At 51.5% G+C, this 115343-nt stretch carries 112 protein-coding genes, 5 tRNA genes, 8 pseudogenes, 1 riboswitch and 1 other annotated feature (1 of these 127 running past the window's edge); of the genes and pseudogenes, 48 read left to right on the top strand and 77 right to left on the bottom strand.

The genetic code is table 11. From position 1 onward, the window contains the following. Together ABVN36_RS12650 and ABVN36_RS12645 are read right to left on the bottom strand one after the other, a co-directional pair. On the bottom strand, positions 1-45 hold the beginning of the coding sequence (locus tag ABVN36_RS12650; protein WP_000232161.1) for a YodC family protein. Its footprint begins 141 nt before the window's first position; 45 of the gene's 186 nt are visible here — the first part of the coding sequence; it begins with the start codon at positions 43-45; its stop codon lies off the left edge, out of view. 76 nt (positions 46-121) lie between these two features. After that, entirely contained in the window at positions 122-1039 is a 918-nt protein-coding gene (locus ABVN36_RS12645; protein WP_085920526.1) for a DUF808 domain-containing protein, read from the bottom strand. A 169-nt stretch (positions 1040-1208) separates the two neighbouring features. Here ABVN36_RS12645 and yedA point away from each other — a divergent pair, with 169 nt between their 5' ends. Beyond that, positions 1209-2129, top strand: coding sequence for a drug/metabolite exporter YedA (gene yedA, locus ABVN36_RS12640; protein WP_001212262.1), 921 nt, complete (start codon positions 1209-1211; stop codon positions 2127-2129). On the opposite strand, the gene ABVN36_RS12635 is transcribed toward yedA, so the two are convergent. From ABVN36_RS12635 to drpB, 4 genes are all read right to left on the bottom strand, one after another. After that, complete coding sequence (locus ABVN36_RS12635; protein ID WP_023137973.1) at positions 2118-2588, bottom strand: very short patch repair endonuclease; 471 nt, start codon at positions 2586-2588, stop codon at positions 2118-2120. The two genes, yedA and ABVN36_RS12635, sit on opposite strands and share 12 nt — an antisense overlap. Next, positions 2569-3999, bottom strand: a complete 1431-nt coding sequence (locus ABVN36_RS12630) for a DNA cytosine methyltransferase (RefSeq protein WP_001157305.1) — start codon at positions 3997-3999, stop codon at positions 2569-2571. Before ABVN36_RS12630 ends, ABVN36_RS12635 begins: the two co-directional genes overlap by 20 nt. A gap of 73 nt (positions 4000-4072) precedes the next feature. Beyond that, positions 4073-4768, bottom strand: a complete 696-nt coding sequence (locus ABVN36_RS12625) for a phosphohydrolase (RefSeq protein ID WP_023137974.1) — start codon at positions 4766-4768, stop codon at positions 4073-4075. Positions 4769-4847: 79 nt separating this feature from the next. Next, positions 4848-5159 carry a cell division protein DrpB gene (drpB, locus tag ABVN36_RS12620; protein WP_000107443.1) on the bottom strand — a complete coding sequence of 104 codons (312 nt, stop codon included), beginning with the start codon at positions 5157-5159 and terminating at the stop codon, positions 4848-4850. A 649-nt stretch (positions 5160-5808) separates the two neighbouring features. Here drpB and ompC point away from each other — a divergent pair. After that, positions 5809-7020: a porin OmpC gene (ompC, locus tag ABVN36_RS12615; protein ID WP_023137975.1), complete on the top strand. Its 1212-nt coding sequence runs from the start codon at positions 5809-5811 to the stop codon at positions 7018-7020. Positions 7021-7278: 258 nt separating this feature from the next. Here ompC and ABVN36_RS12610 read toward each other — a convergent pair whose 3' ends face one another. The 7 genes and pseudogenes from ABVN36_RS12610 to ABVN36_RS12580 form a co-directional block, all read right to left on the bottom strand. Beyond that, complete coding sequence (locus ABVN36_RS12610; RefSeq protein WP_024131163.1) at positions 7279-7467, bottom strand: hypothetical protein; 189 nt, start codon at positions 7465-7467, stop codon at positions 7279-7281. Positions 7468-7477: 10 nt separating this feature from the next. After that, positions 7478-7690 carry a cold shock domain-containing protein gene (locus ABVN36_RS12605; RefSeq protein ID WP_000208509.1) on the bottom strand — a complete coding sequence of 71 codons (213 nt, stop codon included), beginning with the start codon at positions 7688-7690 and terminating at the stop codon, positions 7478-7480. Positions 7691-8144: 454 nt separating this feature from the next. After that, a complete protein-coding gene (locus tag ABVN36_RS12600; protein ID WP_001728934.1) occupies positions 8145-9413 on the bottom strand; it encodes a Y-family DNA polymerase in 1269 nt (422 codons plus the stop codon). Positions 9414-9415: 2 nt separating this feature from the next. After that, positions 9416-9835 carry a translesion error-prone DNA polymerase V autoproteolytic subunit gene (locus tag ABVN36_RS12595; protein ID WP_023137976.1) on the bottom strand — a complete coding sequence of 140 codons (420 nt, stop codon included), beginning with the start codon at positions 9833-9835 and terminating at the stop codon, positions 9416-9418. A 749-nt stretch (positions 9836-10584) separates the two neighbouring features. Continuing rightward, positions 10585-11403, bottom strand: coding sequence for a hypothetical protein (locus ABVN36_RS12590; protein ID WP_023137977.1), 819 nt, complete (start codon positions 11401-11403; stop codon positions 10585-10587). A 481-nt stretch (positions 11404-11884) separates the two neighbouring features. Then, a pseudogene (locus ABVN36_RS12585) lies at positions 11885-12130 on the bottom strand (hypothetical protein); the annotation flags it as partial. A gap of 290 nt (positions 12131-12420) precedes the next feature. Then, positions 12421-12510, bottom strand: a tRNA-Ser gene (locus tag ABVN36_RS12580). Between the two features lie 88 nt (positions 12511-12598). On the opposite strand from ABVN36_RS12580, the gene mtfA reads away from it, so the two are divergent. From mtfA to ABVN36_RS12535, 9 genes and pseudogenes are all read left to right on the top strand, one after another. Further along, positions 12599-13396: a DgsA anti-repressor MtfA gene (mtfA, locus tag ABVN36_RS12575; protein ID WP_023137978.1), complete on the top strand. Its 798-nt coding sequence runs from the start codon at positions 12599-12601 to the stop codon at positions 13394-13396. A gap of 100 nt (positions 13397-13496) precedes the next feature. Beyond that, positions 13497-13572: transfer RNA gene (locus tag ABVN36_RS12570), tRNA-Asn, on the top strand. A gap of 167 nt (positions 13573-13739) precedes the next feature. Next, positions 13740-14045: pseudogene (locus tag ABVN36_RS12565) on the top strand (Arm DNA-binding domain-containing protein); the annotation flags it as partial. A gap of 421 nt (positions 14046-14466) precedes the next feature. Next, positions 14467-14542, top strand: a tRNA-Asn gene (locus ABVN36_RS12560). Between the two features lie 165 nt (positions 14543-14707). Further along, positions 14708-15232: pseudogene (locus ABVN36_RS12555) on the top strand (peptidase). A 474-nt stretch (positions 15233-15706) separates the two neighbouring features. Further along, complete coding sequence (locus ABVN36_RS12550; protein WP_023137981.1) at positions 15707-16579, top strand: integrase domain-containing protein; 873 nt, start codon at positions 15707-15709, stop codon at positions 16577-16579. Positions 16580-16602: 23 nt separating this feature from the next. Next, positions 16603-16881: pseudogene (locus tag ABVN36_RS12545) on the top strand (transposase); the annotation flags it as partial. Positions 16882-17564: 683 nt separating this feature from the next. Further along, the gene (locus tag ABVN36_RS12540) at positions 17565-19259 is read left to right on the top strand and encodes an SEL1-like repeat protein (protein ID WP_077908596.1); all 1695 of its coding nucleotides are present in this window, start codon (positions 17565-17567) and stop codon (positions 19257-19259) included. Positions 19260-19315: 56 nt separating this feature from the next. Further along, a complete protein-coding gene (locus ABVN36_RS12535; RefSeq protein ID WP_023137983.1) occupies positions 19316-21046 on the top strand; it encodes a periplasmic protein in 1731 nt (576 codons plus the stop codon). Between the two features lie 57 nt (positions 21047-21103). On the opposite strand, the pseudogene ABVN36_RS12530 reads toward ABVN36_RS12535, so the two are convergent. Then, positions 21104-21208, bottom strand: a pseudogene (locus tag ABVN36_RS12530) (DUF520 family protein); the annotation flags it as partial. A 47-nt stretch (positions 21209-21255) separates the two neighbouring features. Here ABVN36_RS12530 and ABVN36_RS12525 point away from each other — a divergent pair. Beyond that, a complete protein-coding gene (locus ABVN36_RS12525) occupies positions 21256-21429 on the top strand; it encodes a hypothetical protein (protein ID WP_000957535.1) in 174 nt (57 codons plus the stop codon). A 506-nt stretch (positions 21430-21935) separates the two neighbouring features. Here ABVN36_RS12525 and ABVN36_RS12520 read toward each other — a convergent pair. After that, positions 21936-23390, bottom strand: coding sequence for an AMP nucleosidase (locus ABVN36_RS12520; RefSeq protein WP_000428200.1), 1455 nt, complete (start codon positions 23388-23390; stop codon positions 21936-21938). Positions 23391-23435: 45 nt separating this feature from the next. On the opposite strand from ABVN36_RS12520, the pseudogene ABVN36_RS12515 reads away from it, so the two are divergent. Then, a pseudogene (locus ABVN36_RS12515) lies at positions 23436-23596 on the top strand (cytoplasmic protein). Here ABVN36_RS12515 and ABVN36_RS12510 read toward each other — a convergent pair. From ABVN36_RS12510 to ABVN36_RS12495, 4 genes are all read right to left on the bottom strand, one after another. After that, positions 23585-23911: a DUF1493 family protein gene (locus ABVN36_RS12510; RefSeq protein WP_000228159.1), complete on the bottom strand. Its 327-nt coding sequence runs from the start codon at positions 23909-23911 to the stop codon at positions 23585-23587. The pseudogene ABVN36_RS12515 and the gene ABVN36_RS12510 sit on opposite strands and share 12 nt — an antisense overlap. After that, positions 23905-24369: an STM2901 family protein gene (locus tag ABVN36_RS12505; protein ID WP_000381834.1), complete on the bottom strand. Its 465-nt coding sequence runs from the start codon at positions 24367-24369 to the stop codon at positions 23905-23907. The genes ABVN36_RS12510 and ABVN36_RS12505 overlap by 7 nt, the downstream gene beginning before the upstream one ends. A 422-nt stretch (positions 24370-24791) precedes the next feature. After that, positions 24792-24867: transfer RNA gene (locus ABVN36_RS12500), tRNA-Asn, on the bottom strand. A 140-nt stretch (positions 24868-25007) separates the two neighbouring features. After that, positions 25008-26465 carry an EmmdR/YeeO family multidrug/toxin efflux MATE transporter gene (locus tag ABVN36_RS12495; protein WP_001538409.1) on the bottom strand — a complete coding sequence of 486 codons (1458 nt, stop codon included), beginning with the start codon at positions 26463-26465 and terminating at the stop codon, positions 25008-25010. A gap of 159 nt (positions 26466-26624) precedes the next feature. On the opposite strand from ABVN36_RS12495, the gene ABVN36_RS12490 reads away from it, so the two are divergent. After that, a tRNA-Asn gene (locus tag ABVN36_RS12490) sits at positions 26625-26700 on the top strand. 164 nt (positions 26701-26864) lie between these two features. Then, positions 26865-27167 (top strand): Arm DNA-binding domain-containing protein, encoded by a 303-nt coding sequence (locus ABVN36_RS12485; protein WP_023137984.1) that lies wholly within the window; start codon positions 26865-26867, stop codon positions 27165-27167. A gap of 18 nt (positions 27168-27185) precedes the next feature. Here the strand turns inward: ABVN36_RS12485 and arsB are convergent, their stop codons facing one another. From arsB to ABVN36_RS12460, 5 genes are read right to left on the bottom strand one after another with little or no spacing between them, the layout of a single operon-like run. Next, entirely contained in the window at positions 27186-28235 is a 1050-nt protein-coding gene (gene arsB / locus ABVN36_RS12480) for an ACR3 family arsenite efflux transporter (protein WP_001276038.1), read from the bottom strand. Between the two features lie 17 nt (positions 28236-28252). Beyond that, positions 28253-30013 carry an arsenical pump-driving ATPase gene (arsA, locus tag ABVN36_RS12475; protein WP_023137985.1) on the bottom strand — a complete coding sequence of 587 codons (1761 nt, stop codon included), beginning with the start codon at positions 30011-30013 and terminating at the stop codon, positions 28253-28255. A gap of 43 nt (positions 30014-30056) precedes the next feature. Next, a complete protein-coding gene (gene arsD / locus ABVN36_RS12470) occupies positions 30057-30419 on the bottom strand; it encodes an arsenite efflux transporter metallochaperone ArsD (protein ID WP_000849418.1) in 363 nt (120 codons plus the stop codon). A 33-nt stretch (positions 30420-30452) separates the two neighbouring features. Next, positions 30453-30929, bottom strand: coding sequence for an arsenate reductase ArsC (locus ABVN36_RS12465; protein ID WP_023137986.1), 477 nt, complete (start codon positions 30927-30929; stop codon positions 30453-30455). Next, complete coding sequence (locus ABVN36_RS12460) at positions 30926-31300, bottom strand: helix-turn-helix transcriptional regulator (RefSeq protein WP_001041817.1); 375 nt, start codon at positions 31298-31300, stop codon at positions 30926-30928. The genes ABVN36_RS12465 and ABVN36_RS12460 overlap by 4 nt, the downstream gene beginning before the upstream one ends. 413 nt (positions 31301-31713) lie before the next feature. Between ABVN36_RS12460 and ABVN36_RS12455 the strand changes: the two genes are divergently transcribed. Further along, entirely contained in the window at positions 31714-31899 is a 186-nt protein-coding gene (locus tag ABVN36_RS12455) for an Arm DNA-binding domain-containing protein (RefSeq protein WP_001624696.1), read from the top strand. Between the two features lie 149 nt (positions 31900-32048). On the opposite strand, the gene ldtA is transcribed toward ABVN36_RS12455, so the two are convergent. The 23 genes from ldtA to pduF all read right to left on the bottom strand — a co-directional run bounded on the left by ldtA (position 32049) and on the right by pduF (position 52074). Beyond that, positions 32049-32978 (bottom strand): L,D-transpeptidase, encoded by a 930-nt coding sequence (ldtA, locus tag ABVN36_RS12450; RefSeq protein ID WP_001252816.1) that lies wholly within the window; start codon positions 32976-32978, stop codon positions 32049-32051. 77 nt (positions 32979-33055) lie between these two features. After that, positions 33056-34126 (bottom strand): nicotinate-nucleotide--dimethylbenzimidazole phosphoribosyltransferase, encoded by a 1071-nt coding sequence (gene cobT, locus ABVN36_RS12445; RefSeq protein WP_001193976.1) that lies wholly within the window; start codon positions 34124-34126, stop codon positions 33056-33058. A 26-nt stretch (positions 34127-34152) separates the two neighbouring features. Next, positions 34153-34896 (bottom strand): adenosylcobinamide-GDP ribazoletransferase, encoded by a 744-nt coding sequence (gene cobS, locus ABVN36_RS12440; protein ID WP_023137987.1) that lies wholly within the window; start codon positions 34894-34896, stop codon positions 34153-34155. After that, positions 34893-35438, bottom strand: a complete 546-nt coding sequence (cobU, locus tag ABVN36_RS12435) for a bifunctional adenosylcobinamide kinase/adenosylcobinamide-phosphate guanylyltransferase (RefSeq protein WP_000973193.1) — start codon at positions 35436-35438, stop codon at positions 34893-34895. The genes cobS and cobU overlap by 4 nt, the downstream gene beginning before the upstream one ends. Next, positions 35435-36955: a cobyric acid synthase gene (locus ABVN36_RS12430; RefSeq protein ID WP_023137988.1), complete on the bottom strand. Its 1521-nt coding sequence runs from the start codon at positions 36953-36955 to the stop codon at positions 35435-35437. Before ABVN36_RS12430 ends, cobU begins: the two co-directional genes overlap by 4 nt. Further along, positions 36952-37767, bottom strand: coding sequence for an energy-coupling factor ABC transporter ATP-binding protein (locus tag ABVN36_RS12425; RefSeq protein WP_000881542.1), 816 nt, complete (start codon positions 37765-37767; stop codon positions 36952-36954). Before ABVN36_RS12425 ends, ABVN36_RS12430 begins: the two co-directional genes overlap by 4 nt. 8 nt (positions 37768-37775) lie before the next feature. Then, positions 37776-38453, bottom strand: coding sequence for an energy-coupling factor ABC transporter transmembrane protein (locus ABVN36_RS12420; protein WP_023137989.1), 678 nt, complete (start codon positions 38451-38453; stop codon positions 37776-37778). Further along, positions 38440-38721, bottom strand: coding sequence for an energy-coupling factor ABC transporter substrate-binding protein (locus ABVN36_RS12415; protein ID WP_000753212.1), 282 nt, complete (start codon positions 38719-38721; stop codon positions 38440-38442). Before ABVN36_RS12415 ends, ABVN36_RS12420 begins: the two co-directional genes overlap by 14 nt. A 1-nt stretch (position 38722) precedes the next feature. Then, entirely contained in the window at positions 38723-39460 is a 738-nt protein-coding gene (gene cbiM, locus ABVN36_RS12410; protein ID WP_023137990.1) for a cobalt ECF transporter S component CbiM, read from the bottom strand. Beyond that, positions 39457-40170 carry a cobalt-factor II C(20)-methyltransferase gene (locus tag ABVN36_RS12405; protein WP_001013552.1) on the bottom strand — a complete coding sequence of 238 codons (714 nt, stop codon included), beginning with the start codon at positions 40168-40170 and terminating at the stop codon, positions 39457-39459. Before ABVN36_RS12405 ends, cbiM begins: the two co-directional genes overlap by 4 nt. After that, positions 40167-40961, bottom strand: coding sequence for a sirohydrochlorin cobaltochelatase (locus ABVN36_RS12400; RefSeq protein WP_000709784.1), 795 nt, complete (start codon positions 40959-40961; stop codon positions 40167-40169). The genes ABVN36_RS12405 and ABVN36_RS12400 overlap by 4 nt, the downstream gene beginning before the upstream one ends. A 2-nt stretch (positions 40962-40963) precedes the next feature. Then, on the bottom strand, positions 40964-41755 hold the full coding sequence (locus ABVN36_RS12395; protein ID WP_000120171.1) for a cobalt-precorrin-6A reductase: 792 nt from the start codon (positions 41753-41755) through the stop codon (positions 40964-40966). Further along, entirely contained in the window at positions 41752-42477 is a 726-nt protein-coding gene (locus tag ABVN36_RS12390) for a precorrin-3B C(17)-methyltransferase (protein ID WP_023137991.1), read from the bottom strand. The genes ABVN36_RS12395 and ABVN36_RS12390 overlap by 4 nt, the downstream gene beginning before the upstream one ends. Continuing rightward, positions 42477-43532, bottom strand: coding sequence for a cobalt-precorrin 5A hydrolase (gene cbiG / locus ABVN36_RS12385; protein ID WP_001533797.1), 1056 nt, complete (start codon positions 43530-43532; stop codon positions 42477-42479). The genes ABVN36_RS12390 and cbiG overlap by 1 nt, the downstream gene beginning before the upstream one ends. After that, positions 43513-44286, bottom strand: coding sequence for a cobalt-precorrin-4 methyltransferase (locus ABVN36_RS12380; RefSeq protein ID WP_000004859.1), 774 nt, complete (start codon positions 44284-44286; stop codon positions 43513-43515). Before ABVN36_RS12380 ends, cbiG begins: the two co-directional genes overlap by 20 nt. Further along, positions 44270-44848, bottom strand: a complete 579-nt coding sequence (locus tag ABVN36_RS12375) for a decarboxylating cobalt-precorrin-6B (C(15))-methyltransferase (protein ID WP_000650989.1) — start codon at positions 44846-44848, stop codon at positions 44270-44272. Before ABVN36_RS12375 ends, ABVN36_RS12380 begins: the two co-directional genes overlap by 17 nt. Further along, positions 44838-45443 (bottom strand): cobalt-precorrin-7 (C(5))-methyltransferase, encoded by a 606-nt coding sequence (locus ABVN36_RS12370; RefSeq protein ID WP_000958833.1) that lies wholly within the window; start codon positions 45441-45443, stop codon positions 44838-44840. The genes ABVN36_RS12375 and ABVN36_RS12370 overlap by 11 nt, the downstream gene beginning before the upstream one ends. Beyond that, on the bottom strand, positions 45437-46576 hold the full coding sequence (gene cbiD, locus ABVN36_RS12365) for a cobalt-precorrin-5B (C(1))-methyltransferase CbiD (protein WP_023137992.1): 1140 nt from the start codon (positions 46574-46576) through the stop codon (positions 45437-45439). The genes ABVN36_RS12370 and cbiD overlap by 7 nt, the downstream gene beginning before the upstream one ends. Continuing rightward, positions 46576-47208 carry a cobalt-precorrin-8 methylmutase gene (locus ABVN36_RS12360; protein WP_000558993.1) on the bottom strand — a complete coding sequence of 211 codons (633 nt, stop codon included), beginning with the start codon at positions 47206-47208 and terminating at the stop codon, positions 46576-46578. The genes cbiD and ABVN36_RS12360 overlap by 1 nt, the downstream gene beginning before the upstream one ends. Before the next feature lie 10 nt (positions 47209-47218). Beyond that, positions 47219-48178, bottom strand: a complete 960-nt coding sequence (gene cbiB, locus ABVN36_RS12355; protein ID WP_000153647.1) for an adenosylcobinamide-phosphate synthase CbiB — start codon at positions 48176-48178, stop codon at positions 47219-47221. Then, positions 48175-49554 (bottom strand): cobyrinate a,c-diamide synthase, encoded by a 1380-nt coding sequence (locus tag ABVN36_RS12350; RefSeq protein WP_023137993.1) that lies wholly within the window; start codon positions 49552-49554, stop codon positions 48175-48177. Before ABVN36_RS12350 ends, cbiB begins: the two co-directional genes overlap by 4 nt. A 96-nt stretch (positions 49555-49650) precedes the next feature. Next, a riboswitch (cobalamin riboswitch) is annotated at positions 49651-49826 on the bottom strand. A gap of 325 nt (positions 49827-50151) precedes the next feature. Beyond that, on the bottom strand, positions 50152-51063 hold the full coding sequence (gene pocR, locus ABVN36_RS12345) for a regulatory protein PocR (protein ID WP_000622326.1): 912 nt from the start codon (positions 51061-51063) through the stop codon (positions 50152-50154). Between the two features lie 216 nt (positions 51064-51279). Beyond that, positions 51280-52074: a propanediol diffusion facilitator PduF gene (gene pduF / locus ABVN36_RS12340; RefSeq protein WP_001000023.1), complete on the bottom strand. Its 795-nt coding sequence runs from the start codon at positions 52072-52074 to the stop codon at positions 51280-51282. 524 nt (positions 52075-52598) lie between these two features. On the opposite strand from pduF, the gene pduA reads away from it, so the two are divergent. From pduA to pduX, 21 genes are all read left to right on the top strand, one after another. After that, positions 52599-52883: a propanediol utilization microcompartment protein PduA gene (gene pduA, locus ABVN36_RS12335; RefSeq protein ID WP_001183618.1), complete on the top strand. Its 285-nt coding sequence runs from the start codon at positions 52599-52601 to the stop codon at positions 52881-52883. Further along, complete coding sequence (pduB, locus tag ABVN36_RS12330; protein ID WP_000097500.1) at positions 52880-53692, top strand: propanediol utilization microcompartment protein PduB; 813 nt, start codon at positions 52880-52882, stop codon at positions 53690-53692. The genes pduA and pduB overlap by 4 nt, the downstream gene beginning before the upstream one ends. Positions 53693-53710: 18 nt before the next feature. Then, positions 53711-55375: a propanediol dehydratase large subunit PduC gene (pduC, locus tag ABVN36_RS12325; protein ID WP_001256896.1), complete on the top strand. Its 1665-nt coding sequence runs from the start codon at positions 53711-53713 to the stop codon at positions 55373-55375. Between the two features lie 10 nt (positions 55376-55385). After that, on the top strand, positions 55386-56060 hold the full coding sequence (gene pduD, locus ABVN36_RS12320) for a propanediol dehydratase medium subunit PduD (RefSeq protein WP_000405048.1): 675 nt from the start codon (positions 55386-55388) through the stop codon (positions 56058-56060). Positions 56061-56074: 14 nt separating this feature from the next. Next, positions 56075-56596: a propanediol dehydratase small subunit PduE gene (gene pduE, locus ABVN36_RS12315; protein ID WP_001090597.1), complete on the top strand. Its 522-nt coding sequence runs from the start codon at positions 56075-56077 to the stop codon at positions 56594-56596. Between the two features lie 9 nt (positions 56597-56605). Beyond that, positions 56606-58438: a propanediol dehydratase reactivase alpha subunit PduG gene (gene pduG / locus ABVN36_RS12310; protein WP_023137994.1), complete on the top strand. Its 1833-nt coding sequence runs from the start codon at positions 56606-56608 to the stop codon at positions 58436-58438. Further along, positions 58428-58778, top strand: a complete 351-nt coding sequence (gene pduH, locus ABVN36_RS12305; RefSeq protein ID WP_023137995.1) for a propanediol dehydratase reactivase beta subunit PduH — start codon at positions 58428-58430, stop codon at positions 58776-58778. Before pduG ends, pduH begins: the two co-directional genes overlap by 11 nt. Before the next feature lie 18 nt (positions 58779-58796). Further along, a complete protein-coding gene (pduJ, locus tag ABVN36_RS12300) occupies positions 58797-59072 on the top strand; it encodes a propanediol utilization microcompartment protein PduJ (RefSeq protein WP_001057755.1) in 276 nt (91 codons plus the stop codon). Between the two features lie 3 nt (positions 59073-59075). Then, complete coding sequence (gene pduK, locus ABVN36_RS12295; protein WP_077908595.1) at positions 59076-59558, top strand: propanediol utilization microcompartment protein PduK; 483 nt, start codon at positions 59076-59078, stop codon at positions 59556-59558. After that, entirely contained in the window at positions 59558-60190 is a 633-nt protein-coding gene (locus ABVN36_RS12290) for a phosphate propanoyltransferase (protein ID WP_000356726.1), read from the top strand. Before pduK ends, ABVN36_RS12290 begins: the two co-directional genes overlap by 1 nt. Then, positions 60187-60678, top strand: coding sequence for a propanediol utilization microcompartment protein PduM (gene pduM, locus ABVN36_RS12285; RefSeq protein ID WP_023137997.1), 492 nt, complete (start codon positions 60187-60189; stop codon positions 60676-60678). The genes ABVN36_RS12290 and pduM overlap by 4 nt, the downstream gene beginning before the upstream one ends. Before the next feature lie 3 nt (positions 60679-60681). Beyond that, positions 60682-60957 (top strand): propanediol utilization microcompartment protein PduN, encoded by a 276-nt coding sequence (gene pduN, locus ABVN36_RS12280; protein WP_000549825.1) that lies wholly within the window; start codon positions 60682-60684, stop codon positions 60955-60957. A gap of 9 nt (positions 60958-60966) precedes the next feature. Further along, a complete protein-coding gene (gene pduO, locus ABVN36_RS12275; RefSeq protein WP_001029486.1) occupies positions 60967-61977 on the top strand; it encodes a two-domain cob(I)yrinic acid a,c-diamide adenosyltransferase PduO in 1011 nt (336 codons plus the stop codon). Further along, positions 61974-63368, top strand: coding sequence for a CoA-acylating propionaldehyde dehydrogenase PduP (gene pduP, locus ABVN36_RS12270; RefSeq protein ID WP_023137998.1), 1395 nt, complete (start codon positions 61974-61976; stop codon positions 63366-63368). Before pduO ends, pduP begins: the two co-directional genes overlap by 4 nt. A gap of 11 nt (positions 63369-63379) precedes the next feature. After that, complete coding sequence (gene pduQ, locus ABVN36_RS12265; RefSeq protein ID WP_001091455.1) at positions 63380-64492, top strand: 1-propanol dehydrogenase PduQ; 1113 nt, start codon at positions 63380-63382, stop codon at positions 64490-64492. After that, the gene (gene pduS, locus ABVN36_RS12260) at positions 64489-65844 is read left to right on the top strand and encodes a cobalamin reductase PduS (protein WP_023137999.1); all 1356 of its coding nucleotides are present in this window, start codon (positions 64489-64491) and stop codon (positions 65842-65844) included. The genes pduQ and pduS overlap by 4 nt, the downstream gene beginning before the upstream one ends. A gap of 2 nt (positions 65845-65846) precedes the next feature. Continuing rightward, complete coding sequence (gene pduT / locus ABVN36_RS12255; RefSeq protein ID WP_023138000.1) at positions 65847-66401, top strand: propanediol utilization microcompartment protein PduT; 555 nt, start codon at positions 65847-65849, stop codon at positions 66399-66401. Further along, on the top strand, positions 66401-66751 hold the full coding sequence (gene pduU / locus ABVN36_RS12250) for a propanediol utilization microcompartment protein PduU (RefSeq protein ID WP_000441100.1): 351 nt from the start codon (positions 66401-66403) through the stop codon (positions 66749-66751). Before pduT ends, pduU begins: the two co-directional genes overlap by 1 nt. Before the next feature lie 4 nt (positions 66752-66755). Further along, positions 66756-67208 (top strand): propanediol utilization protein PduV, encoded by a 453-nt coding sequence (gene pduV, locus ABVN36_RS12245; RefSeq protein ID WP_023138001.1) that lies wholly within the window; start codon positions 66756-66758, stop codon positions 67206-67208. Next, complete coding sequence (gene pduW, locus ABVN36_RS12240; RefSeq protein ID WP_000120647.1) at positions 67193-68407, top strand: propanediol utilization propionate kinase PduW; 1215 nt, start codon at positions 67193-67195, stop codon at positions 68405-68407. The genes pduV and pduW overlap by 16 nt, the downstream gene beginning before the upstream one ends. A 93-nt stretch (positions 68408-68500) precedes the next feature. Continuing rightward, positions 68501-69367, top strand: coding sequence for an L-threonine kinase PduX (gene pduX / locus ABVN36_RS12235; RefSeq protein WP_033903571.1), 867 nt, complete (start codon positions 68501-68503; stop codon positions 69365-69367). A 33-nt stretch (positions 69368-69400) separates the two neighbouring features. Here pduX and ABVN36_RS12230 read toward each other — a convergent pair whose 3' ends face one another. From ABVN36_RS12230 to ABVN36_RS12195, 8 genes and pseudogenes are all read right to left on the bottom strand, one after another. Next, complete coding sequence (locus ABVN36_RS12230) at positions 69401-69736, bottom strand: DUF496 family protein (protein ID WP_000450405.1); 336 nt, start codon at positions 69734-69736, stop codon at positions 69401-69403. A 244-nt stretch (positions 69737-69980) separates the two neighbouring features. Beyond that, the gene (locus ABVN36_RS12225) at positions 69981-71039 is read right to left on the bottom strand and encodes an FUSC family protein (RefSeq protein WP_001200854.1); all 1059 of its coding nucleotides are present in this window, start codon (positions 71037-71039) and stop codon (positions 69981-69983) included. A gap of 118 nt (positions 71040-71157) precedes the next feature. Beyond that, positions 71158-71625 (bottom strand): DNA gyrase inhibitor SbmC, encoded by a 468-nt coding sequence (sbmC, locus tag ABVN36_RS12220; RefSeq protein WP_000384326.1) that lies wholly within the window; start codon positions 71623-71625, stop codon positions 71158-71160. A gap of 150 nt (positions 71626-71775) precedes the next feature. Then, complete coding sequence (gene dacD, locus ABVN36_RS12215) at positions 71776-72948, bottom strand: serine-type D-Ala-D-Ala carboxypeptidase DacD (RefSeq protein ID WP_023138003.1); 1173 nt, start codon at positions 72946-72948, stop codon at positions 71776-71778. Positions 72949-73071: 123 nt separating this feature from the next. Then, positions 73072-73836 (bottom strand): thiosulfate reductase cytochrome B subunit, encoded by a 765-nt coding sequence (gene phsC / locus ABVN36_RS12210; RefSeq protein WP_001092553.1) that lies wholly within the window; start codon positions 73834-73836, stop codon positions 73072-73074. Beyond that, positions 73833-74411: a thiosulfate reductase electron transport protein PhsB gene (gene phsB / locus ABVN36_RS12205; protein WP_001016236.1), complete on the bottom strand. Its 579-nt coding sequence runs from the start codon at positions 74409-74411 to the stop codon at positions 73833-73835. The genes phsC and phsB overlap by 4 nt, the downstream gene beginning before the upstream one ends. A gap of 14 nt (positions 74412-74425) precedes the next feature. Further along, on the bottom strand, positions 74426-76702 hold the full coding sequence (gene phsA / locus ABVN36_RS12200) for a thiosulfate reductase PhsA (protein WP_023138004.1): 2277 nt from the start codon (positions 76700-76702) through the stop codon (positions 74426-74428). Between the two features lie 259 nt (positions 76703-76961). Continuing rightward, positions 76962-77054 (bottom strand): annotated as a pseudogene (locus ABVN36_RS12195) (heavy metal-binding domain-containing protein); the annotation flags it as partial. Between the two features lie 266 nt (positions 77055-77320). Here ABVN36_RS12195 and sopA point away from each other — a divergent pair. Further along, positions 77321-79669, top strand: a complete 2349-nt coding sequence (gene sopA, locus ABVN36_RS12190; RefSeq protein WP_023138005.1) for an SPI-1 type III secretion system effector HECT-type E3 ubiquitin transferase SopA — start codon at positions 77321-77323, stop codon at positions 79667-79669. Between the two features lie 128 nt (positions 79670-79797). Here sopA and ABVN36_RS12185 read toward each other — a convergent pair. Then, a pseudogene (locus tag ABVN36_RS12185) lies at positions 79798-79875 on the bottom strand (hypothetical protein); the annotation flags it as partial. 159 nt (positions 79876-80034) lie between these two features. On the opposite strand from ABVN36_RS12185, the gene sbcB reads away from it, so the two are divergent. Beyond that, positions 80035-81465: an exodeoxyribonuclease I gene (gene sbcB / locus ABVN36_RS12180; RefSeq protein WP_023138006.1), complete on the top strand. Its 1431-nt coding sequence runs from the start codon at positions 80035-80037 to the stop codon at positions 81463-81465. 135 nt (positions 81466-81600) lie between these two features. Here the strand turns inward: sbcB and plaP are convergent, their stop codons facing one another. From plaP to ABVN36_RS12160, 4 genes are all read right to left on the bottom strand, one after another. Beyond that, positions 81601-82959, bottom strand: coding sequence for a putrescine/proton symporter PlaP (gene plaP, locus ABVN36_RS12175; RefSeq protein ID WP_001519005.1), 1359 nt, complete (start codon positions 82957-82959; stop codon positions 81601-81603). Next, a complete protein-coding gene (gene yoeI, locus ABVN36_RS12170) occupies positions 82949-83011 on the bottom strand; it encodes a membrane protein YoeI (protein WP_096335044.1) in 63 nt (20 codons plus the stop codon). Before yoeI ends, plaP begins: the two co-directional genes overlap by 11 nt. A 233-nt stretch (positions 83012-83244) precedes the next feature. Next, complete coding sequence (locus ABVN36_RS12165) at positions 83245-84159, bottom strand: LysR family transcriptional regulator (RefSeq protein ID WP_000803316.1); 915 nt, start codon at positions 84157-84159, stop codon at positions 83245-83247. A 45-nt stretch (positions 84160-84204) separates the two neighbouring features. Further along, positions 84205-85029 carry an SDR family oxidoreductase gene (locus ABVN36_RS12160; protein ID WP_000754718.1) on the bottom strand — a complete coding sequence of 275 codons (825 nt, stop codon included), beginning with the start codon at positions 85027-85029 and terminating at the stop codon, positions 84205-84207. Positions 85030-85190: 161 nt separating this feature from the next. On the opposite strand from ABVN36_RS12160, the gene hisL reads away from it, so the two are divergent. The 9 genes from hisL to hisIE all read left to right on the top strand — a co-directional run bounded on the left by hisL (position 85191) and on the right by hisIE (position 92525). Further along, positions 85191-85241 carry a his operon leader peptide gene (hisL, locus tag ABVN36_RS12155; protein WP_001364200.1) on the top strand — a complete coding sequence of 17 codons (51 nt, stop codon included), beginning with the start codon at positions 85191-85193 and terminating at the stop codon, positions 85239-85241. After that, positions 85217-85340 (top strand) — a sequence feature (His leader region). (Overlaps the previous gene by 25 nt.) A 48-nt stretch (positions 85341-85388) precedes the next feature. Then, on the top strand, positions 85389-86288 hold the full coding sequence (gene hisG / locus ABVN36_RS12150) for an ATP phosphoribosyltransferase (protein WP_000886600.1): 900 nt from the start codon (positions 85389-85391) through the stop codon (positions 86286-86288). 102 nt (positions 86289-86390) lie between these two features. Continuing rightward, positions 86391-87695: a histidinol dehydrogenase gene (hisD, locus tag ABVN36_RS12145; protein ID WP_023138008.1), complete on the top strand. Its 1305-nt coding sequence runs from the start codon at positions 86391-86393 to the stop codon at positions 87693-87695. Further along, positions 87692-88771: a histidinol-phosphate transaminase gene (hisC, locus tag ABVN36_RS12140; RefSeq protein WP_023138009.1), complete on the top strand. Its 1080-nt coding sequence runs from the start codon at positions 87692-87694 to the stop codon at positions 88769-88771. The genes hisD and hisC overlap by 4 nt, the downstream gene beginning before the upstream one ends. Beyond that, complete coding sequence (gene hisB, locus ABVN36_RS12135; RefSeq protein ID WP_023138010.1) at positions 88768-89835, top strand: bifunctional histidinol-phosphatase/imidazoleglycerol-phosphate dehydratase HisB; 1068 nt, start codon at positions 88768-88770, stop codon at positions 89833-89835. The genes hisC and hisB overlap by 4 nt, the downstream gene beginning before the upstream one ends. Further along, positions 89835-90425, top strand: a complete 591-nt coding sequence (gene hisH, locus ABVN36_RS12130) for an imidazole glycerol phosphate synthase subunit HisH (RefSeq protein ID WP_023138011.1) — start codon at positions 89835-89837, stop codon at positions 90423-90425. The genes hisB and hisH overlap by 1 nt, the downstream gene beginning before the upstream one ends. Next, on the top strand, positions 90425-91162 hold the full coding sequence (gene hisA / locus ABVN36_RS12125; RefSeq protein ID WP_001528470.1) for a 1-(5-phosphoribosyl)-5-[(5-phosphoribosylamino)methylideneamino]imidazole-4-carboxamide isomerase: 738 nt from the start codon (positions 90425-90427) through the stop codon (positions 91160-91162). Before hisH ends, hisA begins: the two co-directional genes overlap by 1 nt. Continuing rightward, positions 91144-91920, top strand: a complete 777-nt coding sequence (gene hisF, locus ABVN36_RS12120) for an imidazole glycerol phosphate synthase subunit HisF (RefSeq protein WP_000880125.1) — start codon at positions 91144-91146, stop codon at positions 91918-91920. Before hisA ends, hisF begins: the two co-directional genes overlap by 19 nt. Next, on the top strand, positions 91914-92525 hold the full coding sequence (gene hisIE / locus ABVN36_RS12115) for a bifunctional phosphoribosyl-AMP cyclohydrolase/phosphoribosyl-ATP diphosphatase HisIE (RefSeq protein WP_000954844.1): 612 nt from the start codon (positions 91914-91916) through the stop codon (positions 92523-92525). Before hisF ends, hisIE begins: the two co-directional genes overlap by 7 nt. An 80-nt stretch (positions 92526-92605) precedes the next feature. Here hisIE and wzzB read toward each other — a convergent pair whose 3' ends face one another. From wzzB to cpsG (ABVN36_RS12030), 17 genes are all read right to left on the bottom strand, one after another. Beyond that, the gene (gene wzzB / locus ABVN36_RS12110; protein WP_000215256.1) at positions 92606-93589 is read right to left on the bottom strand and encodes an LPS O-antigen chain length determinant protein WzzB; all 984 of its coding nucleotides are present in this window, start codon (positions 93587-93589) and stop codon (positions 92606-92608) included. A gap of 142 nt (positions 93590-93731) precedes the next feature. Next, on the bottom strand, positions 93732-94898 hold the full coding sequence (gene ugd / locus ABVN36_RS12105) for a UDP-glucose 6-dehydrogenase (RefSeq protein ID WP_000704833.1): 1167 nt from the start codon (positions 94896-94898) through the stop codon (positions 93732-93734). Positions 94899-95133: 235 nt separating this feature from the next. Further along, the gene (gene gndA / locus ABVN36_RS12100; protein WP_023138012.1) at positions 95134-96540 is read right to left on the bottom strand and encodes an NADP-dependent phosphogluconate dehydrogenase; all 1407 of its coding nucleotides are present in this window, start codon (positions 96538-96540) and stop codon (positions 95134-95136) included. A gap of 136 nt (positions 96541-96676) precedes the next feature. Next, positions 96677-98203 carry a lipopolysaccharide biosynthesis protein gene (locus tag ABVN36_RS12095; protein ID WP_024156511.1) on the bottom strand — a complete coding sequence of 509 codons (1527 nt, stop codon included), beginning with the start codon at positions 98201-98203 and terminating at the stop codon, positions 96677-96679. Between the two features lie 285 nt (positions 98204-98488). After that, the gene (gene cpsG / locus ABVN36_RS12090) at positions 98489-99859 is read right to left on the bottom strand and encodes a colanic acid biosynthesis phosphomannomutase CpsG (RefSeq protein ID WP_080182576.1); all 1371 of its coding nucleotides are present in this window, start codon (positions 99857-99859) and stop codon (positions 98489-98491) included. Between the two features lie 14 nt (positions 99860-99873). Beyond that, on the bottom strand, positions 99874-101292 hold the full coding sequence (locus ABVN36_RS12085) for a mannose-1-phosphate guanylyltransferase/mannose-6-phosphate isomerase (RefSeq protein ID WP_000632420.1): 1419 nt from the start codon (positions 101290-101292) through the stop codon (positions 99874-99876). Continuing rightward, positions 101289-102488, bottom strand: a complete 1200-nt coding sequence (locus tag ABVN36_RS12080) for a glycosyltransferase (protein ID WP_000415706.1) — start codon at positions 102486-102488, stop codon at positions 101289-101291. The genes ABVN36_RS12085 and ABVN36_RS12080 overlap by 4 nt, the downstream gene beginning before the upstream one ends. After that, complete coding sequence (locus ABVN36_RS12075; protein ID WP_023139018.1) at positions 102475-103482, bottom strand: glycosyltransferase; 1008 nt, start codon at positions 103480-103482, stop codon at positions 102475-102477. The genes ABVN36_RS12080 and ABVN36_RS12075 overlap by 14 nt, the downstream gene beginning before the upstream one ends. Beyond that, entirely contained in the window at positions 103466-104467 is a 1002-nt protein-coding gene (locus tag ABVN36_RS12070; RefSeq protein WP_000924688.1) for a glycosyltransferase family 1 protein, read from the bottom strand. The genes ABVN36_RS12075 and ABVN36_RS12070 overlap by 17 nt, the downstream gene beginning before the upstream one ends. Further along, positions 104467-105546 (bottom strand): EpsG family protein, encoded by a 1080-nt coding sequence (locus ABVN36_RS12065; protein WP_071590697.1) that lies wholly within the window; start codon positions 105544-105546, stop codon positions 104467-104469. The genes ABVN36_RS12070 and ABVN36_RS12065 overlap by 1 nt, the downstream gene beginning before the upstream one ends. 385 nt (positions 105547-105931) lie before the next feature. Next, the gene (gene galF, locus ABVN36_RS12060) at positions 105932-106825 is read right to left on the bottom strand and encodes a GalU regulator GalF (protein ID WP_000981469.1); all 894 of its coding nucleotides are present in this window, start codon (positions 106823-106825) and stop codon (positions 105932-105934) included. 177 nt (positions 106826-107002) lie between these two features. After that, positions 107003-108406, bottom strand: coding sequence for a colanic acid biosynthesis protein WcaM (wcaM, locus tag ABVN36_RS12055; protein WP_023139019.1), 1404 nt, complete (start codon positions 108404-108406; stop codon positions 107003-107005). Positions 108407-108416: 10 nt separating this feature from the next. Further along, positions 108417-109637 (bottom strand): colanic acid biosynthesis glycosyltransferase WcaL, encoded by a 1221-nt coding sequence (wcaL, locus tag ABVN36_RS12050; RefSeq protein ID WP_023139020.1) that lies wholly within the window; start codon positions 109635-109637, stop codon positions 108417-108419. Continuing rightward, the gene (wcaK, locus tag ABVN36_RS12045) at positions 109634-110914 is read right to left on the bottom strand and encodes a colanic acid biosynthesis pyruvyl transferase WcaK (RefSeq protein WP_000770901.1); all 1281 of its coding nucleotides are present in this window, start codon (positions 110912-110914) and stop codon (positions 109634-109636) included. The genes wcaL and wcaK overlap by 4 nt, the downstream gene beginning before the upstream one ends. A 21-nt stretch (positions 110915-110935) precedes the next feature. Next, positions 110936-112414 carry a colanic acid undecaprenyl disphosphate flippase WzxC gene (gene wzxC, locus ABVN36_RS12040; RefSeq protein WP_023139021.1) on the bottom strand — a complete coding sequence of 493 codons (1479 nt, stop codon included), beginning with the start codon at positions 112412-112414 and terminating at the stop codon, positions 110936-110938. Between the two features lie 131 nt (positions 112415-112545). Then, positions 112546-113940, bottom strand: a complete 1395-nt coding sequence (gene wcaJ / locus ABVN36_RS12035) for an undecaprenyl-phosphate glucose phosphotransferase (RefSeq protein WP_000183155.1) — start codon at positions 113938-113940, stop codon at positions 112546-112548. A 53-nt stretch (positions 113941-113993) separates the two neighbouring features. Continuing rightward, the coding region (gene cpsG / locus ABVN36_RS12030) for a colanic acid biosynthesis phosphomannomutase CpsG (RefSeq protein ID WP_143552958.1) at positions 113994-115343 on the bottom strand (1350 nt) is incomplete at its 5' end.

Below are 115343 nucleotides of genomic sequence, written 5' to 3'. Positions count from 1 at the left end.
CCCACCCTCTTTCACGGTAACTTCCTCACTGACAGAAAAGACCATACCTGCCTCCTGTATCAGATGAAACGTTTTCACCTTAGACGAGGATGGACAATTTTGCATAATTCATTGTAGAAAATCAGTGCGAAACACCGCGAATTTTCGCCACACCTTTCACCAGCGCCACCACAATGGCGCCGATAATAAAGCCGAGCACCAGATTCAGCCCCGCAGGGATCGTATGCGCCATGAAAGCCCCCTGCTGCTGCGCAAAATGTTCAATGGCATGGTGTAGCGGCGCAATACCGTGTACGACAATCCCGCCGCCGACCAGAAACATCGCCAGCGTACCGACAATGGATAATGCTTTCATTAACCAGGGCGCGATAATCAGTAATCCTTTACCGACGCCCTGCGCCAGCACGCTACGCTTTTCCGCCAACCAGTACCCCATATCATCCAGTTTGACAATAATACCCACCAGGCCATACACGCCAATGGTCACAACCAACGCAATCCCCGCCAGCACCAACACCTGATTAAGCAGCGGCGCCTGCGCGACAATCCCCAGGGTAATGGCCACAATTTCAGCGGACAGAATGAAATCGGTACGGACCGCCCCTTTTACTTTATCTTTTTCAAAGGCCAAAGGATCTTGCGCAGCCAGCGCCTCAAGACGTTTTTGCCGCTCCGCCGGGTCTTCTTTGTGTTTTCGCGCCTCAAAGGTATGCAGGACTTTTTCTACCCCTTCAAAGCAGAGAAACGCGCCGCCTAACATTAATAAAGGCGTGATGGCCCACGGGATAAATGCGCTTATCAGCAGCGCCAACGGCACCAGAATAACCTTGTTGATTAATGATCCTTTCGCCACGCTCCATACCACTGGCAGCTCGCGATTAGCGCGAACGCCGGTCACCTGCTGCGCATTGAGCGACAGGTCGTCCCCCAGTACGCCCGCGGTTTTTTTCGCGGCCAATTTGCCCATTACCGAAATATCGTCCAGCAGCGTGGCGATATCGTCGAGTAATGTCAGTAAGCTACTTCCTGCCAAAATGATTTCCTCGGTCTTTTCTTCTAAGACGTTAAGTATGTAGCAAAACGCGCAATGCCGAAACCGGCGGCGCGGGTCAACGCCTTTTTATTCCAAAAGGACAATTATAATGCTCGCCAGCATAATAATTTTGACGTTTACTATATCCACCCTTTTTATTTCACCGTGAGTGATTATGCGTTTCCGGCAGTTATTACCTCTTTTTGGCGCGCTTTTTGCCTTGTACATCATTTGGGGGTCTACCTATTTTGTTATCCGCATAGGCGTTGAAAGCTGGCCGCCGCTGATGATGGCAGGTGTACGTTTTCTCTCGGCGGGGATGTTGCTCATGGCGTTTTTGCTGTTGCGCGGCGAAAAACTTCCGCCGCTGCGCCAGACCATCAACGCCGCGCTGATTGGTCTACTGCTGCTGGCGGTAGGTAACGGTCTGGTGACGGTGGCGGAGCATCAAAACGTGCCATCGGGCATTGCTGCCGTCGTGGTCGCCACTGTCCCGCTATTTACGCTGTGCTTTAGCTACTTTTTTGGTATTAAAACGCGCAAATTAGAATGGGTGGGGATTGCCATTGGACTTGCCGGGATTATTCTGCTGAACAGCGGCGGTAATTTAAGCGGCAATCCGTGGGGCGCGATTTTGATCCTGATAGGTTCGATGAGCTGGGCATTTGGTTCCGTTTACGGCTCGCGCATCGCCCTGCCTGTGGGCATGATGGCGGGCGCGATTGAAATGCTGGCGGCGGGCGTGGTATTGCTTTGCGCGGCGTTTCTTTCCGGCGAAAAGCTCGCCACGCTGCCTGGTTTATCGGGGTTTATGGCCGTCGGCTACCTGGCGTTATTCGGTTCTATTATCGCCATTAATGCCTATATGTACCTGATTCGCAACGTCAGTCCGGCGCTGGCGACCAGCTACGCCTATGTGAATCCGGTTGTCGCCGTGTTGCTTGGCACTGGCCTGGGCGGTGAGAGGTTATCGCCCGTTGAATGGGCCGCGCTGGGCGTGATTGTGTTTGCCGTAGTGCTGGTGACTCTGGGTAAGTACCTGTTTCCCGCCAGGGCGGTGATCACACCGTGTAAAACGGAAGATTCACGCCAGTAGATGAATCCCCTGGGTGTCGATCTGCGCGCTGGCGCCGCCGCCGCAGATCCACTCTTCCAGGCGCTCCGCCAACGCCGCGTCGCTCAATTTCGCTCGCCCGCGCAAGGCGCACTCCCAGACGATCAGTACCCGCCAGCCAAGCGCCTGTAAACGCTGAATATCGCGCTCATCGCGCTCAACGTTCTTACCGATTTTTTCCAGCCAGAAAGCCGTTCGCGTGGCCGGCACTTTGAACAGATAACAGTGGTGATGATGCCAAAAGCAGCCGTGAGTAAAAATCACACAATCATAATCATTCACCACAAAGTCCGGCTTGCCCGGTAATGTCTCGTCCTGAGTATGAAACGTAATCCCCTGCGCGCTTAACAGGCCAGCAAGACGTTTTTCAATAGCCGTATCGCGGGTCGCTATCGCGCGCATATTTTTACTGCGCGTGGCTTTATCGTGAACGTCCGCCATCTACCGTCTCTCTCTGACGCAACGTCACCGCCTGGTGAATTTTGGGTTCCAACAGCTTTGCTACCGCAGCAAATACCGGCACCACCACGGAGTTGCCAAACTGGCGATAGGCCTGCGTATCCGAGACAGGTATCCTGAACTGGTACGTTTGCGGCGCCTCAAATCCCATTAAACGCGCGCACTCTCTCGGCGTGAGTCGGCGGGGACGATGTTGTTGGTTGCCAGCATCGTCGAAATTCACTTCGCCTTTCGCCATATCCCAACCACGATCGATCAGAATTTCGGCACCATCTTTGTAGTAGCGAGCAGATAACGTGCGCGCCACACTTTCCGGATTGTCAGGATAAACCATGCCATAGCCAAAACCGTTTCCCCGCGCCTGGTGCTTTTTCGCGTAGCGATATAAATATTTCCACAGCACCGGCGTCAGGATATATTTGGCTTCGACGACGGGCTCCAGCAGTTCTGCCAGCGTCGGACGGCGCGGTGGATAACAACGGGCGATATTGCGTAACGTAAAATCGGTTTTCAGGTTTAAATCGCGACGGAATCCCACCAACACAATACGTTCCCGATGCTGAGGAAGAAAGTGCTGCCCGTCGATAATTTTCGGATCGTCCGGGCCATTGTCAGCGGCATCCGCCACGTCATATCCCAGTTCATCGAGCGTTTGCATAATAATGCGGAAAGTGTTGCCCTGGTCGTGACTTTTAAGGTTTTTCACGTTTTCCAGCACAAACAGCGCGGGGCGGCGAGCGTCGATAATTCTTACGACATCAAAAAATAACGTCCCCTGAGTCTCGCAGGCAAAGCCGTGGGCGCGGCCCAGCGCATTTTTCTTGGAAACGCCCGCCAGAGAAAATGGCTGACAGGGAAAGCCCGCCAGCAGGACATCATGTTGCGGAATATGCTGGCGAATGTGTTCCGCCGCCTCATCATCGCTGACCCCTTCCCGGTGGCTCAATGTGATATCGCGGATATCTTCATTAAAGCGATGTTGCAGCGGATCGCAAAAATAGTTCGCTTTATATGTCCGTACCGCGTGCTTATTCCATTCGCTGGTAAACACGCACTGTCCGCCTATCGCTTCAAATCCGCGGCGAATGCCGCCGATGCCCGCGAAGAGATCAATAAAACGAAAGGCGTAATGCGGATGATGCGCTGGCGGCGTCGGCAACCCTGTTTTAAGACAGGTGAGTTCATTGTCGCTCAAGCGATGCCATGCCGCGTTCATCATTACGCGCTTGAAGATGGCCGGGCTCCAGTGCTGCTCGCCCAGGCCGTTAAGGTGCGCCACCAGCGTTTTAACATCGTAGATTTCCAGCAATTGACTCAGCATCGCCTGGATCTCGCTTCCGGCGTCGTCGGCGATGAGGTTCCGGGCGTGTGTTACTGAAATATTTTCCTGCATACATTTAACCGGCCAAAAATAATTGCCGACAGACTAACATAAAATGACGCGGTTTACGTTTCAGCGGCAGGGGTTACTGATGCGTAGCAAACATCTGGATGACCGCCTCATCCCGTGTTTCATAGTCGCCTTTCAGCTCAGCGCTCAGTTTCGCCATGTACGACACCAGAAAATCCGCATTACGCTGCGCCAGGGACTTGCCCCGTTCGGTCTGCATCGTCAGCGGCAGTTTCAGCAGTTTGGTTTGAAAATGGTCGAGCGCGAATTGCTTATCGTTAAGAGGCCGTCTGTCGGCAAAGGGATCGTCGGCATCAAACAGCGCGACGCCCAGCGCGCCGGAGACCGCGAAGACCCGCGCCAGACCAATGGCGCCCAACGCCTCCAGCCTGTCTGCATCCTGCACGATTTTTGCCTCTGGCGTGGTAGGCGCAATTTTTGCGCTGAAGCTATGCGCTTCGATAGCATGACAAATGCCCGCCAGTTTTTCTGCCGGAAAGTCAGGAAAATCCCGCAGAAAAATACGCCGGGTTTCTGCCGCCGCCAGAATGGAAGAACGATGCCGCTGCGGATGATTTTTCGCCAGGCTGATGATGTCATGGAAATAACATGCCGATAGCACCACCAGCCAGTCGACAGGACTGTTTTTCCCGAGCGTTTGCGCGGTTGCCCAAACACGACGAAAATGGGAGATGTCATGGGCGGCATCCTGTTCCTGGTGGTGGTGACGTAGCCAGTCTTCAAACTGCGATTGCCAGTATCTTGAGTCCATACGCCCTCTCTTTATAGCAGACCATTTTTATTACATGCCTGAGCACAGGGTTCGCTATCCTGACATATCCGCCACCACTTTACATCCTTGCGTGCTTGCGCGTTTCTGGCTGAGTGTCGGCGGGATACCCCCTGTTTTTGCGAGGCCGGGTGTACCAGGCAATACTCCCCAGAATAAGCCAGACGACGCCCAGCGAAAGCGCGTTAAGCCATTTTTCCGTTGCGCTGCCAGGAGTGCTGATTGGGCCGAGAACCGGCTCGGTTTGTATGGCGGACATCAGCCACACGCAACGCGCCATCGCCCAGATGAAGTAGCCGCAAAAGGTATAAAAAACCCATAACGCTAATTTACCGCCCATGCTACGGGTGGCGTTCTCCTCCCTGGTACTCAAACTTTACTCCGCTTTTGTGATGTAAGTCATATGACATTAATTACATTATAATGTGATATTAGTCACATTTCGACCATGGAATACCTTATCCACCTGTTCTGATTATTCATTCCACAAATAGTTTATTCTCAGTTAATGTTGCATCTGGCGCTGAACCTGCTGTTAAATAAGGGAATGGTGATTGAATCGCACTCTGATGCAGAATAACCCATAACCAGAACAACTTATTTTTACGCACCGCGATAGCGTTTTATTTTATTAGCATTAAGTGTCAGAATGATTCGGTTATTAGCCTTTTATCATTTATTTTATCATTACCCACATTACCGGCATTTATGCCGGTTTTTTTTATGCTTTTTCATAATCAAAGCATCAAATACATATAAAAAACAAATTATATTCACTCCAACATCCATCAAGCCAAAACATATAACTCATTGATAAAAAATGATAATTATAGAATATATATTCTTAGTTATTTATATAGCCAGTATTATAAAAAACCAAACGGAAACAAATTGAAATATTTTAAATAGCTTTGTTACATGTTATTTTTTAAATTCCATGAACTTCATAGAATAGTATCAATTTGTAGTTTTGTTGAAGTGGCTACATATTCATATAAATTATTATCATAAGGGAATACATAATGAACAGAAAAGTTCTGGCACTGCTTGTCCCGGCGTTATTAGTGGCAGGCGCAGCAAATGCGGCTGAAGTTTATAATAAAAATGGCAACAAACTCGACCTGTACGGCAAAGTTGATGGTCTGCGTTACTTCTCTGACGATGCAGGCAGCGACGGCGACCAGTCCTACGCCCGTATTGGCTTTAAAGGCGAAACGCAGATCAACGATATGCTGACCGGCTATGGTCAGTGGGAATACAACATGCAGGCGAGTGGCACTGAAGGTAACAGGGATACATCCTGGACTCGTCTGGGCTTTGCCGGTCTGAAATTCGGCGAGTACGGCTCTTTCGATTATGGCCGTAACTATGGTGTTATCTACGACGTTGAAGCCTGGACCGATGTGCTGCCGGAATTCGGCGGCGACTCTTACACCCAGACAGATGTATATATGCTTCAGCGTGCTAACGGCCTGGCCACCTATCGTAACACCGACTTCTTCGGCCTGGTGGAAGGCTGGAACTTCGCGCTGCAATACCAGGGTAATAACGAAAGTGGCAATAACGGATTTGGCCAGGAAGGCTCCGGTAATGGAACTAACCGCGGTACAAATAAAGAAAACGGTGACGGTTTCGGCCTCTCTACCTCTTATGACTTTGACTTCGGGTTAAGCCTGGGAGCTGCTTATTCAAGTTCTGACCGTACCGATGCCCAAGTAGGTAATGGATATGGTGATGGTCATCGTTACTATGGCAACAATGATGCCGGCGGTGAAACTGCCGAAGCCTGGACCGTAGGTGTCAAATATGACGCCTATGACGTATACCTGGCGGCGATGTACTCTGAAACCCGCAATATGACCTCTTATGGAGACAGCGACTATCACTCTGCAGACGGTAAGTTGGGTGGCGGCGGTATCGCTAACAAAACCCAGAACTTTGAAGTGGTTGCACAGTATCAGTTCGATTTCGGTCTGCGTCCGTCCATCGCCTACTTGCAGTCTAAGGGCAAAGATTTAGGCGGCCAGGATATGGATAGCCATGGTAACTATCGTTACACCGACAAAGATCTGGTTAAATATGTTGACGTCGGTATGACTTACTACTTCAACAAAAATATGTCCACCTACGTTGATTATAAAATCAACCTGCTGGACGAAGATGATGACTTCTACACAAACAACGGTATTGCAACTGATGATATCGTAGGTGTTGGTCTGGTCTACCAGTTCTAAGACGCTTTATGTTATTCAAGCCCGTGCTTAGCACGGGCTTGTTATTATAGGGCAAGAATTAAATAACGGATAACGGCGCAAAGACAGGTGACCTGGCTTCATCGGATAGATGAAGACAACGTCGCTCTTTTCAGGCGCTGTCTGCAAGAGAAATAACACCTTTGGGGAAAGGTAAATGCCACTATAGATGATGAATGTCAGCGTCTATAGATGATAATCATCGGGCATAAAAAAGCTCCGATACGGAGCTAATATGAATTATTTTCTAAAATCTAGCGGAACCTGCCCTGAGCGAATGTATAATCCAACATTATCAAAAGTGATCATGGTTGACTTACAAAAAATACATTTCGCGCCAAACGGGTTTTGCTCAGTAACATCGAATGTCGATGTTCTGTATTGTGAACCATGGCAACATGGACACCGGAAGTGAATTTTATTAGTAATATCAGTTGCCTTAAAGCGCCACAACGTTAACCGCTGATGGACCTTTTGGTCCCTGCTCTACTGAAAACTCCACTTCCTGATTTTCATTCAGAGTGCGGAATTCATTACTTTGAATGGCGGAAAAATGCACAAACACATCTTTGCTGCCATCTTTAGGCGTAATGAAACCAAAGCCCTTTTCAGGGTTAAACCATTTTACTAAACCAGTGATTTTCGTCGTCATAATATTGTTACCTTTCGAATGAGCCCTTGGGCAAAATGGCCTGAAGAAAATTATCAGAGAGAAAAAAACCTAAAGGAGATCTCAAGAGGAACAAATGATGAGAAATATTACAATCACTACTTCAGATAAGTTTGTATCAAACCGCACAACCATTAACGCATGGTTAACTGCACATAGCAAGCTTTAGTTTTGTTAAAAAAATATTAATTGTTTTTTAGCATTATCACGCTGATTGCCATACTCTTTTTATCCATGCCCGTCGCTACGGCTGAAACCTGGCGTAAATAAGTGACGTCTCACAACGCCTACCTTGCAATAAACGCGCCACATTTCCTGATGTCGTAAACCAGGATACATGCGCCTCATCGTGAGAGGTTCCTGTGATCTTGTGTGACCAAAACCGGTTAGAGAACGGGGATGATTTGGCAACTATCTCAGGCATTGATCGCACAAGTTACTTAACACGCAGTAGATCAGAGTATCTTGTGGTGTACCGAGGCGAAAGCATTTCTCGCTTCATAGCCCACTGTTGCGACATCCCCTGCCCGGCGAAGTACAGCGTCCCCTTCCCGTCTTTTGCGTTAAGATGGTCCAGTACTTCCATCAACTTCGCACTACCGGCGCGCGGCGCGTTATCGTCGAAAAGGTTGAGTTGCGCTACGCCCTGACTGAAGAAGTCACCCAGCATCACCCCCGCTTTCTGGTAGCGATGGCCGTCGCGCCAGATTTTATCCAGGCATTTCACAGCCGCATTGATAATGTCGCGTGAATCCTGCGTGGGGGTGAGAAGCGTCACCGCGGCGCTGTTACCGTAGTAGGGCTCGTTCAGGGCAAAGGGGGATGTTTTGACGAATGTTGAGATGAAACGGCAGTACTGGTGCTCGCCGCGGAGTTTTTCTGCCGCGCGCGCAGCGTAGCTGTAAATAGCCTGGCGCATTTCCTCATAGTCTGTGACCCGCTCGCCGAAAGAGCGGCTACAAACGATTTCCTGCTTTGCCGGCGCAAACTCTTCAAGCTCCAGACATGGCTCTCCGCGAAGCTCTCTCACGGTACGCTCCAGCACGACATTGAAGTGTTTCCTGATGATCCAGGTACTTTGTTCAGAGAGATCGAGAGCAGTCTTGATGCCCAGGGCATTGAGCTTCTTACTGATGCGTCTGCCGACACCCCAGACATCCTCTACGGGTATCAGGGCCAGCAGCCGACGCTGGCGGTCGATGTTCGACAAGTCAACCACCCCGTCGGTCTGGCGCTGCCACTTTTTCGCAGCATGGTTAGCCAGCTTGGCAAGGGTTTTCGTCTGGGCAATGCCTACACCGACAGTCAGGTGCGTGCGCTTCAGGACCGTCGCTCTTATCTCGCGCCCGAAATCTGTCAGATCCCGGCAGTTTCGTACCCCCGTTAGATCACAAAAAGCCTCATCAATGCTGTAAATTTCTACCCGCGGCACCATCTCCTCGAGTGTGGTCATTACCCGGTTCGACATATCAGCGTAAAGCTCGTAATTACTGCTGAAGCAAACAACACCGGATCGCCGGAAGCGTTCTTTCTGTTTGAAGTATGGCTCACCTGGTGCGATACCGAGCTGCTTCGCCTCGGCGCTACACGCGATAACGCAGCCATCATTGTTTGATAACACCACCACCGGTCGGCCACATAAATCAGGACGAAAGACCGTTTCGCAGGAAGCGTAAAAGCTATTAACATCGCAGAGCGCGAACATAATCAACTGACCGCTTTAATGATAAAGGTCACCACCCCGAATATGTCGAGCGTGTCTTCACTGCCGACAGGTATGGGTCGATAGGCGCCGTTCATGGGGATTAACTGCACTGTCGGGCGCAACTGCAACCGTTTTACGGTGAACTCTCCTTCAATTGCCGCAATTACAATGTCACCGTGGTCAGCGTTCCGTGAGCTATCCACCACCAGCAGGTCGCCGTCGCTGATGCCTGCTTCAATCATTGAATCACCCGTGGCTTTGACAAAATATGTTGAGTTGGGATGAGAAACGAGCAACTCATTAAGATCGATACGCTGCTCAATGTAGTCCGCCGCGGGGCTGGGGAATCCACACGGCACTAAGTAACTGAAAAATGGGAGAGGAATAATTTCGCGCAACTCTGTAGGTCTGAAAAATTCCATAATCCATACCTCGAATACTGTTTTTATATACAGTAGCATTATTTGAACATGCGCGCAAGATACCGGAGTCGCTACGGCTGTTTAAATCTTCGTCGCTTCGTTTGTAAGTTTCTCTCTCAGTTCAAATTATGGGTTTTGTAAATTTTCCGGTTGTATTGTCATGTGAGCATATTTAAGCCAGTCTGGAGGCCAGATTTTCTGTACAGCGTCGACAGTCCCGCAGCGTAAGTTATCGCCACGCGCCAGCGCGTTTCCCTGACAGCAATTAATCTTCTGCCCAGCGCCCATGTCTACAGGGGAACATTTCGGGCAACAGGCCGGGTGCGATGATTACCGAGGACGACGGCGTTAAGTCGCCGCGAGTGACATCACTGTGAATCCCGATGGGGTACAGCGAGCTTCATGGATTTACTAAAAATATAACAGACACAAAAAATAGTTTTATTTTTCATTATGATTAATATCAGTTTGCATATTGGAAATAAGGATAACTGACCAGAACACCATGATAAACACTGACAACAAATTAAAAGCGTAGTATTTTTGATTTGCGGCAACAAAATTAATAAGAGTCATAGTAACTAAAAAAACTCTTTTTCTTTTCCTGTACAAATAAGATAAAAATCGCTTCATCCACCACCGCAAGAATATGTATATTATCTGTTATTACTATTTCGATCACACAATATCAAATTAAATATATCTCTATGACCTATCCATTAGTGTAATTTTCTTAAACTGAAAATTTATCATTTACAGCCCAAACTCTTACGCATTTTTTCTTTTAATGGCTCGGCTACTTCTGGACGTAATTTTGAGTATAAATTTTGTACATTTTCACAGCCAGCAGGTTGGCCTGATGATAAAGGTTCTATTTTCGTCAGGATATTCCACAAAATATAAATTGCAAATGCGATTAGCATTATACTTAAAAAATAAACACGGATACCCCGAGCATTAAACAACGCAGGGACATTTGATGTTTCTTGTTTAACGGATGGCACATAATTTACGACCGGAGCAGCAACCTCAGGAATAACAAGTTGTTTTCCATACGGAACGAAGTATGCAGAAATATGCTCTGGGCTATAACGCTGTTCAACACGTTTCCACTCATCTGACGGAATGAGTAAGAACGATAATGTATCACTAAAAGTGCTGTTCTGATATACCCGCAAACTATATCCACTATTAGCCAATATATGCTCAATGCGCACCAGTTCTGTATCAAAACCATCACTTCCCATTGGGTAGTGATGAAACACATACTGCGTATCAACCAAATTTATCGTTGCTGTTTCAATCTCACTGTCATAATCGAATTTGACCGTGACAGGCTTCTCTCCCTGATTATCTGAAAGTGCCTCAAGCAGGCTAAAAGTTCCCTCTTTCCAGTCAATATTAATTCCGTAGATACTCATAAACAGCGCCTGGTAGTCCTCTAATGCAGACTCAGACAGCCACGGCTCTTTATGTTTCTCCAAAAAAAACTTACGCCTTAAAGAGGCTTGTTCATCATCATTGGCAGCAAAAAAATCAAAAAACTCATCCTGTTCTGGTAATTGCATCGTGGTTCCATCCAGTATTTTATTAATCAAAAATCGATCCCAGCAGCTAATTTTCCCTGCTGTCTATGATAGAATAGAATATGTGATCTCAAAGCGTCAAGATGACAAAACCAAACGAGCACGCATCCATTCAATAAATGAATAAACCCTGTTAATACAAATAGTTTTAAAAATGATTTATCTGGACAACTGAAATTATCTTTATACTGATAGCAGTACAGCCATTTCTGTAAGTTTAAATGACAAATAAAAAACACGGACAAATCGTTTTACGTTATTTCCAATATTTTTCAATGTCTGCCCTCTGTTTTTTTACGTAATCTCTATGTTGTCGCGACGGGAACAATAATAGCGAATTCGCGTATGACGTTTTAGGGGCATCCATAAAAGAGTTTTTTGAAAAACATGAAGGGAGATGAACGGAAAAAGGTTCGTTAAGGCTGGATGCGATCACGTTCGCTTACGGCGAACGTAACCCTTTTTACCTGGCTGCATTTTTCTTCTTCTTTTCGTCCTCAACATGCTTATCAACAGGTGAGTCTTTTAAGCGATTGTTTTGCATGATGTCATCTTCAAGCGATTTTAGATAGCTTGCATCAGTCAGCAAGGCTATTGCCAGCGTTTTCGCATAAAATTGCGCGTGGCTTCGTGTCGTAGGATTTACCGCGTAGGTTCTGGCAAGCTCATGTCCAGGGGAGGCGGTATCACCACTGAAAAAGATTTCGCCTCTTTTCCTCCATCCTCCAGCAATCCATTTCCTTTAAGATACCCTTACAAGATCCGTGTGAAGCAACGGCAGTTAAACTGTTTTGTCACCAGAGATGTGAGATGGGCGTTGCAAAAGAGTGTGAGCTTGTGAGCTAAAGAAGATAAAAGTGGATGCCCGACGCGCAGCAAAATGGTAAAAAACAGCATCAGTAGTAAGAAAAATCGAGCGAGTGAAAGAAATTTTAATGCAGGGATTTATGTATGACGAAATCAAAAACGCTTTGTCAGTGATTGATTTTGTTGAATGATTGGCGGAGAGAGGGGGATTTGAACCCCCGGTAGAGTTGCCCCTACTCCGGTTTTCGAGACCGGTCCGTTCAGCCGCTCCGGCATCTCTCCGTATATTGCAATGATGCCAGGTAATTTGGCATTTTAACAGACCCTATTCGGGTAATTTTGTTCAAGTGACGAGTTTACGAGCAAAACGATGATTAAGTGGCCCTGGAAAGCACAAGAAATAGCCCAGAACGAAGACTGGCCGTGGGATGATGCGCTAGCTATACCTCTTCTGGTAAACCTCACCGCGCAAGAACAGGCTCGGCTTATTGCGCTAGCCGAACGTTTTTTGCAGCAGAAAAGACTGGTAGCGCTACAGGGATTTGAGCTCGACTCGTTAAAAAGTGCACGTATTGCGTTAATTTTTTGCTTACCGATCCTGGAGCTCGGTATTGAGTGGCTTGATGGTTTTCATGAAGTGCTCATTTATCCCGCGCCCTTTGTGGTAGATGATGAATGGGAAGATGACATAGGTCTGGTGCACAGCCAGCGTGTCGTACAGTCGGGGCAAAGCTGGCAACAAGGGCCCATCATTCTGAACTGGCTGGATATCCAGGACTCGTTCGATGCTTCGGGTTTCAACCTCATTATTCATGAAGTCGCGCACAAACTGGATATGCGTAATGGCGATCGCGCCAGCGGCATCCCTTTCATCCCGTTGCGCGATGTGGCTGGCTGGGAACACGATCTCCACGCGGCAATGAATAATATTCAGGATGAAATCGACCTTGTTGGCGAAAGCGCTGCCAGTATAGATGCCTATGCCGCCACCGACCCTGCAGAATGTTTTGCCGTGTTGTCAGAGTATTTTTTCAGCGCGCCAGAACTGTTTGCTCCACGTTTCCCGGCACTATGGCAGCGTTTTTGCCAGTTTTATCGCCAGGATCCTTCTCAGCGCTTACGGGTAAGCGCTGCCGAAGGCGACTACGGCGAGGAATCCGAACATTAATTCCTCACTTTGTGGGTTAATTAACCAATTGAATTGGCGCGTTAATTTTACTGTTGACACGTTATAGCCGGCCCAGTATTATGCGCCTCGTTGAAACAATTCCTCTGTAGTTCAGTCGGTAGAACGGCGGACTGTTAATCCGTATGTCACTGGTTCGAGTCCAGTCAGAGGAGCCAAATTAAGGAAAGCAGACGTTTACTGACGTCTGCTTTCTGTATTTATATCAATCGATTATCCCTTTCTTCAGGTTCACTCTCGTTCACTAAAAACCACTCGCAGCCATACCCTTTTGCTGATAAAGCTGGTTCGATTTGCGTTTTACCAGCACGCGGAGGGAACCGTCATGTCACTGACTGATACTAAAGTAAAAAATGCCAGACCAGCGGAAAAGGCCGTCAAGCTCGCTGACGGGTTTGGCCTCTATCGATTCAAAATACTGGCAGTCAGGCTATCGCTTCGATGGCAAACAGAAGGTGTTTTCTATTGGGGTTTACCTTGCTATATCGCTTGCTGATGCCAGACAACGCCGTGACGAGGCCAAAAGGCTGCTGGCTCAGGGGATTGACCCGAACGCAAATAACAGGCTGATGAAAAAATCCTTCAGGAAAAGCGCGATAAAACCCGCTCGTTCCGTGTCGTCGCCAAAAGCTGATGCGCCATAATTCTGCCTATGATATTGACGGAAATCTTTTCGCCTGCACCAGAAATTTATCTGCCATTTCCGCTACCGGCGTCAGACTGCCTGTATCAACCATTTTCACAAAATATCTCACGTCTAAAGTTCATTCTGCCCCCTGCCCTTAATCTCTACGGCGTTATGTCTCAGAATTATTTGCCAAGTGCCTGCCAGTTTTTCACGTTTCATCAGACGCTGGTACATAGCCATTGCGGTAAGGTCACAGCATTTGACTTGTGCAATTACAGACAAAGTTGCGCCATGCCGGGGCAAAGTAGAAATTAGATCAAAACTTCAACGCTTTGTTGTTTTTGTCAGCAAACAAACGCGCAATCTTATTTCCCCCTTTGACAAGCCGATCGCACATCGTTACTATGCGCCCCGTTCACACGATTCCTCTGTAGTTCAGTCGGTAGAACGGCGGACTGTTAATCCGTATGTCACTGGTTCGAGTCCAGTCAGAGGAGCCAAATTTTAGTTTCGGGATATCCCAGCGAGTCCGGAGACGTTTAAAAAAACAATAACTTATCTTTACCCGGTTGACCTGAGAAGGTTTACCGGTTTTTTTGACATCCATGGTTTTTGGGGGCTTAATCGGGGCCTCACGGTTCGTTGAGTAAATGGAGCCCCCTCCTATGGCATTAACCGATACCGCTGGCGGCACGCAGACCGATCCGGGTACAGGAAAATCGTCAGAAAATCCACCCGCCGATCCACCGTCAGATGGTCCCGCTTCTGAAAAACCACACGACCCACCCGCCGATCCCAATAAGCCCACTCCACCGAAAGAAGAAACGCCGCCCGGCGCGCCGGAGAAATACGCGTTCTCCGCCCCTGAAGGTCAGGAACTCGATACCAGCGCGCTGGCGCAGTTCGAACCAGTGGCGCGTGAACTGAACCTGACGCAAGAGCAGTCGCAGAAGCTGGTGGACGTCTATCCGAAAGTGCTGGCGGGAGTGCAACAATAGCAAGCGGAGTCATGGCAGAAGCAAACAGAAGACTGGGCTGCGGCAGTTAAAGCCGATAAAGACATTGGCGGTGACAAGCTGGCGTCTAATCTCGGCGCAGCTCAGCGGGCTATCGACACGTTCGGTACCAAAGAACTGAAAGAGTATCTCGATGGTACCTGCGCCAGATCTCTGGTCAATGCTGCACCGTGACGGAAGCGATTCCACCCGGCACCCGTTACCACATCAACGCCTTTTACTTTACGGGCTGCGGCCTGTAAAGACGTCCGGCTTTGCTGCCGCGTGACCGTAAAACAACACCAGAGTCTGCGATCTTTCGCGTACTGCACTCGACCAGTGCGTCACTTTCGTCGCGCAAAGCGACAAAGTGACGCACAACCACTACACCGCGCCATGCCCCTGTTTTCGGGGTTCCGGCGTTCATTCCCGAATCTGACACGCCTTTTTGGGGCCGCTGTCAGCAAGAAAGAAGAGAAAAAGATCGATACCGAGGGGGGGCATGATGCCCCGGAGAATTTCTGCTCATGCAGGCAGCCTGTACCGCGTACAGTCTGAAACTCCCTATACCTCAACAAACTGCCACTCCGGCGTAAAGGTATCGTTCTGGCGCAGCCAAAAAGCATACGCCGGAGACTGTTTGTGTTCTCAAAATCACAGGAGAAGTGTATGGGCAAGTTAGGTGGTGAAATGAAGGCACTGGCAAAGCACTGTGGCGGTAGCCATAAAACGGTGCACGATCGCATTCATATCGTGCAACGTTTCGATCACCACTTACGGGCTTTGAACGTCCATATCCAGCGGGTTGCGCAGATTAAGGTGCGCCACATTGAAAGCTATATTCATGAAAGGTTGGCGCAGGGGATCGGCAAACGCACGCTGCAAAATGAAATGGCCTCGTTACGAGCAGTGCTGCAACAGGCCAGACGTAAGCAGGTGGCAGAGCATGAGCGACTGACCAATAAATCGCTGGGGCTGTCTGGTGCATCGCGCAACGGTACGCGACAGGCGATCACGCCGGAACATTATCATCATGTGTTGGAGACGGCCCGCATGAAAGATCCGGGACTGGCGGCGGCGCTGGAACTGGCGAGGCTGATGGGCTTACGTTCACAGGAAGCGGTGCAGAGCGTGCAATCGCTGAAAACGTGGAAACAGGCCGTTGAACGCAGCGATACGCGCTTAACCGTGGTGTTCGGCACCAAAGGCGGACGGCCCCGCGAAACGGTGATTCTGGATACTATAGCTGTCAGAAAAGCGCTGGATAATGCGCTGGCTATTGCAGAAAGCTGTCATGGCCGACTGATCGACAAACCGGATCTGAAAAGCGCGATGGACTACTGGCACAACCAGGCGGCGCGTATTGGTCTGACTGGCGCATATTCTCCGCATTCCCTGCGTTATGCGTGGGCGCAGGATGCCATTAGTCACTATCTGGCGCAGGGGTTCAACAGGAAAGAAGCGCTGGCAATTGTGGCGATGGATCTGGGGCATGGGGACGGGCGTGGGCGGTATGTGGCGCAGGTGTATGGGCAAATTTGACAGTTGGCTAAGAGCGAGCAGCGGATGGAGCAGGTTACCACCGTTCACAGTTAGTGAAAGACTGGGCGGAGGTGGTAAATATCAGGCTGCATTACCTTCCCCCTTACAGTCCAAACCTGAATCCGATAGAACGAATGTGGAAATTAATGAACGAACATGCCCGGAATAATCGCTACTTCAGCAGTACGTGAGAGTTCAGGGACGCAATATCTGTCTTTTTTAACCAGACGCTGCCGGATATAGCGGACTCACTGACATCCCGAATTAAAGATCACTTTCAGGTGCTCACTCCCGCATCTTGAGGTTTATTGGGTATATAATCGTTAATAATCATCAGCGCGTTATTATCAAATTAAAAACAACGCGCTCGTGATACTTAAATTATTCTTACTGGTAACTGAAGCAAACTCTCTCCTGCCAGAATATGCTCCTCGCATCCTTTACATTAACTCTTTGTTTCTATAGCATGAAATAAGTTTCAGGGAGTTATTATTCATACAAGGAGAACATCTTGAAGAAAACATTCATAACAATTATAGTTTCATTATATTGCGCGAATATATGTGCAAAACAATCCCTCAGTACAGAACCCAAACCCGTTAATTTCATCGCCCAAATTGAAAATATCGATTTTAATAAAACCGCCATTAGCAGTGACCTGAAACTTTTACTCGCCGACCGTTATTATTTTAAAGATAAAACACCCTGTAATACTAATACCCTTTCTGCGCGCGCAGAATCAATGGGACTGACGACAGAAGAATATATTAATAAAATGCGCAGTTTAAGACCAGCTATTCTCGATGACCGTTATTTTTACCTGACGGTCGATCAGTGCGATGCTGGCGGCACGCCCATGCTGACTGGAATCGAGCTATGTACCGAAGCGCTGTGCGGTGCCGAATACATGAAAAGATCGTCTGACTTGTGGCTGGATGATGAACTGCAACCGACGGTTAAACGTCAGGCAACAACAGTAGTCCATATGCCCCTCCCCTATGACAAAGAGAAAAAATTATGGAAAGTCACCGGCTGGTATCTGGAATCCTCAGAAGAAACAGGGGAGGTGATGCAAAGTAAACAGATAGCCTTTGAAGGCTATACCAACGAAAAAAACTTCGCTAACCGACAACGTGTTTCTGTATTTAAATCTTTCTATGAAAGCGGCAATCTCAAAAGTATTTATCATTATAATGCGCAAAATAAGCGTGACGGAAAAGCTGAAACTTACTTTGATGAAAAAGACAAAATAGCGGAAACGCTGACGTTTAAAGATGGTCAACCCGAAGGGGAATATATCGTATACCATGAAAACGGAGCCGTTGAAAGTAAACGTTACTTTGCCCAAGGTAAAATTAAAGATGGCGAATGCCCACATTTTTATGATAACGGCGTTTTAAAACAAAAACACAGCTATTTAAATCAGAAACTGGAAGGCCCGGCATTTGAATATTTCCCTGATGGGAAAATAAAGGAGAAATATTCATACAGTAAAGGCGCCATTGTCGGCACCAGTACGGAATATTATTCTACCGGTAAAATTCGTGGTGTTTACCACAGAAATAACCAAGGTGAAAACGACGGAACGTTCGAACAATACAGTGAAGAGGGCAAACTCCTTTCTAAAGCGACCTATAAAAATGGCAAACAGCTTTCTGCTCAGAGCTGGTATGGAAATGGGCATCCCAAAGAAGAATCCTCTTTTGATAGTGAAGGCCGTAAACATGGTGCGGTCAAAGAATGGTTCAGCAACGGACAGCCTGCCTCATCCAAAATGTATAAACATGATGTGTTAGACGGGGATTCCGAAAAGTGGTACGAAAATGGTCACCGCGAATCAGTCTATCCCTATAAAAACGGTATGCTAAATGGGGACGCTAAGCACTGGAATGAACAGGGCAAACTCACCTATACCACCGAATATAAAGACGATAAAAAGCAGGGAGCCGATCGCCGCTGGAGCGAACGTACCGGTAAACTTGTTGAAGAGGTTATGTTTGCTAATGATGAAAGAAACGGCCTGAAAAGAGAGTTTAACGATCGTACGGGTAAGGTCTTAAGTGCGCTGCCCTATGTCGATGGCGACAAGGAAGGTACAGAAGAAGCCTATGATGAAGACGGCATAAAATACATCCGTTGTTACCACAACGATAAAGAGCTTTCAGAGCTATATGCGCCGACTGACGTCACCAATAAGGCAAAGCAGGGTGACAGCACTGCGCAATATCATTTAGGTAAGTATGAGTTTGAATGCACAAACTACGATGCGGCGATGAAATGGTTAACTCAGTCCGCAGAGCAAAATCATCCCGGCGCGCTTCTCTTTTTGGCCTATGCGTACAACGACGGTGATGGCGTAGCGCAAGACAGCAAAAAATATCTCTCCTATTTATTCAAAGCGGCAGAGCTTGGCGAAAGTGATGCGCAGTTAGAAGTGGGATATTTAAATCTTATCGGCGAAGGAATGCCGAAAAACCTGCCGGAAGCCTATAAGTGGATTAAAAAATCCGCTGACCAGGGAAATGCTCAGGCGCACTATAACCTTGGACTCATGTACAGGAATGGTGATGGCGTTGAGAAAGACCTCAACAAAGCCAAACTTCATCTTACAGCGGCGGTAAAAGGCGGCGTCAAACCTGCACTGGCAGCCTTAAAGGAATTAACGCCTCAAACTAAGTAAATATGACTTTGCTGTAAAGAGGCTATTCAAACGGAACTGAAAGGATACACGTTGCTATGAAATTTAAATTCGCCACATTACTCACAGCCGCCACGGTTTTTTACTCTTATCAGAGCGTTGCACAAAGTCAGCAATCGCCTGATGTCTGGTCAGTTGTCGAACAGAAACTGCAAAATGCCGTCCCTTTAAATGAAAACACCACTTTTAAATCGCAGGCAGCCTGGTTTGAATTACACAGGGAACTGTTTATGTACGGCCTGATGAGCCGTGCGGATGCATTACTGAAAAAGCTGGACACACAATCGAATGATGCGAAGTTTTCGCTAAACCATGAGGCCTCGTGGATCGCTGAAAATAATAGCCCGGATGCCGCGATGGTTTTCCTGTCCAAAATTGGTCTCGATAAACCGTCGAGCATTACCGCCTACGAGAGCTACGTTGATGGCTGGGTTAATCGCAAACAGCCTGAAAAAGCCTTAGCCCTTCTTAGCAAAAATGCCGACGCGAGGAATTTTTATTTAGCCACGGTTTTAGAATCCTGGCACTCAGAGCCTGATAAAACCGCCGCTATTTATAATGAAAATTACGCTGATAAAATTGTTGTTCCTTATACTCAGCTAAAAATGCTGCTTATTATTGCGAAGCAGTACCATGCCAAGGGCGACACCGCAAAGGCGTTGGTTTACGCAGATAGCGCGCTGAAAATGTTTGATACGGCTATTGCTCAACAACCGAGTGCTGAAGCCTACCGTTATCAGGAGTATCTCGATCTGATGGAGATCTATTACGCCACGGGTAATAAAGAGAAGGCGATGGCGTTGTCTGCGAGATTGCGCAAAGCAACCGGCAATAAAGGAAGCTATTTCCAGTATTCATTATCGGGATTGCTCTCTTTTTATAAGAAAAACGAGCTGACACAGAATTATCAAGAGACGCTTTCAACCTATGTGACGCAGGTCGATAAAATATTCAATTTTGCCCCTTCACCGCGCATTGAAAGGGAGCTGATTGATTTATTAAGCAAGCTTGATGATGTTGCGCTGATGAATAAGCGTATCGATTTGCTGATGAGCGCGCCGGAATATACCTGCTACGACGACAGGTATTGCTACGAGTACAAAATCAAAGCGCTGAAGAATCTCTTTCAGCATAAGCAGAATGCTGTGGCGGAAAAGCATATCGCAACCCTCTCCGCCGAGGCGCAAACCCTGACGTTCGCCGAATGGGAAGATGCAACAAATGAAATGGGTGAAGTACTCGAAGAAATTGGTCATCCTGAGGCAGCGCAAAAATTAGCCGTCAGCGCCGAGGCGATTTACCTCAGCCAGGCAAAAGCCTGGCCTGATGAAGATATGTCGCGTTCCTTTCAAAGACTTGCGGAGCTTTACGGCTATGGCAACGACACGGTGAATGCCAAACGGGTGTTACACCAGCACGTTCCCTCTCTCGAAGAGGAGGCGATGATCGACCACTACATGAATGCAAAACAGTGGAGTCAGGCAAGGGAATTGATGATTAACGCAGATAGGGTCGATAATAAAAACCTGATGCTGTTACGCCAGATTTGTGCTGAAAACACGCCCGAGTGTCAGGAACATATTACCTTTACGCTGAAAAAATTAACCACGCAGGCGTCGATTACCCGCCAGGACGACACCGGTAATCAGCAGCTTTATCAGATTGGGAATATTTTTCACAGATTGGGTATCATACCGGGAGCGGAACAGCAGGCGCTGATTCAGGCGTTGTATAACAAGGCCGCAGAGCCTAAAAAAGCCATGCCTTAATCGATTTACCCGCCCTGCCACCTTTCTCACATGCGGGAAGGCGGCGGGCGGGAAAAATCAATCGCGGAAGTTTTTGAACTGGAACGGCTGGCCCAGATTGCCGCCGCGCACCAGCGCCATCGCTGCCTGCAGATCGTCGCGGGATTTACCGGTCACACGCACTAACGTAAATTCGAATCCAAACCCACAGAGATTACCGCAAGATATTAATGTTGACCCAACACCGCCTGCCGGAAGACCCGCGCTGGAACGCCCTGCACGAGGAGTTCAGCTTTGACGACGACGACAACCTGCTGGGCATGAACATGCCGCCCGAAGGTGGCGAGCATCAGGCGAAAGTCAAAGGCGACCGCCTGCTGCTACAGGGCAGACCACCACTATGAGTACGGCGAGTTCGGCAATCCCATCGCTGACCGCTGGGGCAAGGCGCAGTGCCGGGAGCACCGATTTGAATGGAACGGCGAGCACCGGCTGGTGCGCTTTACCGACGTGCGCCAGCTTTGCGCGCCACTCGTGGCGCTATGAGTTCGATAATGACGTGACCACCCTATATCCCTGTCCAACGCGAAAATCCTCAGTATCAAGCCTTCTGACACCCCTTTAAGCTGACCGCTTCTCACGGTCGGTATCTGCTTGTTAATCCGGGCTTGTGGGTCAGGCGCTCAAGGAGCGTGAAGTGCGACGCAATGTTTTCGCCTTCCGGCGCGTTTCCTGGCGTAGACGCGATTATCGGCGGCAGGTATCCGGCGATGGTGATGAAGCTCGCGGCACAATAAGGCCTTGGCGGGATGCAAAATCGCCTCCCGCTAAGGCTTCATTCAGCCGCTTTTCATATCACATAAATACGCCTCTTCCACTCCTGTCCAACAGCAGGCGACAGCTCATTTCGTTAGCGAAACGGTGGCTCATTAAACGTGCGTAATTTACGTGAGTGCAAACGATCACCTTCTGCGCGTAGTAAATCAATAGCACGAATACCAATTTGCAAATGTTCTGAAATAGCCCCCTCATAAAACCGGTTTGCCTGCCCGGGCAGTTTAATTTCACCGTGTAAAGGTTTGTCAGAAACACAAAGCAGCGTGCCGTAAGGCACGCGGAAGCGATAGCCCTGGGCTGCAATCGTCGCGCTCTCCATATCAATCGCGACCGCGCGGCTAAGGTTGAATCGCAGCGCCGATGCGGAATAACGAAGCTCCCAGTTACGATCATCCGTGGTGACGACCGTTCCCGTGCGCAGTCGCTGTTTCACCTCTTCGCCGGGCATTCCGCTAACCGCTTTGGTAGCGTCGTACAGCGCACGCTGTACTTCCGCAATGCTTGGAATAGGAATATCAGGCGGCAGAACGGCATCCAGCACATGATCATCGCGTAAGTAGGCATGGGCCAGCACATAATCGCCAATCGCCTGACTTTCTCGTAACCCTCCACAGTGCCCAATCATAAGCCAGACGTCAGGCCGCAACACGGCCAAATGGTCGCAAATCGTTTTAGCATTTGAAGGGCCGACACCGATATTTACCAGCGTAATCCCCTGCCCATCTGCCGTTACCAGGTGCCAGGCGGGCATCTGATGCTTCTTCCAGGCCAGATCGGAAATAGCCTCTTCCGGCGCTTCCGTTTCTGCCGTGATCCAAATTCCGCCAGCACAGGAAAGCGCGACATAGGGACTGTCAGGATCAAGAATTTGGCTGCATCCCCAGCGCACAAACTCATCGACATAGCGGGTGTAGTTGGTAAACAAAACGAAGGGCTGAAAATGTTCAACCGGCGTACCGGTATAGTGCCGTAACCGGGCCAACGAGAAGTCAACACGACGCGCGTCGAAGTGCGATAACGGATAGAATTCGCCGGGGTGGAACAGACCGTCTGCTGTCTCATCGCCAATCTGCGCCAGTTCTGTGGTAGGAAAATGGCGCGTTAGCCCAGCGCTCATAGAACGATCCAGCGTCAGAGCCGAGCCATCGATCACGTAAGGATACGGGATCTCATGGTGCGAGGCCTCCACCGCAATATGCGCGCCATAATCATGGTAAACGAGATTAAGCTGTTCCAGAAGATAAGCGCGAAATAGCGCAGGCCGCGTAACGGTAGTGGTATAACAGCCAGGATGAGTAAAGCGTCCAAAAGCGCGTGTTTTAGGCGGGTTCGGTGTCGCGCCATCCCAGCTTACAGACAGCGAAGGATAAACAAACAGTCCGTTAAGCCTGGCGTGGGGATCGGGCAGCGTACCGTTATCAACATAGTCAGCGATGGCTTCACGGAGCGCGTTAACCGACTGCTCGTACAGCTCCTCCAGGCGCTCCAGCGCCTGCTCGGGCGTCAGGTTTGTGCCTTTATTTTCCATATTATTCTCCTTAGCGTTCACAGGTGAGGCACGTCATTCGATAGTATGACAGCAAAGGAGGAAACTAAAGGGGTTAGCGTAAGGGTGGCGGCAGTAAACATGAACCCTTTAAAAAGAAAAGAGAACTATCTTAGCGCCACCATCATCGCTCAAAAGAAGGGTACTGGTACAGCCATTTGTTAAGTTCATTACAATTAGTCATATAACCATTTCCCGGCTTTTGCTGACTCGATCAGCATGCTGATAGTGAAATCTGGGACGGGTACAGGCTCCGTTTTCTTGAACGGATGCCATGAAAAAGGGTGATTAGGAAAATAGGTTTCTATTCTGAAGTTACCTCGCTCGACATTGAGTTTCTCGAAGAATTTATTCATGAGATCTTCGGCTTCAAGTTCATCAATGCTCAGATCAGTATCAAGGTCAATCTCTGGTGTTAATTCCACTTGCTTAATGTTGAAAAGATATGTGCCAGCATAAGGCCGTACAAGCTCGTAAACTTGCTGTTCAATATTGTCTACCATAACTTATCATTGCCCCGAGCAATGGTATTGTAGTCGCGTATAGTGCGATATGTTATTTGTGACACATCTGCGGCAAGGATAATTTCCCCGATCAAAGGAATGGAACGTCCAACAAACGGCGCAATGTTACGAACCATAACACGTCTGGCTGTCCATGGGGTGTAACCGCCTAACCATGTCGGAAGGGATATTCCAAAGGGAAATTTTGACTTTTTAAACACTGCACGTGCAGTCCTGGACGCGTATGATGTGCCTTTAGTCGCTCCAGCGGGTTTCGCCCTTGTCCAGAGATTATTACGACCTGATAGCAGAGCAACAACGGCCCCGAAATCTGCAACACCAATCCCAAACTGGCTTGCGGTATTCTCACAAAAAATCATAAACAGAAGTTCGGCAGCAGTCAGATTGGATTTTCCTGCATAGAAGTATGTTCCATTTAGTTCTTCTACTGTATCCATTAGAAACTCTATAGTTGCTATTTTGGTTTACTTATTGTACAGCCTTGTTTCGAATGAAAGAAATCAATCTTTTGGGAAAGAACGGATCAAGATCACGGGAAATATCTGAAATCAGATGAAAGAGACAGTCGCGATTCCCACCAGGGGCATCACCTGGCAAGCTTGTGTGATCGCTCCGTTTGAACCGAACACATCTATATGTCAGCATACTGATACGGGTTTGATCTTGCGGATAGCGGTATCGGTTAATGCCATACGTGGGGGCTCCATTTTTCCAACGAACCGTGAGGCCCCCGATTAAGCCCCCAAAAACCATGGATGTCAAAAAACCCGGTAAACCTTATCAGATCAACCGGGTAAAGATAAGTTATTGTTTTTTTTAAACGTCTCCGGACTCGCTGGGATATCCCGAAACTAAAATCTGGCTCCTCTGACTGGACTCGAACCAGTGACATACGGATTAACAGTCCGCCGTTCTACCGACTGAACTACAGAGGAATCGTGTGAACGGGGCGAATATTAACGAGGTGCCCCTGGCTTGTCAAAGCCTGTTTTCACAAAAAAAGTTCGTTTGCTGCTTTATTCCACACTTCGGTTAAAATTCACCGTTTCCTGATGATTTTCACAGCAAAAAGCGCTTACTCCCTCTTTACGCGCGGGTATCTCCACAGCCAGCGCCCGCTTACCAGACGCCAGTAAAACAGTGCGCCGCGCACGGCCCAGTCAAGAAACATCCCCAGCCAAACCCCTACAACCCCCATACCCAGCACAATACCAAGCGTATACCCTGCCACAACGCGACAGCCCCACATCCCCAGCATCGATACCCACATCGCAAATCGCACATCGCGCGCGCCTTTAAAACCCGACGGCAGCACCCACGCGGCCGCCCAAATTGGCATAAAGGCAGCATTAAGCCAGAGCAGAACTTTCACTACCTCTTTTACGTCCTGCTCCTGGGTATAAAATGAGGCAAACAGACCCGCGAACGGCGCTGTCCCCCAGGCGATTGCCGTAAGTACGATAGTCGACATCCAGAATACATGGCGCAGTTGACGCTCTGCCTGACCAATTTGTCCGGTACCAAGACGCTTACCGGTGATAATAGTCGACGCCGAACCAAGGGCGTTACCCGGCAGGTTGATAAGCGCCGCCACGGAAAAGGCAATAAAGTTACCCGCGATAACGTTAGTGCCCATTCCGGCGACAAACATTTGCGTCAGTAGTTTGCCACCGTTGAACAGCACTGATTCAATGCTCGCCGGAATACCGATACCCATCACTTCCCAGATAATGCCGAAATTCAGCGGCTTCAGATAGCTTTTCAGCGGAATGCGCAGCGCCGGATTAAAACCAATCATCAGCACCCAAATAATCGCTACCGCGCCGATGTAGCGCGAAATGGTTAATCCCAGCCCCGCGCCGGCAAAACCCAGCCCTTGCCAGGAGAAAGCCCCGTAAATCAGGATGCTGCTGATGATAATATTGAGAATGTTCATCCCGCCGTTAATCATCAACGGGATTTTCGTATTCCCTGCCCCACGCAGTGCGCCGCTACCGATTAGCGCAATTGCCGCAGCCGGATAACTCAGCACCGTCAGTTCAAGGTACGTTAACGCCAGCCCCTTTACTTCTGGCGTCGCCTCGCCTGCGACAATATTAATAATTTCACTGCCGAAATAATGAATGACCACTGCCAGCACAACGGCAAATAGCGTCATAATCACCAGCGACTGGCGCGCCGCCGCCCTTGCCCGTCGCCTGTCGCGCTTGCCCAGGCTAAAGGCAACCACCACCGTAGTACCAAGATCGATAGCCGCAAAAAAAGCCATAATTACCATATTAAAACTGTCGGCAAGCCCCACGCCCGCCATTGCTTCCTTGCCCAGCCAACTGACGAGAAAAGTACTGAGCACGCCCATTAGCAAAACACAGGTATTTTCCAGAAAAATAGGGATAGCAAGTGGGGTGATTTCACGCCAGAACAACACTTTGTAGCTCTTGCGTTTGGCATACCAGGGCGTACGGACGACAGCCTGGCGTAAGGCAGTGGAGACGTTCAAAATGGACCTTAAAGAAGAGAGTTGAAACCACATTTCAATAATGAGCGAGAAATCGTAAGGCTGCAAAGCTTTTTGCAGAAAAAATGTCTGCAAATGCAACAAAGTGATGAGATAACCCGCAATCGAATCTGTAAGGCGTTAAATGGGGTTTGACAAAAATTTTTCCGCCGCTAATATACGACCCCACACGATTCCTCTGTAGTTCAGTCGGTAGAACGGCGGACTGTTAATCCGTATGTCACTGGTTCGAGTCCAGTCAGAGGAGCCAGATTTTAGTTTCGGGACATCCTGGTGAGTCCGGAGACGTTCAAAAAACAAGAACTTATCTTTACCCGGTTAACCTGATAAGGTTTGCCGGGTTTTTTGACACCCATAGTTTTTGGGAACTTAATCGGGGGCCTCGCGGTTCGTTGAGAAATGGAGCCCCCGCCGATGGCATTAACCGATACCGCTATCCGCAAGATCAACCCCCCCGAGAAATCCTTCAAGATTACCGACAGTTCAGGACTCTACCTGCTGATCAAACCTAACGGCTCGAAACTCTGGTACATGAAGTACCGCATTGACGGGAAAGAGAAGAAGCTGGCTTTTGGCCCCTATGCGGTGAAAAAACAGTTAATCAGGTCGAACCCTGCGCAAAATCTGGATGGTGAGTTCACGCCGCCTGAAACACAGCATTACCCGGCCCTGCCCCTTGAGAAACTGCCTGAATGTTTGCCGCGAACGGATAATTAGAGAGGGATAATATCTCCGCTAAGCTCTCTCATACCACCCTTTCGAACGATTCACCACCCGCACAACCAGCAGCATCACCGGCACCTCAATGAGCACCCCAACCACGGTCGCCAGCGCCGCACCGGAATGAAAACCAAACAGGCTGATTGCCGCTGCGACAGCCAGTTCAAAGAAGTTCGATGCGCCGATCAGGCTGGATGGACAGGCAATATTGTGCTTTTCGCCCACCAGTCGATTCAACCCATAGGCCAGTGCCGAGTTAAACAGCACCTGAATCAGAATTGGCACCGCCAGCAGGGCAATGACCAGCGGCTGTTGCAGAATGGCTTCGCCCTGAAACGCAAACAGTAACACCAGCGTTGCCAGTAATGCCGCCATTGACCACGGGCCGATTTTCGTCAGCGCATTATCGAATGCCGCTTGCCCCTTGCGTAGCAGGGCCTTACGCCAGAGCTGGGCCAGAATAACCGGCACAACGATGTACAGTACCACGGAGGTTAACAGGGTGGCCCACGGCACGATGATTGAGGACAAGCCGAGCAACAGCCCAACAATCGGCGCAAAGGCGAAAATCATGATGGCATCGTTCAGCGCCACCTGCGACAGCGTGAAATAAGGGTCGCCGTTGGTGAGTCGGCTCCAGACAAACACCATTGCCGTACAGGGCGCGGCGGCCAGCAGAATAAGCCCGGCAATGTAGCTGTCAAGCTGATCGGCTGGCAGCCACGGCGCAAATAAATAACGGATAAACAGCCAGCCGAGCAGCGCCATTGAGAATGGTTTAACCAGCCAGTTGATAAACAACGTTACGCCGATCCCGCGCCAGTGCGCTTTGACCTGCCCCAAAGCCCCGAAATCAATGCGCAGCAGCATCGGAATAATCATTACCCAGATAAGTAAACCGACCGGCAAATTGACGCGGGCAATCTCCAGACCGCCGATAACGCGAAAGACGCCCGGCATTACCTGCCCGAGCAGAATACCGATGGCGATGCAGAGCGCAACCCAGACGCTCAGGTAACGTTCAAACAGGTTCATGGCCGGAGCGGCCTGGGTTTGTGCGGACATGTCAGGCTCCTTTGGGTTTATTTTCCGGTAGTGCTCAGTTGTAGTAAACGCTCAACGCCGACAGGCTCTTCCGCCTGTAGCGGCACCAGCGCACAGCGTCGGGTATGGTGGGTACAGACGGCATCAATCTGCGACCGTTCGCGTTCGGCACGCTGGCGCAGCAGCGGCGATGTAGTCGGCGTATTGATCAGGCTGTTATTAATGACCCAGCCCCACGGTTCAATCCCCGCGCGACGCAGGTCGTCCTGCAAATGAGCGGCTTCCAGCACCGGCGTGGTTTCCGCCAGCGTGGCGATGAGAACTTTCGTCTGCTCGCTGTCCTGCAGGCGCATCATGGGCGTCAGTACGGGCTGACCGTGCTCACCGGCCAGTCGGGCAATCTCACGGTGGTAAGCGCCGGTGGCGTCAAGCAGTAGCAATGTATGGCCGGTTGGCGCTGTATCCATAACGACAAACTGCTTACCCGCTTCCTGAATGATGCGTGAAAAAGCCTGAAACACGGCAATTTCTTCCGTACAGGGAGAACGCAGATCTTCTTCAAGAACGGCACGCCCCTGTTCGTCGAGGTTTTTACCCTGCTCAGCCATCACCTGCTGCCGGTAACGCTCGGTTTCAGCCTGCGGGTCGATACGGCTGACGCTCAGACCGTCGAATGAGCCGTCCAGCGTGTCAGTCAGGTGCGCCGCCGGATCGGATGTGGACAGGTGAACAGGATAGCCGCGACGAGCCAGTTCAACGGCAATCGCCGCTGCCAGCGTAGTTTTCCCCACGCCGCCTTTGCCCATCAGCATGATCAGGCCATGTCCCTGCGACGCGAATCCGTCGATCAGTGATGACAACGAAGGAAGATCTACGGGGGAGATATCTCCGACTTCCGCCGGGGTGCCAGTTGAACTGTCGTCCAGCAGACCCCGTAATGCCGCCAGCCCCACCATATTGAACGGTTTTAACGGCAGGCGATCGCAGGGCAATGCGCGCAGGTTATCAGGTAAATGTTGCAGCGCCTGTTGTTCACGCTGATACAGTGCCTGCGCCAGCTTATCGCGTGCGGTTTCCTGCTCAGGCAACAGGCCGTTAATGACCAGATACTGCTGCGTCAGACCGATGGCGGCCAGTTCGTCATAGGTACGCGATACTTCTTTCAGCGTTGCGGTTTGTGCTCTGGCGACCAGCACCATCCGCGTCAGTTCCGCATTCGCCAGTGCGTCTACGGCGGCGCGATACTGGCTGCGCTGTTTTTCCAGCCCGACCAGAGGGCCGAGACAGGACGCACCGTGCTGGCTGTTGTCGAGATAACCGCTCCACGCGCCGGGCAGTTGCAGCATTCGTAGCGTATGCCCGGTTGGCGCGGTGTCGAACACAATATGATCGTACTCATCGCGCAGTTGCTGATTAGTCAGCAGCGCGGTGAATTCGTCAAAGGCGGCAATCTCGGTGGTACAGGCACCGGAGAGCTGTTCCTCAATACCCGCCACGATATCGTCTGGCAGGATCCCCCGTACCGGCCCGACAATGCGTTCACGGTATGCCGCTGCGGCAGCAGATGGATCGACTTCCAGCGCGGACAGTCTGTTAACCGCTGCAACCGAGGTTATCTGATGGCCGATGGTCTGTTCAAACACCTGCGCGACATTCGATGCAGGATCGGTACTGACCAACAGTACGCGTTTGCCGGAAGTGGTTAAATGAATCGCGGTAGCGCAGGCCAGCGATGTTTTACCCACACCGCCTTTACCGGTAAAAAACAAAAAGGGGGGCACCTGCCGAAGCATCAGCATAAAAAAGACTCCTTTAAATTAAATAAAGCGGGAAATCAGTCCATCAGCAGCACTTATCGCCACCGCAACAGGAGGAAGTCGCTGGCGTAAAACTCGAATAGACGGTAAGCCCCATCCAGCGCGCCAGTTCCTCTCTGCGAGGGTAACGACCAGCCAGTGCGACTTCACCATCCACCAGAATCAGCGGTAGCGCCTCTTTGCCGGAACGGGCCAGAAAGCCTTTAACGATTTCGTTCTGTGCGAAGAGCAATGGTTGCTGTGCCAGATTGAAACGCTCAATATTGACGCCCTGCGTTCTGGCCCACTCAAAATCAGCGGCGAACGCTACCAGCGCCGGATCGGTTTCCGGGCCACAGACACCGGAAGAACAGCATAAAGCGGGATCGAAAATCTGAATCGTCTTCATTTGACTCTCCATCAATTATTGAAATACAGGTCGTTAAAAAATTTCACCAATACGATCCAGTTCGACTTTCAGACGAGCGCGCTCGTGCAGCAATTCATTCAGCGGCAGCGCCAGAAAAGCTTCAATACGCGCACGTAATGTCTGGTAAGCAGTGACAAAAGCCGCATCGATTTCGGCATCGCTACCGGTAGCATGAGCCGGATCGTCAACGCCCCAATGGGTACGCATCACGTTACCGAGCCAGGCCGGACAGGTTTCTCCGGCAGCGTTTGAACAGACTGTCACGACAGTATCCGGCGTCTGCGGCAGATCGTTCCACGATTTGCTGAAATAGCCTTCTGTTGAAATGCCTTCCCGCGCCAACAACGCCAGTGCTCGGGGATGTACGTAACCCGCCGGGTGACTGCCTGCGCTCATGGCGCGCCATCCGGCTGGAGCCAGATGGTTAAACGTGGCTTCGGCCAGCACGGAACGGCAGGAGTTGCCGGTACAGAGAAAAAGTACGTTCATGATTTACTCTTTTTCGTGGTGTTGAGTGGTGGTAAAACGGCTTCTGAGCAGGAAGAAGCCGAACGAAAACCTGCGCATTGTTCCGGGTGGCCTGAGCAGCACTCCTCGGTCAGCCAGCCGATTAAATCCAGCATCAGTGGGATGTTGGCACGATAACGCTGGTAACGACCTTCCTGTTCTACCGTCAGCATCCCGGCTTGCGTCAACGCCTTTAAATGAAACGATAAGTTAGTCGGCGGGATATCCAGCGTTGAAGCGATCTCCCCGGCAACCATGCCCTCGGTACCCATTTTGATCAGTAGGCGATATACATCCAGACGCACGCCGGAGGAGAGGGATTCAAAGATGGTTGTGGCAGTTTGTTTGTTCATAATGTGGGGCGGCTCTCTATGATTCAATACTTCAATCATTATTGAATAATCGAATTAATTCAAGTATCCGTTAATAATATCTAGTGGAAATGGCAAGATGGGGGGAAATAATCCCACTTTTAAAATGTGATAAAAATCACATTCTTAGTGCATCATTACGATCGGGGCTTTTATAAGGGCCTTATTTTGAATTTAGAAAATAAATATTTTATTATTCAATGAGATAAAAAACGCACCCAGTCAGAGGAGTCAAATTCCTGTTTCCAGGCATCTCAGCATGTCTCAATAGTATTTTGATTCAGAGAGTTAGCGTAGAAAACTGTCTCAGTGCATATTGATTTATCTCTCCGCATCGGGACAAATTGGTGGTCTGCTTTGGGGTCATTTCAGTTAGATAAAGGAGTGATCACCACATGCCCCTTACTGACAGTAAAATCCGCGCTACTAAACCTTCACCAACTCCCTTTAAACTGACCGCTTCTCACGGTCTGTATCTGCTTGTCAGTCCGGGCGGTTCATGCCTCTGGTATCTCAAATATCATTTCGACCGAAAAGAATACTCGGCGCGGTGGATAAGAGAGCCTTGCAGACGCATATGAAAAACCTCCGGCGATGCCGGAGAAAAGATTTATGACTTTGAGCTTAATCGGAGGGCTAGCGGTTCGTTGAGAAAATGAAGCCCCTGCCATGACACTCACTACTAATACAGATACTCCAGCCCATGAAAACCAGCAATGCGACAGGATATTTAAAGGCCAGGCCTGCCCGCGCTAATGTTGACCGGCATTCCGGAACGGCGCTCCAGCACCTCATTAACCCGCGAAGTATCAACGTCATCCCCTTTGATAAACGTGCGCAGCACTGGCGTAACGGGCAATGGAACTTTTTTGTCTGACTCAAATTCAGCACGGTTGCGAGAAAGCGGTTCGTGTACTTCCAGCCAACGACTGCCATCCGGCTCTACCGAAAATTTAACGGGCCTGTCGATAATCTGAACGCGGGTTCCTACAGGAACATGGTCGAATAAATATTTAATATCGTCATTGCGTAAACGGATACAGCCCTGACTGACGCGAAGGCCAATGCCAAAGTTAGCATTAGTGCCATGGATGGCATATAACCTGCCGATATATATTGCGTATAGCCCCATAGGGTTATCCGGCCCCGCAGGCACCATCGCGGGCAGCGTTTTTCCCTCTTTAGCATATTCCCGACGCGTATTAGCCGTTGGCACCCAAACCGGGCCATCTTGTTTGCGTTCAACCGCAGTTACCCAGTTGCGCGGCGTTTCACGGCCAGCCTGACCAATACCAATGGGTAGCACCTCAACCGTATTCGTGCCTGCGGGATAATAATAAAGGCGCATCTCGGCGACGTTTACCACAATACCTTCACGAACGGTGTCAGGCAGAATCAACTGCTGCGGCACTACCAGTGTGGAACCAGACTGAGGTAAAAACACATCCACGCCGGGATTCGCTTCAAGCATATTACTCAGCCCCTGACCGTAGCGGGCGGCAAATGACTCTAAGGGCTGAGTATTGTTCTGTGGTACGGCGATTGTGACAGGCTGTCCTACCAGACGACTGCCTTCGGGCGGCAACGGATAGCTTATAGCCAGCGAGAAATGGCTTACCAACAAGACGAAAAACGGAAAAAAAGGTGTGATACGACGCATTATATCCCTTCCTTTGTCGCGGCAGGTGTGCGTTAAGTATAGCTTTTTTCTCACATGGCTGGTGTTGTGCGCCCGGGTTATGTTGCGTTTGCGTTCCCCTCCGGCAGGACAATATTACTGGCCGCTAACTCCCCCATATTGTGGAACATGGCGCACGCGGCTTCCACGATCGGCATCGCCAGCGCCGCGCCGCTTCCTTCACCTAACCGCATCGCCATATGCAAATAGGGTTCCATAGACAAATGCGCGAGCGCGATGCGGGCGCCCTTTTCCGCCGAAAAGTGCGACGGGATCAGATAAGGTCTCACCGCAGGCGCAATCTGACAGGCCGCCAGCGCTGCCGAGTAGGAAAGAAAGCCATCCAGCAATACGGGTAAGCCACACCTTGCCGCGCCAAGCATCACGCCGGTCATCCCGACCAGATCGAAACCACCCACCTTCGACAACACATCAATGCCATCGCGCGGATTGGGCTGATTAATCGCAATCGCCCGCCGCACGACGTCCACTTTATTATCGATGCGGGAAGGCGGAAGATTCGCGCCAATCCCCACCACCTCTTTTGCATCACTTCCTGTAAAAACGCTGACCATCGCGGCGGCTGGCGTAGTGTTCGCCATTCCCAGCTCCCCTACGCCAAATAAGGTCACGCCGCGTTGCGCCAGGTCGCAGGTGTAGCGGGAAACCTCCAGCAAAAGCGCCTCAGCCTGCGAGCGACTCATCGCCGGGCCAACGGCAATATTTCCGCAGCCGCGCGCGACGCGCATATCAACTACGCCAGGAATAGGTTCGGCATCAATACCGACATCAATGACATGCACCTTCGCACCGGCCTGAGCGGCAAGCACACATACGCCGGTTGTTCCCCGCGTCATATTCGCCGCCTGAATCGCCGTCACGATTTTGGGCGAAACCGCTACGCCTTCATCCCAGACGCCATGGTCGGCGCACATCACCAGCACCGCCTTTTCACCTACCTGCGGCGTACCGTTAAGACCCGGCATTCCCGCGAGCTGAACGGCTAAGGTTTCCAGTCTGCCCAAGCTGCCCGGCGGTTTGAGCAGGCCGTCAATATGTTGCTGCGCACGCGCCATCGCCTCGGCGTCCGGCGCAGGAATGTCACGGAGTAAAGCGTGTAGTGTCTGCATAAGATGTCTCGTCCGTAATAATCGGCTCATAATAGAGCCAGCAGAAAGATCAATTCGCCAAGTTCGATCGCCGCGCCCAGCGTATCGCCGGTTTGACCGCCAAGCGTACGTTTAAGCAACTGGCTAAGGATGAAAATCGCCGCGCATGTGACCACCATTGCGGCCAGTCCTTGCATACCAGGCAGTAATACCGTGGCGATGATTATCGCCAATCCCAGAGTAATGCAGGTTTGCCGTCCGCTGACTTTACCGATAAATACATTGCCAAGCCCCTCTTCACGGGCGTAGCGATGACGGTACATCAATAAAACGGCGCTGCCGCGCCCAGCCGCACAGGCCGCTGCCAGCGCCGCCAACATTGGCGTTCCACGTAACGCCAGTTCGCTGACCACCAGAATTTTTGCCAGTAGCACAAAAATAAGCGCCAGCCCGCCATGGGTTCCCAGACGACTATCACGCATAATCTCCAGCATTCGCTCACGGCGGCGCGCGGAAAAAATGCCATCGCAGGTATCGGCCAGCCCATCCAGGTGAAAACCCCCGGTCAGCAGCGCCAGCGCCAGAATACAGAACAACGCCGCTAGCGGAATACCGCACCAGGGTTGCAGGAGGATGAAAATCAGGCCGCTTACGCCCCCCAGAATCAACCCGATAAAGGGAAACATCACGATCCCACGCGAATATTGCTCGAAATCCAGTCCCTGCGACCAGCGTGACGGCACGGGCAAGCGGCTAATAAAAGCGAGCATGGCCCAAAACAGCTTACTCATTTAATTTTGACTCCAATACCTGAGACCACCAGCCAGACCTCATCCGCCGCTGCCGCCAGTCGTTGGTTGACCCGACCGGCAATATCACGAAAATGGCGCGCCAGACGGTTTTCCGGGACGATCCCCATTCCCACCTCATTTGTCACCAGTACCACTTTCGCCGGGCAGCGCTGGCAGGCTGCAATTAAAATCTGAATTTCATCGTCAATGGCGCGCTCCATCGCCGCGTAATCCCACTGTTCGGGATCGTTTTCGCCTCCCAGCGCAAACAGCAGATTCGTCACCATGGTGGTAATACATTCCAGCAAAATCGCGTCGTCAGGGGCAAGATCCGCGGTAATCAACGTATCAAGATGCCGCCAGCATTCTGCGGTCCGCCAGTGTGCCGGCCTGCCATCTTTATGATGCTGAATTCTCGCCGCCATCTCGTCATCAAGAATCTGCGAGGTGGCGATATACAGTACCTGCGGCGCATCGCCAATTAAGGTTTCAGCATGACGGCTTTTACCACTACGCGCCCCGCCCGTCACCAGAATCATCATACCGGCTCCTGATGTTGTTGCATGATGGTATAAATTTTATCAATATCAATATGTTGCCGCATCGCTTCCGCCAGCAGATCAAATTGCCGCGCTTTATGATCCGCATAACAAAAAGTCGTTTCCCACGGCGCAAACCCTTTTCGCGCCCGTAACCCATTGACCACCGCACGGGTAAACGCATCGCTGTCAAACAGGCCATGAAGGTAAGTGCCAAACGCCAGTCCGTCGGCGGTGACCGCGCCATCCGCCATAGAGCATCCATTTTTCTGTAACGTCATGGCCGTACAGCATCCTTCCTGCAGCACCGTTTCCCCCATGTGAATTTCATAACCGCGAACCGGTAGCCCCGCCGCGGCAGCCAGCCAGCCGGGCAGCTCGCCTGACATTGTCGCGTTAACCTGCGTCGTGGTTTTATCCTGTGCAAAGCGAGTGATCGTATTAAGCAGCCCCAGACCCGGCTGCGTACCCAGCCCCGACTCCACCTCATCCACAATGGTGTCGCCCAGCATCTGGTAGCCGCCGCAAATTCCCATCACCGGCACGCCCTGCCGATGTGTCTGCAATACCGCATCCGCCATCCCGCTTTCGCGCAGCCAGGCGAGGTCGCTCAGCGTATTCTTACTGCCCGGCAGGATCACCAGATCAGCGTCAGTCAACGCTTCCGGGCGGCGAATATAGCGTATGCGCACATCCGGCTGCGCCGCCAGAGCGTTAAAATCCGTAAAGTTAGAAATATGTGGCAGTTGCACAATGGCAATAGTGATATCACGGGGGGCGTTACCGCGATATTTATCGTTTTGCAGCGCGACGCCATCTTCATCTTCCAGATCCACATCCAGCCACGGCATCACCCCCAGAACCGGGACGCCGGTAAGCGATTCGATTTGTTCGATACCGGAATAGAGTAGCGCCACGTCGCCGCGGAATTTGTTGATAATGACGCCCTTTACTCTGTCACGCTCCTGTTTATGCAGCAGCGCCAGCGTGCCATAAATAGCGGCGAATACGCCGCCCCGGTCGATATCCGCCACCAGAATAACCGGACACTGGGCCATTTCCGCCATTCCCATATTGACGATATCGCGATCGCGCAGATTGATTTCCGCCGGGCTTCCGGCGCCTTCCAGCACAATAACGTCATATTCCTGCGCCAGGCTGTTATAGACCGCAAGGATTTGCTCACGCAAACGCGGTTTATAGTCATGGTAACTCACCGCATCCATATTGGTCGCCACTTTCCCCATCAGCACGACCTGCGCCTGGCGATCGCTGGTCGGTTTGAGCAGCACCGGATTCATACGCACATCTGGCGTGATCCCCGCGGCTTCCGCCTGAAAAATCTGCGCCCGCCCCATCTCTTTACCATCCGGCGTAATACCAGAATTAAGCGCCATATTTTGCGATTTAAACGGCGCGGTACGCAGACCATCCTGATAAAAAATGCGGCATAAACCCGCCGCCAGCACACTTTTGCCGACGTCGGATGCCGTCCCCTGCAACATAACTGCCTGCGTCATGACGCCTCCCTGAATGCGCACTTTTGCATTCGATGAAAAAACTCCGTTTCTGTTTTACACAGCGGCAGTCCCAGTTGAGTATGAAGTTTGACCAGCCAGGGCTGGGTTAGCCCCGCTTGTTCCATCGCTTCCGTACACGCGAAAACCTCGCCAGGCGCGCCATGCGTCAGGATCTGGCCCTGGCGTAATACGTATACGGCATCGCTAATTTCATAAATAAGATCGATATCATGGCTGGAGATAATGACATGATTTCCCTGCGCCACAATCCGCCTGATGATAGCAAGCATCTGAGTGCGCCCTGCGGGATCGAGACCAGCAGTGGGTTCATCCAGCAATAGATAGCGCGCCTGTAGCACCAGCGCTCCGGCGATAGCCACACGTTTTTTTTGCCCATGACTCAAACACTGAATGGGCTGATGGCGAAAATGTTGGGCGTCAACCAGCGTTAGCGCCTCGTCGACGCGGCGCGTGATTTCCGCCTCCGGCACCCCCAAATTACGTAAACTAAACGCAATATCGCTATCGATATCAGTATAAAAAATCTGCTGTTCAGGGTCCTGAAAAACCGTCGCAACTTGCTGGCGCAGAGCCAGTAGTCCGCGCTTGCTGTAATCCAGCGGTTTTCCCTGCCACAACACGGCTCCTTTTTGCGGACGCAACAGGCCGCTCAGGTTCATAAAAAGCGTAGACTTCCCACAACCGTTGGCGCCCACCAAACCGGTAACAGGCGAGAGCGAAAAATCCAGATTTAACCCTTTAAGTACCGGCTCATCCTGATAACGAAACCACAGGTCTGAAGTGGCAAGCATAATAGTCCTTACAGGTGAAAATCACCCTGATACAGTTTGATATCCAGCGTGGTGGTCATTTGCTGATAACGCATTAACACCCGCGTAAACAGGAGTCCAGTCAGCATTGCCAGAGATCGATAGCCGTTCGGCAGGCTGCAATAACCAAAACGCAGCGTTTGCGCGCGACGAATTGCCGCCGCCTCATCCAGAAGAATAAAGAGAAAGCGCCACGTTAACAGGATTTGCTCGGTAAGCAGGCGTGGAATATGCGCGCGCTTAAGCAAGCTAATTAACTGCGGAAACGGTAGGTTCATCACCAGCCACAACGTCGCGGACAGCGCCGTCAGGCTACGCCAGAACGTGTCATTCGCCGTGACCACGCCCGCACGGGTAATCCCGATCCAGTACGGCCCGACAGATATGCCAGCCAGCAGTATTTGCGGCTCGCGGCTGATGCTGAAGATAATCGTTATCACGCCGACCAACAAAAATCCAAAAGGTATCGCCATCCATCGACACCAGCGCCAGAGGGATATGCGCAATAGCCAACAGCTCAATCCGGCAATGATCAGCAGCTCAATGCCCTGCCCTACAGGCGGCAGAACAAACGCCAGTATCATCATCGCCAGCCACAGCAAAAACTTGCGCTGCGGCGCAACGTGTGCCCAGCGGCTTTGATAGCTGAGTCGATCAAGCCCGGTCATCACGGCGTTGTTTACCTTTGCAATACCCCAGGATATAAAAAATCACCGCCGCGCCAAGAGAGCCCTGAAGGGTAAACAGCAGGCTTTCAATTTCACCGCTGGCAGGTTCATATAACGGCTGAAACCAGGGTTTATACTGCGGCGCAATAGCCTGAATCTGGCTTTCCGCTTCGCCGTCTGAACCGCCATATTCACCGCCATGGTTAATAAAAAACGGCAGAATCACCAGCGCCACCACCATCGCTAACAACATCAACGTTTTTTTCATTTTAATGTCCTTGTACGGTAATCACTTGCCGTTTGGTTAACTGGTCATAAATCATGACGGTTAATAAACCTTCGGCAATGGCGACAGGAATCTGTGTGAGGCAGAAAATCCCCATAAACTTCACAACAGACCCTGTCGCTCCGGCATGGGGATCGGGAAACGCAACGCCAAGCTGGACTGAAGTCACAAAATAGGTCGCCAAATCCGCCAGCATCGCGCACAGAAAAACGGCGACATCGCGGCGCAGTCCGGCACGGCAGGCCATTTTCCACACCAGATAACCGACAACCGGGCCAATCACCGCCATCGACATTCCGTTTGCGCCAAGCGTCGTCAGGCCGCCGTGCGCCAGCAATAGCGCCTGAAACAACAGCACAACCGCGCCGAGAATCGCCACCACCCCGGGCCCGAACAAGATAACCGCCAGACCAACGCCGGTCGGATGTGAACAACTCCCCGTTACCGACGGAATTTTGAGCGCGGACAGGACAAAAATAAACGCGCCGCACAGCGCCAGCAGTACCTTCTGATGATTATCCTCCTGCACAATATGCCGTAAGCGCACCAGCCCATACCACAAGCAGGGTAAAAACAGTAGCCACCAGGCCAGCGCCCACACTGGCGGTAAAAAGCCCTCCATGATATGCATCGCAAACGCCTGTTGCGGGACAACCATCAGCAATAGCGCTGCAGCCAGTCCACTGAAAGACAACTGTCGAAGCTGCTGTTCAAGTTTCATTCTGCATACTCCCACTGTTTATTGACCAGAATGGTCGAAAAATAGGGCAACGGTCGATCATCGTTGACCTCGTGGAGATGGCGCCAGCACTGCTCGCCGGGCAGCGTGGCCTCGGACATCATTAAGGCGCATTCCAGCAGGCCAGCCTGCGCCAGCAACGCTTTAATACGAGCGAACCGGCCATACACTTTCATCAGCACCAGGCTATCATGCTGTTGTAGCGCCTGGGCTATTTCCGCTTCCGGCGCGGTACAAGAAATAACCGCCAGCGATTGCCGTTCTATGGCGAGCGGCATTTTCGCGCGGGCGGCTATCGCGGCGAAGGACGTGACGCCGGGGACAATCTCCAGCCACTCCGGGCAGCCGATTCGCTGGAGTAAAAAAATCCAGGTACTGAATAGCATCGCATCGCCCAGGGTAATAAAACCGACCTGTTTACCCGCTTCCACCTCTGCGGTAAGCGCGGCGGCAACCTCGTTCCAGACCGCTTCTTTCTCGGCGCCGTCAGCGCTCATAGGGAAATGGCAACAACGTACTTCCGTCTGCTCGCCGAGATAGTCGCGCACAATCGACAGCGCCAGACTATCGCCCCCCTTACGACCGGCGGGCGCATACAGAATGTCCAGCGAGCCAAGAATCCGCGCTGCGCGGACGGTTATCAGGTCGGGCGCGCCTGGCCCGGTACTTAATGCGTATAATTTACCGTTCATGCCGCCTCCTCTACCGCCATGTTCAGCGCCTGGTGCAAATGCGCGACAAACATCGCCCGGATAGCCGGGTTTTCTCCCAGCCCGCTCAGCCACGGCGTCGCCGGAATGCCCGCCGCGTTAAAGCGCATTTTCCATGAGTCGCCGTCGTCTGAAGCCATATCATTAATGGCGTGATCGCCCGCCACCAGCATTAATGGCATCAAATGTACGCCGGTGACGCCTTCGTCACGCAGGCTGTCGATCAGGATGTCGACCTCCGGGTAGCTTTCTACGGCGCCGACGCGCGCCGGAAAGCGCTGCGCGGTCATCATATGATCGAGACAGGCATAAGCTGCGAATGCGTGATGGCTGGCGCCGTGGCCCATAAAAACGACTTTCTCCGTTTGTCTGAGCGATGGCATCTGTTGTCGCAACGCCTGCATTAGCTGCACATAATCGTTATGGCTGCTCAGCAGCGGCACGCCCAGCGTCAGGCGAGTAAATAACGGGCGCAAGAGTTGTACTTCACGGACAATTTTTTCATATTCGTCGCCGTTAATAATGTGCAACGACTGAATCGCCACGTCCTGATATCCCTGTGCGGCAAGCTTTTGCAAAGCCTGTAATGGCGTATCGATGTCGATACCGTCACGCTGGCGAAGCTTGCGAATGATCATTCCGGAAGTGAAGGCGCGAAACAGGTCGCGATCGGGACAGGACGCCGCCAGATCACGTTCGCACGCCACAATGTTTTTTTCACAGGTGTCGTGATAGCTGGTGCCAAAACTGACTACCAGAAGCGCTTTTTTCATTTTTACTCCTTAGCTGCGGCCAGCCAGCGCGATAAACGCTGCGCAAAGGCGGCCTGGCTTTCCAGTAACTCATCACCCGTCACAAGCGGCGTCGGGCGCGCAATAACGATGCAGGGAATGCCCGCATCCAGACAGGGCTGAACTTTTTCCTGATATCCCCCCTCCGCGCCGGACGCTTTGGTAATGACTACGTCGGCCCGGCACTGGTGGTAAAACGCGGCGTTAAAATCAGCGCTGAACGGCCCACACAGTGCGAAAATTTCTCCAACGCCGAACCCCAGTTCGCTGCAGCGTTGAATCACCTCCGCCACGGGCAGTACGCGCGCCAGCAACGTTTTTTCCGCCAGCCCGGCACGCCAGACGGCCAGATCTTTACTGCCGGTCGTCAGTAACACGCGCGGACCAAAACGCCTCGCTATCTCGCAGGCATCGGCAATACTGCGCGCCGTATAGAGAAGCGGATGCGTCAGATTGCTAAGCTGCTCCGGACGCTGATAACGACTTAACAACACGCCTGCCGTTTCACAGGCGCGAAGGAGGTTATGGCTGACCATTTCTGCATAAGGATGCGATGCATCTATTACCCAGCGAGTACGGTTTTCTTTTAGCCAGGCGACCATCTGCCCGTACTCCAGACGACCACAGCGCACCTGTCCTTTAATGTCGCCAGCCAGCGCTTTTCCGGCTGGCGTCGCCACGGATAAGGTGTACGCGACGTTCGCCGCATCCAGTTGTCGGCATAACGCGCGCGCATCGCTGGTTCCGCCCATGACCAGCACTTCCCCGTAGCTCACAGCACATAGCCTCGCGGCGTGATCATCAGCCCATCCTGAACATAGGTCGTTTTATTACCGACGATGACCAGACTGGTCATATCTACCGGTTCAAAATCCATATCGCCGAGCGTAGTCAGCCATTTTTCCTCTTTCTTACGTCCGGCGGATTTCACCACGCCAACCGGCGTTTGCGCGCTTTTACTGGCGGCAAGCAGGTCAAACGCGCGCGCCAGATGCCCTTCGCGGCCGCGGCTGCGCGGGTTGTAAAAACAGATAACGAAGTCGGCTTCGCCTGCGGCAACAATGCGTTTTTCAATCACCGGCCACGGCGTCAGCAGGTCGCTGAGGCTGATATGACAGAAGTCGTGCATCAGCGGCGCACCCAGCAGCGAGGCGGCTGCGATACTGGCGGTCATCCCCGGAATAAGGCGAACCTCTACATCCAGCTTCTGCTTGCCGACCAGTTCCAGCACCAGCCCCGCCATGCCGTAAATTCCCGCATCCCCGCTGCTGATGAGCGCTACGTTATGCCCAGCCTGCGCCAGTTCAATAGCCGCCTGGCAGCGTTCAATTTCCTTACACATGCCAGTCTTGATCACCTGTTTGTCGCCGGTGAATGCTTTAACCAGATGGGTATAGGTTTTGTAGCCCACGACGATTTCCGCCGCCTGAAGCGCCTCAATCGCTTCCATGGTCATCATTGACTGTGAGCCAGGGCCAATTCCGATTACGCTTAACATCAGTGTGAAACTCCCAAAGTAATAGTGACGCCCTGTTCGCGCAGGGTTTCGCCTAACAATTGTCCCTGGCTTAATAACCACGCAGCCGGGCCGGATACGCTGCCAACGCCCACCGTTTTTCTGACGAAGCCAGAACCGGGAAAATGGTGTTCGAATTCGCGCAACGCTTCGGCGGTAAAGGTTTTAAAAGGCACGCGGCAGCAGGAGGCGAGCTGAATAAGCCCCGGCTCCCCTTTTTTGAGCGTGACGCTGCCAATCGCTTTTAACGCCAACGGATCGAGTTTCTGCGCTTCAAGCTGGCGCGCCAGTAATGTCGCTAACAGGGGAAATGGCGTATCGCGGCGACAGCCAATTCCCGCCACCACGCGCTGGGGCACCAGTTTCCAGTGCGGTACGGGAAGCTCAGGGAGGTCATTACGCAAAGAGACGCAGATAAGCGCATCCAGTTCAGGCAGCCGCTGCAAATCATCAACAGGGATAAAACCGCGAATATCACACTGGCCGATCTCTTCCGTTAGTTCGGCATCCCACCATAACCCCACACGTTGATGACTGACCAACATCTGGTTAACGGTTTTTACCGCCGTTCGAAGATCGGTCATGCGGGCGTTAAGCTGGAAAGCTAAGGTGTCCAACGCGGACATCTCATTGACATCCGTTGCCGTGGTAATCACCGGATCGGCGCCTAACATTCCTGCCAGGTAGCGCGTCAAGGCATTGGCCCCGCCCGCATGACCGGAAAGCAGGCTAATGACATGCTGACCACGTTCATCAATGACGACCACCGCCGGATCGCTGAACTTGTCGTTCACTAACGGCGCCAGGACACGAACGGCGATGCCGGTCGCGCCGATAAAAATAAGCGCGGTATAAGTGGTAAAAGCCTGCCGGGCGGTATTAGCGAATCCGCCATCGAAGGGAATAAATCCCTCTTCCCGCAGTTTTTCACTGGTAAAGCAGGTTAACGGCAGCATCGCGGCGAGTCTCTTTGCCAGCGCCACGCCGCCGGGCGTCAGGCAAAACAACGCAATGGATTCAGGCTTTACGGTATTCATGGCTAAAGTCCGCTGCATAAAGTCTTGAGTAGTGATACTCCTTACCCAGAAAATTCCCGACCAGGATTAACGCCGTCTTACGGATGCCAGCATCACGTACTTTGTCGCTAATATCCGCTAACGTGCCGCGAACGGTCTGGCTTTCCGGCCAGGTAGCCTTATAGATGACTGCGACAGGCGTAGTTGCCGGATAACCGCCGGCAATGAGACGTTCCGCCACCCGATGAATACGCTGAACGGAAAGATAAATCGCCATTGACGTCTGGTGACTGGCGAACGCCTCCAGTTGTTCGCGCGCCGGTACTGGCGTACGCCCTTCCAGACGGGTAATAATGAGACTCTGCGATACCTCCGGTACGGTATACTCCACACCCAGCTCCGCCGCAGCGCCGAGAAACGCGCTGACGCCAGGTACTACCTGCCAGTCGATACCACGGCGGGTTAACTCTTCGCCTTGCTCACGCACGGAGCCGTACAGCGAGACATCGCCTGTTTGCAACCGCACCACCGTTTTTCCCGCTTTCACGCCCGCCGCCATCAGCTCGATAATCTGCTCAAGATGCAGTTCGGCGCTGTCATAGCGTTCTGCCTGCGCGGGGCAGTAATCCAGCAGTTCGGTATTGATCAGCGAACCGGCATAGATAACTATCTGCGCCTGTTGCAGCAGGCGGTAGCCTTTAAGCGTGATCAGCTCGCGATCGCCCGGCCCGGCGCCGACGAACCATACACAGCGTGGATCAAATGTCTCTGACATGGTTTTCTTCCTTCTGACAGGCGATAACAAAAACAGGATTGTTCGGTTTAAAATAGTGTCCCGCCCCCAGCGGCGTTAACGATGAAAGCTGAAGCTGTACACAGTCCATTCGACATGCGCCGATGAGCGCAAGATGCGCCAGCGCACTATGAAGGTTTTCCTGCAAGATAAAGGTCATCACCAGACGGCCACCGGGATGCAGATGACCCATCGCCCAGTCAATCAGCGCCGTCAGATGCCCGCCGCTGCCGCCCATAAACACCGCATCGGCTTTCCCGGTTATGGTCATTGGCGCTTCGCCGGGGAGAATATCGATATTGCCGCAGGCAAAGCGCTGACGATTCTCATCAAGCAGCCGTAGCGCGGCAGGATTACGCTCGATAGCCGTCACCTGCAACGAAGGAAACTGCAGCGCCGCTTCAATTGAGACGCTTCCCGTTCCCGCCCCGACGTCAATCAGGTGACTGGCGCGGTGGAGCTCAAGTTTCGACAGTGCCAGCGCCCGTACTGCCTCTTTGGTCATTGGCACGTTCTCGCCGCGCAGAAAAAGCTCATCTTTCATCCAGGATCACCACTGCATTCATTTCATAGTCGGCGTTGACCGCACTGACGGGTAGCCAGTGGATCCGCTCATTTTCCATCGCCAGATTTTCACCAATCACCATTAAGCGATGCCCTTTACCGCGCGCGACCAGCTCCCGCGCGATTTCTCGCGGCCCGCAGCGGGCATCCGTGACCATCGCCACTTTGCGATGGTTCGCCAACTGCTCGAAGCTGACGCAACGACCGTGGCTACTGGTCAACCACATGTCATTCATATCAATTCCAGCCTGTGCGCACAGATACTGTACGGCGCTGATGCCAGGGATAATGCGAACCTGTTCGATACCAAAATGCGCCACCAGGCGTGTACCGATGCCATAAAACAGCGGATCGCCGGAGGCCAGCACCACGATCCCTTTATCCCGACGGGCGGCAATCCATGACAACAACGCGCCAATATCCGCGCCCAGCGTAAATCGTTCGCCGCCAAACGCCGGAAACTGCGCCAAATGCCGTTTACCGCCTGCCAGCGCATCGGCGTGGTCTATCGCTTCCAGCGCCGCAGGCGTCATCAAATGCCGTCCAGCGGGCCCCATTCCCACGACCGTTAGCATTGCAGCTCCTTAGCAATCTCGTCGACGGGACGATTACTGCCGAGAATATGGTTATCAAAAGAAAACAGGATGGCGTCGCAGACAGGCGGCGTTTTGGTAAAACGCAGCATCTGCATGACTCGCAAACAAATACGCCTGGCAAGATGGTTATAGATATGCCCGAAGCCATATGCTTCAATGTGCTCCATTGCCGCTTCGGTGGTATCGCAATCGCTGACCAGGGTGAGTAACTCCAGCGGCGCGCCCAGTAAAGCTAAATGCGCGACCAGCGTTTCCATGCGCGCATCGGCAATATGGCTATGGGTATGAAAGATCCCGGCGGCGATTTTGATCAATTTTCCAGGATGACCCACCAGCACTATCTGGCAAAATCCCAGCCGTACCGCCTCTTCAATCATGTAGCCGACAAAATTGCTCATGGTGACGACTGCCTGTGTGTCGACGCCCATTTGTTCGCGAACAAACCGTTCGCCGTGGTTGCCCGGCACGAGTATCACCCGCGTTAATCCTGACGCCCGTTTGATCTCCAGTTCCAGCGATAGCGAGCGTTTCCAGCTTTCTTCCGACATCGGCGTCACAATGCCGGTAGTGCCAATAATGGAAATGCCGCCAAGAATGCCAAGCCGCGAGTTATACGTCTTTTGCGCCCGCACTTCGCCTTCCGGGGCAAAAATCTCCACATCGGCCCCACGCGCCGGGCCTATCGCTTCGCGCACCGCAGACTCAATGGTATGGCGTGGCGTACGATTGATGGCGGCGCTCCCGAGCGGTAGTCCAATCCCTTTACGCGTTACCGTACCAATACCTTCGCCGCCAGTGAGCGTAATCTCACCGCTGTCGTTGAGCGTAACGCGGGCAAAAATCAGCATTCCGTGCGTGGCATCCACATCATCGCCGCCATCTTTACGAATTGCGGCTATCGCCTGCTGGCCTTCAATGTGCGGCGACTCCACGTTCAGGCATAGCGTGACGCCCGACGGCGTGACGATGGAGACCTGATGAATCAGATGTTGACGCAATACCATCAGCGCGGCGACTTTTGCCGCCGCCGTCGCGCAGGAACCGGTGGTATATCCTTTACGTAACGCTTTACCGTGGTGCCAGACCGGCGCGTCAAAAGAAAGCTCGCTCATCAGGCCTCCCGGAGGTGATAGAGCAGCGCATTGACGATAGCGGCAGCCACGTTACTGCCGCCTTTACGCCCTAACGCGGCAACCGCGGGGAAATGGCTATGGGTGAGCGCCTCTTTGGACTCCGCCGCGCCGACAAAGCCTACCGGTACGCCCACCACGCCGCTCACCGTCACGTTATGTTCAAGCAAACGGAACAGGGCCGTCGGCGCATTACCGAAAACAAAGAGTTTGTTTTTCTCCTCCTCGGCGATAGCGATATCGACAGCGGCCATTGAACGGGTAATCCCCTGCGTTTTTGCGGCGCGCACCACGCGCGGATCGCTGATATAACAGCGACACTCGCCGCCAAACGTCGCCAGTAATCTTTTATTAATGCCGGACAGCGCCATCGTGGTATCGGTATAAATAATGCACGGTTGGCGTAGCGCATCACAAAGCTGCTCCAGCGCATCGGCAGAGAACCACAAAATGTCCAGCCAGTCGAAATCGGCGGTGGTATGAATAACCCGCTTTATAATGGCCTCATGGAGCGGACTGGCGAAACGGTAATCAGGACGCGTTTCGCGAATAATGTCGCTAATAATGGTGAAACTGTTGGCCTCAATGGTTTGGGGCTGCTGGATATAATGCATACTGTCGTCCTCAGGCCACGCCAGATAACCCGCACCGCGCCGCAATAAACAGCGCCAGCGCCAGGGTTGAAGCGACCCACATCAATCGAATCGTTCGGGAAATATCGTCCACGGAAATATCGCGCTGCGCGTCGCCGATCCAGGGCTTGTCCACACGCTCGCCAAAGTAGTTATTTGGGCCACCGAGCTGGATACCTAAGGCGCCGGCCACACACGCTTCCGACCAGGCGCAATTTGGGCTACTGTGGTTATAACGGTCACGCCAGCCAATACGCAGCGCCCGCCAACCACTCAGGCGACACAGTCCTGCCGCAATGCCCAGCAACAGCCAGCTCAGTCGGGCAGGAAGATAGTTCGCTACGTCGTCCATACGGGCGCTGACCATACCAATCGCCCGGTATTTTTCATGTTTGTAGCCCACCATTGAATCCAGGGTATTGACGGCTTTGTAGGCCATCGCCAGCGGCGCGCCGCCGAGAAAGAGGAAAAAGAGCGGCGCGATAATGCCGTCAACGGTGTTTTCTGCAACCGTTTCCACCACGGCGCGATTGATCTGCGCTGGCTGAAGTTGCGACGTATCGCGCCCGACGATCCAGGAGAGTTTTATTCGGCTTTCCGCAAGGTCGTTCTTCCGTAACGGTCGTTCAACCTCCTGCGCGGCGTGGGCCAGAGAGCGTCCGGCCAGCGTGGTAAAGATCATCCAGACTTCGACGCTCCAGCCAAACCAGGGGTGAATCCGCTGCGCCAGCGCCAGTACGCCCCATGCCACGCCCCAGGTCGCCCCGACAACCACAACCCACATTACGCCGCCGCCAATCCGCAGCGCTTTATCGCCGGGACAATAGCGACGAACAATACGCTGCACAAACGTGATTAAACGACCTATCCAGCGTACCGGATGGGGCCAGTGTTGAGGGTCGCCGATGATAAAATCCAGCACCCAGGCGATACACCAGGCAAGAATCGTCATAATACGCGCCTCGCCGCCGCCAGCCAGTGCTGCAACATTTCCGGACGCTGGGCGAAATGGACGTGCAGATAGCTGGCAAACGTGTTGCCTGTCTGCCAGCCGCCAGTCCATTCCTGTAACACGCGGCCATCGCGAACCTTACGACAGGCCATAACGGCGGGTGTTTCGGGGATAAAATCTGAGTAGTGAAATTCATGGCCGCGCACTATCTCGCCAGGCGCCGCCAATAGCGTTGGCTGCATAGCCTGCGCCTCACAGTAGCCAAAGCGGGTAAGTCGCTTACCCATTTTGCTGTGACCGGGGATAATATTCGCCATCTGATGAATTTCCCCACCGCTATCCTCCAGAGTGCTCCCCAGATACATCAGACCGCCACACTCCGCGTAAATCGCCACGCCGCGCTGATGCGCCGCCCGCAAATGTTTTAACATCGCCGTATTTGCCGCCAGATCCGCGGCGTATAATTCAGGATATCCACCGCCCAGCCAGATCATCTGACAATCAGGCAATGCGCGGTCATGCAGTGGGCTAAAACGCACAATGTTAACGCCGGCACGCTCCAGCAAATCGATGTTATCGGGATAATAAAAGTTAAAGGCCTCATCATCCGCCAGAGCAAGCGTCAGCCCTGCCCCCGCTGTGTTATCGGGGCGCTCAGGCCACATTCCCGTCGGAAGCGCTGATAACACGCTCAGCGAGAGTAGCGCATCCACATCCACTGTTTGTTCCAGCGAGGCGGCAAAATCATGCCATGATTGCTGATTGACGAGGGATTCTCTGGCGATAATCAACCCCAGGTGGCGTTCAGGTAATGCGACGCCGTCGCAAGGAGGGACATACCCCAGTACCGGCAGTGAGCAATAATGTTCAATGGCATTTTTGAGGAGCTGATAGTGGGCGTCGCTAGTGACGCGATTCACAATCACGCCCGCGAGGTTGAGGGTCGGGTCGAAGTGCTGAAATCCCATAACGGTAGCCGCAAGCGACGTTGAAACAGCCTTGCCGTCCACCAGTAGGATGACCGGGCAACCAAGCTGTTTGGCCATCGCGGCTGTGCTGCAGTAATTGGGGTCGACGCCATAGCCGTCATACAGCCCCATGACCCCTTCAATGACAGCGATATCCGCCTGCCGCATTTGTTCGCAAAATAAGGCGTTGAGAACAGGAGGAGGAAGCATGAAACTGTCAAGATTACGGGACGCCACGCCACAGATAGCGGTATGCCAGCCGGTATCAAGGTAATCTGGCCCAACTTTAAACGGCTGTACGCGCAGCGCGCGTTTTTGCAGCAGCCTCAACAAACCAAGCGTCACCGTGGTTTTGCCGCAACCGCTTCCTGTGCCTGCAAGAATAAATGCGTGATGCCTTGCCGCCATTACCCTGATCCTGTTCAGGGTGGTAGGGGTATACAGGTACGCGCATGTTCAGTCTTTCGACTGTACGCGTCTTCGCAACCCACTTCCCACCGAAGTTGTTGGTTATCACCGACAGGCAGGTCTTCTGGCTTAGCGTCCTCCTCGCCCGTCCTTCCCAATCTTGCGATCAGTGGTCTTTACGGGGTCGTCAGCATCACAGCAGCGGGGGCTGCGGGGGATTTTCACCCCCTTCCCTACCACAAATGTGGCAAACCTGTTGGTTTACGTTATGGCTGTACGGCACACCCATAACGGCAATTAATAATGTGCTACGTTTTACATTTCTGTGAGCAATAGCCTGAGCGGTTGCTCATCTGACGTTAATCTACTCATCCTTATCGGTATATTGACGATAAAACGTATCGACAAAGCGTAATAAAACTTATCTTTCCTGACACTGTACTTCATCACAAAAATAAAAACTGGTGCAGTTTATGCCCTAAATTTTATTATTTTGTTGCGCTATGACAATTTATTGTTACACCAGATAAATTTTCTTTCTGAAATGATTAAGATACAAAAGACTATCAAAAATCGGCAATAGCAAAATATTGCTATTCATAACGATGGAGGATGAGAATTCTCATTTATCTGCTGGCGATAAGCCTGCGGCGTAACCTGATAGGTCTGGCGGAAGACTTTGCAAAAATAGCTGGTTTGCGAAAAACCTAAATTACGCGCAATACTGGCAATACTCCAGTCACTATGGCAAAGCAATTCTCTTGCGCTAACCATTCTCTGGCGGTTTACCCACGCATTAAATCCGATTCCCTGATATTTCTTGAATAGTTTACTGAAGTAATAGGGGCTGAGATAGACATGTGAGGCGACATCCTCAAGACGAAGATCGTCGGACAAATGCGCATCAATATAGCGAAGCGCTTTTTTCATTTTACTGTCATGCGGAGTGGGACCACGAGTGGTTTTATTTGCCTCCGATTGCTGCGGATTGTCTTTGATAACCACGAAATTGAGCTGTTTTTTCAGGCAATTCTCAACAATCAGTTTAAGAAGATCGGCGGAAGCGATAACGCGTGAATAGTCCATCTCTGGCACATTCCGAAATTCATTCAAGAGCTCAGGGTCAGCCTGCCAGCGATCGTCGACATTAAGAATGTTTACCAGCTCCACGTCATTACTTAAACGAACCTGCCCGCATAAAACAAAGCCAACTAAATGCCCTGCGATTACCAGCGGAATAGAAAAATCCGTTAGACCGGCATGACAACGATAAATACAGGGTTGATCGGACTTCGATGCCTCCAGTCCCCCGCAGCGATCGCTCATACGACAACGTGTACTATGCTGGGGATGCTGCCGCATCAACTGACAAAACGGCGTGAAATTGAATAGCTCAGATATTTCATCACCATGAATATTGACAACCACAACCGCCAGACCGGTGGCTTGTGCAAAATCCTGTGCGATTTTATTAATGAGTTCTGAGTTCAGAGCGCTCGCAGAAATCATGATAAAACCCCTCAGTTAATTTATTGTTATAAACAAAACACATTATTTACATTCACTTTTTATTAGCATTATCCTGGCCCTGATAAAAAGTACAATGACAATATCAAAAGTCTCCCATTGCTGGGAGACGTTTTGATCAGTTCGTGAAAGCAGATCACGAAATTATCTCACCTGTTTTTACGATACATCATTGCTGTGAATCTGGTTCGCATTTTCTTACAGTTCACAGCGGTTACAAGGTAAATTCTTACCAATAAAATAGCGATATATGGCTGCTCCGGCACAGGCGCCGATAACAGGCGCGACAATCGGCACGATAAAATAAGGGATCTCTCGCCCACCGCTCATCGCCATGTTCCCCCACCCCGCTAACCATGTGAACAGTTTGGGACCGAAATCACGCGCCGGATTCATTGCAAAACCGGTAAGAGGTCCAGTAGACGCGCCGATAACGGCAACCAGTATCCCAATAAGCAAAGGCGCAAGCGGCCCTTTAGGAATGCCATTGCCATCATCCGTCAATGCCATGATCATGCCCATCAGAATCGACGTAATGACCACTTCCACCAACGCAGCCTGCCATACATTTAGCGCTGCGGCCGGATAGGTACTGAAAATGCTGGCTAATTGCAAACTTTCGACGCTACCGCGCACCATATGATGCGCAGTCTCAAATTCAGTAAAAAGGCTACTATAAAGCACATACGCCAGCAGAGCGCCGCCAAAAGCGCCGGCAAACTGGGCAATAATATAAGGCAATACTTTCTGTTTGGGGAAGCAGGCAAACAGCCACAGCGCAATCGTCACCGCAGGGTTAAGATGTCCGCCGGAGATGCCGGCCGTAAGGTAAACGGCCAGTGAAATTCCAAGCCCCCAAATAATGCAAATCTCCCATAATCCGAGGCTGGCGCCTGCGACTTTGAGCGCGCTCAAACAACCGATACCAAAAAACAAAAAGAGTCCGGTGCCTAAAAATTCCGCACCACATTGCGCCTTTAGAGAATCATTCATGTGACACCTTCTGAGCAAAGTTCGTGTCCTGGCCAGCGCAAGTTTCGGCTGGCGGTAGAGTACAGCTAACCTCACTATAAAAAGTGCCGCCTGTAAATTGTTGGCAACCTGCGGGCCTGCCTCCCGGAAAAATCGTGTTGCGATAGCAAAATTTTGCTTTTCCGATATTTTTATCAGCCCATCACACGGGAAATTTGAGCTATAAAATACGCCTGTGGAAATAATAAAATATTGCACAAGCCAACTTATCAATTTCGAATAAGCATCACATTTTGCGTCTTTCGCCATATCAAATAAAAATACTCTCGTCACTAACAAAAATGTAAAAATGAAATAATAAAAACAAAATAATCATATAGGCAATAATAAATTAAATTTTAATTATCAATGAGTTATAAAAATAAAAGGCAATTTAATCATATTGCTTTCCCATTATTTTCTGATGCTCAACAGCAAGTCAGCCATTCTTTTTCCTCGCATCTTCTTATAGTCCCCACTATCGGAACACTCCATGCGAGGTCTTTATGCAACAAGAAGCACTAGGAATGGTAGAAACCAAAGGCTTAACCGCAGCCATAGAGGCCGCTGATGCAATGGTTAAGTCAGCCAATGTGATGTTAGTGGGCTATGAAAAGATTGGCTCCGGGCTGGTAACCGTCATCGTGCGCGGCGATGTTGGCGCGGTCAAAGCGGCCACCGATGCAGGTGCCGCAGCCGCACGCAACGTGGGTGAAGTGAAAGCCGTACACGTCATCCCACGCCCTCACACCGATGTAGAAAAAATCTTACCGAAGGGAATTAGCCAATGAGCAGCAATGAGCTGGTGGAACAGATCATGGCGCAGGTGATTGCCCGTGTGGCAACGCCGGAACAACAGGCCATCCCTGGTCAACCCCAACCTATACGAGAGACGGCTATGGCAGAAAAAAGCTGCAGTTTAACGGAATTTGTCGGGACCGCCATTGGCGATACCCTGGGCCTGGTTATCGCCAACGTCGATACCGCCCTGCTGGACGCGATGAAGCTTGAGAAGCGCTATCGTTCCATCGGCATTCTCGGCGCCCGCACCGGCGCAGGCCCGCACATTATGGCGGCGGACGAAGCGGTGAAAGCCACCAACACCGAAGTGGTCAGCATTGAGCTGCCGCGCGATACCAAAGGCGGCGCGGGCCACGGTTCGCTGATTATTTTAGGCGGTAACGACGTGTCCGACGTCAAGCGCGGTATCGAAGTCGCGCTGAAAGAGCTGGACCGCACCTTCGGCGATGTTTACGGCAACGAAGCCGGGCATATCGAGCTGCAGTACACCGCTCGCGCCAGCTACGCCCTGGAAAAAGCGTTCGGCGCGCCGATTGGCCGTGCCTGCGGCGTCATCGTCGGCGCTCCGGCTTCCGTCGGCGTACTGATGGCCGATACCGCCCTGAAGTCAGCCAACGTTGAAGTCGTGGCGTACAGCTCGCCGGCGCACGGCACCAGCTTTAGTAACGAAGCTATTCTGGTGATTTCCGGCGACTCCGGCGCGGTCCGCCAGGCGGTGACCTCCGCCCGCGAAATCGGCAAAACCGTCCTTGCGACCCTCGGTTCTGAACCGAAAAACGATCGCCCGTCCTACATCTGATACCCACGAGGCTGATTCATGAGATCGAAAAGATTTGAAGCACTGGCGAAACGCCCTGTGAATCAGGACGGCTTCGTTAAGGAGTGGATCGAAGAAGGCTTTATCGCGATGGAAAGCCCGAACGATCCAAAACCGTCGATTAAAATCGTTAACGGCGCGGTGACCGAGCTGGACGGAAAACCGGTTAGCGAATTCGACCTGATCGACCACTTTATCGCTCGCTACGGCATCAACCTGAACCGCGCCGAAGAAGTGATGGCGATGGATTCGGTCAAGCTGGCCAATATGCTGTGCGATCCTAACGTCAAGCGCAGCGAAATCGTTCCGCTGACCACCGCCATGACCCCGGCGAAAATTGTTGAAGTGGTTTCGCATATGAACGTCGTCGAAATGATGATGGCGATGCAGAAAATGCGCGCTCGCCGCACGCCGTCTCAGCAGGCACACGTCACCAACGTCAAGGATAACCCGGTGCAAATCGCCGCCGACGCCGCCGAAGGCGCATGGCGCGGGTTTGACGAACAAGAAACCACCGTTGCGGTAGCACGCTACGCGCCGTTCAACGCCATCGCGCTGTTGGTCGGTTCTCAGGTTGGTCGTCCGGGCGTACTGACGCAGTGCTCCCTGGAAGAAGCCACCGAGCTTAAGCTCGGCATGCTGGGCCACACCTGCTACGCCGAAACCATCTCCGTTTACGGCACCGAGCCGGTCTTCACCGACGGTGACGATACACCATGGTCGAAGGGCTTCTTAGCCTCTTCCTACGCCTCTCGCGGCCTGAAAATGCGCTTCACCTCCGGCTCCGGATCCGAAGTGCAGATGGGCTACGCCGAAGGCAAATCCATGCTGTATCTGGAAGCGCGCTGCATCTATATCACCAAAGCGGCTGGCGTTCAGGGGCTGCAAAACGGCTCCGTAAGCTGCATCGGCGTACCGTCTGCCGTGCCGTCAGGCATTCGTGCCGTGCTGGCGGAAAACCTGATCTGCTCTTCGCTGGATCTGGAATGCGCCTCCAGTAACGACCAGACCTTCACCCACTCCGATATGCGTCGTACCGCGCGCCTGCTGATGCAGTTCCTGCCGGGTACCGACTTTATCTCCTCCGGTTATTCCGCGGTGCCGAACTACGACAACATGTTCGCCGGTTCCAACGAAGATGCGGAAGACTTTGACGACTACAACGTTATCCAGCGTGACCTGAAAGTGGACGGCGGTCTGCGCCCGGTTCGCGAAGAGGACGTTATCGCCATCCGTAACAAAGCCGCCCGCGCGCTGCAGGCCGTGTTTGCCGGAATGGGACTACCGCCGATTACCGATGAAGAAGTTGAAGCCGCGACCTATGCCCACGGTTCGAAAGATATGCCGGAGCGTAACATCGTCGAAGACATCAAGTTCGCCCAGGAAATCATCAATAAAAACCGCAACGGTCTGGAAGTCGTTAAAGCGCTGGCGCAGGGCGGGTTTACCGACGTGGCCCAGGACATGCTCAACATCCAGAAAGCCAAGCTAACCGGCGACTATTTGCACACCTCCGCCATTATCGTCGGCGACGGACAAGTGCTCTCTGCGGTTAATGACGTCAATGACTATGCCGGTCCGGCAACAGGTTATCGCCTGCAGGGAGAACGCTGGGAAGAGATTAAAAACATCCCTGGCGCTCTTGATCCCAACGAGATTGATTAAGGGGTGAGAAATGGAAATTAATGAAAAATTGCTGCGCCAGATAATTGAAGACGTGCTCCGCGATATGAAGGGCAGCGATAAACCCGTCTCGTTTAATGCGCCTGCGGCATCCACAGCACCACAGACCGCTGCGCCTGCGGGCGACGGCTTTCTGACCGAAGTGGGCGAAGCGCGCCAAGGCACTCAGCAGGACGAAGTCATTATCGCCGTCGGCCCGGCATTTGGCCTGGCGCAAACCGTCAATATCGTGGGCTTACCGCATAAGAGCATTCTGCGCGAAGTCATTGCCGGTATTGAAGAAGAAGGCATCAAGGCGCGCGTGATTCGCTGCTTTAAATCTTCCGACGTGGCGTTCGTCGCCGTTGAAGGTAACCGCCTGAGCGGATCCGGCATCTCCATCGGCATCCAGTCGAAAGGTACTACGGTTATCCACCAGCAGGGGCTACCGCCGCTCTCCAACCTGGAGCTGTTCCCGCAGGCACCGCTGCTGACGCTGGAAACCTACCGTCAGATTGGTAAAAACGCCGCCCGTTATGCGAAACGCGAATCACCGCAGCCGGTCCCTACGCTCAATGACCAGATGGCACGCCCGAAGTACCAGGCAAAGTCGGCCATTTTGCACATTAAAGAGACCAAGTACGTCGTGACGGGCAAAAACCCGCAGGAACTGCGCGTGGCGCTTTGATAAAGGATAACTCCATGAATACCGACGCAATTGAATCGATGGTCCGGGACGTATTGAGCCGCATGAACAGCCTGCAGGGCGATGCGCCAGCAGCAGCTCCTGCGGCAGGCGGCACGTCCCGCAGCGCAAAGGTCAGCGACTACCCGCTGGCGAACAAACACCCGGAATGGGTGAAAACCGCCACCAATAAAACGCTGGACGACTTTACGCTGGAAAACGTGCTGAGCAATAAAGTCACCGCTCAGGATATGCGTATTACCCCGGAAACCCTGCGCTTACAGGCGTCTATCGCCAAAGATGCGGGCCGCGACCGGCTGGCGATGAACTTCGAACGCGCCGCCGAACTGACCGCGGTACCGGACGATCGCATTCTTGAAATCTACAACGCCCTTCGTCCGTATCGTTCAACGAAAGAAGAGCTGCTCGCTATCGCCGACGATCTCGAAAACCGTTATCAGGCAAAGATTTGCGCAGCTTTCGTTCGTGAAGCGGCAGGACTGTACGTTGAGCGTAAAAAACTCAAAGGCGACGATTAAGGATTTCGTATGCGATATATAGCTGGCATTGACATTGGTAACTCATCGACGGAAGTCGCCCTGGCGACTCTGAATGAGGCTGGCGCGCTGACAATCACCCACAGCGCGCTGGCGGAAACGACCGGGATCAAAGGCACGTTGCGTAACGTGTTCGGCATTCAGGAAGCGCTCGCCCTCATCGCAAAGCGCGCGGGGATCAATGTCAGCGATATTTCACTCATCCGCATTAACGAAGCCACGCCGGTGATTGGCGATGTGGCGATGGAAACCATTACCGAAACCATCATCACCGAATCGACAATGATCGGCCATAACCCAAAAACGCCGGGCGGAGTAGGCCTTGGTGTGGGTATCACGATTACGCCGGAGGAGCTGTTAACCCGCCCGGCGGACTCGTCCTATATTCTGGTGGTATCGTCAGCCTTTGATTTTGCCGATATCGCCAATGTTATCAACGCCTCAATGCGCGCCGGATACCAGATTACCGGCGTCATTTTGCAGCGCGACGATGGCGTACTGGTCAGCAACCGGCTGGAAAAATCGCTACCGATTGTCGATGAAGTTCTGTACATCGACCGCATTCCGCTGGGGATGCTGGCGGCGATTGAAGTCGCCGTGCCGGGAAAGGTTATCGAAACCCTCTCTAACCCTTACGGTATCGCCACCGTATTTAATCTCAACGCCGATGAGACAAAAAACATCGTCCCGATGGCGCGCGCGCTGATCGGCAACCGTTCCGCCGTGGTGGTTAAAACGCCATCCGGCGACGTCAAAGCGCGCGCAATACCCGCCGGTAACCTGGAGCTGCAGGCGCAGGGTCGTACCGTGCGCGTGGATGTTGCCGCCGGTGCCGAAGCCATCATGAAAGCGGTGGACGGCTGCGGCAAGCTCGACAACGTCACCGGCGAGGCCGGGACCAATATCGGCGGCATGCTGGAGCACGTGCGCCAGACCATGGCCGAACTGACCAACAAGCCGAGCAGTGAGATTTTCATTCAGGATCTACTGGCCGTTGACACCTCGGTTCCGGTGAGCGTCACCGGCGGTCTGGCCGGGGAGTTCTCGCTGGAGCAGGCCGTCGGCATCGCCTCGATGGTGAAATCAGACCGTCTGCAGATGGCGATGATTGCCCGTGAAATTGAGCAGAAGCTTAATATCGACGTGCAGATCGGCGGCGCTGAGGCTGAAGCCGCCATTCTGGGCGCGCTGACCACGCCGGGTACCACCCGACCGCTGGCGATCCTCGACCTCGGCGCGGGCTCCACCGATGCCTCCATCATCAACCCTAAAGGCGAAATCATCGCCACCCATCTCGCCGGGGCAGGCGACATGGTCACGATGATTATTGCCCGCGAACTGGGGCTGGAAGACCGCTATCTGGCGGAAGAGATCAAAAAATACCCGCTGGCTAAGGTCGAAAGCCTGTTCCACTTACGCCACGAGGACGGCAGCGTCCAGTTCTTCCCGACGCCGCTGCCTCCCGCCGTGTTCGCCCGCGTCTGCGTGGTGAAACCGGACGAACTGGTGCCGCTTCCCGGCGACTTAGCGCTGGAAAAAGTGCGCGCCATTCGCCGCAGCGCTAAAGAACGTGTCTTTGTCACCAACGCCCTGCGCGCGCTGCGCCAGGTCAGTCCAACCGGCAACATTCGCGATATTCCGTTCGTGGTGCTGGTCGGCGGCTCGTCGCTGGATTTTGAAGTTCCGCAGCTGGTCACCGATGCGCTGGCGCACTACCGCCTGGTCGCCGGGCGAGGAAATATTCGCGGCAGCGAAGGCCCAAGAAACGCGGTGGCCACCGGCCTGATTCTCTCCTGGCACAAGGAATTTGCATATGGACAGTAATCACAGCGCCCCGGCTATCGTCATTACCGTTATCAACGACTGCGCCAGCCTCTGGCACGAAGTGCTGCTGGGTATCGAAGAGGAAGGCATCCCTTTCCTGCTTCAGCGTCACCCGGCTGGAGATGTCGTTGACAGCGCATGGCAGGCGGCGCGCAGCTCGCCGCTGCTGGTTGGCATAGCCTGCGATCGACACTCGCTGGTCGTGCATTACAAGAATTTACCCGCATCGGCACCGCTTTTCACGCTGATGCATCATCAGGACAGTCAGGCCCATCGCAATACCGGTAATAACGCGGCACGGCTGGTCAAAGGGATCCCTTTTCGGGATCTCCATGCTTAATCACAGGAGAACGGCAGTATGAATAACGCACTGGGACTGGTTGAAACAAAAGGGCTGGTCGGCGCCATTGAAGCCGCCGATGCAATGGTTAAATCCGCCAACGTACAGCTGGTGGGCTACGAAAAAATTGGTTCTGGCCTGGTTACCGTCATGGTTCGCGGCGACGTCGGCGCGGTTAAAGCAGCCGTAGATGCAGGCAGCGCGGCGGCAAGCGTCGTGGGTGAAGTGAAATCCTGCCACGTTATCCCGCGTCCGCACAGCGATGTTGAGGCCATTTTACCGAAATCAGCCTAATCGATGGCGAATAAGGAGCACCGCGTGAAGCAATCACTGGGATTACTTGAAGTTTGTGGTCTGGCACTGGCTATCAGCTGCGCCGATATCATGGCGAAATCCGCTTCTATCACGCTGCTCGCCCTCGAAAAGACCAATGGTTCAGGCTGGATGGTGATTAAAATTACCGGTGATGTGGCCTCCGTGCAGGCGGCCATCACCACCGGTGCGCAATTTGCCGAACAGCGGAATGGCCTGGTGGCCCACAAGGTTATCGCCAGGCCCGGAGAAGGGATCCTGCTCGCAGAGACACCCCCACCCTCCGTCATTGAACCTGAGCCTGAAGAGTCAGAGATAGCTGATGTCGTTTCTGAAGCGCCAGCAGAAGAGGCCCCGCAGGAATCAGAACTGGTCAGTTGCAACCTGTGTCTGGATCCAAAATGTCCTCGCCAGAAGGGCGAACCTCGCACGCTTTGCATTCATCCCGGTAAGCGAGGTGAAGCGTAATGGATAAAGAGCTTCTGCAATCAACGGTCAGTAAAGTTCTTGATGAGATGCGCCTGCGGCCTATCCCGCTGGGCGTCTCAAACCGTCATATCCACCTGTCCGCACAGGATTATGAGCGGCTGTTTCCCGGCCATCCCATCAGCGAGAAAAAAGCGCTGCTGCAACCGGGACAATACGCCGCGGAGCAAACCGTCACTCTGGTGGGACCGAAAGGGCAGCTCAAAAATGTACGCCTGCTCGGCCCGCTGCGCTCGGTAAGCCAGGTGGAAATTTCGCGTACCGATGCGAGAACGCTGGGGATTGCCGCGCCGCTGAGAATGTCCGGCAACCTGAAGGGGACGCCGGGCATCCGCCTGGTCAGCCCCTTTGCCGAACTGGAGCTACCTTCCGGGGTTATCGTCGCGCAGCGGCATATCCATATGTCGCCGCTTGATGCGCTGATCCTGCGGGTTTCCCACGGCGATATGGTTTCAGTGGCGATTGAAGGCGACGATCGCGGGCTGATTTTCAACAACGTGGCGATTCGCGTTTCACCGGACATGCGCCTCGAAATGCACATTGATACCGATGAAGCCAACGCCGCTGGTGCCGATAACCCGCAGGCCTTTGCCCGGCTGGTAGGCCCGCGATGAACGGCGAAACTCTGCAGCGCATTGTCGAGGAGATTGTCTCCCGGCTGCAGCGCCGTGCCCGGAGCACGGCGACGCTGAGCGTTACGCAACTTCGCGATGCCGACTGTCCAGCGCTGTTCTGTCAGCACGCGTCGCTGCGCATCCTGCTCGTCGACCTGCCGCTGCTGGGTCAGCTTGCGGATGCAGAAACCGACGATGCCGCAGCCCGAAAAATTCACGACGCGCTGGCGTTTGGCATCCGCGTACAGCTCAGCCTGCACAGCCAGCTGCTGCCGGTTATCCCGGTAAAAAAACTGGCTCGTCTGCCGCTGGTATTCACCGACGAGCACGGACTGCCGCTGGTTCTGCATGCGGGTTCGGTGCTGAGCTATCGCGATGTCGCGCTGCTAAGCCGGGGGCGTGTGGTTGTCCACCGCAAATGCATCGTGACCGCCATGGCGCGTGACGCAGCCAATGCGCGGAATATTCAATTAATTAAGCAGGAGTAAATCATGCATCTGGCACGAGTCACGGGCGCGGTTGTCTCCACGCAAAAATCACCTTCTTTGATTGGGAAAAAGCTGCTGCTGGTGCGTCGGGTCAGCGCCGATGGCGAACTCCCCGCCTCGCCCACCTCCGGCGATGAAGTGGCCGTGGACTCCGTCGGCGCGGGCGTCGGCGAACTGGTTTTGCTCAGCGGCGGCTCCAGCGCCAGGCACGTTTTTTCCGGGCCAAATGAGGCCATCGACCTCGCCGTTGTCGGCATTGTAGATACGCTTTCGCGTTAAGGGGCGGTTATGGCGATTTATACCCGAACAGGTGACGCTGGCACCACATCATTGTTTACCGGCCAGCGGGTGAGCAAAACCCACCCGCGGGTTGAAGCCTACGGCACGCTGGATGAGCTGAACGCCGCGCTGAGCCTGTGCGCCTGCGCCGCTGCGGATGAAAATCACCGCACCTTACTCGAGGCCATCCAGCAGCAACTTTTTTGGTTTAGCGCAGAGCTGGCCAGCGACAGCGAGCAGCCGTCGCCCAAACAGCGCTACATCAGCAGCGAAGAGATTTCGGCTCTGGAAGCCGCTATCGATCGGGCAATGGCCCGCGTCGAACCGCTGCACAGCTTTATTTTACCCGGACGCTGCGAAGCCGCGAGCCGATTACATTTTGCCCGCACGCTGGCGCGCCGCGCCGAACGCCGTCTGGTTGAACTGGCAACTGAAGTCAACGTACGCCAGGTGCTGATGCGCTACATCAACCGCTTATCGGACTGCCTGTACGCCCTGGCCCGCGCGGAAGATAGCGATGCGCACCAGGCCAACATCATCCGTGAAGTTAGCAAGCGCTATCTGGCTGCCAGCCAGCCGACCCGCAGCAAGGAGACAACGCCCGTGGCCCTCTCATTCCACGATCTGCACCAGCTCACCCGCGCCGCCGTTGAACGCGCGCAGCAACTGCAGGTTCCGGTAGTCGTCAGCATCGTTGACGCGCACGGCACGGAAACTGTGACCTGGCGGATGCCGGACGCCCTGCTGGTCAGCAGCGAACTGGCGCCGAAAAAGGCATGGACCGCAGTGGCGATGAAAACGGCGACCCATGAGCTGAGCGATGTTGTTCAGCCAGGCGCCGCGCTTTATGGCCTGGAAAGTCATTTACAGGGAAAAGTGGTCACCTTTGGCGGCGGTTACGCCCTATGGCGCGACGGCATATTAATTGGGGGTCTTGGCATCAGCGGCGGCAGCGTTGAGCAGGACATGGACATAGCACAGACCGCCATCGCGGCTATTAACGTGGGAACACATCAATGAATACTTCTGAACTCGAAACCCTGATTCGCACCATTCTTAGCGAGCAATTAACCACGCCAGCGCAAACACCGGCCCAGCCTCAGGGCAAAGGGATTTTCCAGTCCGTGAGCGAGGCCATCGACGCCGCGCATCAGGCGTTCTTACGTTATCAGCAGTGTCCGCTGAAAACCCGCAGCGCTATCATCAGCGCGATGCGTCAGGAACTGACGCCGCTGCTGGCTGCTCTGGCAGAGGAGAGCGCCAATGAAACGGGAATGGGCAACAAAGAAGATAAATTCCTCAAAAACAAGGCTGCGCTGGACAACACGCCGGGCGTAGAAGACCTCACCACCACCGCGCTGACCGGTGACGGCGGCATGGTACTCTTTGAATACTCGCCGTTTGGCGTCATCGGTTCAGTCGCCCCAAGCACCAACCCGACGGAAACCATCATCAATAACAGCATCAGCATGTTGGCGGCGGGCAATAGTATCTACTTTAGCCCGCATCCGGGCGCGAAAAAGGTCTCTCTGAAGCTGATTAGCCTGATTGAAGAGATTGCCTTCCGCTGCTGCGGCATCCGCAATCTGGTGGTGACCGTGGCTGAACCGACTTTCGAAGCAACCCAGCAGATGATGGCCCACCCGCGAATCGCAGTACTGGCAATTACCGGTGGCCCGGGCATTGTAGCAATGGGCATGAAGAGCGGTAAGAAGGTGATTGGCGCTGGCGCGGGTAACCCGCCCTGCATCGTCGATGAAACGGCAGACCTGGTGAAAGCGGCGGAAGATATCATTAACGGCGCGTCATTCGATTACAACCTGCCCTGCATTGCCGAGAAGAGCCTGATCGTAGTGGAGAGCGTCGCCGAGCGTCTGGTGCAGCAAATGCAAACCTTCGGTGCGCTGCTGCTAAGCCCTGCCGATACCGACAAACTCCGCGCCGCCTGCCTGCCAGAAGGCCAGGCGAATAAAAAACTGGTCGGCAAGAGCCCATCGGCCATGCTGGAAGCCGCCGGGATCGCTGTCCCTGCAAAAGCACCGCGTCTGCTGATTGCGCTGGTTAACGCTGACGATCCGTGGGTCACCAGCGAACAGTTGATGCCGATGCTGCCGGTGGTAAAAGTCAGCGATTTCGATAGCGCGCTGGCGCTGGCGCTGAAGGTTGAAGAGGGGCTGCATCACACCGCTATCATGCACTCGCAGAACGTGTCGCGCCTGAACCTCGCGGCCCGCACCCTGCAAACCTCGATATTCGTCAAAAACGGCCCCTCTTATGCCGGGATCGGCGTCGGCGGCGAAGGCTTTACCACCTTCACTATCGCCACGCCAACCGGTGAAGGGACCACGTCAGCGCGTACTTTTGCCCGCTCCCGGCGCTGCGTGCTGACCAACGGCTTTTCTATTCGCTAACCGAGGTCGCGATGAATACCTTCTCACTACAAACGCGGTTGTACAGCGGTCAGGGCAGCCTGGCGGTGCTCAAGCGCTTTACCAATAAGCACATCTGGATAATCTGCGATGGTTTTCTGGCGCGCTCTCCGCTGCTGGATACCCTGCGTAACGCGCTGCCCGCAGATAACCGCATCAGCGTATTTAGCGAGATAACGCCGGACCCCACCATCCATACCGTGGTGCAGGGCATTGCGCAAATGCAGGCCCTGCAGCCGCAGGTGGTAATTGGTTTTGGCGGCGGCTCGGCAATGGACGCGGCGAAAGCGATTGTCTGGTTTAGCCAGCAGAGCGGGATCAACATCGAAACCTGCGTGGCGATCCCGACCACCAGCGGCACCGGTTCGGAAGTCACCAGCGCCTGCGTAATTAGCGACCCGGATAAAGGCATCAAGTACCCGCTGTTCAACAATGCGCTGTATCCGGATATGGCGATCCTTGACCCGGAATTGGTGGTCAGCGTACCGCCGCAGATTACCGCCAACACCGGTATGGACGTGCTGACCCACGCCCTGGAGGCCTGGGTGTCACCGCACGCCAGCGACTTTACCGACGCGCTGGCGGAAAAAGCCGCCAAACTGGTGTTCCAGTATCTGCCCACGGCGGTGGAAAAAGGCGACTGCGTAGCGACGCGCGGGAAAATGCACAATGCTTCAACGCTGGCGGGGATGGCATTCAGCCAGGCGGGACTGGGTCTTAACCACGCGATAGCTCACCAGCTCGGCGGACAGTTCCATCTGCCGCACGGGCTGGCCAATGCGCTGCTGCTCACGACGGTGATCCGCTTTAACGCGGGTGACCCGCGCGCCGCCAAACGCTACGCGCGGATGGCCAAAGCCTGCGGCTTTTGCCCGGCAGAAGCCAATGACGTTGCGGCGATCAATGCGCTGATTCAGCAAATCGAACTGCTTAAGCAACGCTGCGCCCTTCCCTCACTGGCCGTTGCGCTTAAAGAAGGAAGATCCGACTTTTCCGCACGCATTCCGGCGATGGTGCAGGCTGCGCTGGCTGACGTTACGCTGCGCACTAACCCGCGCCCGGCCAATGCCGAAGCCATTCGGGAACTGCTGGAGGAACTGCTATGAGTACCGCCGTCAACGTCGTTGAAATGTCTTATAGCGCTGATGAAATTCGCGAGCGCGTTCGCGCAGCGGGCGTTGTCGGCGCGGGCGGCGCAGGTTTTCCCGCTCACGTCAAACTACAGGCGCAGGTAGAGATTTTTCTGGTGAACGCCGCCGAGTGTGAACCGATGCTCAAAGTTGACCAGCAACTGATGTGGCAGCAGGCCGCGCGTCTTGTTCGCGGCGTGCAGTACGCGATGACGGCAACCGGCGCGCGCGAAGGGGTGATAGCCCTGAAAGAAAAATACCGCCGGGCCATCGACGCGCTCACCCCGCAGCTGCCAGCCGGTATCCGCCTGCATATCCTGCCGGATGTTTATCCTGCGGGCGATGAGGTGCTGACTATCTGGATGGCAACCGGCCGCCGGGTCGCCCCGGCTGCGCTACCGGCCAGCGTCGGCGTGGTCGTCAATAACGTGCAAACGGTGCTGAATATTGCCCGGGCGGTCGAGCAGCAATTTCCGGTCACTCGTCGCACGTTGACCGTGAACGGCGCGGTCGCCAGACCGTTGACCGTTACCGTTCCTATCGGCATGTCACTGCATGAAGTGCTGGCGCTGGCGGGCGGCGCAACGGTCGACGACCCTGGTTTTATTAACGGCGGCCCGATGATGGGTGGCCTGATTACCTCTCTTGATAACCCGGTGACGAAAACTACCGGCGGCCTGCTGGTGCTCCCCAAAAGCCATCCGCTTATCCAGCGGAGAATGCAGGACGAGCGCACGGTGCTTTCCGTCGCGCGCACCGTCTGCGAACAGTGCCGACTGTGTACCGATCTCTGTCCGCGACACCTGATCGGCCACGAACTCTCTCCGCACCTGCTGGTGCGGGCAGTGAACTTTCACCAGGCCGCCACGCCGCAGCTGCTGCTGAGCGCCCTTACCTGCTCGGAATGCAACGTTTGCGAAAGCGTGGCCTGCCCGGTGGGGATCTCGCCGATGCGCATCAACCGCATGTTAAAACGCGAGCTGCGGGCGCAAAACCAGCGCTACGTAGGGCCGCTGAACCCGGCCGACGAAATGGCGAAATATCGCCTGGTGCCGGTGAAGCGGCTGATCGCCAAACTGGGACTAAGCCCCTGGTACCAGGAAGCACCGCTGGTTGAAGAAGAGCCGTCAGTAGAAAAAGTCACTTTGCAACTGCGCCAGCATATTGGTGCCAGCGCAGTACCGACTGTTGCCGTCGGCGAGCGCGTGACGCGCGGACAGTGCATTGCCGATGTCCCGGCAGGTGCATTAGGCGCGCCGATTCACGCCAGCATCGACGGCGTTGTATCGGCCATCAGCGAACAGGCCATCACGGTTGTAAGAGGTTAACCATGTCTCAGGCTATAGGAATTTTAGAACTCACCAGCATCGCCAAAGGCATGGAGCTTGGTGATGCCATGCTGAAAAGCGCCAACGTCGATCTACTGGTCAGCAAGACCATCTGCCCAGGTAAGTTTTTACTGATGCTGGGCGGCGATATCGGCGCTATCCAGCAGGCCATTGAAACCGGTACGTCGCAGGCCGACGAGATGCTCGTCGACAGCCTGGTGCTGGCGAATATTCATCCCAGCGTACTTCCGGCCATCAGCGGCCTGAACAGCGTGGATAAGCGCCAGGCGGTCGGCATCGTCGAAACCTGGAGCGTGGCGGCCTGCATTAGCGCCGCAGACCGGGCGGTGAAAGGCTCAAACGTCACCCTGGTGCGGGTGCATATGGCCTTCGGCATCGGCGGTAAATGCTACATGGTGGTGGCGGGCGACGTTTCTGACGTCAACAACGCCGTGACGGTTGCCAGCGAAAGCGCGGGGGAAAAAGGGCTGCTGGTTTACCGCTCGGTGATCCCGCGCCCGCATGAAGCCATGTGGCGACAGATGGTGGAGGGATAATGGAAAGACAACCGACAACGGATCGCATGATTCAGGAATACGTGCCGGGGAAACAGGTCACCCTCGCGCACTTGATTGCCAATCCAGGGAAAGATCTCTTTAAGAAGCTGGGCCTGCCGGATGCGGTCTCCGCGATTGGCATCCTTACCATCACGCCGAGCGAAGCATCGATTATCGCCTGCGATATCGCCACCAAATCCGGCGCGGTGGAGATTGGTTTTCTTGACCGCTTTACCGGCGCGGTGGTGCTGACCGGCGATGTTTCCGCCGTGGAATATGCCCTCAAGCAGGTAACGCGCACGCTGGGCGAGATGATGCAGTTCACTACCTGCTCGATCACCCGGACGTAATCCAATGAAGCGTTTGATGTTTATCGGCCCCAGCCAGTGCGGGAAAACCTCGCTGACCCAAAGCCTGCGCGGCGAAGCGCTCCATTATAAGAAAACCCAGGCCATTGAATGGTCGCCGATGGCCATCGACACGCCGGGCGAGTACCTGGAGAACCGCTGCCTGTATAGCGCCCTGCTGACCAGCGCCTGCGAAGCCGACGTTATCGCGCTGGTGCTGAATGCCGACGCCCAGTGGTCGCCCTTTTCTCCGGGGTTTACCGTCCCGATGAACCGCCCGACGATTGGCCTGGTCACCAAGGCCGATCTCGCCGACCCGCAGCGTATTTCGCTGGTTGCGGAATGGCTTACGCAGGCTGGCGCCCGGCAGATTTTTATTACCAGCGCGTTGAATAATTCGGGTCTCGACGCCGTGCTGGATTTTCTGAATTCGAAGGAACCTTTATGTCTTACAAAATAATGGCCATTAACGCCGGTAGCTCATCGTTAAAGTTCCAGCTGCTGGAGATGCCGCAGGGCGACATGCTCTGCCAGGGGCTGATTGAGCGTATTGGAATGGCGGATGCGCAGGTGACAATTAAGACGCACAGCCAAAAATGGCAGGAAACCGTCCCCGTTGCCGATCATCGCGATGCGGTAACGCTGCTTCTGGAAAAGCTGCTGGGTTATCAAATCATTAACAGTCTGCGGGACATTGACGGGGTGGGCCATCGTGTGGCGCACGGCGGTGAGTTTTTTAAAGACTCGACGCTGGTCACGGATGAAACGTTAGCGCAAATCGAACGTCTTGCTGAACTGGCCCCGCTTCACAACCCGGTAAACGCGTTGGGTATTCACGTTTTTCGTCAACTGTTGCCTGATGCCCCTTCCGTAGCCGTGTTTGATACGGCATTTCACCAGACGCTGGATGAACCCGCCTATATTTACCCGCTTCCCTGGCATTATTACGCGGAACTGGGGATTCGCCGTTATGGCTTTCATGGCACCAGCCATAAGTATGTCAGCGGCGTTCTGGCGGAAAAGCTGGGCGTACCACTCAGCGCATTACGGGTGATTTGTTGTCATCTTGGAAACGGTAGCAGCATCTGCGCCATCAAGAACGGGCGTTCGGTCAATACGTCGATGGGCTTTACGCCGCAGTCAGGCGTGATGATGGGCACCCGTAGCGGAGATATTGATCCCTCTATTCTGCCGTGGATAGCCCAGCGCGAAAGCAAAACGCCGCAACAGTTGAATCAGTTATTAAATAATGAGTCAGGCTTGCTGGGCGTTTCTGGCGTGTCGTCTGATTACCGCGATGTCGAACAGGCAGCCAATACCGGTAACCGGCAGGCTAAACTCGCTCTCACTCTGTTTGCCGAACGCATTCGCGCCACCATTGGCAGCTATATTATGCAAATGGGAGGACTGGATGCGCTGGTATTCACTGGGGGCATTGGCGAGAACTCAGCGCGCGCCAGATCGGCGGTGTGCCATAATTTGCAATTTTTGGGCTTAGCCGTTGATGAAGAGAAAAATCAGCGTAATGCGACATTTATCCAGACGGAGAACGCCCTGGTGAAAGTCGCCGTCATCAACACCAACGAAGAGTTAATGATCGCACAAGACGTTATGCGCATTGCGCTACCGGCCACGGAAGGGCTTTGTGTACCAGCCTGAGAGGGTTAAACGACGCATTGCGGCAAGTCATGGTAATAATGCTTTTACCATGACACTATGCGCGCACACTATTCGTACCTGAAAGGTGATAACGTGGCTGTTGCGCAATGCCCCGCCTCATGCGGGGAACTTATCCAGGGATGGATTCTGGGCAGTGAGAAACTGGTCTCCTGCCCCGTTGACTGGTACAGCACCGTAGCAGTCACGGCTGCGCCGCCGTTGGTAAACGAACGCCCATTGTCGCGGGCGATGGTGGAGCGCGTTCTGGCGCACTGGCAGTATCCTGCGCACTGGAGTAACGAGATTCGCGTCGATGTGCGTTCGTCAATTCCTGTTGCCAAAGGCATGGCCAGCAGCACCGCAGATATTGCCGCTACGGCGGTGGCAACGGCGCATCATCTTGGCCATTCGCTGGATGAAACCACCCTTGCACAGCTTTGCGTCTCAATCGAACCCACTGATAGCACCGTTTTTCATCAGTTAACGCTGTTTGATCATAATAATGCGGTCACGCAAATCGCCTGCGAGCCACCGCCGCCAATCGATTTGCTGGTACTGGAAAGTCCGGTCACACTGCGCACGCAAGATTACCACCGTCTCCCTCGCCAGCAGAAATTAATAGCAAGTTCAGCAACCTTGCAGCAGGCCTGGAATCTGGTGCAGGAAGCCTGTATAACGCAAAATCCGCTCCGACTGGGTGAGGCGGCTACGCTTAGCGCTATCGCCAGCCAGACGCTGTTACCTAAGCCAGGATTTACCGCCCTGCTGTCGCTGGTCGAAGAGTGTGATTTATACGGATTGAACGTGGCGCATAGCGGTAGCGTGGTGGGTCTGATGCTGGACCGGAAACGTCATGATATTACGCGCCTGAAAGATAAGCTGGCAGAGAAAAAACTTACCCGACACTGGCCAAAACAACATTTACTCAAGATGGTCACTGGCGGGGTCAAACTGCAGTGAGAGCCTGATATACGCTCCCACTGCCGTAGCGCATTATTCGGCTTTTACATCGGCGTGTTTCATTTCGCCCATCGCTTTCAGCTTTTTGGAAATGTCGCGACGCTCTTTGGAGATTTCGGCATTTTTAATGATGTAGTCATCAACGCGATCTTCATAGTCGCTTTTCATACTGGCGATGATACCCTGAATCGCCTCAACGCTCATACCTGGCTTGATGTAGTCGCTCAGGTTGTCCAGCAGCAGCACACGCTTCTGGTTGTCACGGATCTTCTTCTCAATGTCCTGAATTTCACGCTGCAGTTTATTTTTACGACGGAACAGACGAACAAACTCCAGCACGTCCTGGAAAGAAGGCTTGGTTGTTTCCATTTTTACACCCCTGATAATGTGAGATTCGGATTCGTTAAGCAACTGCTAGTGGATAAACATTACGTTTATCCCCGTCATACTTCAAGCCGCCAGAGGAAACACCGTTACGTCGCCGTCTGGGGAAACCTGAAGGTTCGGGGATAAAATCGTTGCCAGTAGCACTCATTTTATCCTTATATTAGTATCATACTCTTAATCTTTGCTGAATCGAAGCAGCAACAAATTCATTCGCCCCATCTGCTTTTTATTTGCGCAAAGCCCGGCAGATCAAGTGTGAAAGCAGTTCCAACTGTCGGGCCGTTTCCATACTTAGCCAAACATAGCCGTGGATGGGGGTTTCAGCCACCGCGTCGCCCTGCTGCTCGTTCATTAGCTGTCGCAACTCGGCAGCAATATCATTCAGTTTACCGGTATTTGCCAGTACCGGCTGCGGGTTGCCTTCAAACAACGCGTGGGCGATCGTTAGCAAGGTTTGCTGCGTCATCTGCTGGGTTTCACGCAATGTGTGCGCGTTAAGCATCACAAAATGGCTGGCGCGCGTCGCCCAGTGGGCATTGATTTGTAATTCAAGCATACAAACCAGATTGCGGTTGATGGTCTGAATGGCCTCGAAAATAGATTTTTGTATCCGGGTTTCTTTACTGGCAGGCGTTATCAGCCCGCGCATTTTGACGACATCGTTCAGCAACCGTTGCAAATGTTTATCCAACCGGGGGCGCTCCAGCAAATTCGGCGACAGCGCTGCCTGATACACCCGATTATACGCCGTGACGCAATGCGCCAGTTGGATGCGCCAGTGCAAAAAGGCGCGCTGGGGCCAGATGCCGGTAAACAACATCGCCAGTAGCGACCCCAAAATCACATCCCCGCCACGCCATAATGCCGTATCCATATCACCAGCGGGAGCGCCGACAACAACGGCGAGCGTTATGCCTATCAGTAGCGCCTGATACGGTTTTTTCCCTAAGGCCAGCCAGCCGCACAAAAACATCGCTATCGCACACCACACCAGCATCAGCGGTAAGGAAAAGAGCTCCAGGCGTAGCGCCACCAGCCCTAACGCCGCGCCCAGGATCGTACCGCCTATGCGCTCAAAAGCACGAGGCACTACATTTCCCCAGAATGAGATGGGCCCCATAATCACCACTAACGTGATTAGCGGCCATGTGCCCTCGGGAATAGAAAACAGACGAACCAGCAGAAAGGTAAGAATGAACGCCAGGGCGATACGTATGCCATGCACGATGCGATAATGACGGTACAACCGTATTTCAAAAGGGCTTAATGACTTATCGGCACGCACGCTTGCGCTCCTTACGGGAATGGCAAAAAATGCATTGTACCTGCTTTATAGCAAAAATAGCGCACTGGCGGACGGAACACATTATCCGTCCGCTCTTTTCAGCCAGGAAACCAGTCGATCACTTCCGCTGTACCGGAATATACATTTCAATATCCCAGTATCCATCTTCCATGCCGTTATTCAGATAGGTTTCAAAACAGGGCGCAGAGGCTATCTGATAAGCGCTATCCTGCTCGAGGACGTCAAAAAACCGTTCCCACGGCTTCGCAAAGTCACGGTCTTCCACTCGCGCGACAGCAGTGGCATATTCGCCGCCTTCAATGGCGGTCACGATTACGCCTTCGCTATTGTCCGGCAGGATGAAATTCTCTGCCACGGACACCACGGTATCGCAGCGGAGTTTTTCCGCAGGTACGACATCTGGATTGTCGTAATAGACGGCAATCCATTCAACTGGCACGATCCGCTGTCGATCCACCCACGTCATCAGTTGTTCAAAACCCTGCTTCACGGTGTGTTCCCATGGACCGACCATGTGGAAACCGGCTATCTTGCGTTTTTGTTCCTGCCTGATTTCGTAATCCATGCTGCCTCCGTCACTTTACTATACTGTATGAATGTACAGTATAATTACAGCCTTTTACGGTCACAAGGACAGCGTGATCATTTTGTGAGCAACCTCGCAATCCCGCCCTTTTGACACCTCAGATGACGGTGAACGGTGTGTGACAACGGCTTACGCTTTATGCTGAAAATAGTCGCTCAGACGAGAGAACATACCGCCTTTACCCACCGATTCCAGAGTGACCAGCGGCCACTGAGCGATCAGTTTATCCCGATCGTAGAGCTCTATTTTACCTACCCGTTGATGAGCGGCGATTGGCGCCTCCAGCTCTTTTCTATCCAGCACATATTTTGCTTTGATATGCGGAATTTCCGCTTTGGGCAGCGCCATCCAGAAATCCTGTTCCGTACCCAGCGCAATCTTTTCTTTGTCTCCATACCAGATTCGCTCGCTGCCCACTTTTTTACCGCTGTGCAAAATCTGCACCGTCGCAAAGTTTTGCTGGCCCCACTGCAACAGTTTTCGCGCCTGTTCCTCACGACCTTTCGAACTTTTCGCTCCCATCACGACGGCGATAAGTCGACGCTGCCCGTCCACCGCCGATGCGATAAGATTAAATCCCGCCCCCGATGTGTGTCCGGTTTTAAGCCCATCGATATGCATGGTCTTATCCCATAACAAGCCGTTGCGGTTCTGCTGCGTGATGCCGTTCCAGGTCAGGCTTTTCTCGCTGTACATGTGATAAAATTCAGGTTCGCCGTGAATAATCGCCCGGGAGAGTACGGCCAGATCATACGCGGAGCTATGTTGTCCCGGCGCATCCAGACCGTGGACGGTTTCAAAATGGGTATCCTGTAAATTGAGTTTTTTCACATAGCTGTTCATCATCGCCACAAACTGCGGCTGCCCGCCCGCGATATAATCCGCCAGCGCCACACAGGCATCGTTACCGGAATCCACAATTAAGCCACGGCTTAAATCACGCACCGACACGCGATCCCCTTCTTTTAAAAACATCAACGAGGAGCCGACAAACACCGGATTATCCTTCGCCCAGGCGTCGCGCCCAACGGTGACGATATCGTCAGGGCTGATACGATGACTATCGATGGCGCGATCGACGACGTAGCCCGTCATTAGCTTGGTAAGGCTGGCGGGATTACGTTGCTGGTGTTCATTACCGGCGGTAAGAACCTGTCCCGTAGTGTAATCCATCAACACCCAGGCGCCTGCATCAATGGCTGGCGGTTGGGGAGCAAAACTTACGGCATCGGCCGCAAGCGCAGGAGAAAGGTGCATCGCGAATAAAGAAGCGGCAATAAACAAACGGCGTTTCAACAGCATGTCCTCAGGATGGTCTCTATTTGCCGTTCTTTTTACGGAAGTTCAGTTAAACAAACATGGATAAATTGCAAGAAAATGTGACACAAGGCACATTTTCTTGCTGACATTATTTTATGGATACGCTCAGACGGCGGACTTATCCCCGCGCGGCGCGGTACGATGACGATGATAGCCGTCAACCATGCTACGGAAAATTTGTCCCGGCGTGTCGCCAAGAGTACACAGATAGAGATGCGCGCAAATAAACAGTAAGCCGATGATAGCAAGCGCCATATGCAGCACCAGCATCACAGGGCCCAGACCCGCAACCTGCGGATAGAGACACAGCAAACCGGTGATGATTAACAGTGGTACCAGCGCGTACATAATCGCCAGATATGCCAGTTGTTGCAGTGGATTGAACTTATTCTGCTCTGTTGCCGCGAACGGATGCGCTTCCCCTTTCATAATGCCAAAAAGGTAAAAACGCGTCTGGCGTATGCAGCGCGTTACCAGTCCGGAAAAATTTACCCGATAGTGACGCCCGTTACCTGTGGTGAGGTTGATCAGCACAAACCCGACCCAGAAAGCCAGTAAGGCAAAACCACACCAGGTATGCACTTGTACCATTAGCGCTACAGGGCCGAGAGAAAAATGACCAAATAAACCGCTTAACAGTAATAAAACAAACAGTAACGCATTTCCCCAATGCCAACGGCGAATCGCCAGCGAGTAGAGATAGTCACGATGCTCTTCGCCGCCCGCCGTTTTTGGCGCCAGCATCCGGCGCAATAACGCATGGATAACCAGCCCAACAAGCATGAGCAGCACCACGACGCCTGCGTAAATTAACCACAGCGGCCAATAATCTGGCGCATAATGTAGTTCCGCTCCCCAGATAGTATTCATGCTTTACCCTCCTGATGGACTTCTTTACGACGGTACAGACTGACCGCGCCGCTACGCGCCTCCTGCTGGCGATAGACCTCTTTCTGACCGACCCAGCGCTGGATCTCGCTCTCATCCAGTCTGCCGAATTTCAGCGCGTCCGTTGGGCAAACGGATACGCACGCCGGAGACTGGCCAGCCGCCAACCGCGTGTCGGCACAGAAGTTACACTTGTCGGCGACACCGGTTTGCGGATTCAAATAGCGCACATGGAAAGGACACGCGGCAACACAATAATCGCAGCCAATACAGCGCGATTTATCCACCTGCACGATCCCGTTTTCATCACGATATGACGCTCCGGTAGGACAAACGCTGACACATGGCGCATTTTCACAGTGCTGACAGGAGACGCGGACAAATTGAAAATGGGTTAGTGCGTTGGATGCCTGTTCAGGGGCGCGAATTTGTACCTGTACGCGGCTAAATCCCTCCGGTACGTCATTAAGCACTTTGCAGGCAACGGTACACGCCTGGCAGCCGATACAACGTTTTTCATCATGCAGCATGACGTACTGATTCGTTAAATGATTCATGGTTCCCTCCTCCCTCATCCCCGGCTCAGAGTCACGCCTGCGGTATGCACTACCGTACCGGATACCGGACTCGTCACGTGCGGCAGTAAATTGCCACAGTGGATACCGTGTGTCGTCGCCGCCGTTTTGGCCCCAGCTTTAGCGCCAAATCCCATATAGACAAAAAGCGTGTCCGGACGGATACCGGGCGTCACCAGCGCCTTACCTTTCTCTTTACCCGTAGCATTTTCCAGCCAGATCTCATCTCCGGTCTTAATGCCTTTTTCTTGCGCCGTTTGCGGATGGACCCAGACCGCGTTATCCCACATTAGCTCGCTGAGTAAAGGTACGTACTGCGTCGCGCCATTGGTGTGCACGGCCACCTTGCCCTGAATGAAGTAAAGCTCATTCTCTTTTTTAAGCGCAAAGTCACGAACGCGCGGAACGCCGTAGCCTGGGAGCAATTCCTCCAGGGTTGCGGAATAAAGTTCGATTTTGCCGGAGGGCGATTTGAAGCGAAGCTGTTCGCCATAGGTGTTGTCACTGTCCGTCGAGATAGCGCCGGGGTAACGCGCCGTAAACTGGCGAACGGATTCTGGTTCGCGTAATAGCAGCGGAACGCCCCATTCGAGATACCCTTTCTGTCGCAGTTCCTTCGCTAAGGCATGGTCGCCGTTCAACTGATAGAGTTGGCGCGTCTGCATATCCTGCCACGGATAGTACTGCCCTAATCCCAACTGCTCGCCAAGCTCTTTCCAGATTTGCCAACTCGGACGCGCCTCGCCAATCGGCTCTACGACCTGTTGGCGCAGAGCGTAAGCCGGGTGCAGTCCCGACATATCCGATACCTCTTCGTCCCGTTCGAGATAAGTGCATTCCGGCAGCAGATAGTCGGCATACGCCGCGCTCTCGCTCAAATAGACATCGCAACTGACCACCAGATCCAGTTGCTCAACGGTTTTTACCAGGTCCGAACGACAGGTGACGGTCTGGAAAGGATTATGCCGCGACATAATCCACGCCTTTATCGGGTAAGGCTTCTGGGTTAACACCGCGTCAATAATGCTTTGCACCACGCCGCCGCCAGCGGCGATATATTTAAACTGCGGTGCGATCAAATCGATGCGTTGCGCCGTCGGTTTCGGCATATTTTTAATGTTGAGTTTCGCCAGCGTTGGCGCGACCTTTTCTCCGGCCAGTTTATTGTAAACAGACGCGTTTTTTTTCTGATATAGCCCACCTTCGCGCTCAATATTACCGAGCAGTACATTAAGCGTAAAAATCATACGCCGCATATCGATCTCTTCCTGCGAGAACGTCGCGCGATGACCAGGACTGACAATAGCGTGAGGCGCGCAGGCGGCCAGTTCGCGTGTCACCCGGACAATAACGTCGGCTGGGACATCGGCCTGCGCGGCGGCCCATTCCGGCGTCGTCTCTTTTACCGCCTGTGCTAACTGTTCAAATCCGCTGGTATAACGCTCAACAAAAGACGCATCGTAGAGTTGTTCATCAATCATGACGTGGCACATCGCCAGCAGAACCGCTAAATCCCCCCCGGGACGAATAGCGTGCCACTCATCCGCCTTGCTGGAAAATATCGACAAACGCGGATCGAAGCTCACCATTTTGGCCCCCTTCTCCTGCGCGGTCATTAACTCATGGGTATCGGCAACTTCAATCCCTTCATACAAATTGTGGCCAAACGAAACCAGATAGCGCGTGTTAGCGATATCCATCGCCAGATCGCCGCCCATCATCACTTTTGCCGCAATGGCTTTCCCGGCAGGGCATGTTGAGGCGTGAGTAAAGGTATTAGGCGAACCAAAGGCCGTAGCCAGATGGAAAAGATGGCTGGAGAGCGAGCCCGATTTGGAAGAGAAAGCCACGGTCTCGGGGCCATGCTGCGCTTTGATGGCATTCATTTTCGCCGCGATTTCCTGGTAAGCCTGTTGCCAGCTAATCACCTGCCATTCACCGTCGCCGCGTGGCCCGGTGCGTTTCATAGGTTTTACAATCCGTTGCGGGTCATTGACCAGGCTGACGCCGCTCCCGCCCCTGGCGCATATGCGCGTCCCCTGCTGCGGCGCAGAAGGATTGCCCTGGATAAAAACGGTCTTGTTATTGACTACCTGCGCCTGAATAGGGCAACGAAAGGAACACATTTCGCACAAGCTTGGCGTTAGCGTGGTTTTACCGTTAATGCCGGCAATCGGGTTGCGCGCCAGCGCCCCGGGCGGAAAAGCGCCCAGTGCGCAGGCAGAGCAGCCGATGCCTACCCCCTGCAAAAAAGAACGACGACTAATGCTCATATAACCTCCTGTTATTAGATATAGCTGAAGATTATATTTAATTTGTATTATGAAATGTCGGCTTCAATCACAATTTGAAATAGTTGTTAAAATGAACACGCCAACACGATAAAACCTTTTATTTTATAAATATTTTACATTTCCTGAACACGCACATGGACTGTCATTGAATAATCAGCAGAATTACCAAACAACCCGCTGTTAATTATAAAAATGATACAATTCCAATAACACGTAATAATATTTAAAAGAAAACGATTATTTCCTGAAAAGCGATTTCACGCGCTTTACGCAGTTCTTTCTCATACGCGCCGGAATGTCCGCCGACGATATCCCGAATGCCGGTGAAAAACGCTGGTTGAGCATCGAAGCGGGTTTACTTTTGCGTGCACACGGGCTTCGTTACCCGACCCGCTCCCTTATGCCTTGATTTTTCCGCAGATACGTCAGCGTCCCACAATACGGTGACATGATGACAGGATGGACACTTTCTGAAAGAAACCTGCCAGATAACATGGTGAATTGTGATCTCCATCGCCATACCGACATATGAAGCTTACTTTTAAGGCGTTAAAAATCCAGACCGTTTTTCCATAATGATGTTGATAAGGAATTCTAATGAAGATATCATCAGGCGCAATTAATTTTTCTACTATTCCTAACCAGGTTAAAAAATTAATTACCTCTATTCGTGAACATACGAAAAACGGGTTCGCCTCAAAAATAACCAGTGTTAAAAACACGCATGCTTCTTTAAATGAAAAACTTAAAACAGGAAAGAGCTCATCGATTGAGTTCGCGTTACCACAAAAAATAAAAGACTTCTTTCAGCCGAAAGATAAAAACACCTTAAACAAAACATTGATTACTGTTAAAAATATTAAAGATACAAATAATGCAGGTAAGAAAAATATTTCAGCAGAAGATGTCTCAAAAATGAATGCAGCATTCATGCGTAAGCATATTGCAAATCAAACATGTGATTATAATTACAGAGTGACAGGTGCGGCCCCACTCCCCGGTGGAGTCTCTGTATCAGCCAATAACAGGCCCACTGTTTCTGAAGGTAGAACACCACCAGTATCACCCTCCCTCTCACTTCAGGCTACGTCTTCCCCGTCATCACCTGCCGAATGGGCTAAGAAACTCACGGATGCACTTTTACGACAGAAAGCCGGAGAAACCCTTACGGCCGCAGATCGCGATTTTTCAAACGCAGATTTCCGTAATATTACATTCAGCAAAATATTGCCCACCAGCTTCATGAAGCGAGACGGCGATATTATTAAGGGGTTCAACTTTTCAAATTCAAAATTTACTTATTCTGATATATCTCATTTACATTTTGACGAATGCCGATTCACTTATTCGACACTGAGTGATGTAGTCTGCAGTAATACAAAATTTAGTAATTCAGACATGAATGAACTGACTTTACAGTATTCAATTACTACACGACAACAGCCCTCTTTTATTAATACAACATTAAAAAATACGTTTATACGTCACAAAGCCAACCTCTCCGGCGTTATTTTAAATGAACCGGATAATTCATCACCTCCGTCAGTGTTAGGGGGCGGAAATTTTATTCGTCTAGGTGATATCTGGCTGCAAATGCCACTCCTTTGGAGTGAGAACGCTGTGGATGGATTTTTAAATCATGAGCACAATAATGGTAAAAGTATTCTGATGACCATTGACAGCCTGCCCGATAAATACAGTCAGGAAAAAGTCCGGGCAATGGAAGACCTGGTGAAGTCATTGCGGGGTGGCCGCTTAACAGAGGCATGTATCCGGCCAGTTGAAAGTTCGCTGGTAAGCGTACTGGCCCACCCTCCCTATACGCAAAGTGCGCTTATCCGCGAGTGGCTCGGGCCTGTTCAGGAACGTTTTTTTGCCCACCAGTGCCAGACCTATAATGACGTTCCCCTGCCGACTCCTGACACATATTATCAGCAGCGCATACTGCCTGTGTTGCTGGATTCGTTTGACAGGAACAGCGCCGCCATGACCACTCACAGCGGACTCTTTAATCAGGTGATTTTACACTGTATGACAGGCGTGGACTGCACTGATGGCACCCGCCAGAAAGCTGCAGCGCTTTATGAACAGTATCTTGCTCACCCGGCGGTGTCTCCCCACATCCATAATGGGCTCTTCGGCAATTATGACGGCAGCCCGGACTGGACAACCCGCGCTGCAGATAATTTCCTGCTGCTTTCCTCCCAGGATTCAGACACGGCGATGATGCTCTCCACTGACACGCTGTTAACAATGCTAAACCCTACTCCTGACACTGCATGGGACAACTTTTACCTGCTGCGAGCCGGAGAGAACGTTTCCACCGCGCAAATCTCTCCGGTAGAGTTATTCCGTCATGACTTTCCGGTGTTTCTCGCCGCATTTAATCAGCAGGCCACGCAGCGACGCTTTGGGGAGCTGATTGATATCATCCTCAGCACTGAAGATAACGGGGAGCTGAACCAGCAGTTTATTGCCGCCACGAACCAGAAACATTCCACCGTGAAGTTGATTGATGATGCCTCAGTGTCGCGTCTGGCCACCATTTTTGACCCCTTGCTTCCTGAAGGCAAACTCAGCCCGGCACACTACCAGCACATCCTCAGTGCTTATCACCTGACGGACGCCACCCCACAGAAGCAGGCGGAAACCCTGTTCTGTCTCAGTACCGCATTCGCACGCTATTCCTCCAGCGCCATTTTCGGCACTGAGCATGACTCTCCGCCGGCCCTGAGAGGCTATGCGGAGGCGCTGATGCAGAAAGCCTGGGAGCTGTCTCCGGCGATATTCCCATCCAGCGAACAGTTTACCGAGTGGTCCGACCGTTTTCACGGCCTCCATGGCGCCTTTACCTGTACCAGCGTTGTGGCGGATAGTATGCAACGTCATGCCAGAAAATATTTCCCGAGTGTTCTGTCATCCATCCTGCCACTGGCCTGGGCGTAGTCCAGCCTCAACCCGCATGGAATTAAGGGACACAGCGTTGTGTCCCTCTGTAAATAGACCCGTTTTAGTCCATGCATTTTTGAGATCCCGGCCAGATTGACCCTGGCCTAAATTCCATACAGTACTAAATCAGAATCAGTAATTTCAGATGGGCCGGAATATGGTTTACCATAGAGGGAGCGTAGCTTAGTGTCGCTGATGGTCATTTTAGTATTTTGTACTCAATGATTTTAATGTTTATGTACTCACCATCGCATGTACGAACATTAGCAACGATATCAATTGGTGTACAAATACAATCAATCAACGACAAAATAAAAGAATAAAATATTTCATATACAGATAACATCAGGCGTGTACATCAAGTGACAGTTAAAAACGACAGCATACAGAGCACATTCCTCTTCCACGATTACGAAACCTTCGGTACGCATCCGGCCCTCGACAGACCAGCGCAATTCGCCGCGCTCCGTACGGATAACGACTTCAACGTTATTGGCGAGCCGGAGGTGTTTTATTGCAAACCCGCTGATGATTATCTACCGCAGCCCGGCGCGGTGCTGATTACCGGCATCACGCCGCAGGAAGCGCGTGAGAAAGGAGAAAACGAAGCCGCTTTCGCCAGACGCATTCATGCGCTGTTTACCGTTCCTAAAACCTGCGTTGTGGGCTACAACAATGTGCGTTTTGATGATGAAGTCACGCGCAATATTTTTTATCGCAACTTTTACGATCCCTACGCCTGGAGCTGGCAGCATGATAATTCACGTTGGGATCTATTGGATGTCATGCGCGCCTGTTATGCGCTGCGCCCGGAGGGAATTAACTGGCCGGAAAACGACGACGGCCTGCCCAGCTTTCGTCTGGAACATTTAACCCAGGCGAACGGGATCGAACACAGCAACGCGCATGATGCGATGGCGGATGTCTACGCCACTATTGCGATGGCGCAACTGGTGAAAACACGCCAGCCGCGACTGTTTGATTATCTTTATAGCCACCGCAGTAAACATAAACTGGCGGCGCTGATTGACGTTCCGCAAATGAAGCCGCTGGTGCATGTCTCCGGCATGTTTGGCGCGTGGCGCGGTAATACAAGCTGGGTCGCGCCGCTGGCGTGGCATCCTGAAAACCGTAACGCGGTGATCATGGTCGATTTAGCAGGCGATATTTCTCCTCTTCTTGAGCTGGACAGCGACACCCTTCGCGAGCGGCTTTATACGGCCAAAGCCGATCTTGGCGATCACGTCGCAGTGCCGGTAAAGCTGGTGCATATCAATAAATGTCCGGTACTGGCGCAGGCGAATACCTTGCGCCCGGAGGATGCCGACCGACTGGGAATTAACCGCCAGCATTGCCTGGATAACCTGAAAGTGCTACGTGAAAACCCGCAGGTCCGCGACAAAGTGGTGGCGATTTTCGCCGAAGCCGAACCTTTTGCCGCCTCGGATAACGTTGATGCCCAGCTCTATGATGGTTTTTTCAGCGATGCCGATCGCGCAGCCATGAAAATCGTACTCGAAACCGAGCCGCGTAACCTGCCCGCGCTGGATATTACCTTTGTCGATAAGCGCATTGAGAAGCTGCTGTTTAATTACCGCGCACGCAATTTTCCCGGTACGCTGGATGACGCAGAGCAGCAGCGCTGGCTGGAGCATCGACGTCAGGTGCTGACGCCGGAGTTTTTACAACAGTATGCCAATGAATTGCAGATGCTTTCTCAGCAGTATGCGGAAGAGAAAACGAAGCTGGGGTTGCTGAAATCACTGTGGCAGTACGCAACCGAGATTGTGTAATTGACCAATGCCTGACGGGCATTGTTAATCCAGAGCGGATAAATAGTGACATCGCCATCCGGCAAGCGTGCTGGATGGCAGATAAAAAACCGGAGGCACTGCCTCCGGTTTTACTATTGCCGATAATACGTGCGATTACGCGACGTCTTCGTACTGTGGAACCGGGTTGCGGAAGCTTTTAGTTACGCACGCCAGATAAATCAGCCCGATACCTGCCCAGATCAGGCCCAGTACCATTGAGCTCTCTTCCAGGTTAACCCACAACGCGCCAACCGTGAGCGCGCCGCACATCGGCAGGAACAGATACTGGAAGTGATCTTTCAACGTTTTATTACGCTTCTCACGGATCCAGAACTGCGAAATCACCGACAGGTTAACAAAGGTAAACGCGACCAGCGCACCAAAGTTAATCAGCGCCGTCGCCATCACCAGGTCAAAATTAATCGCCAGCAGCGCGATCGCCCCGACCAGGATGATGTTCATCGCTGGCGTACGCCATTTCGGATGAACGTAACCGAAGAAGCTTTTCGGGAATACGCCGTCGCGCCCCATTACGTACATCAGGCGCGCAACGCCTGCATGCGCAGCCATACCGGAAGCCAGCACGGTGATAGTAGAGAAGATCAGCGCGCCCACCTGGAAGGTTTTACCCGCCACGTACAGCATGATTTCCGGCTGAGACGCATCCGGATCTTTAAAGCGAGAGATATCCGGGAAGTACAATTGCAGGAAATAGGTTGCAAAGATGAAGATCAGGCCGCCAATCAGCGCGGTCAGGAAAATCGCACGCGGGATCACGCGCTCAGCATCTTTGGTCTCTTCCGACAGGTTACTGATGCCGTCAAAGCCGGTAAAGGAGAAGCACAGGATCGTCGCTCCCGTAATCATCGGGATAACGTGCGCATCGCCGGACCAGAACGGACGGGTGCTCGCCAGCGTACCGGCGCCTTCGCCTTCAAATACGCCATAAACCACCATGCCCAGAATGACCGCAATCAGCACCACCTGTAGCACTACAATCACGGTGTTGAAGTTAGCGACCGATTTGAGGCTGCGCAGGTTAAAGGCCGTCATAAAGGCCACCAGCGCCACGACAAACACCCATGACGGAATGGAGGGCACCAGCGCTTCAAAATAAATTTTCGCCAACAGAATGTTGATCATCGGCGCGAACAGATAATCGAGCAGAGAAGACCAACCCACCATAAAGCCAACGGTCGGGCTGATGGATTTCTGGGCATAGGTATACGCCGAACCCGCGGAAGGGTAGCGACGCACCAGTTTCCCGTAGCTCAACGCCGTAAACAGAATCGCGATTAACGCGAATGCATACGCCGTCGGTACGTGACCGTCAGTGAGGCCTGAAACGATACCAAATGTATCGAACAGCGTCATCGGCTGCATATAGGCAAGACCCATCATTACAACCGGAACTAACGTAAGCGTTTTACGTAATTCCACGCGAGAGGTGTTTGGAGTAACGTTATGCGACATGGTCATTCTCCTTTACGGCGAATGCCGTCGCGTAAGCAAAAAATTGCCCCATTTTCTGGATTCCTCAGCGACAACAACTGTCGATTTTTAAGTAAGTATCTATCCGGTACGAAGCCCGGCCTCTTGGTATTGAATGATGTGTTTGAAGCAAAAAAATAACCGACGCGTATTAAAACGTCGGTTAGTGTCATTTTTTGCAAGCGGCGTATTCTGCCCTAAATTGAAGTGAAATGACAAGAGAATGCGAGCGCGTTCAAAAAATTATTTTTCATAAGCGATTGATTTTTAAACCGGCGATTTTGCATACACCCCAGCAATAGCATTATTTGCTAAAATTTCATCCCGCCACCAGCCGCTGGCCAGCCCGGCGGTCTGTTCATTCCAGCCAACCCACACCGGTTCATAGACGATTTGCGCCACAACTTTCTTCTCTATAAGCGCGCCGCTTTCCAAAAATCGCTGCGCCAGATAACGCGGTAAATAGCCGCATCCCAGGCCGCTAATTTGCAGCTCCAGCTTGGTTTTAAAATCAAACACGGTAATCGCTTCCTGAGCGTCGAGCAGTTCAGACCCTATTGATCGCGAGGAATGGACGCTATCGCCAACCACAATCGCGCGAAAACGTTTGATCGTCTGGCGGCTAAGCGGTTCCTCTTCATGAACCAGCGGATGATGCGGAGCGACAGCAAACACCAGTTCAAGATCGCCCAGTCTTGCAAAGCCAAAGCCGGTGTCAGGCGGCGGCGCGCGCATGGCGCCAACAATAATATCCGCCCTTCCCTGCGTCAGCGTCTCCCATGAACCGCCGAGAACGCCATTGACAAATTTAAGGCGCGTCACGCTGTGGCGTTGATAAAAAGCGTCGATAAGCGGGGCCAGAAGAGAAAAGGGAAAGGTATCATCCACACCGATGACCAGTTCGTTCTCCCAGCCTTCATGCAGTTTAATCGCCTGCTTTTCCAGCTCGCGAACGGTGTGCAGCACTTCACGGCCTTTTTCCAGTAGCATTTTACCGGTTCGCGTAAATCGCGCGCGATGCCCGCTACGGTCGAGCAGTTGGATATTAAGATCGTTTTCCAGCTTATGAACGGTATAACTGAGGGCGGACGGCGTTTTAAATAATTTTGCCGACGCCGCCGCGAAGCTGCCTTCTTTTTCTAACGCATCAAGAATAATCAGAACGTCCAGCAGTGGTTTCATACTCGTCCCCTTGCGCTATATGGCGACCACCTGCTGGACAGCGACTCACTCCATCGGCATCACCAGCGGATCGGGATATTGATATTCAAATCCCAGCTCATTACAAATCCGGCTACCGTCGATAATCTTCCCTTTGCCGTTGTCCGGTGCGTCACGAAAATGCGGCGGCGCCATTCCCAGCAAGCGCGTCATTTGCGGATAAAACACGTTGCGGGCTGGATGCGCCGGCGCACATATATTATAGATGTGCCCCCCTTTTGGCGCCTGTAGCAAGAGGGTAATTGCGCCAACCACGTCTTCAAGATGCACCAGATTGACCCCGTGTTGACCATCCGGCGCGGTTTTTCCGGCAAAGAAACGACCGGGATGGCGTCCAGGCCCGACCAACCCCGCCAGCCGCAGAATATCTACTGACGTGCCCGGCAGATTATGCAGCCAATCTTCCAGTTCCTTCAGGGTACGCCCGCTGGCCGTGACCGGATTACGCGGCGTATTCTCTTTCACCACGCCTTGCGCCTCGCCGTAAACAGACGTCGAACTGGTAAAAATAATACGCGGGATACGATAAGCCAGCGCGCTGTCGACCAGCTCCTGCATTGCCTGCAGATAAAAATCCTCTCCCGGACCGCTACGGCGCGCGGGCAGTGTTATCACCAGCGCATCGACATCCAGCAGAGCGTCAAGATCGTCCGCCTCACAGACCAGCTCCGGCTCCAGACGCAGCGGATAGCTTTCAATTCCACTCATACGGGCCGCTTCCACCCCGTCAAGGGTGGTTTTGCTGCCGGTAACCTGCCAGCCTCTCGCTGCCAGCGACATTGCCAGCGGCATGCCTAACCAACCTAAACCGACAATTGCGACCTTTTTCATCCATTTTCTCCTGACTTTAACGCCTTATACATAAGGCTACGCCAGCCCGCCGTGACTGACAATTCATACTATAAATGCGAAATGAAAAAAGCGCTTGCTTTAAGGCGTAAAAGTGGTTTAGGTTAAAGGTATCAAATGAATAAGCATTCATCGGAATTTTTATGACACGCGTTCAATTTAAACACCACCATCATCACCATCATCCTGACTAGTCTTTCAGGCGATGTGTGCTGGAAGACATTCAGATCTTCCAGTGGTGCATGAACGCATGAGAAAGCCCCCGGAAGATCATCTTCCGGGGGCTTTTTTTTTTGGCGCGCGATACAGACCGGTTCAGACAGGATAAAGAGGAACGCAGAATGTTAGACAACACCCGCTTACGCATAGCTATTCAGAAATCAGGCCGTTTAAGCGATGATTCACGAGAATTGCTGGCCCGCTGCGGCATAAAAATTAATTTACACACTCAGCGCCTGATTGCGATGGCGGAAAACATGCCGATTGATATCCTGCGCGTGCGTGATGATGACATTCCGGGTCTGGTGATGGATGGCGTGGTCGATCTCGGCATTATCGGCGAAAACGTGCTGGAAGAAGAGCTACTCAACCGCCGCGCGCAGGGCGAAGATCCGCGCTATTTTACCCTGCGCCGTCTTGACTTCGGCGGCTGCCGTTTATCGCTGGCAACGCCGGTTGACGAAGCCTGGGACGGCCCGGCCGCGCTGGACGGTAAACGTATCGCTACCTCTTATCCGCACCTCCTCAAACGCTACCTCGACCAGAAAGGCGTCTCTTTTAAATCGTGTCTGTTAAATGGTTCTGTCGAAGTCGCGCCGCGCGCGGGGCTGGCCGACGCTATCTGCGATTTGGTCTCTACCGGCGCGACGCTTGAAGCTAACGGCCTGCGTGAAGTCGAAGTTATCTACCGCTCTAAAGCCTGTCTGATTCAGCGCGACGGTGAAATGGCACAGAGCAAGCAACAGCTGATCGATAAATTGCTGACCCGTATTCAGGGCGTGATTCAGGCGCGCGAATCGAAATACATCATGATGCACGCGCCAAGTGAACGCCTGGAAGAGGTTATCGCCCTGCTGCCAGGCGCCGAAAGGCCGACAATTCTGCCGCTGGCGGGCGAGCAACAGCGCGTGGCGATGCACATGGTCAGCAGCGAAACGTTGTTCTGGGAAACCATGGAGAAACTGAAAGCGCTTGGCGCCAGCTCGATTCTGGTACTGCCGATCGAGAAGATGATGGAGTGATCTGACGCCTGATGGCGCTGCGCTTATCAGGCCTACGTAATGCGTTGATATTTTGGGTTCAGTAGGCCGGATAAGGCGGAACCCTGTGATGGAGTAAAGACCATGAGCTTCAATACCCTGATTGACTGGAACAGCTGTAGCCCTGAACAGCAGCGTGCGCTGCTGACGCGTCCGGCGATTTCCGCCTCTGACAGTATTACCCGGACGGTCAGCGATATTCTGGATAATGTAAAAACACGCGGTGACGATGCCCTGCGTGAATACAGCGCTAAATTTGATAAAACAGAAGTGACAGCGCTACGCATTACCCCTGAAGAGATCGCCGCCGCCGGCGCGCGTCTGAGCGACGAATTAAAACAGGCGATGGCCGCTGCCGTCAAAAATATTGAAACGTTCCATTCCGCGCAGACGCTACCGCCTGTAGATGTGGAAACCCAGCCAGGCGTGCGTTGCCAGCAGGTTACGCGTCCCATCGCGTCTGTCGGTCTGTATATTCCCGGCGGCTCGGCTCCGCTCTTCTCAACGGTGCTGATGCTGGCGACGCCGGCGCGTATTGCGGGATGTCAGAACGTGGTTCTGTGCTCGCCGCCGCCCATCGCTGATGAAATCCTCTATGCGGCGCAACTGTGTGGCGTGCAGGAAATCTTTAACGTCGGCGGCGCGCAGGCGATTGCCGCTCTGGCCTTCGGCAGCGAGTCCGTACCGAAAGTGGATAAAATTTTTGGCCCCGGCAACGCCTTTGTAACCGAAGCCAAGCGTCAGGTCAGCCAGCGCCTCGACGGCGCGGCTATCGATATGCCTGCCGGGCCGTCTGAAGTGCTGGTGATCGCCGACAGCGGCGCAACACCGGATTTCGTCGCTTCTGACCTGCTCTCCCAGGCAGAACACGGTCCGGATTCGCAGGTGATCCTGCTGACGCCTGATGCTGACATTGCCCGCAAGGTGGCGGAGGCGGTAGAACGTCAACTGGCGGAGCTGCCGCGCGCGGACACCGCCCGGCAGGCCCTGAGCGCCAGTCGTCTGATTGTGACCAAAGATTTAGCGCAGTGCGTCGCCATCTCTAATCAGTATGGGCCGGAACACTTAATCATCCAGACGCGCAATGCGCGCGATTTGGTGGATGCGATTACCAGCGCAGGCTCGGTATTTCTCGGCGACTGGTCGCCGGAATCCGCCGGTGATTACGCTTCCGGAACCAACCATGTCTTACCGACCTATGGCTATACTGCTACCTGTTCCAGCCTTGGGTTAGCGGATTTCCAGAAACGGATGACCGTTCAGGAACTGTCGAAAGCGGGCTTTTCCGCTCTGGCATCAACCATTGAAACATTGGCGGCGGCAGAACGTCTGACCGCCCATAAAAATGCCGTGACCCTGCGCGTAAACGCCCTCAAGGAGCAAGCATGAGCACTGAAAACACTCTCAGCGTCGCTGACTTAGCCCGTGAAAATGTCCGCAACCTGGTACCGTATCAGTCCGCCCGCCGTCTGGGCGGTAACGGCGATGTCTGGCTGAACGCGAATGAATTCCCGACAGCGGTGGAGTTTCAGCTCACCCAACAAACGCTTAACCGCTACCCGGAATGCCAGCCAAAGGCCGTGATTGAAAACTACGCGCAATATGCTGGCGTAAAGCCGGAGCAGGTGCTGGTCAGCCGCGGCGCGGATGAAGGGATCGAACTGGTGATCCGCGCCTTCTGCGAACCGGGGAAAGACGCCATTCTCTACTGTCCGCCCACTTACGGTATGTACAGCGTCAGCGCCGAAACCATTGGCGTAGAGCGCCGGACGGTTCCCGCGCTTGAAAACTGGCAGCTGGATCTACAGGGGATTTCCGACAACCTTGACGGCACAAAAGTGGTATTCGTTTGTAGCCCCAATAACCCCACCGGGCAACTTATCAACCCGCAGGATCTACGCACGCTGCTGGAGTTGACACGCGGTAAAGCGATAGTCGTCGCCGACGAAGCTTATATTGAGTTTTGCCCGCAGGCCACGCTGGCAGGCTGGCTGGTTGAATATCCTCATCTGGTTATCCTGCGCACATTGTCGAAAGCTTTTGCGCTGGCGGGTCTGCGCTGCGGCTTTACGCTGGCTAATGAAGAGGTGATCAACCTGCTGTTAAAAGTGATCGCCCCTTATCCGCTTTCTACGCCAGTGGCGGATATCGCCGCCCAGGCGCTGAGTCCGCAGGGAATAAACGCAATGCGCGATCGCGTGGCGCAGACAGTGCAGGAACGTCAGTATCTGGTGAATGCCCTGCAACAGACCGCCTGCGTAGAACACGTCTTTGACTCTAAAACCAACTATATTCTGGCGCGGTTTACCGCCTCCAGCAGCGTGTTTAAATCCTTATGGGATCAGGGCATTATCTTACGCGATCAGAATAAACAACCTTCTTTAAGCGGCTGCCTGCGGATTACGGTCGGCACCCGCCAGGAAAACCAGCGCGTCATTGACGCCTTACGTGCGGAGCCAGTATGAGTCAGAAGTATCTTTTCATCGACCGGGACGGAACCTTGATTTCCGAACCGCCAAGCGATTTTCAGGTAGACCGCTTTGATAAACTGGCCTTTGAGCCAGAGGTGATTCCCGTATTGCTGAAGCTGCAAAAAGCCGGTTTTAAGCTGGTGATGATCACTAACCAGGATGGACTTGGCACGCAAAGCTTCCCGCAGGCGGACTTCGACGGACCGCACAACCTGATGATGCAGATTTTCACCTCTCAGGGCGTACGCTTTGATGAGGTGCTGATCTGCCCTCACCTGCCCGCAGACGACTGCGACTGCCGCAAGCCCAAAGTGAAGCTGGTGGAGCGTTATCTTGCGGAACAAGCGATGGATAGCGCCAACAGCTATGTGATTGGCGATCGTGCGACCGATATCCAGCTCGCTGATAATATGGGCATTACTGGTTTACGCTATCACCGTGAAACGCTGAACTGGACGATGATTGGCGAACAGCTAACGAAACGCGATCGCTATGCGCATGTGGTCCGCAACACCAAAGAAACACAGATTGATGTCAGCGTCTGGCTGGATCGCGAAGGCAACAGCAAGATTAATACCGGCGTCGGCTTCTTTGACCATATGCTCGATCAAATCGCCACCCACGGCGGCTTTCGCATGGAGATTACCGTTAAGGGCGATCTCTATATCGACGATCACCACACGGTAGAAGATACCGGACTGGCGCTCGGTGAGGCATTAAAACTGGCACTCGGCGACAAGCGCGGTATCTGTCGTTTTGGCTTTGTCCTGCCGATGGATGAATGTCTGGCGCGCTGCGCGCTGGATATTTCCGGTCGTCCGCATCTGGAATATAAAGCTGAATTTACCTACCAGCGTGTGGGCGATTTGAGCACAGAGATGATTGAACACTTTTTCCGCTCACTCTCTAACACGATGGGCGTCACTCTGCATCTCAAGACTAAAGGTAAGAACGATCACCACCGTGTCGAAAGTTTGTTTAAAGCCTTTGGTCGTACGCTACGCCAGGCTATTCGCGTGGAGGGCGATACATTACCGTCCTCTAAAGGAGTGCTGTGATGAACGTCGTCATCCTTGACACCGACTGCGCCAATTTAAGCTCGGTAAAATCCGCCGTGGCGCGCCACGGTTACACCCCGGTGGTCAGCCGCGAAGCGGAAATCGTATTACGCGCTGACAAACTCTTTCTGCCCGGAGTCGGTACGGCGCAGGCCGCTATGGATCAACTGCGCGAACGTGAACTGATCGACTTAATTAAAGCGTGTACTCAGCCGGTACTGGGTATCTGCTTAGGGATGCAACTGCTGGGTCGTCGCAGCGAAGAGACGCGCGGCGTGGATCTGCTGAACATTATCGAACAAGACGTGCCGAAAATGACCGACTTTGGTCTGCCGCTGCCGCACATGGGCTGGAATCGCGTGTATCCGCAGGCGGGCAACCGGCTGTTTCAGGGTATTGAAGATGGCGCCTATTTTTACTTTGTTCACAGCTACGCGATGCCGGTCAACCCGTGGACTATCGCCCAGTGCAATTACGGCGAGCCGTTTACCGCGGCGGTACAGAAAGATAATTTCTTCGGCGTACAGTTCCACCCGGAACGTTCGGGCGCGGCGGGCGCACAGTTGCTGAAAAACTTCCTGGAGATGTAATGATTATTCCGGCATTAGATTTAATTGACGGCACCGTGGTGCGTCTCCACCAGGGCGACTACGCCCGGCAGCGGGATTACGGTAACGATCCCCTACCCCGTTTGCAGGATTACGCCGCCCAGGGCGCCGGGGTGCTGCATCTGGTAGATCTGACCGGCGCTAAAGATCCGGCTAAGCGACAGATACCGCTGATTAAAACCCTGGTCACGGGCGTGAACGTGCCTGTTCAGGTCGGCGGCGGCGTGCGTACCGAAGAAGACGTTGCGGCATTACTGAAAGCTGGCGTTGCCCGTGTGGTCATCGGTTCAACGGCGGTGAAATCCCCTGACGTGGTGAAAGGCTGGTTTGAACGTTTTGGCGCGCAGGCGCTGGTGTTGGCGCTGGACGTTCGCATAGACGAACACGGCACCAAGCAGGTGGCGGTTAGCGGCTGGCAGGAAAATTCCGGCGTCTCGCTGGAACAACTGGTGGAGACCTATCTCCCCGTCGGCCTGAAACATGTACTGTGTACCGATATTTCTCGCGACGGCACGCTGGCGGGCTCTAACGTTTCGCTGTACGAAGAGGTATGCGCCAGATATCCGCAGATCGCCTTTCAGTCCTCCGGCGGTATTGGCGATATCGATGATATTGCCGCCCTGCGCGGCACCGGCGTGCGCGGCGTGATTGTCGGGCGCGCTCTGCTGGAAGGGAAATTTACCGTTAAGGAGGCCATCCAATGCTGGCAAAACGTATAATTCCGTGTCTGGATGTTCGTGATGGTCAGGTGGTGAAAGGCGTACAGTTTCGCAACCATGAGATCATTGGCGATATCGTTCCGCTGGCCAAACGCTATGCCGACGAAGGCGCGGACGAACTGGTGTTCTATGACATTACCGCCTCCAGCGATGGCCGCGTAGTCGATAAAAGCTGGGTGGCGCGCGTTGCCGAGGTGATCGACATTCCGTTTTGTGTAGCGGGCGGTATCCGGTCAATTGACGACGCCGCCAAAATTCTTTCTTTCGGGGCGGATAAGATCTCTATCAACTCCCCGGCGCTGGCTGACCCAACGCTGATTACCCGTCTGGCTGACCGTTTTGGCGTACAGTGCATTGTCGTCGGGATTGATACCTGGTTTGACGACGCCACGGGGAAATACCATGTTAACCAGTATACCGGCGATGAAAACCGTACCCGCGTGACGCAGTGGGAGACGCTGGATTGGGTGCAAGAGGTACAACAGCGCGGCGCGGGGGAAATCGTCCTGAATATGATGAACCAGGACGGCGTGCGTAACGGTTACGATCTGACGCAGTTGAAAAAAGTCCGTGACGTTTGCCGCGTGCCGCTGATCGCCTCCGGCGGCGCAGGTACGATGGAACACTTTCTTGAGGCATTCCGTGATGCCGATGTCGACGGCGCGCTTGCCGCCTCCGTTTTTCACAAGCAAATCATCAATATTGGCGAATTAAAAGCGTACCTGGCAGGCCAGGGCGTGGAGATCAGGATATGTTAACAGAGCAACAACGCCGCGAGCTGGACTGGGAAAAAACCGATGGCCTGATGCCAGCCATCGTGCAACATGCGGTATCCGGCGAAGTATTGATGCTGGGCTATATGAACCCACAAGCGCTGGACAAAACCATTGAATCCGGCCATGTCACGTTCTTCTCACGCACGAAACAGCGTTTATGGACCAAAGGCGAAACCTCAGGCCATGTGCTGAATGTCGTCAGTATTGCGCCAGATTGCGATAACGATACACTGCTGGTGCTGGCAAACCCTGTCGGGCCGACCTGCCACAAAGGTACCAGTAGCTGCTTTGGCGACGCCGGCCATCAGTGGTTATTCCTGTATCAACTGGAGCAGTTACTGGCAGAGCGCAAAACCGCCGATCCGGCCAGCTCTTACACGGCGAAACTGTACGCCAGCGGTACTAAACGTATTGCGCAAAAAGTTGGCGAAGAAGGTGTGGAAACCGCGCTGGCGGCCACCGTTAACGATCGTGTTGAGCTGACCAATGAAGCGTCTGATTTGATGTACCACCTGCTGGTGCTGTTGCAGGATCAGGATCTCAACCTCACCACCGTGATCGACAATCTTCGTAAGCGTCATCAATAAGCGTAAAAAAACCGGGCAATGCCCGGTTTTTTAATGAGAAATTTTACCTGTCGTAGCCGACCACCATCCGGCAAAGAAGCTTACAAGACTTTTGGCTTATAGCTACGTAGCGCATTGCGTCCCAGCACAATCCCGGCACCGATCATCCCACCCAGCAATACAGCCAGCACAAGGGTAATGGCTGTTTTCGGGCTATCGCGACGGACCGGCAGCGTCGGCTTCATCACATAACGATAGACGTGCACCGTATCGGCAGTCACTTTCAGATTTTTAATGTCCAGCAGTGTCTGCTTCGTCTGGTAATAGGCCGGAGAAAAGACCAGTGGACGCGTCGCTTCGTTCTGTATCATCGATTTTAGCGCATCGCTCCCCAACAGGAACATCGTGTCCTGGGTAACATCCTGGGTTTGCTGAATCTGCGGCTGCGTGATTTTGGCCTCATCCGCATAGCGCAACGCTTCTTCGATTTGCTTAATACGCAGATCTTTTTGCTCCTGCGCCACAACTTCCTGCGTCTCAAGGGACTCCTGCAACGTTTTGGTTTGCAGCGTGATGTTATCTTTCAGGTCAACTTCCAGTTCCTTAGCGACCTCTTCATCCACCTGTTGGATATATTCCGCCAGCCGACGCTGCGCCCCTTCAGCGGTAGTACTCACATAAGAAACCGAGAGCGGCAGCGTCTGCCCCTTTACCGACTGTTCAATGGTGAGCTTTTCCCGCTCTTTCTGATTATCCAGCGCTTCCGATAATGCGGAAAACGCAGAACTAAAGCGGCTTATAAAATTCGCCTGCACTTCAGAGATTTTGGGGGCATTCCCGCCATACAAGACGTTGAGCGCGTTGGTATAGGTGGCAACCTGCGCGGCATCAGGTTGGGTAATAATCGCCGTGGATGTCCATTTTTCTTTAGCTATCATCAGGTAGCCTACGGCCAGCAAAATGGCGATAATAACGGCTACAATAATGGTCATCTTCCCACGCCATAACTGTAGCAATAACTCAATCAAATCAATCTGTTCCGGATCGTTCCCACGCCCGGAAGACGTATTACTATCCACTGTCATAGATACCCTAACTAAAAAAAGGATGAAGCTGGAGACAGTGTAGTCATAAAGCAAATATATGCCATAGGATTAATGATAAAAATCAGACATTATTTCCATATGGTCAATAAATCATCGGGACTCATCAGCCCCGATTGCCTTATTAATCACTACCGAAAAGATCGCGGGTATACACTTTTTCAGCAACATCCAAAAGCTCTGCCGCCATCCTGTTGGAAATAATGACATCCGCCTGCTGTTTAAAGCAGTGCAAATCACGTTCAAGACGTGAGTTAAAGAAAGTATCTTCTTCCATTACCGGCTCATAGATGATGACCTCTACGCCTTTCGCTTTAATGCGCTTCATAATCCCCTGAATCGATGAGGCGCGGAAGTTATCGGAGCCACTCTTCATAATCAGGCGATAAATGCCCACCACTTTAGGCTTTCTGGCGAGGATAGCGTCGGCAATAAAATCTTTACGCGTACGGTTTGCTTCAACGATAGCGGAGATAATATTATTAGGCACCGACTGATAATTAGCCAGCAACTGTTTGGTATCTTTTGGCAAACAATATCCGCCATAACCAAAAGAGGGATTATTATAATGATTGCCAATACGCGGGTCGAGGCACACCCCTTCAATAATTTGTCGGGTATTTAATCCTAACGTTTCAGCATAGCTGTCTAATTCATTAAAATAAGCGACTCGCATAGCGAGATAAGTATTGGCGAAAAGTTTAATAGCTTCCGCCTCAGTGGAGTCCGTAAACAGCGTTGGAATCTCCTGTTTAATAGCGCCTTCCTGGAGTAATGCGGCAAATTCTCTGGCGCGTTCAGACTGTTCCCCAATCACGATACGGGAGGGATAAAGGTTATCGTAAAGGGCTTTACCTTCACGTAAAAACTCCGGAGAGAAAATGATATTTTCTGTCGCAAACTTCTGACGCATTGCCGCCGTGAAGCCAACCGGCACCGTAGACTTAATAATCATCACGGCTGCGGGGTTGATGCTGATCACATCCTGAATGACCGATTCCACACTGGACGTATTAAAATAGTTGGTTTTGGGATCGTAATCCGTAGGCGTAGCAATGATGACGTAATCTGCATTCTGGTATGCATCAAACTTATCCAGCGTTGCCCTGAATCTGATGTTATCTTCCTTTAAAAATTGCTGAATTTCTTTATCAACAATCGGAGATATCCGATCATTTAACAGTTCAACACGGGAAGGAACAATGTCTAACGCCACCACTTCATGGTGTTGTGCAATAAGCAAACCATTAGACAAGCCAACATAACCCGTCCCGGATATCGTGATTTTCATTATTTGCTCTCAGAATTAACTTAATTATGAATCATGATGTATTTCGCATCCTGATAAGATATTAAAGTTTTAACGCCTGAGTATATAAAGTGCAACGCAGACGAAAACAATTCAGATTATCTTCATTACGATAAACACAGATTATTAAGTTAATATTAAGCAAAAGCGATAAATCAATAAGAATAGAGATAAAAAAAAGCCCGGTATTAAACCGGGCTTAAACATTTTGCAGAAATTATTCCAACCATTCGGTATGGAAAACACCTTCTTTATCAGTACGTTTATAGGTGTGCGCACCAAAGTAGTCACGCTGCGCCTGAATTAAGTTAGCTGGCAGTACTGCGGCGCGATAGCTGTCATAGTAAGCCACTGCCGCAGAGAATGTCGGCACCGGAATGCCGTTCTGCACCGCGTAAGCCACAACATCACGCAGCGCCTGCTGGTACTCATCAGCAATTTTCTTGAAGTAAGGCGCTAACAGCAAATTGGCAATACCAGCGTTTTCTGCGTAAGCATCGGTGATTTTCTGCAGGAACTGAGCGCGAATGATACAACCCGCACGGAAAATCTTAGCAATCTCGCCGTAGTTGAGATCCCAGTGATATTCATCAGACGCGGCGCGTAGCTGCGAGAAGCCCTGCGCATAGGAGACGATCTTGCCAAGATACAGCGCGCGACGCACTTTCTCGATAAATTCCGCTTTGTCGCCTGCCGGTTGCGCTTTCGGGCCGGAGAGCACTTTAGATGCGGCAACACGTTGTGCTTTCAACGAAGAGATGTAACGCGCAAAGACGGATTCGGTAATTAGCGACAGCGGTTCGCCCAGATCCAGCGCGCTCTGGCTGGTCCATTTACCGGTCCCTTTGTTGGCGGCTTCATCAAGAATGACATCCACCAGGTAGTTTCCGTCTTCATCTTTTTTAGTGAAGATGTCTTTAGTGATGTCGATCAAATAACTGCTCAGCTCGCCGTTATTCCACTCGGTAAAAGTGTTCGCCAACTCTTCATTGCTGAGGTTCAGGCCGCCTTTCAGCAGGGAGTAAGCTTCAGCGATAAGCTGCATATCGCCATATTCAATACCATTGTGGACCATCTTGACGTAGTGACCAGCACCATCGGCGCCGATATAGGTCACGCACGGTTCGCCATCTTCCGCCACAGCAGCAATCTTCGTCAGGATCGGCGCCACCAGTTCATAGGCATCTTTCTGACCGCCAGGCATGATAGATGGCCCTTTCAGCGCGCCCTCTTCACCACCGGAAACACCGGTACCGATAAAGTTAAAACCTTCCGCAGACAGCTCGCGATTGCGACGGATTGTGTCCTGGAAGAAGGTGTTACCGCCATCAATAATGATATCGCCTTTTTCCAGATACGGTTTCAGCGAATCGATAGCTGCATCAGTACCTGCGCCCGCTTTCACCATTAACAGGATACGACGAGGCGTTTCGAGGGATTCAACAAACTCTTTCACCGTGTAATAAGGCACCAGCTTTTTGCCGGGATTATCGGCAATCACTTCTTCGGTCTTTTCACGGGAGCGGTTGAAAACGGAGACGGTATAACCACGGCTTTCGATGTTGAGCGCGAGGTTGCGCCCCATCACTGCCATACCGACGACGCCGATCTGTTGCTTGGACATTACATACTCCTGTCAGGTGTGGAAGTTACATATATTTCACCATTATGTGCTACAAATTTTACAGCGTAAAGCATATTAAATACTTATCCATTAATAGCACATTATGGTTCGGCGGATATTTTCCCGCCTGGTTAACTTAAAATACCACGCGTAAAATTCTTTTAACAAAAGACCTAAAGTTAGCATCTGCATAAAAAACCGCAAAAACTATAATCATACTTACCAGTGATACAATAGTAAGCTTACTCATAAAGTCAAACCAGTTGGAAGCTTTAAAGAAAATTATTTGTTCCCTTGCAAAATAAAAAACAGCAAAAATAACAAATGAGAATATTAAAGGTTTCAGTACAAAGGACAGGTACTTTTTCAATGCATTAAATCTACCAAACATTTTACCATATAGATATAATGGTTTTGCAATTAATGTAATTAATACATTGGATATAATCGTGCCTATAATAATACCAGGAAGACCAATATAAAAAGCTAAGAGCGCGGAAAAAAATAAATTACTCCCCCCCTCAAGCAAAGGATAATATACGTCCCCAAAAAAGCCAGTTGCGTTTTTAAAAATATCACAAGGAATCCTAATGACACTTATAAATACATTAACAAGCATTAATATAACAATACCATTACCTAGTATGAATTTTTCGCCTATCCAGTTGGTAATAAAGTCATTAACCAAAAAATACATATTCAAAGAAATGAAGGTAGCCAATGCTATAAATACTGTGTTAAATTGTTTTGCAATACTGGTAACTTCATCATCATTTTGATTGATTAAAAAATTACCCACACTAGCTGTAATGGCATTAACAAAACTGGACATAAGCACAGTCACAACCTGGAAGACCATCATATAACTTCCATAAATCGTGACGTAGCTTAAATTAAGAAATTTTGAAACTAGCAAATAATCAGTATTTAAAACTAACACACCACCAATCTTATGAAAAAACATGTTTTTTATTTTTATTTTTAATTCATTTTTTAATGTTGTTTTTTCATCATCGCTAATAGATTGTGGAACTACCTTAAAATGGATGTCGTTATTAATAATATTTTTAAATATAAAATACTGTACTATCACGCCAATAGTTTCAACGAGCAAATAGAGTAAGAAATTATGTGTGGTGACTAATAGCAATATTTGCAGCGCAATAATTAATATTTTCCCGCCACCCTGTATTTTACGGACTACTGAATATTGCTGATTTGCAGTTAATAGAGTTGAATGCTTTGCATAAGAATAAGTTAAAGATGTATTTATTACAAAAAATGCCCAATAAATAAAAACGTGACTTACTGCATTAACAGAATCGATGAAAAAGTAAATACCAAAGCCAATTACTATACCTATCAATAAAACTAAAAACGAGATATATCTATAGATTGTAGACAGTAATAAAGTTAAGTATTTTATTTTTGCATAATCCCCCTCACTCAGCGGCTTGTATAAAAGGCTTGCCGCAGCTACCCCTATGCCAAGCTCGGCGAGATTTAAATAAGCAGTCAGTTGTGTAAATAACAACATCACACCTGTTAAATCAGCGCCCATCTTAGAGACAAATATAGTTCGAAGATAAAATCCTAGCGCAATAAGAAAAAAAGTAATAAATAAATCAACTTTAAAGTTGTTAATCGCTTTTATAGTTCGCATTTTTACTTTCCGGATGTAAACTTAAAGTAAATAAATATTCGTGGGAAGTTACAGGATGACATCAATTATTATTAGCCCCATAATAATTAATATTACCAGGAAGGTAAAATAAATAATCATATCAATGATTATTTATACTGTCCGAAAAGAACATAGCGAAAACCTTATATCTATTAGAAATGGAAACCAACAACAATCAAACACACTTAATATTTATTGGCTTTATACTACGAATTGGTTAGAGAATATCCGAAAAGTTAGCCCTCCATAAAGAAGGGCTGCTTTTTATGAATTGAGTAGCTGAAGAATTTCTTTCGTTCGCGCTTCCATCAGCGGTATATCGCCGCGTGATTCCACATTCAGGCGCACCACCGGTTCGGTGTTTGACGAGCGCAGGTTGAAACGCCAGTCGGCGAACGACATGCTGAGGCCGTCCGTGCGGTCCACCGCCTGCGCCTCTTCCGCGAAGTGCGCTTCCACCCGCGCGATGGCCGCCGCCGGCTCCGCCAGCCTGCTGTTGATTTCCCCGCTCGCCGGAAACGCCGCCATCCGGTCGCGGACCAGCTCACCCAGCGACTGCCCCTTCAGGCACACCAGCTCCGCCACCAGCAGCCACGGGATCATCCCGCTGTCGCAGTAGGCAAAATCACGAAAATAGTGATGCGCGCTCATTTCCCCGCCATAAATGGCATCCTCCGTACGCATCCGCTCCTTGATAAAGGCGTGCCCGGTTTTTGACATCACCGGCGTCCCGCCCGCCGCCGTCACCACTGCCTCCGTGTTCCAGGTCAGGCGCGGGTCGTGGATAATCTTCGCCCCCGGGTGTTTTTCCAGAAACGCTTCCGCCAGCAGCCCGACGATGTAGTACCCCTCGATAAACTGCCCTTTCTCATCGAACAGGAAGCAGCGGTCGAAGTCGCCGTCAAAGGCGATGCCCATGTCCGCCCCGTGTTCAATAACGGCCTTGCGGGTGTCGTCGCGACACTCCGGCAGCAACGGGTTGGGAATGCCGTTCGGGAAGGTGCCGTCCGGGGTGTTGTGGATTTTGATGAACTCCACCGGCGCGCCCAGCGCCTTCAGGCGCGCTTCGATGGCGTCAATGACCGGCCCCGCCGCGCCGTTGCCGGCGTTAAACACCAGCTTCAGCGGGGTGAGATTGTTAACACTGATATAGCCGAGCAGGTGGTCGATGTAGGCGTCGCGCAGGCTGATTTGTCTGTAGCTGCCGCGCGCGGCCTCGTTCACCGGCGGGAAGTCGCCCGCTTCCGCCAGACGCTGAACGTCGCGCAGACCGGTGTCGCCGCTTATCGGGCGGGCGCCCTCGCGTACCAGCTTCATGCCGTTGTAGTCCATCGGATTATGGCTGGCGGTCACCTCAATACCGCCGTCCACGCCGAGGTGGAAGGTGGCGAAGTAAATCTCTTCTGTGCCGGACATACCGATATCCAGCACGTCAACGCCCGCGTCCTGTAACCCTTTCGCCAGCGCCAGCTTCAGCGCCTCGCTGGTCAGGCGCACGTCGCCGCCCAGCACGATGGTTTTCGGTTTTAAATATTCGCCATAGGCGCGGCCAATCCGCCACGCGATATCTTCATTGAGCTCTTCGCCCAGCCTGCCGCGAATGTCGTAGGCCTTAAAACAAGTTAAATTATTCATTATTACGTTATTCCTTAATTACGACCATACTTATCTGAAAAACGAACAATATCATCCTCCCCTAAATATGCACCGGATCTTACTTCAATAAGCTCAAGTGCAATTTTCCCTGGGTTTTCAAGGCAGTGCTTAACACCGACAGGGATATATACGGATTCATTTTCAGTTAAAATTTTCACTTCACCTTTTATGGTTATTTTTGCGGTACCTGCAACGATAATCCAGTGTTCCGCGCGATGATAATGTTGCTGCTCTGAAATTCCTTCTCCGGGTTTTACAGTGATTCTCTTTACCTGATAACGCTCACCGAAATCGATTGAATCGTATTTACCCCATGGTCTATAAACTTCCCGATGAGTTATATGCTCATGACGATTTTCTAATTTAATTTTTTCAACAATTTTCTTAACATCTTGAACACAGTTTGTGTTTGCAACCAAAACGGCATCTTTCGTTTGCACGACTATAAGATCTTTGACACCAACAGCGGTTACCAAACCCGTTTCTGCATGGAGATAGCAATTATCTGCATTGTGGCTTAATACATCGCCTTTAGTCACATTACCATTACTATCTTTATCACTTATCTCCCAAAGAGAAGACCACGAACCGACATCACTCCAACCCGCATTTAAAGGTACGACAACCGCGTCATTCGTCTTTTCCATCACTGCATAATCAATTGATTCATCCGGGCAAGCGCAAAATGAATCTTCATCCACTCGAATGAAATCGAGATCCGTAACAGCAGATTCCATCGCTAATGAGCAAGCTTTATAAATATCAGGGCGAAATTTTTTTAACTCTTCAATATATCGATCTGCCCTAAATAAAAACATACCGCTGTTCCAGTAATACTCACCAGAATCAAGATAACTCTGAGCCGTTTCTAGATTGGGTTTTTCGACAAATTCAGCCACCCTAAACGCCAAAGAACAATCATTTTCTGCAGAGAAAAGAGCTTGCCCACGCCGTATATAACCATAACCTGTCTCTGGCATGGTAGGTACAATACCAAACGTAACTAATTTTCCTGCTTCGGCATATTTTCTAGCGTCTTGTATAGTCTTACAAAACGTTTCTTCGTCCTTAATTATATGGTCAGCAGCCAATACTAACAGTAAAGCGTTTTTCTTAAGGCATTTTAAAGCTGCCAAGGCTACTGCAGGGGCCGTGTTACGTCCAACAGGTTCTAAAATTATATCGCCAGATGATTTAGATAATTCTTTAAGCTGTTCTGCAACAATAAACCTGTGCTGCTCATTACAAATAACAATAGGATCTGAAGCATTCAAATTATTAATTCGCGTAATTGTGGTCTGAAGCATACTTTGAGAGCCATCTAAACATAAAAACTGTTTAGGATATAACGTTCGAGAAAGTGGCCATAACCGACTTCCATTTCCCCCAGCCATAATTATTGGTGTAATCATTTTCCTGTTAACCTCTCAATATTTTTCACCAAAACTGATAAACGCGTTGACCAATTAAATTTCTCCGCAACAAAATTTCGCGCATTCTTAGCAATCATTTGATATACAGAATTTTCACTCAAAGTTTCTAATGACTTCAAGTACTCATCACTATTATCAGCAATTAATATCTCTTCACCAATATTTGCTTCTATACCCTCATAACCCATTCGGGATGTGATAGTTGGAAGTCCAAGAGCCATATATTCTAATATTTTATTTTGTACACCTGCACCAAACCGAACTGGGCAAATTCCGATATGTCCTATTTTAGCCGCATCAGCCATATTTGTAACGCTGCCACTCACCACAACATTTTCAAAACCTTGTAAATATAGTTTATCACTTTTGTTTATTTTACCTAAAATGTGGAAAATATATTTCTTACCGTTATTATTTTTATTTATTGATGGTAGAATATTTTTTACGAACCATTTCACTCCGTCAAAATTTTGGAATGAACACAAGTTCCCAATAAAAATAAGATTAATTATATTGGTATTTTCAATGACTCTCTTTGTAAAAGGATAATCCTCAAGATCAACGCCATTATTACAAACCAAAATGTTATCATTCTTATTCCCAAAAAGGAATTTTTTGTCAACCTCTGATATTAACGATATGAGTGAATAGCGACCATAAACTTCTTTTTCATATTTTAATAATCGTTCTTGCTCGATAGAGTAAATGATGCTTTTTAAAGAATTTTTCGGAGCTTCTTTTTTTATACGCGAATAATTTAAGGAAATTGCATCAGTCATTTCAAGAATATGCAAGCCAGGCTTATTTAAAGTGTAATCACCAACACGAATGAGATGAGAAAGAGTCAAATCATAATTCCCAATTATCTCATTAAGTTTATTTTCAAATTCAGTGTTTTTATAATAAGCTATCTGAAGTGGTTTTCTACCAGGTAATGCTTTTAATACATTAAAATAACTTTTTATTTTAGGATGATAGATCCGGAAAATTTTATCAAAGACATGATCATTTTTTACTATAAAATTTAAGTCTTCGATACTATCGCATAAACTTAGCAAATCTAATGTGTAGTATTTAGACAATTCCTTACAAATGCGATATATCCTTAACCTATCCCCTCCTACCACTGGATACGGAAATCGTGGGGTGAGGATGAGTATTTTACTTTTTTCCATATAAAAACTCGAGTTGGGATTTAAAAATTTCATGTTCTATCAATTGTTCATGGATATCTTTATACTTGCTAGCTAACACAGCTTTATATTGGATGTAAAAGTCATTTTGATTAGTATAAAGATATACATTTTCATCTTTTTGTTCCATAAAGGCTGATATTTGTGTACATAAAATCTTTTTATGGGACAACTTAGCCTCTGCTACAGCTCTTCCATAACCCTCATATTTCGAATGTGCCCAAATAAAGGTAGAGTTACAATAAAGACTTACAACATCATCAAGATCCAGGAAAGGAATAACTTCAATTTCACTTTTGACTTTATGGTCATCAATTATTTTTTTTACCCTCTCTATGGCATTTCCACAGCCTAATATTTTAAGCGGCAATCGTTCATCCTTGCTAATAGATGAATATAATTTCAAAGCACCATCGAGATCTTTATTATCACCCACCCCTGTTACCAGTAATATATATCCAAGATCAAGAATCGTATTTTTTTTCGCAATTTCCTCGAAACGAAAAAATGTGTTTGGGAAATAATAGCCTTTACAATTTTTAAAGAGTTCAATGCTATCTATAACACGCTTAGTTGTTTTTGATATATATATATAATCGGCTTTTAATTGTGATGCTTTGAGCATACAATATGAGACATATTTCGCGGATAAAGAATGATTCTTTTTTCTTAAGCTTATTAGATCATGAATAATAACCACTGATTTACCCAAGTACGCGTCTATAATTGATGTACTATTATATGGATAGATATTAAATTTTGACTTTAATATAATTCCAATAAGCGGAGTAAGTATTTGTTCATAGAATATGAATAAAAAATTATGTATAAAAGCAGGTAAAGGGTATAGGACTTTTGGACAAGTTAATTCACAGACTTGCATAGAGTCCTTTTTCATTTGAAGAACTAACTCTTCAGTATAAATCGGTATTCCTCTTTTTAAAACACCACTAAAATAATTATTTATTACTATCATTGTTTATTAGTCCTATATACAGTTGAGCGATCGACTGCCAATTTCTTTTTTCAGAGTACTCATAGGCACTATCATTAATTTTGGCAAAGCTATCTGTATTATTTATATAATATAAAACCTTACTCAAAAGATCATTTTTATCGTTCCCTAATACGGCAATATTTTCAAATTCAGACGAAAACTGCCCCCTTAGGGAAAATACTAACACTCGATTAATCATCGCAGCAAGGGCAGTACCTCTCCGTTCTGAGATGCCATCGGGATATGGTAATATAGCCATGTCAGTTTCAGCTAGCAGAGTTGATATTTCGGCTGCTGATTTATTTAAAAGTAACTCGCACTTTTGTTCTGTACACTGTTCTATAATTAAATTGGCATAACTATTGTCAGCGCCAGGAACATAACCAATCAAGGCAGAGCGGAATTTAATATTTTTCTTATTAAGCTCTTTAATAATCCAGATAAATTCTTCTATTCCCTTTCCTTTGGAAATTATACCAAAATGGACAAGATCAAATTTTTTTTCTTTCTTTTGGCAAGAAGGTATGTTAGATGCGATAGGAATTAGTCTTGTTTTTACAGAATTAAATAATGTTTTTTCACCTATATTCTTCTCATACTGAGTTGTAAAGATTATATAATCAGCAAGCTTAAAAATTTTTAGGAAATATTGAGCTCTCTTTGATAAACTACTAAATTCGTGTAGCGTTATCGAGGTTTTTAAGCCAACTAACTTAGCTAAGATAAATGCAACATGAGGTTTAAAAGCCGCAATTTTGTTTGTCGAAAATCCAATCGATGGATATTGAATATTAATAAGTTTGATAATTTTTCTATTAGAAACTATTTTATAGATTAATTCGAATAAGGATAGTTTGACAACGTTAACTGTATAATTCTTTTTAATTTCTTGGTTTAGGTTATAAACATAATCACCTACTCCACATTTATCATCTGGATACGAACCCGTATATATTAATAACATTAGTAAATACCTTGACGCTGAATTTCTGAAAATACTGATATGTAAGGATAGAAAAGTTCAGGATAAGACCCTAGTATAGAGTACACTTGATAGCCAAAATAAAAAATCACTATAAAAATTAGAGCAGGAATCCGTGTAAAAATTCCTACACGCACTAATACTGCAGGAATCAACAATATTTCGACTATAGTAAAATATATACTAATTACTGAGAACATGGCTGAGATCGGAGATAAAAATAAATATATGATAGTTCCAAATAAATATGTTTTTACCAAAAATAAATTTGCCTTATTATTTTTTATATCAAAAGATAATGTGTAAATAAAAATAGCAGAAATTACCACCCTTTTTAAAATTCCAGATATACTTATGGAACCATATTCTTGTGCATTTTGAGTATAAACAGTGAGTTTATAGCGAACAATTTCGACAGGAATTAGACTAATAACGGAAGAAATTATATCTGATAAATAATGTGACAAAGGCAATGATAGAATGGCACCAAGCACAAGTAATATTTTATATAAGTTTAAAGATAACTTATTGATTAAAAAAACAGATAAGGTAACTAAAGACGAGATATGAAATGTCGATGCACATAGAATAAGAATAAGCGATTGCACCTTTTTATTACTTTTATATTGGATTAAAGCGAAAAAAGATAACCCAATTGCAATAATTCTTCTTTCAGCCCCAAAAAAAGACCCTAGATAATAATAACTATAAAAAACACAAACAGACAGAATAGTTAATGATATATTTTTTTGTGTTTTCAGGCATCCCCAGAATATTAACGCAATAGGAATAATTGATGTAGTGAATAGAAACAATGTATAATTATCTGTCAAATATCTTATTAATTTGACGTATAATACATACCCGATTTCAAAGTCATGTCGATTCCCTGGACTCATGAAATCATCGTAATAGGGGAGCCAATCAGTACCAGTCTGCCAACGTAAAGAACAAAACGAGACAAGAAATAAAAAACTTAGCATCAAGCCGTAAATTTTTATATTTTTATTCTTAACAAATGAAAAAAACGGAAAAATTACAATAAAAATATAATATATCATGCTAAGTCTCTCAAATAAAAAAATTATTCTTATTGTTTTCTAAAAATAATCTTTATAAATACGATATTATAATTATTCAGGACACGCTACCGCCCCTGGCTCATCAGCTACCAGTGCACTGCGTACATATCGACTTGTTACAAACCTCGCCCGGCAGGGCAAAGCTCACTAAAACTTAAACGCTAATTGTCTTATTAATTGCATCCGGAAACAAGGATTAATCTTATAAAATCAGCATTAAAATGCTCCAGATAACCCCTTGTTACTTAAGCCCTTTATACAAAACTAAAACGGCAGTCAACACTCGTTTCAGCCAACTTGCCGCTTCGAATGTTCACTGCCGTTATTATGTTTATCACCAACCATTTATCACGGTTGTTAATACTTATTCATGCAGAAGCTGCTCTATGCTCTTACGGAACTTCGCTCCTTCTTTCAGGTTGCGCAGCCCGTACTTCACAAATGCCTGCATGTAGCCCATTTTTTTACCGCAGTCATAGCTGTCACCCGTCATTAGCATCGCGTCAACCGACTGTTTTTTCGCCAGTTCTGCAATGGCATCGGTGAGCTGGATGCGGCCCCAGGCGCCCGGTTCGGTTCTTTCCAGTTCCGCCCAGATGTCGGCTGAAAGCACATAACGGCCTACCGCCATCAAATCGGAATCCAGCGTCTGCGGCTGATCCGGTTTTTCGATAAACTCCACAATCCGGCTGACTTTGCCTTCATTATCCAGAGGTTCTTTCGTCTGGATAACGGAATACTCCGATAAATCACCTTTCATGCGCTTCGCCAGCACCTGGCTGCGACCCGTTTCATTGAAACGCGCCACCATCGCCGCAAGGTTATAGCGTAGCGGATCGGCGGTAGCATCATCAATAATAATATCCGGGAGTACCACAATGAAAGGGTTATCGCCCACGACCGGACGCGCGCACAGAATAGAGTGCCCCAGCCCTAACGGCTGCGCCTGGCGAACGTTCATAATCGTCACGCCCGGTGGGCAGATAGATTGCACTTCCGCCAAGAGCTGACGCTTAACGCGCTGTTCAAGAAGTGATTCAAGTTCATAAGAGGTGTCGAAGTGGTTCTCAACGGCGTTTTTAGACGCGTGAGTCACCAGTACGATTTCTTTGATCCCTGCAGCCACAATCTCATCGACAATGTACTGAATCATTGGCTTGTCGACGATCGGTAGCATCTCTTTTGGGATTGCCTTGGTGGCAGGCAACATATGCATACCCAAACCCGCTACCGGTATAACTGCTTTCAAATTCATCATTGTTTCTTCCACCTGTAAAATGGTTGCTGAATTATAGCTCTTTAGCTTGTTTTCGCCAGCATGAATTACTCTGCTGCCAGGGATAATGATGGCACGCTCTACATTACGTCTTAGTCGGCACCATAACATTAAGTATGAACAACTTTTTCCCAGGAATTTTCGTAAAAATAACGGTACTTACCCTCCCCGCTTCGGCAGCGGAAAATTCACTGCTTCGACATTCACGGTTTGGTGATTAATCCTGTCGATATCCACGGAACTCTGCCCGTTTTCATTGATGGCATGAACATTAGCGAGGGAAAGCAGCGTGTCCTGGCGGGCCATAAATTGACCACGGACATCTTTACGCAAATCGAAATGCATTTTTAATGCCGGGCCAATCGCTGAAGTTTGCATCACGTTGATATTACGCAGAAAGAGGTGCTGCGGTTGATTATGCAGTTCCAGCGTAGCACGCGTCATCCGTACGTTGGTGATGGCGACAAAAGAGGGGGTGTTACCGGAGGAAATTTGAATGCCGCGTAATTTATAAGCAACCTGGCGATTATCCAACCGAATAGCGTTTAATTTAAAGTTTTGCGGAATTGACAGGTATTTTCCTTTAACGACGCCATAGCCGATGAGCATCCCAGCACTATTCGTCATATCAATATTATCAATGACGAAATTATCACAGCCATAAATTGCGATCGTTGCGTTATCAATACCCGCATTTTTACTGAAATCGGGCGTGATGTTTTTGGCTTTCACATTGCGAATGACGAAATGTTTGCCATTTTCTACGTGCACCAGCTGTCGGCAATCAGATCCGGTAATATTGGCCACCACAAAGTTTTTTACTGCCTGGTCTTCAGGATAACTGTTGTCATAGGTACTACCCGCCAGCCCGATGCCGATCCCCCAGTTGATTTTGCCATTGGTACAATCAATGCGTTCGATGACATGATCGGAAATCAGGATGTCGCGGTCGTGAATCGCGACATTCCACTCAATGGCGTCCCCCTGCAAATCGCTAAAGCGGCTATGCGTAATCCGCGCGCCGTCCATTTGGTTATGAAATCCCTGGCGGAGAATGGCGTAGTTGGCGTGGGTAACAGTGATGTCATCGATAATGAGATTACGCATCACCTGCGGTTCCTTACCACCGATGAAAATTTGCGCGACGGGGCCAAAGCCGCTCATCGTCACGCCTTTAATCACACAGTCCGACCCGCGAACATCCAGCGTCACATTGTGCAGACTGCCGCCCTGCTCCCCCACCACCTGACACCCGTCCTGCAAAATAAACCGTCCCCGGCCATTCCCACGCACCGCGCCCTGTACCCGCAGCGTTTTTCCCGCCGGAATCGTTATCGCCGCATTGATATTTTCACACACCCATCCTGGCGGTACGACCACGGTCTGTCCGTCGGCGAAGGCCTGTTTGAACGAGGCGATACCGTCATCCGCCGGATAATCCTTAATATCGACGGTCTCGCGAGGTTCACGCGCCTGTACCGGCAAGGTGCGCAGAAAAGGAAGAACAGCAAGCGCAGAACCTGCCGTCAGGAGGGTACGTCGGGAGAATTTAGTCGCGGGCATACCACCTCTTTTATATCGTTTGTAGCAGGCTGGCTAACTGGCGATTAATCGCCTGCTGATTAAAATCTTGCGCCACTTTTTCACGGGCGCGCGTGATCACCGACTCCAGCGTGTCGTGGTCAATCCGGCTGAACTCAGCGAGTCGGGCCGCCAGCGCCTGCGCATCGTTTTCCGGCACCAGCCAGCCGGATTTGCCGGCCTCCACCAGTTCCGGAATACCGCTATGCACGGTAGATACCACGGGAATCCCTACCGCCATCGCCTCCATCAGCGCTACCGGAATACCTTCCATATCGCCATCCGTACCGGTAATCGACGGCAGCAAAAAAACATCGGCGTCATCCAGCATCGCCTTCACTTCATGGCTCGGTTTAAACCCCGGCATCTCAATGACATCCTCTAGCTGATACTGCTCGATGAGCGTGCGCAGCCGACGTTCCCACGGGCCAATCCCCAGAATGCGGTAGCGAAACGCCACGCCCTGTGCTTTCAGTTGCCGACAGGCTTCAATCGCCACATGCAGGCCTTTTTTCTCGGTCAGGCGCGCGACGGAAATCATCTCCAGCGGCATCCCTGGCGCTTTCACCGGACGATGGGTAAAACGCGTCATGTCGACGCCCATGCGCGAAACGGCAATCTTTTCCGGCGGACAGCCCATACTTTTCAGGCGACCGGCCCACAGTTCGCTGATGGGCAGCATCAGATCGCCACGACGAAACAACTGCTGATACTCCGGCGTGTAATGACTGAGCACTTCGCGGCTGGAAATATCAATCCCGTGGAAAATAGTCGCTATTTTGCCGCGAAGCACGCCCAGTTCGCGTAGTTTGGCCGCCGTCACGCCCGCCGGACCAAAGTGTGCGATAAACACATCCGCCACAAAAGGGTGGCTCACCTGCGCGCAAATCGCGGAAAGGATCAAATTGCGTGATTCATCGCCATAGCGGGTAAAATTGAGCGCTTTCCAGGTCGCCGTCCGATGCAGCCCCGGCAGCGTTTTACATGCCCGGTAGCGCAGTTTCGCCAGCCGTCCCTGGGGCTCATCCTGTAACCAGCGGGTTTTCGCCGCCAGGCCATACTTCTCCCAGGCGGCGTGAGTATGTTGGGTATCGCCTTTTTGTAACGCGACAATCTCCACCTCATGGCCCATATCAATAAACGCAGTAATCTGATTCAGCACAAAGGTTTCCGATGAGAGTGGAAATTTCAGCAGAAAAAAGCTGACTTTCATTGCGCCTCCCGAATTCTGTCGAGAACGGATTTGATCATCGTGAACCCTTTCGCCCGCTCCTCGGTGACGGCGTTAGCCACTTTTGCCTTTAGCGCAGGCAGTTGATTGAGCGTATCGGCCACCACGCTTTGTAATGAACCGTTCAGCAAGTGACGGATATCAATAGCCAATTCCGCCAGGCCTAGCTGCTGCATAATCCCGGCGGATTTATGTTCATAATTAATGGCGATAGCGGGCGTGCCAAAATTCATGGAGATAATAGCGGAATGCAGGCGCGTCCCGATGGTCAGTACGCAGGAGGCGAGGATCTTTCCGATTTCCACGTCATTGAGTTCGTCCATCGCGATATGGAAATGTTCTGAGTCGTTTACATACTTAGCCATCCGTAACGCAACCATCCGGTCATCGCGGTTATAGCGATCGATACTGGTGCAGGTCGACAGCGCCAGTACCTGATAACCGTCCGCAATCAGGCGATTCACGACCTGGGCAAATGCCTGCTCATAGGCCTGCTGAGTGGTGCCCAGGCGTTTATCAAACGGCTCCAGATCGCGCAACGTAATCGCGACGGTTTTGCGGCGCGCGGTGACGTCCAGCCAGTGCTGGACAGCATAACTGGCAACAAACTCGTCGTGACGGCGTTCGACTAACCAGGCGGTATCCACCCCCTGCTCCACTTTCCGGGTATCGATCTGCGCAGCGGTCATCAGATCGCGGCTGACGGTTTCACGCAGGATCAGCGCACTGGTGCGCCCAAAAACATAATTGGCGAGCTGGTTAAAGTCAGGGTTCTGGAAAGGGCCGACGCTATGTCCCACCATATAAATTGGTTTGTTCGCCATAAACGCGCACAGCGGATATTCAAAGTGAGTCAAACCGTATAAGTCGACATAGTTTGAACCGCCCACCTGAATGACGGCGTCATACTGCGCAATAAATTGTGCGAATTCGGCAAATTCCGGCGCGATAGCAAAATTACGCAGCGATCCTTCCTGGGCGACTTTAGACAATAAAATTTTATGCTGAAAACGACGGCGTAATACTTTTTTCACCCGACCGTTAAGTCCTGCCGCCGCCTGCTGTTTCTGACTTAACTGATACAGCGGGTCGGCAATAATCGGGCGCCCCTGCAACCAAGCGGAACTCACCGGGAAACGGCTCATCACATCCATCTCCGCCTCTGGTGCCTGTTGACGGATGGCATCAAGCAAACCGCGCATAATGGCGCTATCACCACGGTTGCCGCATGTGTGGTTGCCTAAAATTAATAATTTCATAAATAGCCTCTTATATCCCCGTCATCCGACACGTAATAACTTTTTCATTTTTGCACTGCCAACAAGCTGATTTTTAATTTCCATCACCAGCGCATTGCGTGAAAAAATAATCATTAAAATAAAACTCAAAATACCGACTACAACCTGTAGTGCGAATACCCCTGACAACGGTAAATAGCCGTCGACCAGCTTTCCTGCGCCGTAGCTGGTAATAAATGTTGGCAATGAGAGATAAAACGGTAGCCACAGGCTGAGAATATACTGACGATAGCTGGAGCCGAGTACTGGCTTAATCATCACGAAATAGCTCAGAATGGTGTTGATGATTTGCACCACCAGGAACCCCAGCGTCACGCCAATCGCCCCCGCCAGATGGCCGCCAATGAGAATTGCCGGGATAAACAGAAACGTTTTAAAGACGTTGAATTTAAAGCTGATATCCACGCGCGCTTTCGCCATCAGCAGCGAACCAATCGGGTTGCCGACCGAGCGCAACAGCCCCACCACGCACAGCAATTGCAGGATCGGGATAATGCTGTTCCACTTCTCGCCAAACACTAACGGCACAAAATTGTTCGCCACTACCATCAGGCCCAACAGCGCGGGAAAATTGATAATTCCCACCACGGAAAGCAACTTATAGAAGTTGACGCGCAGCTTCTCGGTATCGTCCTGGATTTTGGCGAATGCCGGAAATAGCACGCGAGTAATGATGGGGTTAAGCTTCGCCGGCGGCACAACCGCCACGTTGTACGCGAGGTTATATCCCCCGGCGACGCTTGCGCCGAGAATTCTCGCCAGTACCAGCGTCGATAAATTCGTGTTGATGTAATTGACGATACTGTCCGCCGTCAGCCACGCGCCAAAACGCAGGTTCGTGGACACCGATGCCAGCGAAAAATGCAGCCCCGGACGATAAATCTTGCGGCCAAAGTAACCAAACAGCAGCGTTCGCACCGCGCTGTTCACCAGATAGCCGAGAATCGCGGTTAACGCCAGCGGCCAGTAATGGGCGCTAATCACCGTAAAGGTGAACCCCGCCAGCACTGAGGTCGTTTCGATCATGCCGATCTTATTGAACTCCAGCTCTTTTTGCATCAGCGCGCGGAACTGCTGCCCGTGAGGGATCACGATGAACGCCAGCGACAACGTTTTGATTAACGGCGCGAGATCCGGGTTATGCAAAACATGGGCAATCGCATCGCTCAGCCAAAAGACCACCGCAAATACCACAATCCCAAGCCCAACGTTTAGCCAGTAGAGCGTGGTCAGCTCCAGATGCCCAATCGTTTTACGCTGGATAATCGAGTTCGCGATGCCAAAGTCCGAGATCGTGTCGGCCAGCGCGATAATCACCAGCGAGACGGTCAACAGGCCAAACTGGTGGTTGTCGATGATCCGCGCCAGCACCGTCATCTGAATTAACCCCAGACCGATAATCACTATCGTGGCGATAGCCGACCATTTAGCGCCGCTGATCGTTTTTTGTCGTAAACTCATTCTTTTCTCCAGAACCTGTTCACAAGGCGTCATTGGCGCCGCCAGATTGAACACGGACAGCGCGGGAAAACCGGAGCGTACACGCTGCCCTGGTTCGATATGGCAAGTAAATAGCCTTGTGGATCAGGTTCTTAATACGCCGCTTTATTAACAAACCCTTTAAAAATCGTCAGAAAAACGATTTTGATATCGAACCAAATACTCCATTCGCGGATGTATTCCAGGTCGAACTCCACGCGTTTTTCCATTTTCTCCAGCGTATCGGTCTCACCGCGCCAGCCATTAATTTGCGCCCAGCCGGTGATGCCCGGCTTCATCTTGTGGCGTAGCATGTAACCTTCAATCAACTGACGATACTGTTCGTTATGCGCCACCGCGTGCGGGCGAGGACCGACGATAGACATCCCGCCGGTTAATACGTTGATAAACTGCGGTAATTCATCCAGCGAGGTACGACGCAAAAAGTTACCTACCCGGGTGACGCGCGGATCGTTTTGTGTCGCCTGGGTAACGACCTTATCGTTCTCCATTACCTTCATTGAGCGGAACTTCCAGACTTTGATCGGCTTGCCGTCCATCCCGTAGCGCGTCTGACGGAAAATCACCGGCCCGGGCGAGCTCAATTTGACCGCCAGCGCAATGCAGCACAGTACCGGTGAGATGAGCAGCAGAATCAGCGACGCCAGCACGATATCCTCTGCCCGTTTAAGCAGACGGTTAATCCCTGATAGCGGCGTGTCATACAGCGGAACGACCGGAACGCCGCTCATCTCCTCCACGCGCGAGTGGAGAATATTAAAGGTGAACACATCGGGAATAAGGATCACCGAGCAGGTGGTGTCGGCCAGCTCGCGCACCAGTTTTTTCACCATGGCGCCGTCGCTCATTGACATGGCGATATAAACATTGTGAATTCGCGAGGCTTTCGCATCGTCAATTAACTGCTCGAAGTTCCCGGCCCAGTCAGCAGAGACGCCGCCCGGTTTGGGATCGTGATAGACGCCCACCACCTCAAAACCCAGCCACGGCTCATTACGGAAGCTATCCAGCAACGCCTGGCCCGCAGGCAAATCTCCGGCGACGGCGACCCGGCGAGTGTTATAACCACGATTGCGTAGCCAGCCCGCGCCGAAACGAATAAATGAACGGCATAACACTAAGCCCAGGCTGGACAGCGCATACCAGGCCAGCCAGGTGGCGAGGCGGTTGTCAAAGTCATCATTAAACGCCACCAGACCGGCGCTGAAGATCAGGCTCAGCGTCCAGTTTTGCAGTAACAGCGTTAACTCTGTCGACATTTTGACGCCGCGCCAGGAGCGATAAAAATCGGTTATCCCGCCCAGCATTTGAAAAACAACCAGCGTAATCAGCGCCACCAACAGGTGCATGTACAGGAATGGCAGTCCACTGACTTCACAGATGAACCACAGCCCGCCAAACATGATGGTGATATCTGAAAAGCGTTGCACCATAGAGATTAACGATGCATTGGTTTTGGCTCGTTCGCGCTTTTTTAGATTTGTCATCGTTGTTCCTGTGATTGGCCCCTTACCCGCAGGCGGTAAGGGGAGATCTGACGTTACTGATTCAGCAGCGCCAGCAGAGTGCGTGTTCGCGCTTCCATCAGCGGAATATCGCCGCGTGATTCCACATTCAGGCGCACCACCGGTTCGGTGTTTGACGAGCGCAGGTTGAAACGCCAGTCCGGGAACGACATGCTGAGGCCGTCCGTGCGGTCCACCGCCTGCGCCTCTTCCGCGAAGTGCGCTTCCACCCGCGCAATGGCCGCCGCCGGCTCCGCCAGTCTGCTGTTGATTTCCCCGCTCGCCGGAAACGCCGCCATCCGGTCGCGGACCAGTTCACCCAGCGACTGCCCCTTCAGGCACACCAGCTCCGCCACCAGCAGCCACGGGATCATCCCGCTGTCGCAGTAGGCAAAATCACGGAAATAGTGATGCGCGCTCATTTCCCCACCATAAATGGCATCCTCCGTACGCATCCGCTCCTTGATAAAGGCGTGCCCGGTTTTTGACATCACCGGCGTCCCGCCCGCCGCCGTCACCACTGCCTCCGTGTTCCAGGTCAGGCGCGGGTCGTGGATAATCTTCGCCCCCGGGTGTTTTTCCAGAAACGCTTCCGCCAGCAGCCCGACGATGTAGTACCCCTCGATAAACTGCCCTTTCTCATCGAACAGGAAGCAGCGGTCGAAGTCGCCGTCAAAGGCGATGCCCATGTCCGCCCCGTGTTCAATAACGGCCTTGCGGGTGTCGTCGCGACACTCCGGCAGCAACGGGTTGGGAATGCCGTTCGGGAAGGTGCCGTCCGGGGTGTTGTGGATTTTGATGAACTCCACCGGCGCGCCCAGCGCCTTCAGGCGCGCTTCGATGGCGTCAATGACCGGCCCCGCCGCGCCGTTGCCGGCGTTAAACACCAGCTTCAGCGGGGTGAGATTGTTAACACTGATATAGCCGAGCAGGTGGTCGATGTAGGCGTCGCGCAGGCTGATTTGTCTGTAGCTGCCGCGCGCGGCCTCGTTCACCGGCGGGAAGTCGCCCGCTTCCGCCAGACGCTGAACGTCGCGCAGACCGGTGTCGCCGCTTATCGGGCGGGCGCCCTCGCGCACCAGCTTCATGCCGTTGTAGTCCATCGGGTTATGGCTGGCGGTCACCTCAATACCGCCGTCCACGCCGAGGTGGAAGGTGGCGAAGTAAATCTCTTCTGTGCCGGACATACCGATATCCAGCACGTCAACGCCCGCGTCCTGTAACCCTTTCGCCAGCGCCAGCTTCAGCGCCTCGCTGGTCAGGCGCACGTCGCCGCCCAGCACGATGGTTTTCGGTTTTAAATATTCGCCGTAGGCGCGGCCAATCCGCCACGCGATATCTTCATTGAGCTCTTCGCCCAGCCTGCCGCGAATGTCGTAGGCCTT

The sequence above is a fragment of the Salmonella sp. SJTUF15581 genome, assembly GCF_043356775.1.
In the GTDB taxonomy this organism is placed as follows: domain Bacteria; phylum Pseudomonadota; class Gammaproteobacteria; order Enterobacterales; family Enterobacteriaceae; genus Salmonella; species Salmonella enterica.
This window is presented reverse-complemented; position numbering and strand designations above follow the sequence as displayed.

Bases quoted from the DNA above. Each gene is read 5' to 3' on its own strand.
- yedA (WP_001212262.1), top strand. From the start codon at position 1,209: ATGCGTTTCCGGCAGTTATTACCTCTTTTTGGCGCGCTTTTTGCCTTG.
- ABVN36_RS12635 (WP_023137973.1), bottom strand. From the start codon at position 2,588: ATGGCGGACGTTCACGATAAAGCCACGCGCAGTAAAAATATGCGCGCG.
- ABVN36_RS12630 (WP_001157305.1), bottom strand. From the start codon at position 3,999: ATGCAGGAAAATATTTCAGTAACACACGCCCGGAACCTCATCGCCGAC.
- ABVN36_RS12625 (WP_023137974.1), bottom strand. From the start codon at position 4,768: ATGGACTCAAGATACTGGCAATCGCAGTTTGAAGACTGGCTACGTCAC.
- ompC (WP_023137975.1), top strand. From the start codon at position 5,809: ATGAACAGAAAAGTTCTGGCACTGCTTGTCCCGGCGTTATTAGTGGCA.
- ABVN36_RS12605 (WP_000208509.1), bottom strand. From the start codon at position 7,690: ATGACGACGAAAATCACTGGTTTAGTAAAATGGTTTAACCCTGAAAAG.
- ABVN36_RS12600 (WP_001728934.1), bottom strand. From the start codon at position 9,413: ATGTTCGCGCTCTGCGATGTTAATAGCTTTTACGCTTCCTGCGAAACG.
- ABVN36_RS12595 (WP_023137976.1), bottom strand. From the start codon at position 9,835: ATGGAATTTTTCAGACCTACAGAGTTGCGCGAAATTATTCCTCTCCCA.
- ABVN36_RS12590 (WP_023137977.1), bottom strand. From the start codon at position 11,403: ATGCAATTACCAGAACAGGATGAGTTTTTTGATTTTTTTGCTGCCAAT.
- mtfA (WP_023137978.1), top strand. From the start codon at position 12,599: ATGATTAAGTGGCCCTGGAAAGCACAAGAAATAGCCCAGAACGAAGAC.
- ABVN36_RS12550 (WP_023137981.1), top strand. From the start codon at position 15,707: ATGGGCAAGTTAGGTGGTGAAATGAAGGCACTGGCAAAGCACTGTGGC.
- ABVN36_RS12540 (WP_077908596.1), top strand. From the start codon at position 17,565: ATGCCCCTCCCCTATGACAAAGAGAAAAAATTATGGAAAGTCACCGGC.
- ABVN36_RS12535 (WP_023137983.1), top strand. From the start codon at position 19,316: ATGAAATTTAAATTCGCCACATTACTCACAGCCGCCACGGTTTTTTAC.
- ABVN36_RS12525 (WP_000957535.1), top strand. From the start codon at position 21,256: ATGTTGACCCAACACCGCCTGCCGGAAGACCCGCGCTGGAACGCCCTG.
- ABVN36_RS12520 (WP_000428200.1), bottom strand. From the start codon at position 23,390: ATGGAAAATAAAGGCACAAACCTGACGCCCGAGCAGGCGCTGGAGCGC.
- ABVN36_RS12510 (WP_000228159.1), bottom strand. From the start codon at position 23,911: ATGGTAGACAATATTGAACAGCAAGTTTACGAGCTTGTACGGCCTTAT.
- ABVN36_RS12505 (WP_000381834.1), bottom strand. From the start codon at position 24,369: ATGGATACAGTAGAAGAACTAAATGGAACATACTTCTATGCAGGAAAA.
- ABVN36_RS12495 (WP_001538409.1), bottom strand. From the start codon at position 26,465: ATGTGGTTTCAACTCTCTTCTTTAAGGTCCATTTTGAACGTCTCCACT.
- ABVN36_RS12485 (WP_023137984.1), top strand. From the start codon at position 26,865: ATGGCATTAACCGATACCGCTATCCGCAAGATCAACCCCCCCGAGAAA.
- arsB (WP_001276038.1), bottom strand. From the start codon at position 28,235: ATGTCCGCACAAACCCAGGCCGCTCCGGCCATGAACCTGTTTGAACGT.
- arsA (WP_023137985.1), bottom strand. From the start codon at position 30,013: ATGCTGATGCTTCGGCAGGTGCCCCCCTTTTTGTTTTTTACCGGTAAA.
- arsD (WP_000849418.1), bottom strand. From the start codon at position 30,419: ATGAAGACGATTCAGATTTTCGATCCCGCTTTATGCTGTTCTTCCGGT.
- ABVN36_RS12465 (WP_023137986.1), bottom strand. From the start codon at position 30,929: ATGAACGTACTTTTTCTCTGTACCGGCAACTCCTGCCGTTCCGTGCTG.
- ABVN36_RS12460 (WP_001041817.1), bottom strand. From the start codon at position 31,300: ATGAACAAACAAACTGCCACAACCATCTTTGAATCCCTCTCCTCCGGC.
- ABVN36_RS12455 (WP_001624696.1), top strand. From the start codon at position 31,714: ATGCCCCTTACTGACAGTAAAATCCGCGCTACTAAACCTTCACCAACT.
- ldtA (WP_001252816.1), bottom strand. From the start codon at position 32,978: ATGCGTCGTATCACACCTTTTTTTCCGTTTTTCGTCTTGTTGGTAAGC.
- cobT (WP_001193976.1), bottom strand. From the start codon at position 34,126: ATGCAGACACTACACGCTTTACTCCGTGACATTCCTGCGCCGGACGCC.
- cobS (WP_023137987.1), bottom strand. From the start codon at position 34,896: ATGAGTAAGCTGTTTTGGGCCATGCTCGCTTTTATTAGCCGCTTGCCC.
- cobU (WP_000973193.1), bottom strand. From the start codon at position 35,438: ATGATGATTCTGGTGACGGGCGGGGCGCGTAGTGGTAAAAGCCGTCAT.
- ABVN36_RS12430 (WP_023137988.1), bottom strand. From the start codon at position 36,955: ATGACGCAGGCAGTTATGTTGCAGGGGACGGCATCCGACGTCGGCAAA.
- ABVN36_RS12425 (WP_000881542.1), bottom strand. From the start codon at position 37,767: ATGCTTGCCACTTCAGACCTGTGGTTTCGTTATCAGGATGAGCCGGTA.
- ABVN36_RS12420 (WP_023137989.1), bottom strand. From the start codon at position 38,453: ATGACCGGGCTTGATCGACTCAGCTATCAAAGCCGCTGGGCACACGTT.
- ABVN36_RS12415 (WP_000753212.1), bottom strand. From the start codon at position 38,721: ATGAAAAAAACGTTGATGTTGTTAGCGATGGTGGTGGCGCTGGTGATT.
- cbiM (WP_023137990.1), bottom strand. From the start codon at position 39,460: ATGAAACTTGAACAGCAGCTTCGACAGTTGTCTTTCAGTGGACTGGCT.
- ABVN36_RS12405 (WP_001013552.1), bottom strand. From the start codon at position 40,170: ATGAACGGTAAATTATACGCATTAAGTACCGGGCCAGGCGCGCCCGAC.
- ABVN36_RS12400 (WP_000709784.1), bottom strand. From the start codon at position 40,961: ATGAAAAAAGCGCTTCTGGTAGTCAGTTTTGGCACCAGCTATCACGAC.
- ABVN36_RS12390 (WP_023137991.1), bottom strand. From the start codon at position 42,477: ATGTTAAGCGTAATCGGAATTGGCCCTGGCTCACAGTCAATGATGACC.
- cbiG (WP_001533797.1), bottom strand. From the start codon at position 43,532: ATGAATACCGTAAAGCCTGAATCCATTGCGTTGTTTTGCCTGACGCCC.
- ABVN36_RS12380 (WP_000004859.1), bottom strand. From the start codon at position 44,286: ATGTCAGAGACATTTGATCCACGCTGTGTATGGTTCGTCGGCGCCGGG.
- ABVN36_RS12375 (WP_000650989.1), bottom strand. From the start codon at position 44,848: ATGAAAGATGAGCTTTTTCTGCGCGGCGAGAACGTGCCAATGACCAAA.
- ABVN36_RS12370 (WP_000958833.1), bottom strand. From the start codon at position 45,443: ATGCTAACGGTCGTGGGAATGGGGCCCGCTGGACGGCATTTGATGACG.
- cbiD (WP_023137992.1), bottom strand. From the start codon at position 46,576: ATGAGCGAGCTTTCTTTTGACGCGCCGGTCTGGCACCACGGTAAAGCG.
- ABVN36_RS12360 (WP_000558993.1), bottom strand. From the start codon at position 47,208: ATGCATTATATCCAGCAGCCCCAAACCATTGAGGCCAACAGTTTCACC.
- cbiB (WP_000153647.1), bottom strand. From the start codon at position 48,178: ATGACGATTCTTGCCTGGTGTATCGCCTGGGTGCTGGATTTTATCATC.
- ABVN36_RS12350 (WP_023137993.1), bottom strand. From the start codon at position 49,554: ATGGCGGCAAGGCATCACGCATTTATTCTTGCAGGCACAGGAAGCGGT.
- pocR (WP_000622326.1), bottom strand. From the start codon at position 51,063: ATGATTTCTGCGAGCGCTCTGAACTCAGAACTCATTAATAAAATCGCA.
- pduF (WP_001000023.1), bottom strand. From the start codon at position 52,074: ATGAATGATTCTCTAAAGGCGCAATGTGGTGCGGAATTTTTAGGCACC.
- pduA (WP_001183618.1), top strand. From the start codon at position 52,599: ATGCAACAAGAAGCACTAGGAATGGTAGAAACCAAAGGCTTAACCGCA.
- pduB (WP_000097500.1), top strand. From the start codon at position 52,880: ATGAGCAGCAATGAGCTGGTGGAACAGATCATGGCGCAGGTGATTGCC.
- pduC (WP_001256896.1), top strand. From the start codon at position 53,711: ATGAGATCGAAAAGATTTGAAGCACTGGCGAAACGCCCTGTGAATCAG.
- pduD (WP_000405048.1), top strand. From the start codon at position 55,386: ATGGAAATTAATGAAAAATTGCTGCGCCAGATAATTGAAGACGTGCTC.
- pduE (WP_001090597.1), top strand. From the start codon at position 56,075: ATGAATACCGACGCAATTGAATCGATGGTCCGGGACGTATTGAGCCGC.
- pduG (WP_023137994.1), top strand. From the start codon at position 56,606: ATGCGATATATAGCTGGCATTGACATTGGTAACTCATCGACGGAAGTC.
- pduH (WP_023137995.1), top strand. From the start codon at position 58,428: ATGGACAGTAATCACAGCGCCCCGGCTATCGTCATTACCGTTATCAAC.
- pduJ (WP_001057755.1), top strand. From the start codon at position 58,797: ATGAATAACGCACTGGGACTGGTTGAAACAAAAGGGCTGGTCGGCGCC.
- pduK (WP_077908595.1), top strand. From the start codon at position 59,076: ATGGCGAATAAGGAGCACCGCGTGAAGCAATCACTGGGATTACTTGAA.
- ABVN36_RS12290 (WP_000356726.1), top strand. From the start codon at position 59,558: ATGGATAAAGAGCTTCTGCAATCAACGGTCAGTAAAGTTCTTGATGAG.
- pduM (WP_023137997.1), top strand. From the start codon at position 60,187: ATGAACGGCGAAACTCTGCAGCGCATTGTCGAGGAGATTGTCTCCCGG.
- pduN (WP_000549825.1), top strand. From the start codon at position 60,682: ATGCATCTGGCACGAGTCACGGGCGCGGTTGTCTCCACGCAAAAATCA.
- pduO (WP_001029486.1), top strand. From the start codon at position 60,967: ATGGCGATTTATACCCGAACAGGTGACGCTGGCACCACATCATTGTTT.
- pduP (WP_023137998.1), top strand. From the start codon at position 61,974: ATGAATACTTCTGAACTCGAAACCCTGATTCGCACCATTCTTAGCGAG.
- pduQ (WP_001091455.1), top strand. From the start codon at position 63,380: ATGAATACCTTCTCACTACAAACGCGGTTGTACAGCGGTCAGGGCAGC.
- pduS (WP_023137999.1), top strand. From the start codon at position 64,489: ATGAGTACCGCCGTCAACGTCGTTGAAATGTCTTATAGCGCTGATGAA.
- pduT (WP_023138000.1), top strand. From the start codon at position 65,847: ATGTCTCAGGCTATAGGAATTTTAGAACTCACCAGCATCGCCAAAGGC.
- pduU (WP_000441100.1), top strand. From the start codon at position 66,401: ATGGAAAGACAACCGACAACGGATCGCATGATTCAGGAATACGTGCCG.
- pduV (WP_023138001.1), top strand. From the start codon at position 66,756: ATGAAGCGTTTGATGTTTATCGGCCCCAGCCAGTGCGGGAAAACCTCG.
- pduW (WP_000120647.1), top strand. From the start codon at position 67,193: ATGTCTTACAAAATAATGGCCATTAACGCCGGTAGCTCATCGTTAAAG.
- ABVN36_RS12230 (WP_000450405.1), bottom strand. From the start codon at position 69,736: ATGGAAACAACCAAGCCTTCTTTCCAGGACGTGCTGGAGTTTGTTCGT.
- sbmC (WP_000384326.1), bottom strand. From the start codon at position 71,625: ATGGATTACGAAATCAGGCAGGAACAAAAACGCAAGATAGCCGGTTTC.
- dacD (WP_023138003.1), bottom strand. From the start codon at position 72,948: ATGCTGTTGAAACGCCGTTTGTTTATTGCCGCTTCTTTATTCGCGATG.
- phsC (WP_001092553.1), bottom strand. From the start codon at position 73,836: ATGAATACTATCTGGGGAGCGGAACTACATTATGCGCCAGATTATTGG.
- phsB (WP_001016236.1), bottom strand. From the start codon at position 74,411: ATGAATCATTTAACGAATCAGTACGTCATGCTGCATGATGAAAAACGT.
- phsA (WP_023138004.1), bottom strand. From the start codon at position 76,702: ATGAGCATTAGTCGTCGTTCTTTTTTGCAGGGGGTAGGCATCGGCTGC.
- sopA (WP_023138005.1), top strand. From the start codon at position 77,321: ATGAAGATATCATCAGGCGCAATTAATTTTTCTACTATTCCTAACCAG.
- plaP (WP_001519005.1), bottom strand. From the start codon at position 82,959: ATGTCGCATAACGTTACTCCAAACACCTCTCGCGTGGAATTACGTAAA.
- ABVN36_RS12165 (WP_000803316.1), bottom strand. From the start codon at position 84,159: ATGAAACCACTGCTGGACGTTCTGATTATTCTTGATGCGTTAGAAAAA.
- ABVN36_RS12160 (WP_000754718.1), bottom strand. From the start codon at position 85,029: ATGAAAAAGGTCGCAATTGTCGGTTTAGGTTGGTTAGGCATGCCGCTG.
- hisG (WP_000886600.1), top strand. From the start codon at position 85,389: ATGTTAGACAACACCCGCTTACGCATAGCTATTCAGAAATCAGGCCGT.
- hisD (WP_023138008.1), top strand. From the start codon at position 86,391: ATGAGCTTCAATACCCTGATTGACTGGAACAGCTGTAGCCCTGAACAG.
- hisC (WP_023138009.1), top strand. From the start codon at position 87,692: ATGAGCACTGAAAACACTCTCAGCGTCGCTGACTTAGCCCGTGAAAAT.
- hisB (WP_023138010.1), top strand. From the start codon at position 88,768: ATGAGTCAGAAGTATCTTTTCATCGACCGGGACGGAACCTTGATTTCC.
- hisH (WP_023138011.1), top strand. From the start codon at position 89,835: ATGAACGTCGTCATCCTTGACACCGACTGCGCCAATTTAAGCTCGGTA.
- hisA (WP_001528470.1), top strand. From the start codon at position 90,425: ATGATTATTCCGGCATTAGATTTAATTGACGGCACCGTGGTGCGTCTC.
- hisF (WP_000880125.1), top strand. From the start codon at position 91,144: ATGCTGGCAAAACGTATAATTCCGTGTCTGGATGTTCGTGATGGTCAG.
- hisIE (WP_000954844.1), top strand. From the start codon at position 91,914: ATGTTAACAGAGCAACAACGCCGCGAGCTGGACTGGGAAAAAACCGAT.
- wzzB (WP_000215256.1), bottom strand. From the start codon at position 93,589: ATGACAGTGGATAGTAATACGTCTTCCGGGCGTGGGAACGATCCGGAA.
- ugd (WP_000704833.1), bottom strand. From the start codon at position 94,898: ATGAAAATCACGATATCCGGGACGGGTTATGTTGGCTTGTCTAATGGT.
- gndA (WP_023138012.1), bottom strand. From the start codon at position 96,540: ATGTCCAAGCAACAGATCGGCGTCGTCGGTATGGCAGTGATGGGGCGC.
- ABVN36_RS12095 (WP_024156511.1), bottom strand. From the start codon at position 98,203: ATGCGAACTATAAAAGCGATTAACAACTTTAAAGTTGATTTATTTATT.
- cpsG (WP_080182576.1), bottom strand. From the start codon at position 99,859: ATGAATAATTTAACTTGTTTTAAGGCCTACGACATTCGCGGCAGGCTG.
- ABVN36_RS12085 (WP_000632420.1), bottom strand. From the start codon at position 101,292: ATGATTACACCAATAATTATGGCTGGGGGAAATGGAAGTCGGTTATGG.
- ABVN36_RS12080 (WP_000415706.1), bottom strand. From the start codon at position 102,488: ATGGAAAAAAGTAAAATACTCATCCTCACCCCACGATTTCCGTATCCA.
- ABVN36_RS12075 (WP_023139018.1), bottom strand. From the start codon at position 103,482: ATGATAGTAATAAATAATTATTTTAGTGGTGTTTTAAAAAGAGGAATA.
- ABVN36_RS12070 (WP_000924688.1), bottom strand. From the start codon at position 104,467: ATGTTATTAATATATACGGGTTCGTATCCAGATGATAAATGTGGAGTA.
- ABVN36_RS12065 (WP_071590697.1), bottom strand. From the start codon at position 105,546: ATGATATATTATATTTTTATTGTAATTTTTCCGTTTTTTTCATTTGTT.
- galF (WP_000981469.1), bottom strand. From the start codon at position 106,825: ATGATGAATTTGAAAGCAGTTATACCGGTAGCGGGTTTGGGTATGCAT.
- wcaM (WP_023139019.1), bottom strand. From the start codon at position 108,406: ATGCCCGCGACTAAATTCTCCCGACGTACCCTCCTGACGGCAGGTTCT.
- wcaL (WP_023139020.1), bottom strand. From the start codon at position 109,637: ATGAAAGTCAGCTTTTTTCTGCTGAAATTTCCACTCTCATCGGAAACC.
- wcaK (WP_000770901.1), bottom strand. From the start codon at position 110,914: ATGAAATTATTAATTTTAGGCAACCACACATGCGGCAACCGTGGTGAT.
- wzxC (WP_023139021.1), bottom strand. From the start codon at position 112,414: ATGAGTTTACGACAAAAAACGATCAGCGGCGCTAAATGGTCGGCTATC.
- wcaJ (WP_000183155.1), bottom strand. From the start codon at position 113,940: ATGACAAATCTAAAAAAGCGCGAACGAGCCAAAACCAATGCATCGTTA.